This window comes from Rhodoferax mekongensis (assembly GCF_032191775.1).
Lineage (GTDB): Bacteria > Pseudomonadota > Gammaproteobacteria > Burkholderiales > Burkholderiaceae_C > Allorhodoferax > Allorhodoferax mekongensis.
This window is the reverse complement of record NZ_CP132507.1, coordinates 867983-983325: the sequence shown is the minus strand read 5'-3', so window position 1 is coordinate 983325 and position 115343 is coordinate 867983. Positions and strand designations below refer to the sequence as shown.

The 115343-nt window shown below is 60.1% G+C and carries 103 protein-coding genes, 1 tRNA gene and 1 pseudogene (2 of these 105 running past the window's edge); 37 read left to right on the top strand and 68 right to left on the bottom strand.

Translation table 11 applies throughout. The annotated features are described in order from the left end of the window. Positions 1-975, top strand: partial view of an IS21 family transposase gene (gene istA / locus RAN89_RS04705; RefSeq protein WP_313868473.1) — the 3' portion only. Its footprint begins 540 nt before the window's first position; the window shows 975 of its 1515 coding nt (coding positions 541-1515); its start codon lies beyond the left edge, outside the window; the stop codon is at positions 973-975. Continuing rightward, the gene (gene istB, locus RAN89_RS04700) at positions 965-1777 is read left to right on the top strand and encodes an IS21-like element helper ATPase IstB (RefSeq protein WP_313868472.1); all 813 of its coding nucleotides are present in this window, start codon (positions 965-967) and stop codon (positions 1775-1777) included. Before istA ends, istB begins: the two co-directional genes overlap by 11 nt. A 587-nt stretch (positions 1778-2364) precedes the next feature. Here the strand turns inward: istB and RAN89_RS04695 are convergent. The 19 genes from RAN89_RS04695 to RAN89_RS04605 form a co-directional block, all read right to left on the bottom strand. Next, a tRNA-Met gene (locus RAN89_RS04695) sits at positions 2365-2441 on the bottom strand. A gap of 22 nt (positions 2442-2463) precedes the next feature. Continuing rightward, a complete protein-coding gene (gene rplQ / locus RAN89_RS04690; RefSeq protein ID WP_087496076.1) occupies positions 2464-2859 on the bottom strand; it encodes a 50S ribosomal protein L17 in 396 nt (131 codons plus the stop codon). A gap of 84 nt (positions 2860-2943) precedes the next feature. Further along, entirely contained in the window at positions 2944-3933 is a 990-nt protein-coding gene (locus RAN89_RS04685; protein ID WP_087496075.1) for a DNA-directed RNA polymerase subunit alpha, read from the bottom strand. Between the two features lie 106 nt (positions 3934-4039). Further along, on the bottom strand, positions 4040-4663 hold the full coding sequence (gene rpsD / locus RAN89_RS04680) for a 30S ribosomal protein S4 (RefSeq protein ID WP_087496074.1): 624 nt from the start codon (positions 4661-4663) through the stop codon (positions 4040-4042). Between the two features lie 81 nt (positions 4664-4744). Further along, positions 4745-5149 (bottom strand): 30S ribosomal protein S11, encoded by a 405-nt coding sequence (gene rpsK, locus RAN89_RS04675; RefSeq protein WP_029706489.1) that lies wholly within the window; start codon positions 5147-5149, stop codon positions 4745-4747. A gap of 19 nt (positions 5150-5168) precedes the next feature. Continuing rightward, on the bottom strand, positions 5169-5534 hold the full coding sequence (gene rpsM / locus RAN89_RS04670; RefSeq protein ID WP_087496073.1) for a 30S ribosomal protein S13: 366 nt from the start codon (positions 5532-5534) through the stop codon (positions 5169-5171). 24 nt (positions 5535-5558) lie between these two features. Next, positions 5559-5672 carry a 50S ribosomal protein L36 gene (rpmJ, locus tag RAN89_RS04665; protein WP_012348927.1) on the bottom strand — a complete coding sequence of 38 codons (114 nt, stop codon included), beginning with the start codon at positions 5670-5672 and terminating at the stop codon, positions 5559-5561. A gap of 129 nt (positions 5673-5801) precedes the next feature. Further along, positions 5802-7112, bottom strand: a complete 1311-nt coding sequence (gene secY / locus RAN89_RS04660; RefSeq protein ID WP_313868471.1) for a preprotein translocase subunit SecY — start codon at positions 7110-7112, stop codon at positions 5802-5804. A 22-nt stretch (positions 7113-7134) separates the two neighbouring features. Next, positions 7135-7566 (bottom strand): 50S ribosomal protein L15, encoded by a 432-nt coding sequence (rplO, locus tag RAN89_RS04655; protein ID WP_087497363.1) that lies wholly within the window; start codon positions 7564-7566, stop codon positions 7135-7137. Positions 7567-7576: 10 nt separating this feature from the next. Next, the gene (gene rpmD / locus RAN89_RS04650; RefSeq protein WP_087496071.1) at positions 7577-7759 is read right to left on the bottom strand and encodes a 50S ribosomal protein L30; all 183 of its coding nucleotides are present in this window, start codon (positions 7757-7759) and stop codon (positions 7577-7579) included. A gap of 14 nt (positions 7760-7773) precedes the next feature. After that, entirely contained in the window at positions 7774-8298 is a 525-nt protein-coding gene (gene rpsE, locus RAN89_RS04645; protein ID WP_313868470.1) for a 30S ribosomal protein S5, read from the bottom strand. Positions 8299-8315: 17 nt separating this feature from the next. Further along, positions 8316-8681 (bottom strand): 50S ribosomal protein L18, encoded by a 366-nt coding sequence (gene rplR, locus RAN89_RS04640; protein ID WP_313868469.1) that lies wholly within the window; start codon positions 8679-8681, stop codon positions 8316-8318. An 11-nt stretch (positions 8682-8692) separates the two neighbouring features. Beyond that, positions 8693-9226, bottom strand: a complete 534-nt coding sequence (gene rplF / locus RAN89_RS04635) for a 50S ribosomal protein L6 (RefSeq protein ID WP_313868468.1) — start codon at positions 9224-9226, stop codon at positions 8693-8695. 20 nt (positions 9227-9246) lie between these two features. Beyond that, complete coding sequence (rpsH, locus tag RAN89_RS04630; protein ID WP_087496067.1) at positions 9247-9642, bottom strand: 30S ribosomal protein S8; 396 nt, start codon at positions 9640-9642, stop codon at positions 9247-9249. Between the two features lie 18 nt (positions 9643-9660). Then, complete coding sequence (gene rpsN / locus RAN89_RS04625; protein ID WP_087496066.1) at positions 9661-9966, bottom strand: 30S ribosomal protein S14; 306 nt, start codon at positions 9964-9966, stop codon at positions 9661-9663. 8 nt (positions 9967-9974) lie between these two features. Continuing rightward, positions 9975-10514 (bottom strand): 50S ribosomal protein L5, encoded by a 540-nt coding sequence (gene rplE / locus RAN89_RS04620; RefSeq protein WP_087496065.1) that lies wholly within the window; start codon positions 10512-10514, stop codon positions 9975-9977. Positions 10515-10516: 2 nt separating this feature from the next. Beyond that, positions 10517-10837, bottom strand: coding sequence for a 50S ribosomal protein L24 (gene rplX, locus RAN89_RS04615; protein WP_087496064.1), 321 nt, complete (start codon positions 10835-10837; stop codon positions 10517-10519). A 9-nt stretch (positions 10838-10846) separates the two neighbouring features. Beyond that, positions 10847-11215 carry a 50S ribosomal protein L14 gene (gene rplN, locus RAN89_RS04610; RefSeq protein WP_313868467.1) on the bottom strand — a complete coding sequence of 123 codons (369 nt, stop codon included), beginning with the start codon at positions 11213-11215 and terminating at the stop codon, positions 10847-10849. Positions 11216-11399: 184 nt separating this feature from the next. Next, positions 11400-13007: a glycerol-3-phosphate dehydrogenase/oxidase gene (locus RAN89_RS04605; RefSeq protein ID WP_313868466.1), complete on the bottom strand. Its 1608-nt coding sequence runs from the start codon at positions 13005-13007 to the stop codon at positions 11400-11402. A 114-nt stretch (positions 13008-13121) separates the two neighbouring features. Here RAN89_RS04605 and RAN89_RS04600 point away from each other — a divergent pair, with 114 nt between their 5' ends. The 6 genes from RAN89_RS04600 (at position 13122) to RAN89_RS04575 (ending at position 19693) form a co-directional block, all read left to right on the top strand. After that, positions 13122-13886 carry a DeoR/GlpR family DNA-binding transcription regulator gene (locus RAN89_RS04600; RefSeq protein WP_313868465.1) on the top strand — a complete coding sequence of 255 codons (765 nt, stop codon included), beginning with the start codon at positions 13122-13124 and terminating at the stop codon, positions 13884-13886. 25 nt (positions 13887-13911) lie between these two features. Then, positions 13912-15486 carry a glycerol kinase GlpK gene (gene glpK / locus RAN89_RS04595; protein ID WP_313868464.1) on the top strand — a complete coding sequence of 525 codons (1575 nt, stop codon included), beginning with the start codon at positions 13912-13914 and terminating at the stop codon, positions 15484-15486. A gap of 94 nt (positions 15487-15580) precedes the next feature. Next, on the top strand, positions 15581-16396 hold the full coding sequence (proC, locus tag RAN89_RS04590; RefSeq protein WP_313868463.1) for a pyrroline-5-carboxylate reductase: 816 nt from the start codon (positions 15581-15583) through the stop codon (positions 16394-16396). Positions 16397-16462: 66 nt separating this feature from the next. Continuing rightward, positions 16463-18013, top strand: coding sequence for a DUF1800 domain-containing protein (locus RAN89_RS04585; RefSeq protein ID WP_313869343.1), 1551 nt, complete (start codon positions 16463-16465; stop codon positions 18011-18013). 50 nt (positions 18014-18063) lie between these two features. Continuing rightward, positions 18064-19287: a DUF1501 domain-containing protein gene (locus tag RAN89_RS04580; protein WP_313868462.1), complete on the top strand. Its 1224-nt coding sequence runs from the start codon at positions 18064-18066 to the stop codon at positions 19285-19287. Positions 19288-19396: 109 nt separating this feature from the next. Continuing rightward, positions 19397-19693: a hypothetical protein gene (locus RAN89_RS04575; protein WP_313868461.1), complete on the top strand. Its 297-nt coding sequence runs from the start codon at positions 19397-19399 to the stop codon at positions 19691-19693. 129 nt (positions 19694-19822) lie between these two features. Here the strand turns inward: RAN89_RS04575 and RAN89_RS04570 are convergent, their stop codons facing one another. From RAN89_RS04570 to RAN89_RS04555, 4 genes are all read right to left on the bottom strand, one after another. Beyond that, on the bottom strand, positions 19823-20431 hold the full coding sequence (locus RAN89_RS04570; RefSeq protein ID WP_313868460.1) for a PEP-CTERM sorting domain-containing protein: 609 nt from the start codon (positions 20429-20431) through the stop codon (positions 19823-19825). A gap of 96 nt (positions 20432-20527) precedes the next feature. Then, positions 20528-21475 carry a LysR family transcriptional regulator gene (locus RAN89_RS04565; protein ID WP_313868459.1) on the bottom strand — a complete coding sequence of 316 codons (948 nt, stop codon included), beginning with the start codon at positions 21473-21475 and terminating at the stop codon, positions 20528-20530. A gap of 142 nt (positions 21476-21617) precedes the next feature. Beyond that, positions 21618-22841: a CaiB/BaiF CoA transferase family protein gene (locus RAN89_RS04560; protein ID WP_313868458.1), complete on the bottom strand. Its 1224-nt coding sequence runs from the start codon at positions 22839-22841 to the stop codon at positions 21618-21620. A gap of 18 nt (positions 22842-22859) precedes the next feature. Then, positions 22860-23159, bottom strand: coding sequence for a Dabb family protein (locus RAN89_RS04555; protein ID WP_313868457.1), 300 nt, complete (start codon positions 23157-23159; stop codon positions 22860-22862). A 153-nt stretch (positions 23160-23312) separates the two neighbouring features. Here RAN89_RS04555 and RAN89_RS04550 point away from each other — a divergent pair, with 153 nt between their 5' ends. Further along, positions 23313-25529: a malate synthase G gene (locus tag RAN89_RS04550; RefSeq protein ID WP_313868456.1), complete on the top strand. Its 2217-nt coding sequence runs from the start codon at positions 23313-23315 to the stop codon at positions 25527-25529. Between the two features lie 85 nt (positions 25530-25614). Further along, positions 25615-26145, top strand: coding sequence for a c-type cytochrome (locus tag RAN89_RS04545; protein WP_313868455.1), 531 nt, complete (start codon positions 25615-25617; stop codon positions 26143-26145). Positions 26146-26235: 90 nt separating this feature from the next. On the opposite strand, the gene mmuM is transcribed toward RAN89_RS04545, so the two are convergent. The 4 genes from mmuM to RAN89_RS04525 form a co-directional block, all read right to left on the bottom strand. Then, on the bottom strand, positions 26236-27180 hold the full coding sequence (mmuM, locus tag RAN89_RS04540; protein ID WP_313868454.1) for a homocysteine S-methyltransferase: 945 nt from the start codon (positions 27178-27180) through the stop codon (positions 26236-26238). A gap of 88 nt (positions 27181-27268) precedes the next feature. After that, positions 27269-27964, bottom strand: coding sequence for an ABC transporter permease (locus RAN89_RS04535; RefSeq protein ID WP_313868453.1), 696 nt, complete (start codon positions 27962-27964; stop codon positions 27269-27271). Positions 27965-27966: 2 nt separating this feature from the next. Next, on the bottom strand, positions 27967-28647 hold the full coding sequence (locus tag RAN89_RS04530; protein WP_313868452.1) for an ABC transporter permease: 681 nt from the start codon (positions 28645-28647) through the stop codon (positions 27967-27969). 55 nt (positions 28648-28702) lie between these two features. Then, complete coding sequence (locus tag RAN89_RS04525) at positions 28703-29488, bottom strand: transporter substrate-binding domain-containing protein (protein WP_313868451.1); 786 nt, start codon at positions 29486-29488, stop codon at positions 28703-28705. A gap of 305 nt (positions 29489-29793) precedes the next feature. On the opposite strand from RAN89_RS04525, the gene RAN89_RS04520 reads away from it, so the two are divergent. After that, positions 29794-30261, top strand: coding sequence for an Lrp/AsnC family transcriptional regulator (locus tag RAN89_RS04520; RefSeq protein ID WP_087497360.1), 468 nt, complete (start codon positions 29794-29796; stop codon positions 30259-30261). A 109-nt stretch (positions 30262-30370) separates the two neighbouring features. On the opposite strand, the gene RAN89_RS04515 is transcribed toward RAN89_RS04520, so the two are convergent. Then, positions 30371-30853 carry a CYTH domain-containing protein gene (locus tag RAN89_RS04515; protein ID WP_313868450.1) on the bottom strand — a complete coding sequence of 161 codons (483 nt, stop codon included), beginning with the start codon at positions 30851-30853 and terminating at the stop codon, positions 30371-30373. Between the two features lie 49 nt (positions 30854-30902). Between RAN89_RS04515 and RAN89_RS04510 the strand changes: the two genes are divergently transcribed. After that, positions 30903-31136 (top strand): cysteine-rich CWC family protein, encoded by a 234-nt coding sequence (locus RAN89_RS04510; protein WP_313868449.1) that lies wholly within the window; start codon positions 30903-30905, stop codon positions 31134-31136. On the opposite strand, the gene RAN89_RS04505 is transcribed toward RAN89_RS04510, so the two are convergent. Then, positions 31105-31458: a hypothetical protein gene (locus tag RAN89_RS04505; RefSeq protein WP_313868448.1), complete on the bottom strand. Its 354-nt coding sequence runs from the start codon at positions 31456-31458 to the stop codon at positions 31105-31107. The genes RAN89_RS04510 and RAN89_RS04505 overlap by 32 nt on opposite strands. Before the next feature lie 57 nt (positions 31459-31515). On the opposite strand from RAN89_RS04505, the pseudogene RAN89_RS04500 reads away from it, so the two are divergent. The 4 genes and pseudogenes from RAN89_RS04500 (at position 31516) to RAN89_RS04485 (ending at position 35164) form a co-directional block, all read left to right on the top strand. Continuing rightward, positions 31516-33008, top strand: a pseudogene (locus RAN89_RS04500) (AMP nucleosidase). Beyond that, positions 33008-33940 carry an ATP-binding cassette domain-containing protein gene (locus RAN89_RS04495; RefSeq protein ID WP_313868447.1) on the top strand — a complete coding sequence of 311 codons (933 nt, stop codon included), beginning with the start codon at positions 33008-33010 and terminating at the stop codon, positions 33938-33940. Before RAN89_RS04500 ends, RAN89_RS04495 begins: the two are co-directional and overlap by 1 nt. A 1-nt stretch (position 33941) precedes the next feature. After that, positions 33942-34769 carry an ABC transporter permease gene (locus RAN89_RS04490; protein WP_313868446.1) on the top strand — a complete coding sequence of 276 codons (828 nt, stop codon included), beginning with the start codon at positions 33942-33944 and terminating at the stop codon, positions 34767-34769. 53 nt (positions 34770-34822) lie between these two features. Next, a complete protein-coding gene (locus RAN89_RS04485; protein WP_313868445.1) occupies positions 34823-35164 on the top strand; it encodes an energy transducer TonB in 342 nt (113 codons plus the stop codon). On the opposite strand, the gene RAN89_RS04480 is transcribed toward RAN89_RS04485, so the two are convergent. After that, positions 35161-36759: a GMC family oxidoreductase gene (locus tag RAN89_RS04480; RefSeq protein ID WP_313869342.1), complete on the bottom strand. Its 1599-nt coding sequence runs from the start codon at positions 36757-36759 to the stop codon at positions 35161-35163. The two genes, RAN89_RS04485 and RAN89_RS04480, sit on opposite strands and share 4 nt — an antisense overlap. A 145-nt stretch (positions 36760-36904) precedes the next feature. Between RAN89_RS04480 and RAN89_RS04475 the strand changes: the two genes are divergently transcribed. Further along, complete coding sequence (locus tag RAN89_RS04475) at positions 36905-37369, top strand: MarR family winged helix-turn-helix transcriptional regulator (protein WP_313868444.1); 465 nt, start codon at positions 36905-36907, stop codon at positions 37367-37369. A gap of 50 nt (positions 37370-37419) precedes the next feature. Next, positions 37420-37848, top strand: a complete 429-nt coding sequence (locus tag RAN89_RS04470; protein WP_313868443.1) for an organic hydroperoxide resistance protein — start codon at positions 37420-37422, stop codon at positions 37846-37848. Positions 37849-37910: 62 nt separating this feature from the next. On the opposite strand, the gene RAN89_RS04465 is transcribed toward RAN89_RS04470, so the two are convergent. Continuing rightward, positions 37911-38336, bottom strand: a complete 426-nt coding sequence (locus tag RAN89_RS04465) for a potassium channel family protein (protein ID WP_313868442.1) — start codon at positions 38334-38336, stop codon at positions 37911-37913. Between the two features lie 136 nt (positions 38337-38472). Here RAN89_RS04465 and RAN89_RS04460 point away from each other — a divergent pair, with 136 nt between their 5' ends. From RAN89_RS04460 to RAN89_RS04450, 3 genes are all read left to right on the top strand, one after another. Continuing rightward, on the top strand, positions 38473-39222 hold the full coding sequence (locus tag RAN89_RS04460) for a metallophosphoesterase family protein (RefSeq protein ID WP_313868441.1): 750 nt from the start codon (positions 38473-38475) through the stop codon (positions 39220-39222). Continuing rightward, positions 39219-40742 carry a bifunctional serine/threonine-protein kinase/universal stress protein gene (locus RAN89_RS04455; RefSeq protein ID WP_313868440.1) on the top strand — a complete coding sequence of 508 codons (1524 nt, stop codon included), beginning with the start codon at positions 39219-39221 and terminating at the stop codon, positions 40740-40742. Before RAN89_RS04460 ends, RAN89_RS04455 begins: the two co-directional genes overlap by 4 nt. 139 nt (positions 40743-40881) lie before the next feature. Beyond that, positions 40882-42000, top strand: coding sequence for an S-(hydroxymethyl)glutathione dehydrogenase/class III alcohol dehydrogenase (locus tag RAN89_RS04450; protein WP_313868439.1), 1119 nt, complete (start codon positions 40882-40884; stop codon positions 41998-42000). Positions 42001-42013: 13 nt separating this feature from the next. Here RAN89_RS04450 and RAN89_RS04445 read toward each other — a convergent pair whose 3' ends face one another. Next, on the bottom strand, positions 42014-43012 hold the full coding sequence (locus RAN89_RS04445; RefSeq protein ID WP_313868438.1) for a GlxA family transcriptional regulator: 999 nt from the start codon (positions 43010-43012) through the stop codon (positions 42014-42016). Positions 43013-43079: 67 nt separating this feature from the next. Here RAN89_RS04445 and RAN89_RS04440 point away from each other — a divergent pair, with 67 nt between their 5' ends. Together RAN89_RS04440 and RAN89_RS04435 are read left to right on the top strand one after the other, a co-directional pair. Next, positions 43080-44210 carry a serine/threonine protein kinase gene (locus tag RAN89_RS04440; RefSeq protein ID WP_313868437.1) on the top strand — a complete coding sequence of 377 codons (1131 nt, stop codon included), beginning with the start codon at positions 43080-43082 and terminating at the stop codon, positions 44208-44210. 55 nt (positions 44211-44265) lie between these two features. Continuing rightward, entirely contained in the window at positions 44266-44943 is a 678-nt protein-coding gene (locus RAN89_RS04435; protein ID WP_313868436.1) for a phosphatase PAP2 family protein, read from the top strand. Here the strand turns inward: RAN89_RS04435 and RAN89_RS04430 are convergent. Beyond that, on the bottom strand, positions 44940-45806 hold the full coding sequence (locus RAN89_RS04430) for an NAD-dependent epimerase/dehydratase family protein (RefSeq protein WP_313868435.1): 867 nt from the start codon (positions 45804-45806) through the stop codon (positions 44940-44942). The genes RAN89_RS04435 and RAN89_RS04430 overlap by 4 nt on opposite strands. A gap of 44 nt (positions 45807-45850) precedes the next feature. On the opposite strand from RAN89_RS04430, the gene RAN89_RS04425 reads away from it, so the two are divergent. Beyond that, complete coding sequence (locus RAN89_RS04425) at positions 45851-46669, top strand: Rossmann-like and DUF2520 domain-containing protein (RefSeq protein WP_313868434.1); 819 nt, start codon at positions 45851-45853, stop codon at positions 46667-46669. Between the two features lie 14 nt (positions 46670-46683). Here RAN89_RS04425 and RAN89_RS04420 read toward each other — a convergent pair whose 3' ends face one another. The 4 genes from RAN89_RS04420 to RAN89_RS04405 form a co-directional block, all read right to left on the bottom strand. After that, entirely contained in the window at positions 46684-47301 is a 618-nt protein-coding gene (locus tag RAN89_RS04420; RefSeq protein ID WP_313868433.1) for an exopolysaccharide biosynthesis protein, read from the bottom strand. Beyond that, positions 47298-48257 carry a TerC family protein gene (locus tag RAN89_RS04415; RefSeq protein ID WP_313868432.1) on the bottom strand — a complete coding sequence of 320 codons (960 nt, stop codon included), beginning with the start codon at positions 48255-48257 and terminating at the stop codon, positions 47298-47300. The genes RAN89_RS04420 and RAN89_RS04415 overlap by 4 nt, the downstream gene beginning before the upstream one ends. 275 nt (positions 48258-48532) lie before the next feature. Next, entirely contained in the window at positions 48533-49351 is an 819-nt protein-coding gene (locus tag RAN89_RS04410) for a phosphatase PAP2 family protein (protein ID WP_313868431.1), read from the bottom strand. A gap of 6 nt (positions 49352-49357) precedes the next feature. After that, the gene (locus tag RAN89_RS04405) at positions 49358-50860 is read right to left on the bottom strand and encodes an ArnT family glycosyltransferase (RefSeq protein WP_313868430.1); all 1503 of its coding nucleotides are present in this window, start codon (positions 50858-50860) and stop codon (positions 49358-49360) included. Positions 50861-50946: 86 nt separating this feature from the next. Between RAN89_RS04405 and RAN89_RS04400 the strand changes: the two genes are divergently transcribed. Further along, on the top strand, positions 50947-51138 hold the full coding sequence (locus RAN89_RS04400) for a 4-oxalocrotonate tautomerase (protein ID WP_087496029.1): 192 nt from the start codon (positions 50947-50949) through the stop codon (positions 51136-51138). 64 nt (positions 51139-51202) lie between these two features. Beyond that, on the top strand, positions 51203-52093 hold the full coding sequence (locus RAN89_RS04395) for a class II glutamine amidotransferase (protein ID WP_313868429.1): 891 nt from the start codon (positions 51203-51205) through the stop codon (positions 52091-52093). Between the two features lie 13 nt (positions 52094-52106). On the opposite strand, the gene RAN89_RS04390 is transcribed toward RAN89_RS04395, so the two are convergent. From RAN89_RS04390 to RAN89_RS04305, 18 genes are all read right to left on the bottom strand, one after another. Continuing rightward, complete coding sequence (locus tag RAN89_RS04390; RefSeq protein WP_313868428.1) at positions 52107-52661, bottom strand: PKD domain-containing protein; 555 nt, start codon at positions 52659-52661, stop codon at positions 52107-52109. Positions 52662-52834: 173 nt separating this feature from the next. Next, complete coding sequence (gene gshB, locus RAN89_RS04385) at positions 52835-53797, bottom strand: glutathione synthase (protein ID WP_313868427.1); 963 nt, start codon at positions 53795-53797, stop codon at positions 52835-52837. 58 nt (positions 53798-53855) lie between these two features. Next, complete coding sequence (locus RAN89_RS04380; protein ID WP_313868426.1) at positions 53856-55073, bottom strand: benzoate/H(+) symporter BenE family transporter; 1218 nt, start codon at positions 55071-55073, stop codon at positions 53856-53858. 145 nt (positions 55074-55218) lie between these two features. After that, positions 55219-57087, bottom strand: coding sequence for a potassium transporter Kup (locus RAN89_RS04375; protein WP_313868425.1), 1869 nt, complete (start codon positions 57085-57087; stop codon positions 55219-55221). 171 nt (positions 57088-57258) lie between these two features. Continuing rightward, positions 57259-58545 carry a glutamate--cysteine ligase gene (gene gshA / locus RAN89_RS04370; protein WP_313868424.1) on the bottom strand — a complete coding sequence of 429 codons (1287 nt, stop codon included), beginning with the start codon at positions 58543-58545 and terminating at the stop codon, positions 57259-57261. A 94-nt stretch (positions 58546-58639) separates the two neighbouring features. Next, a complete protein-coding gene (locus RAN89_RS04365; protein WP_313868423.1) occupies positions 58640-59677 on the bottom strand; it encodes a GGDEF domain-containing protein in 1038 nt (345 codons plus the stop codon). A 156-nt stretch (positions 59678-59833) separates the two neighbouring features. Further along, positions 59834-61114, bottom strand: a complete 1281-nt coding sequence (locus tag RAN89_RS04360; RefSeq protein ID WP_313868422.1) for a glutamate-5-semialdehyde dehydrogenase — start codon at positions 61112-61114, stop codon at positions 59834-59836. 46 nt (positions 61115-61160) lie between these two features. Continuing rightward, positions 61161-61721 carry a hypothetical protein gene (locus tag RAN89_RS04355; RefSeq protein WP_313868421.1) on the bottom strand — a complete coding sequence of 187 codons (561 nt, stop codon included), beginning with the start codon at positions 61719-61721 and terminating at the stop codon, positions 61161-61163. Between the two features lie 20 nt (positions 61722-61741). After that, a complete protein-coding gene (gene holA / locus RAN89_RS04350; protein WP_313868420.1) occupies positions 61742-62839 on the bottom strand; it encodes a DNA polymerase III subunit delta in 1098 nt (365 codons plus the stop codon). A gap of 39 nt (positions 62840-62878) precedes the next feature. Further along, positions 62879-63787, bottom strand: coding sequence for an arginase (locus RAN89_RS04345; protein ID WP_313868419.1), 909 nt, complete (start codon positions 63785-63787; stop codon positions 62879-62881). Beyond that, positions 63784-64836 carry an ornithine cyclodeaminase gene (locus tag RAN89_RS04340; protein WP_313868418.1) on the bottom strand — a complete coding sequence of 351 codons (1053 nt, stop codon included), beginning with the start codon at positions 64834-64836 and terminating at the stop codon, positions 63784-63786. Before RAN89_RS04340 ends, RAN89_RS04345 begins: the two co-directional genes overlap by 4 nt. A 175-nt stretch (positions 64837-65011) precedes the next feature. Then, positions 65012-65491: an Lrp/AsnC family transcriptional regulator gene (locus RAN89_RS04335; protein WP_313868417.1), complete on the bottom strand. Its 480-nt coding sequence runs from the start codon at positions 65489-65491 to the stop codon at positions 65012-65014. 3 nt (positions 65492-65494) lie between these two features. Then, positions 65495-65995 (bottom strand): LPS-assembly lipoprotein LptE, encoded by a 501-nt coding sequence (locus RAN89_RS04330; RefSeq protein WP_313868416.1) that lies wholly within the window; start codon positions 65993-65995, stop codon positions 65495-65497. Between the two features lie 5 nt (positions 65996-66000). Further along, complete coding sequence (gene leuS / locus RAN89_RS04325; protein WP_313868415.1) at positions 66001-68769, bottom strand: leucine--tRNA ligase; 2769 nt, start codon at positions 68767-68769, stop codon at positions 66001-66003. A gap of 74 nt (positions 68770-68843) precedes the next feature. Next, positions 68844-69272, bottom strand: a complete 429-nt coding sequence (locus tag RAN89_RS04320) for an ExbD/TolR family protein (RefSeq protein WP_313868414.1) — start codon at positions 69270-69272, stop codon at positions 68844-68846. Beyond that, positions 69273-69923 (bottom strand): MotA/TolQ/ExbB proton channel family protein, encoded by a 651-nt coding sequence (locus RAN89_RS04315; protein ID WP_313868413.1) that lies wholly within the window; start codon positions 69921-69923, stop codon positions 69273-69275. It abuts the gene before it with no gap. Beyond that, a complete protein-coding gene (gene dapB, locus RAN89_RS04310; protein WP_313868412.1) occupies positions 69920-70723 on the bottom strand; it encodes a 4-hydroxy-tetrahydrodipicolinate reductase in 804 nt (267 codons plus the stop codon). The genes RAN89_RS04315 and dapB overlap by 4 nt, the downstream gene beginning before the upstream one ends. Positions 70724-70744: 21 nt before the next feature. Beyond that, positions 70745-71185 (bottom strand): outer membrane protein assembly factor BamE, encoded by a 441-nt coding sequence (locus RAN89_RS04305; RefSeq protein ID WP_313868411.1) that lies wholly within the window; start codon positions 71183-71185, stop codon positions 70745-70747. A 194-nt stretch (positions 71186-71379) separates the two neighbouring features. Here RAN89_RS04305 and fur point away from each other — a divergent pair, with 194 nt between their 5' ends. After that, positions 71380-71814 (top strand): ferric iron uptake transcriptional regulator, encoded by a 435-nt coding sequence (gene fur, locus RAN89_RS04300; RefSeq protein WP_313868410.1) that lies wholly within the window; start codon positions 71380-71382, stop codon positions 71812-71814. On the opposite strand, the gene hprK is transcribed toward fur, so the two are convergent. From hprK to RAN89_RS04280, 4 genes are all read right to left on the bottom strand, one after another. After that, positions 71811-72761, bottom strand: a complete 951-nt coding sequence (hprK, locus tag RAN89_RS04295) for an HPr(Ser) kinase/phosphatase (protein WP_087496010.1) — start codon at positions 72759-72761, stop codon at positions 71811-71813. The genes fur and hprK overlap by 4 nt on opposite strands. A gap of 26 nt (positions 72762-72787) precedes the next feature. Further along, positions 72788-73255 carry a PTS sugar transporter subunit IIA gene (locus tag RAN89_RS04290; RefSeq protein ID WP_313868409.1) on the bottom strand — a complete coding sequence of 156 codons (468 nt, stop codon included), beginning with the start codon at positions 73253-73255 and terminating at the stop codon, positions 72788-72790. Positions 73256-73331: 76 nt separating this feature from the next. After that, positions 73332-73661, bottom strand: a complete 330-nt coding sequence (hpf, locus tag RAN89_RS04285) for a ribosome hibernation-promoting factor, HPF/YfiA family (protein ID WP_087496008.1) — start codon at positions 73659-73661, stop codon at positions 73332-73334. A gap of 170 nt (positions 73662-73831) precedes the next feature. Beyond that, positions 73832-75049, bottom strand: a complete 1218-nt coding sequence (locus RAN89_RS04280; RefSeq protein ID WP_313868408.1) for an MFS transporter — start codon at positions 75047-75049, stop codon at positions 73832-73834. A gap of 197 nt (positions 75050-75246) precedes the next feature. Here RAN89_RS04280 and RAN89_RS04275 point away from each other — a divergent pair, with 197 nt between their 5' ends. Beyond that, positions 75247-76236, top strand: a complete 990-nt coding sequence (locus tag RAN89_RS04275; RefSeq protein WP_313868407.1) for a magnesium and cobalt transport protein CorA — start codon at positions 75247-75249, stop codon at positions 76234-76236. Between the two features lie 43 nt (positions 76237-76279). Here RAN89_RS04275 and RAN89_RS04270 read toward each other — a convergent pair whose 3' ends face one another. The 5 genes from RAN89_RS04270 to RAN89_RS04250 all read right to left on the bottom strand — a co-directional run bounded on the left by RAN89_RS04270 (position 76280) and on the right by RAN89_RS04250 (position 81860). After that, positions 76280-77032: a 5'-methylthioadenosine/adenosylhomocysteine nucleosidase gene (locus RAN89_RS04270; protein WP_313868406.1), complete on the bottom strand. Its 753-nt coding sequence runs from the start codon at positions 77030-77032 to the stop codon at positions 76280-76282. A 108-nt stretch (positions 77033-77140) separates the two neighbouring features. Further along, complete coding sequence (locus RAN89_RS04265) at positions 77141-78814, bottom strand: long-chain-fatty-acid--CoA ligase (protein ID WP_313868405.1); 1674 nt, start codon at positions 78812-78814, stop codon at positions 77141-77143. A 105-nt stretch (positions 78815-78919) separates the two neighbouring features. Further along, a complete protein-coding gene (locus tag RAN89_RS04260; RefSeq protein ID WP_313868404.1) occupies positions 78920-80356 on the bottom strand; it encodes an NAD(P)(+) transhydrogenase (Re/Si-specific) subunit beta in 1437 nt (478 codons plus the stop codon). Beyond that, positions 80353-80673 carry an NAD(P) transhydrogenase subunit alpha part 2 gene (locus tag RAN89_RS04255; RefSeq protein ID WP_313868403.1) on the bottom strand — a complete coding sequence of 107 codons (321 nt, stop codon included), beginning with the start codon at positions 80671-80673 and terminating at the stop codon, positions 80353-80355. Before RAN89_RS04255 ends, RAN89_RS04260 begins: the two co-directional genes overlap by 4 nt. A 59-nt stretch (positions 80674-80732) precedes the next feature. After that, positions 80733-81860, bottom strand: coding sequence for a Re/Si-specific NAD(P)(+) transhydrogenase subunit alpha (locus RAN89_RS04250; RefSeq protein ID WP_313868402.1), 1128 nt, complete (start codon positions 81858-81860; stop codon positions 80733-80735). 122 nt (positions 81861-81982) lie between these two features. Here RAN89_RS04250 and RAN89_RS04245 point away from each other — a divergent pair, with 122 nt between their 5' ends. The 7 genes from RAN89_RS04245 to RAN89_RS04215 all read left to right on the top strand — a co-directional run bounded on the left by RAN89_RS04245 (position 81983) and on the right by RAN89_RS04215 (position 107051). Further along, complete coding sequence (locus RAN89_RS04245) at positions 81983-82486, top strand: NUDIX hydrolase (RefSeq protein WP_313868401.1); 504 nt, start codon at positions 81983-81985, stop codon at positions 82484-82486. 84 nt (positions 82487-82570) lie between these two features. After that, positions 82571-83695 carry a tRNA 2-thiouridine(34) synthase MnmA gene (mnmA, locus tag RAN89_RS04240; RefSeq protein WP_313868400.1) on the top strand — a complete coding sequence of 375 codons (1125 nt, stop codon included), beginning with the start codon at positions 82571-82573 and terminating at the stop codon, positions 83693-83695. Between the two features lie 133 nt (positions 83696-83828). Beyond that, positions 83829-84152, top strand: coding sequence for a hypothetical protein (locus RAN89_RS04235; RefSeq protein ID WP_313868399.1), 324 nt, complete (start codon positions 83829-83831; stop codon positions 84150-84152). After that, positions 84153-86339, top strand: coding sequence for a type I secretion system permease/ATPase (locus tag RAN89_RS04230; RefSeq protein ID WP_313868398.1), 2187 nt, complete (start codon positions 84153-84155; stop codon positions 86337-86339). It begins immediately after the preceding gene. Then, on the top strand, positions 86336-87754 hold the full coding sequence (locus RAN89_RS04225) for an HlyD family type I secretion periplasmic adaptor subunit (RefSeq protein ID WP_428984476.1): 1419 nt from the start codon (positions 86336-86338) through the stop codon (positions 87752-87754). The genes RAN89_RS04230 and RAN89_RS04225 overlap by 4 nt, the downstream gene beginning before the upstream one ends. 17 nt (positions 87755-87771) lie before the next feature. Continuing rightward, positions 87772-88389 (top strand): response regulator transcription factor, encoded by a 618-nt coding sequence (locus RAN89_RS04220; RefSeq protein WP_313868397.1) that lies wholly within the window; start codon positions 87772-87774, stop codon positions 88387-88389. A 92-nt stretch (positions 88390-88481) separates the two neighbouring features. Continuing rightward, positions 88482-107051 (top strand): VCBS domain-containing protein, encoded by an 18570-nt coding sequence (locus tag RAN89_RS04215; protein ID WP_313868396.1) that lies wholly within the window; start codon positions 88482-88484, stop codon positions 107049-107051. A 53-nt stretch (positions 107052-107104) separates the two neighbouring features. On the opposite strand, the gene RAN89_RS04210 is transcribed toward RAN89_RS04215, so the two are convergent. Both RAN89_RS04210 and RAN89_RS04205 read right to left on the bottom strand, forming a co-directional pair. After that, positions 107105-109015: an EAL domain-containing protein gene (locus RAN89_RS04210; protein ID WP_313868395.1), complete on the bottom strand. Its 1911-nt coding sequence runs from the start codon at positions 109013-109015 to the stop codon at positions 107105-107107. A gap of 19 nt (positions 109016-109034) precedes the next feature. Continuing rightward, complete coding sequence (locus RAN89_RS04205; RefSeq protein WP_313868394.1) at positions 109035-109739, bottom strand: transglutaminase-like cysteine peptidase; 705 nt, start codon at positions 109737-109739, stop codon at positions 109035-109037. Positions 109740-109898: 159 nt separating this feature from the next. On the opposite strand from RAN89_RS04205, the gene RAN89_RS04200 reads away from it, so the two are divergent. Next, positions 109899-111740 (top strand): TolC family outer membrane protein, encoded by a 1842-nt coding sequence (locus tag RAN89_RS04200; protein ID WP_313868393.1) that lies wholly within the window; start codon positions 109899-109901, stop codon positions 111738-111740. A 91-nt stretch (positions 111741-111831) separates the two neighbouring features. Here RAN89_RS04200 and ssb read toward each other — a convergent pair whose 3' ends face one another. Together ssb and RAN89_RS04190 are read right to left on the bottom strand one after the other, a co-directional pair. Continuing rightward, positions 111832-112332, bottom strand: coding sequence for a single-stranded DNA-binding protein (gene ssb, locus RAN89_RS04195; RefSeq protein ID WP_138512694.1), 501 nt, complete (start codon positions 112330-112332; stop codon positions 111832-111834). 24 nt (positions 112333-112356) lie between these two features. Next, positions 112357-113544, bottom strand: a complete 1188-nt coding sequence (locus RAN89_RS04190) for an MFS transporter (RefSeq protein ID WP_313869340.1) — start codon at positions 113542-113544, stop codon at positions 112357-112359. Positions 113545-113702: 158 nt separating this feature from the next. Here RAN89_RS04190 and uvrA point away from each other — a divergent pair, with 158 nt between their 5' ends. Continuing rightward, positions 113703-115343, top strand: the 5' portion of a protein-coding gene (gene uvrA / locus RAN89_RS04185; protein WP_428984475.1) for an excinuclease ABC subunit UvrA. The gene runs 1389 nt beyond the window's last position; the window shows 1641 of its 3030 coding nt (coding positions 1-1641); its start codon is at positions 113703-113705; its stop codon lies off the right edge, out of view.

The window sequence follows — 115343 nt, the reverse complement described above, 5'->3', positions numbered from 1 at the left end:
AAAGCCTTTGAAGTGTTTGGCGGTGTGCCCAAGCGTGGCATCTACGACAACATGCGAACGGCCGTGGACAAGGTGGGTAAAGGCAAGGAGCGCAGCGTCAATGCCCGGTTTGAATCGATGACAGGGCACTACCTGTTTGAGGCCGAGTTCTGCAACCGCGCAGCGGGCTGGGAGAAGGGGCGCGTGGAGAAGAATGTCCAGGACCGGCGTCGGCACATCTGGCGGGAAGCGGCCGAGAAGCGCTGGACCAGTCTTGCCGAGCTCAATGACTGGTTGCTGCAGGCCTGTCAGGACAGTTGGGCAGAACTGAGCCACCCGGACTGGCCGGAGCTCACGGTGGCCGATGTCATGCAGGATGAGCGTAGCCGTTTGATGGCCTTGCCCAAGGCATTTGACGGCTATGTGGAGCAACCTTTGCGGGTCACCTCCACGGCGCTAATCCACTTCCAGCGCAACCGCTACAGCGTGCCTTGTGAATGGGTGAACACGGTAGTGAGTCTGCGGGCGTATCCAGAATTCCTTCGCGTGGTGGACAGCCACGGCGAAGTGGTTGATCTGGTTCGCAGCTTTGAGCGTGATCAGACCTTCTATGACTGGCGCCACTACATCAGCCTGATAGAGCGCAAGCCCGGTGCCCTGCGCAACGGCGCCCCCTTCAAGACCATGCCCGAGCCACTTCAGGAGTTGCAACGGCAGTTACTTAAGAACGCGGGAGGGGACCGCGTGATGGCGCAGGTGCTCAGTGCCATCCCTATGCATGGCCTGGACACTGTTCTGGTGGCCATCGAGATTGCGCTGGAAGGAGGACGTGCGAGCGCCGAACATGTCATCAACACGCTGGCCCGGCTCAAGGATGGCGCACGCCCGTTGGCAGTGCTTCAAATTGATACGCCGCTGACATTGCAGACTCCGCCACTGGCCAACGTATCGCGCTACGACAGTCTGCGCACCCAGGAGGCCCGCCATGTCCAATGACATCGTTGCCGCTCTGAAGTCCTTAAGCCTGCATGGCATGGCCAGCGCGTGGCCGGAGGTGCTGGGTACCGCACGCATCAAGACGTTGGACCATGAAACAGTGCTACACCAGGTGCTCAAGGCGGAATCTGCACAGCGTGAGGTGCGCTCCATGGCCTACCAAATGCGGGTGGCGAGATTCCAATCACACCGTGACCTTGCTGGGTTCGACTTCAGCCAGGCTAATGTTGATGAGGCTTTGGTTCGCGATCTGCACCAAATGAAATTCTTAGAGTCGGCTCATAACGTTGTTCTGATTGGCGGGCCAGGCACTGGCAAGACGCATCTGGCTACCAGTCTTGGGGTTGCAGCAATTCGCAACCATGGCAAACGGGTGCGGTTCTTCTCTACGGTCGAGTTGGTCAACGCCCTGGAACTGGAGAAGACGCAGGGGAAGTCAGGACAACTGGCCTACCGACTGATGTATGTGGACATGGTGATCCTGGATGAGATGGGTTACCTGCCGTTCACCCAGTCCGGTGGTGCTCTGCTGTTCCATCTGCTGTCCAAGCTCTACGAACGAACCAGCGTGGTGATCACTACCAACCTGAGCTTCTCGGAATGGGCCAACGTGTTTGGGGACGCCAAGATGACCACCGCGCTATTGGACCGGCTGACCCATCACTGCCATATCGTGGAGACCGGCAATGACAGCTGGAGGTTGAAGAACTCCAGTGCGCAGGCTAAGCCAGCACGCAAAGGCGGCAAGGCAAAAACACAGAAAGGAGACGCGCCAGATGTAGACTTATCCACAATCGAGTAGCCAAAAATACCTTTAAACCAGGTGGCTCAATATTCGATTGGAATCTGGCTCAGTTTGACGCTGGAATCAACACCCATGAGGGCCCAATGCATGTTCTTTTTGTGGCCCAAGTGCAGTGTTTGCACGCTCGCTGTTTTCGCACGCGACTATGACATATCGGCAGCGCCAATCAACCAGCGTGAGCATAGGGAAAACCCTGTCGGGATATTTGCAATTGCATAGCCGAGCGCTGTTGGCCGTCCCTTTAGAAGCCGACTGACAGGGCGATGGTGCAGATGTCTAGTCAATCAGCGATCGCAGCAGTGAATGAACTTTGAGTTTGCTGACATGAAGATTCAACAACGAACGTCGCTTGCCAGCTCAAAATCCGGTGAATACGGCTGAAATTGGTGCCAATGCGGTGCCGGAAACAGGACACCAGTGAACGGCGACACCTAGCCCTGAGCGGAATTTGCCCAATGGTCCAAACTTCTTCAAAGCCCTTCCGGATGGGCACGACCGGGGCACAGAATGGGCACAGATTGGGCACAAAACAAAAAAGGCCCACCGAAGTGAGCCTTTGCTGCCGTGGAATTCCACGTGTCTATTGGTTGCGGAGGCTAGATTTGAACTAACGACCTTTGGGTTATGAGCCCAACGAGCTACCAGGCTGCTCCACTCCGCGTCAAGACTTGAATTATAACCTATTAAGCTTTCACTTCTTCAGAAGTTGCAGAAACTTCTTCAGAACGCTCAACCAATTCCACCAATGCCATGGGCGCGTTGTCACCAACACGGAAACCCATTTTCAAAATACGTGTGTAGCCGCCTGGGCGCGCCTTGAAGCGAGGACCCAAAACGTCGAACAACTTGGTGACGCTGTCACGATCACGCAGACGATCGAATGCCAGACGACGGTTTGCCACGGTAGCTTCTTTAGCCAAAGTGATCATGGGCTCCACTACACGGCGCAATTCCTTGGCCTTGGGTACAGTGGTTTTGATGACTTCGTGTTCGATCAACGAATTCATCATGTTGCGCAACATAGCCAAACGGTGTGAGCTAGTGCGGTTAAGTTTACGAAGACCGTGTCCGTGACGCATATTAATTTCCTTCAGTTTTATTAACAGGCAGCCGTATCAGGTACTGCCTGTGGCACGGAACCCTGTAAAGGGTTCAGATACGAGTTAACGCTTTTCCAAAGAAGCAGGGGGCCAGCTCTCCAGCTTCATTCCCAAAGTCAGCCCACGGGAGGCCAATACTTCCTTGATTTCGTTGAGAGACTTGCGACCCAGATTAGGAGTCTTCAGCAGCTCATTTTCTGTGCGCTGAATCAAATCACCGATGTAGTAGATGTTCTCGGCCTTCAAGCAGTTCGCAGAACGAACTGTGAGTTCCAACTCATCCACTGGACGCAACAGAATCGGATCGAATTGCGTATTGCCACGTGGCGCAGGTGCGGTGAACGCATCCAACTCGCTACCTTCCAACTGTGCAAACACTGCCAACTGTTCGACCAAGATTTTGGCGGAAGCGCGAACTGCATCTTCTGCTGTCACAGCACCGTTAGTCTCAATCTCAACAACCAACTTGTCCAAGTCAGTACGCTGTTCTACACGAGCGCTCTCGACGGTGTAGCTCACACGGCGAACAGGCGAGAACGAAGCGTCCAGCACAATGCGGCCAATTGACTTGTTTGGCTCGTCAGCGTAGCGGCGCATGCTGCCAGGCACGTAGCCACGACCTTTTTCAACCTTGATCTGCATATCCAACTTACCGCCATGCGACAAGTTTGCAATCACGTGCTCAGGATTGATGATCTCAACATCATGAGGCGTTTGAATGTCAGCAGCAGTAACGACACCTTCGGTGTCCTTACGCAGGCTCAACGTAACTTCTTCGCGGTTGTGCAACTTAAAGACTACGCCCTTAAGGTTCAACAAGATGTTCACTACATCTTCTTGAACACCGTCGATAGAAGAGTACTCATGCAACACGCCGGCAATTGTCACCTCAGTCGCAGCGAAGCCAGGCATGGAGGACAACAACACTCGACGCAAAGCGTTCCCAAGTGTGTGACCATAACCACGCTCAAAAGGCTCCAGAGCCACTTTGGCGCGATTCGGGCCAAGTTGCTCAACGCTGATCGACTTAGGCTTCAACAAATTGTTTTGCATGCAAACTTCCTCTCAATACCCCCGACTCGTTACATCGGTAAGGCTGGTGAAGTACCTTTGCCGCAGTGCCCCGCAGCAAAGGAACGATTACAAAAACCCGAAACGATTAGCGGGAATACAATTCAACGATCAATGATTCGTTGATGTCAGCACCGAATTGGTCACGATCAGGAACAGTCTTGAAAGTGCCTTCGGCCTTTTCAACGCTCACCTCAACCCATGCGGGCAAACCGACTTGTTGGGCCAATTGCAGGGCTTCAACGATACGATTCTGTTTTTTGGACTTCTCGCGGACAGCGATAACGTCACCGGCCTTCACCATGTAGGAAGGAATGTTCACGGGGTTACCGTTGACAGTGATCGCTTTGTGAGAAACCAGCTGACGGGCTTCTGCGCGTGTGGAGCCAAAACCCATACGGTATACAACGTTGTCCAGACGGGATTCCAACAGAACCATCAAGTTGGCGCCGGTGTTACCACGACGACGATCTGCTTCAGCAAAATAGCGGCGGAACTGGCGCTCCAACACACCGTACATGCGCTTTACTTTTTGCTTTTCACGCAATTGCAGACCGTAGTCAGAAGTACGGGCACCAGAGGTGCGGCCGTGCTGGCCTGGCTTGGAGTCAAATTTTGCCTTGTCAGCGATAGAGCGGCGTGCGCTCTTCAAAAACAGGTCTGTGCCTTCGCGGCGGGAAAGTTTGGCCTTGGGGCCTAGGTAACGTGCCACTTGATCTTCCTTTTATGTCATCTGACGCGTAGAAACGCGCGAGCCACCAACAAAAGTTGGTGGCGGTGGGCTTGGTTTAAATTAAATACGGCGGCGCTTTTGAGGGCGGCAACCGTTGTGCGGCACGGGGGTCACATCTGCAATCATGTTGATGCGGATACCCAGTGCAGCCAAGGCGCGAACCGAAGACTCGCGACCGGGGCCGGGGCCCTTGATCTCAACGTCGAGGTTCTTGATGCCTTGTTCCAGAGCTGCGCGGCCAGCCACTTCAGATGCTACTTGGGCAGCAAACGGAGTGGACTTGCGGGAGCCCTTGAAACCCTGACCACCGGACGATGCCCAAGACAACGCGTTGCCCTGGCGATCGGTGATGGTAATGATCGTGTTGTTGAACGAAGCGTGCACGTGAGCGATGCCGTCGGCAACGTTCTTGCGAACCTTTTTGCGAACGCGCTGTGCTGCGTTATTAGCGGGAGCCTTTGCCATAGTGGTCTCTCAATCCCTATTATTTCTTCAAAGACGCAGCTGCCTTACGAGGGCCTTTGCGTGTACGTGCGTTCGTGCGAGTACGTTGACCACGCATCGGCAGGCCGCGGCGGTGACGGAACCCGCGGTAGCAACCAATGTCCATCAAACGCTTGATGTTCATGGTGGTCTCACGGCGCAAATCACCCTCAATTGTAAACTGAGCGATTTGGTCGCGGATTTTCTCAAGATCGGAGTCAGTCAAGTCTTTGACTTTCTTCGAGTAAGCGATGCCACAGGCTTCGCAAATCTTGCGTGCGCGGGTGCGTCCGATACCGAAAATAGCTGTCAAGCCGATTTCGGAATGTTGGTGCGGCGGAATGTTGATGCCAGCGATACGTGCCATTTTCGTCCTCTAAAACTCTTGCAATTAACCCTGACGCTGCTTGTGGCGTGGATCTGTACAGATCACGCGCACAACGCCTTTGCGTCGGATGATTTTGCAGTTGCGGCAAATTTTCTTGACCGAAGCCGAAACTTTCATTTTCTTCTCCTAAAACTCTTCGCCCAGTCCCGACTTTGATTCGCGCGGAACAAGCGCTCTAACTTGCTATCTGAATGCCGCGCTGCCTGGCAAGCAAGCTGCACGCACTCCCTCGATGACTTACTTGTATCAAGAAGCCTTGAAATTCGCCTTCTTGAGCAGCGATTCATACTGCTGAGACATCATGTAGTTCTGGACTTGAGCCATGAAATCCATGGTGACAACAACAATAATCAGCAACGAAGTTCCTCCGAAGTAGAACGGCACGTTGTACTTCAATATCAAGAACTCAGGCAACAAACACACGAACGTGATGTAGATCGCACCAGCAAGCGTCAAGCGAACCAAAATCTTGTCAATGTATTTGGCAGTTTGGTCTCCTGGCCGAATGCCGGGGATAAATGCGCCGCTCTTCTTCAGGTTGTCCGCTGTTTCGCGGCTGTTGAATACCAAGGCCGTGTAGAAAAAGCAGAAGAACACGATAGCTGCCGCATACAGCATCACATAAACAGGTTGACCTGGACTGAGCGTGCCGGCAATGTCTTTCAACCACCGCATTGAATCGCCAGTACTGAACCAATTTGCAATCGTTGCAGGCAACAGAATGATGGATGACGCAAAGATCGGAGGAATAACGCCAGCCATGTTCAGCTTCAATGGCAGATGGGAAGATTGCCCACCATACACCTTGTTGCCTACTTGACGACGGGCATAGTTCACAAGAATCTTACGCTGTCCCCGCTCCACGAACACGACAAAGTACGTGACCAGTGCAACAACGACCACAATCAGCAAAGCCACGATGATACTCATCGAACCAGTGCGCACCAGCTCCAGCAATCCCCCGACAGCATTCGGCAATCCAGCCGCGATACCACCGAAGATAAGGATGGAGATTCCGTTACCCAGTCCCCGCTCTGTAATCTGTTCACCCAACCACATCAGAAACATGGTCCCGGCTGTCAGAGTCACGATGGTAGTCATGCGAAACCCAAAGCCAGGAGATATCACCAAGCCTGCAGACGCCTCTAACGCAACAGCAATTCCCAAAGACTGGAACAAAGCCAAGCCCAAGGTACCGTAACGGGTGTATTGCGTTATCTTGCGACGACCGCCTTCGCCCTCTTTCTTCAACTGCTCAAAAGCTGGCAACACATAGGTCAACAGCTGCATGATGATCGAGGCTGAGATGTAGGGCATTATGCCCAGCGCGAAGATCGTGAAGCGAGACAAGGCGCCACCGGAGAACATATTGAACAAGCTCAATATGCCGCCTTGTTGACCCTTAAACAGTTGTTGCAGTTGTGCGGGGTCAATGCCTGGGACCGGGATATGCGCCCCCAAGCGATAGACCACCAGCGCCAGCAACAAGAAAACAAGCCGGCGACGCAGGTCGCCGAACTTGCCTGCTTTGGCTGTTTGAGCTGCAGTTGTAACCACTCGTTTACTTTCGTAAAACTAATTAGGCTACTGCGCCGCCAGCGGCTTCAATAGCAGCTTTGGCACCAGCAGTTGCACCGATACCGCTCAGCTTCACTGCTTTAGTGATCGCACCGGTATTGATAACCTTCACCACCTTGGCCAGCTCACCGACTGCACCCGCTTGCTTCAGGGCAACGAGGTTGACCTCAGCCAAACCCAAAGCTTCCAAGGCAGTCAACGTGATCTCAGCATTGAACTTGAGCAAATGCGACTTGAAACCGCGCTTTGGAAGACGACGATGCATGGGCATCTGACCGCCTTCAAAGCCGACTTTATGGTAGCCGCCAGAGCGAGACTTTTGACCTTTGTGACCACGGCCGGCTGTCTTGCCCAAACCGGATCCGATACCACGGCCGACACGACGCTTGGCGTGCTTGGCGCCTTCAGCGGGCTTGATGTTATTCAGTTCCATCATCAACCTCTTAGAGCACCTTGACCAGGTAGCTGATCTTGTTAATCATGCCGCGCACTGCAGGTGTATCCTGCAGTTCGCTCACGCTGTTGAGCTTGCGCAGACCCAAGCCACGCACAGTGGCGCGATGCGACTCTTTCGTTCCAATCGGGCTACGCACCAATTGAATCTTCACAGTTTGTTGTGTTGTCATTTTGAAGTCCCCGATTAAGCGAAGAGTTCTTCAACAGTCTTGCCACGCTTGGCTGCAACTTCTGCAGGTGTCGTAGACACAGACAGAGCATCCAAGGTCGCACGAACCATGTTGTAAGGGTTGGAAGAACCGTGGCTCTTGGCCACGATGTCTGTAATGCCCAGAACTTCGAAAACAGCGCGCATAGGACCACCAGCAATAATGCCGGTACCCTTTGGAGCTGGCGCCATCATGACGCTAGCTGCGCCGTGGTGACCCATCACCTTGTGGTGAATGGAACCATTCTTCAAAGTAACCTTGATCATGTTGCGACGGGCTTCTTCCATGGCTTTCTGCACTGCTGCAGGAACTTCCTTGGATTTACCTTTGCCCATGCCGATACGACCATCGCCGTCGCCAACCACCGTCAGAGCAGCGAAACCGAGAATACGGCCGCCCTTCACAACTTTGGTCACGCGGTTGATCGCGATCATTTTCTCGCGCAGACCGTCCTCAGGACCCTCGGCCTTACCTTGCATTTTTGCTTGAACTTTAGCCATCTTAATTTCCGATCTGCTTAGAACTGCAAGCCAGCTTCACGCGCGGCATCTGCCAGCGCCTTGACGCGACCGTGGTAGGCGAAACCGGAGCGGTCAAACGCCACTTTTTCGATACCGGCGGCCTTCGCTTTTTCAGCGACGCGCTTGCCAATGATCTGTGCTGCAGCGACGTTGCCGCCTTTGCCAGTTGCACCCAGGGACTTGCGAACTTCTGCTTCAGCAGTCGATGCGCAGGCAATGACTTTGCCGCCGTCGCCGGAGACAACGCTGGCGTAGATGTGCAAGTTTGTGCGTGTAACGGTCAAACGTGCTACGCCTTGCGTTGCAATGCGGATTCGGGTCTGACGTGCCCGACGAAGACGCTGCTCTTTTTTGCTCAACATGTTGCAGCTCCTTATTTCTTCTTCGTTTCTTTGATCGTAATCTTCTCATCCGCATAGCGGATGCCCTTGCCCTTGTAAGGCTCTGGGGGACGAATCGCACGGATCTCAGCGGCGATCTGACCTACGCGTTGGCGGTCAGCACCTTTGATCAAGATTTCAGTAGGAGTGGGAGTGGCCACAGAAATGCCAGCAGGCATTTCGAGATTCACCGGGTGCGAGTAACCGACAGCCAAGTTCAACTTGGTGCCTGTAGCTTGCGCCTTGTAACCCACACCAATCAGGCTCAGCTTGCGCTCAAAGCCCTTGGTTACGCCAACCACCATGTTGTTGACCAACTGGCGGATAGTGCCGGTCATTGCGTCAGCTTCACGGGATTCGTTAGCAGGTTGGAAGCTGAGCTTGCCAGCTTCGTTCTGGATGTTCACCAGGCTGTTTTGAGCCAGTTGCAGAGTGCCGCCAGCGCCCTTTACGCTGATCTGATCAGCCTTGATGGACACTTCAACACCAGCAGGTACGGTGACGGGGAGTTTGCCTACGCGGGACATTGTTTCTTACTCCTGTAGCGTTAAGCGACGTAGCACAGCACTTCGCCACCGACACCGGAAGCGCGCGCTTTGCGATCAGTCATAACACCCTTGGGTGTAGTCACGATAGCAACGCCCAAGCCGTTTTGGACTTGAGGGATTGCATCGCTGCCGCGGTAAACACGCAGGCCAGGACGGCTTACGCGCTCAATACGCTCGATCACAGGGCGACCGGCGTAATATTTCAAAGCAATTTGCAGCTCAGACTTGCCGTCTTCAGTGGATACCTTGAAGCCGTCGATATAGCCTTCTTCTTTCAACACTTGCGCAATTGCGATCTTCACTTTGGAAGAAGGCACGGACACGGTTGTTTTTGCAACCATCTGTGCATTGCGGATACGTGTCAACAGATCGGCGATGGGATCACTCATACTCATGTTCGGTTCTCCTATCGCTTACCAGCTGGCCTTGGTAATGCCAGGAATTTCTCCGGCAAAAGCCATTTCACGAATCTTCGCACGACCCAGACCGAAGTGCTGGAACGTTCCACGGGGACGACCCGTGATGGAGCAGCGGTTACGCTGGCGAGTGGGGTTTGCGTTGCGAGGCAACTTTTGCAGACCCAGACGGGCTGCTGCACGCTCTTCGTCAGAACGCTTTGCATCACCTGCGATTGCCTTCAGTTCCGCGTATTTTTTAGCGTACTTGGCAGCCAACTTGTCACGTTTGAGCTCGCGCTCGATTAAAGCCATTTTAGCCACAGGTCACCTCAGTTCTTGAACGGGAAACGGAAGCCAGCGAGCAGTGCCTTGCACTCTTCGTCGGTCTTTGCCGTTGTGGTGATGCTGATATTGAGGCCGCGCAAGGCATCAACCTTGTCATATTCAATCTCAGGGAAAATGATCTGCTCTTTGACGCCGATGTTGTAGTTACCACGGCCATCAAAAGCGCGACCCGAAATACCACGGAAGTCACGGACGCGGGGCAGAGCCACGGTCACGAAACGATCGAGGAATTCGTACATCTGCACGCCGCGCAAAGTCACCATGCAACCGATTGCCTGGCCTTCGCGGATCTTGAAACCAGCGATAGCTTTCTTGGATTTGGTCACCACGGGCTTCTGCCCAGCGATCTTGGTCAGATCGGACACTGCGTGATCCATCACCTTTTTGTCAGCAACGGCTTCGCTCACACCCATGTTCAGGGTAATCTTGGTCAAACGTGGCACTTGCATGGGCGAGGTGTAGCCAAACTTGGCTGTCAACTCAGGCGCCACTTTTTCGCGGTAGTGTTGTTGTAGACGTGCCATGTTTATGCCACCTTGATTTCTTCGCCGCTGGACTTGTAAACGCGAACGCGTTTGCCGTCAGCCAGCACCTTGATACCAACACGGTCAGCCTTGCCGGTTGCTGCATTGAAAATGGCAACGTTGGACTGGTGAATAGGCATGGTCTTTTCAACGATGCCACCGGTTGTGCCCTTCATGGGGTTTGGCTTGGTGTGCTTTTTCACCAAGTTGATGCCCTCGACGACTACGTGAGAGTCGTCAGCGCGCAAGGAGATCACTCCGCGCTTACCCTTATCGCGACCTGCGATAACGATGACTTCGTCGCCTTTGCGAATCTTGTTCATGGCGGGTCCTTACAAAACTTCAGGAGCCAGGGACACGATCTTCATGAACTTTTCAGTGCGCAGTTCGCGGGTCACTGGTCCGAAGATGCGGGTGCCGATAGGCTCCAACTTGGCGTTGAGCAACACAGCTGCGTTGCCGTCGAATTTCACCAAAGAACCGTTGCCACGGCGGATGCCCTTGGCAGTACGAACCACTACAGCGCTATAGACCTCGCCTTTTTTGACGCGTCCACGGGGAGCAGCTTCTTTGATGGAAACTTTGATGATGTCGCCGACGCTTGCATAGCGACGCTTAGACCCGCCCAGCACCTTGATGCAGAGAACGGATTTCGCGCCGGTGTTGTCGGCAACTTCCAGTCGAGATTCAGTTTGGATCATTTCATTATTCCCAACTTGCACCTGGAGCTGCTTTGCCACACTGGCAACTACAAAACCAAGTCAGTCTTGGGCCCGCTATCCACCGCACAAACCACTTGCACGACTTCTATTTGGGCAGAACCTTCAGCTTTTTCAAGCGAAGCCCACTATTGTGCCAGCCTTGATTTCTGACGTCAACTACTTTTTATGCAGGAATTTCGGTGTATTGAGCCGCCAAAGCGATAAATTCAGCCTCTTTGGGAGGCAAACCTGTCTCCTCCACAAGAATTCTGGCCACTTCGGGCGCCAAACGGGCTGCAAGCCGGGCATCCAAAAACAATACACGCGCCCTGCGGGCAAGCACATCTTCTACCGTCACCGCGTATTCATAACGCGCTGCGAAACGGACCATGGCCTCGGTCAGACCCGGCGCCAGCTCTACCCCTCTACCGGGTAGCGCATGCACTGCCGGATAGTCCAACCCGTAGGAGTGCGCCCCTTGCGGCATGGACATAGCGCTTTGTCGAACGCCCACGCCGTCAGCACCTTGGAGGCGCAAATGCACGGTAGCACCAGCCGCACGGGCTTCCAGCAGGTTCTTTTCTGCACACTTGGCAAGCACGTCCTCTGCCATGGCCCGATAGGTCGTCCACTTTCCGCCGGTAACCGTCACCAAACCGCTTCGGCTCACCAGCACCGTGTGCTCCCGGCTGATGGCTTTGGTGTTTTCGCCATCATCCTCCTGGGGCTTGACCAGTGGGCGCAAGCCCACCCAGATGCTCCGTATGTCCTCCGTGGTAGGCGCTTTCTTCAGATAGCGGGCTGCCTCTTCTAATATGAAAGCAACCTCTTCCTTGAAGGGCCTGGGCTCGCGATCTAAATCATGACGCGGGGTATCGGTAGTACCCAAAATGACTTTTCCGAGCCACGGCACCGCAAAAAGTACGCGTCCGTCCTGGGTCTTGGGAACCATCAGGGCCGTATCGCCCCCCAGGAACTCCCTGTCCACCACAATATGTACACCTTGGCTGGGCGCTACCATGGGTTTGGTCTTGCTACGGCCGTCGTGGGGATTGGCCTCACCGTCTTTCTCACGCAAAGCGTCCACCCAAACCCCGGTTGCATTGACGACGCAGCGCGATTGAATCGAGAACTTGCGCCCCCCGATGGTGTCCTCACACAAGACGCCACACACCTTGCGAGCCTCATACTGCAGCTGGGTTGCTTTGCAGTAGTTCACGACCAAAGCACCTTTGGCGGCTGCGGTACGCGCCAAAGTCAGCGCCAGCCGCGCATCATCAAACTGGCCATCCCAGTACTTGACGCCGCCCTTGAGCCCTCCGGTTGCCACTTGCGGAATCAGATTGCGGGTTTGATTGACGCCCAAAAACTCAGTTTTACCCAAACCGGCCTTCCCCGCCAACAGGTCATACGCAGTCAGCCCAGCGCCGTAAAACGGCGTTTCCCACCATTTATAGGAGGGCATGACAAAGGCCAATGGTTGAGCTAGGTGCGGGGCATTGCGCAGCAATGTCGTCCGCTCGTGCAGTGCCTCGCGCACCAAGGAAATGTTGCCTTGGGCCAAATAGCGCACACCTCCGTGCAAAAGTTTCGTTGCACGGGAGGACGTGCCTTTGGCAAAGTCGTGCGACTCGATCAACACCACACTGAAGCCACGAGCTGCAGCATCCAGCGCAACCCCCAAGCCGGTAGCGCCTCCGCCCACCACCGCAATGTCGTAAACCTTGGGCTCGGCCAAGCGATTCAACAGGTCTTCCCGGCGAGTGGGCAAGGGGGGGGCGTAGGGTGTCATGAGGTCTGGTGAAATAGAGTGCAGTCAGTAATCGTATTCGTTATTTTTCTTTTTGTCACTTATATGATTCGTTTTTGTTCGTTTATAGTGCGTACGCCATAAGGATCCACCCCCATGTCCGCGAACCCTCGCCAACTTCAACTGCTTCACACCGTGCAAGAACAGGGCTCTGTCACCGTAGAGCGCTTGGCAGAGTCTCTGGGTGTGACCTTGCAAACCGTGCGTCGCGACGTACAAAAACTGGCGGACGAGGGCTTGCTGACCCGTTTCCACGGTGGCGTAAGGGTTCCCAGCTCCACGGTGGAGAACATTGCACACCTGCAAAGGGTGCAACTCAACGCACCAGAGAAAAACCGCATCGCCCGCGCCATTGCTGCGGCCATTCCCAACGATTGCTCCCTGATCTTGAACATAGGTACGACCACCGAAGCCGTGGCGCGGGCACTGCTGGAGCACACGGGCTTGCGTGTGATTACCAACAACCTGAACGTCGCCAGCATCCTGAGCGCGAATAGCCAGTCAGAGGTCATCGTGGTCGGCGGTGTCGTGCGCGGGCGCGACCAGGGCATCGTGGGCGAGGCTGCGGTGGACTTCATCCGCCAGTTCAAGGTGGATATTGCCGTCATCGGCATCTCCGGCATCGAGGCCGACGGCACCCTGCGCGACTACGACTACCGTGAAGTGAAAGTCGCCCAGACCATCATCAGCCAGGCGCGCGAAGTCTGGGTGGCCGCCGACACCAGCAAGTTCAACCGCCCGGCCATGGTCGAAGTCGGCCTACTAGCCCAGATTGACCGCCTGTTCACCGACTCCATGCCGCCAGCTCCCTTCCCTGCCCTGCTGGAAGAAGCGGGCGCCCGCCTGGTGATTGCAGACTGACACCATCCACAAGAAGGAGACAACCATGACCTACCTGCTCGCCTTGGACCAGGGCACCTCCAGCTCCCGCAGCATCGTGTTTGACGAAACCGGCCACACCGTGGCCATGGCCCAGCTGGAACTGCAACAGATTTACCCGCAACCCGGATGGGTAGAGCACGACGCCCAGGAGATCTGGCGCATCCAACTCGCCACCGCGCGCGACGCATTGACCAAAGCCGGCATCACTGCCGCGCAGGTCAGGGCAGTGGGAATTACCAACCAGCGCGAAACCACGGTGGTGTGGAACCGCAAAACCGGCGTGCCCATCCACTACGCCATCGTTTGGCAGGACCGTCGTGCAGAGCCCACCTGTGCCGACCTGCGCGCCCGCGGGCTGGCAGACACCATACAAGCGAAAACAGGGCTGCTGGTGGACGCCTACTTCTCCGGCACCAAACTCAAATGGATTCTGGACAACGTACCCGGCGCGCGCGCACAGGCAGCCAATGGTGAGCTGGCCTTCGGCACTATCGACAGCTGGCTGATCTGGCAACTGACCGAGGGTAAAGTCCACGTGACGGATGTGAGCAATGCCTCGCGCACCATGCTGTTCAACGTGCACACCAACCTGTGGGACGAAGACCTGCTGGCCGCGCTGGACATTCCCGCCAGCCTGATGCCCGCCGTCCAGCCCTCGGCCTCCCTGTTCGGTGAAGTGGCGCCCGGTCTGCTGGGCCACGCCATTCCCATCGGCGGCGTGGCGGGCGACCAGCAAAGCGCGCTCTTCGGTCAAGCCTGCTTCAAGGCAGGCATGGTGAAAAACACCTACGGCACAGGCTGCTTCATGCTGATGCACACCGGTGGAACCTTTCAAAGCTCGCAAAACGGCTTGATCACCACCAGTGCCGCGCAAATAGCCCCCACGCTTGCCGCTCCGCGTGCTGCGCTGCCCCCCGATGGGGCGCGGTCTAGCTTGGGGCGGCCCGGCGCGGCGACCTACCACAGCCAACCCCAGTTCGCGCTGGAAGGCAGCGTGTTTGTGGGTGGTGCCGTGGTGCAATGGCTGCGCGACGGGCTGCATGCCATTCAGGGCAGCGGCGAGGTGCAGAGTCTGGCGCAAAGCGTGCCGGACTCCGGAGGCGTCATCGTTGTACCTGCATTTACCGGCCTGGGAGCCCCCTATTGGAAGCCCGATGCACGCGGCTCCATTACAGGCATTACCCGCGGCTCAACGCTCGCCCACATTGCGCGAGCTGCTCTCGAAAGCATAGCATTCCAAAGTGCCGCTCTGCTGCAAGCCATGAGCCGCGACGCCGTAAGCGCGGGTGCTGCGGCGGTGTCTGAGCTGCGCGTTGATGGTGGCGCCTGTGTGAACGATTTGCTCATGCAGTTTCAGGCGGATCTGCTGGGCATTCCGGTGGTGCGCCCCGCAGTCACCGAGACCACCGCGTTGGGAGCCGCCTACCTGGCCGGCCTGACCACCGGCGTGTACCGCAGCACCGACGAGCTGACCGATCTGTGGAAGGCCGAGCGTCGCTTTTTGCCGACTTTGCCACCGGCACGTGCCAAGGACCTGATGGAGCGCTGGGAGCACGCAGTGCGGCAAACGAGCCTCTGAAACCCCGTCCGGGTTGTCAGCCGCCGTTGGCTTGGGTGCCTCCGCTTTGGCTAGACTTGCGCGCTCCAACCTTCATAACACAGGACGACACACCATGGGCAAGCGCATTGCATTCATAGGCGGCGGCAATATGGCCAGCGCCATCATCGGCGGGCTGCTCCGCCAGGGCTTCTCGGCCGCCGACATTGATGTGGTGGAACCCTGGGACGAAGCACGGGCGCGCTTGGCCAAGGACTTCGGCCTCGCCCCACAGACAGAAGCCGGAGCGTTCTTGGCAGGCGCCGACATGATCGTCTGGGCCGTGAAACCCCAGACCTTCAAGGACGCAGCTGCGGCTATGCGTGCCCACAATCAGCATGCCTTGCACCTGAGCGTGGCGGCAGGCATCACCAGCCAGAGCATCGCCCAATGGCTGGGCAGTGAACGCATCATCCGCACCATGCCCAACACGCCCGCGCTCATCGGCAAGGGCATCACAGCGCTGTACGGCCGCCCGGCCGTCACCCAGGCGGACAAAGACTGGGCCAATGAAGTCATCGCCACCACCGGTGCCACAGTTTGGTTGACCGCTGAAGAGCAACTCGACGCGGTCACTGCCATCAGCGGCTCAGGCCCGGCCTATATGTTCTATTTCATGGAAGCCATGACCGAGGCTGGCGCCAAGCTGGGTTTGGAGCGTGATCAAGCCTACCAACTGGCCGTGGCCACCTTCATCGGCGCGGGCGAGCTGGCCCGCGCATCGACCGAGCCGCCGGAAACCCTGCGCGCCAAAGTTACCTCCAAGGGCGGCACCACGTATGCGGCCATCACGTCCCTGGACGAAAGCGGCGTCAAAGACCTGTTTGCCAAAGCCTTGTTTGCCGCGCACAAACGCGCTGGTGAACTGGGCGCTGAATTCGGTAAAGCCTGACAGCTTTACAAAAGTAACAGTTGGTGAGGCGCGGGGTGCAGCGCTACCATGCGCTGCATGAAACGCATGCTCCCCTCCGCCCATTCCTTGGCCCCTCTGTGGCTGTGCGCTGCACTGGCCGGCATGCAGGCCTGTGCCCCGCTGCCTCCCGCCGCGTTCAACAGCGCAGCAGCGCCTGCCACCCCGCAGAACTACCAGTGGCTGAACCGGGTAACCTGGGGCGCCAACAGCCACACTGCCCGCCAACTGGAGCAGCAGGGGCAAGCCACATGGTTGCTGCAGCAACTCCAGCCCCGCGACGCTGTGTTGCCCGAGCCCGCGCGCGAAGCCGTGCGCAGCATGACCATCAGCCAGACCAGCTTGACGGATCTGGTCCTCAAAATGGAGCAGCAACGCAAAGACTCTGACGCGCTCAAAGATGACACTGAGAAGAAAAGCGCCCAGCAGGCCTACCAGCAAGAGCTCAACCGCCTGGCCCGCGAATCCGCGACTCGCCACCTGCTGCGGGCGCTTTACAGCCCGGCCCAGGTGCAGGAGCAGATGACCTGGTTCTGGCTGAACCACTTCAATGTGCACCTCTACAAGCACAACCTGCGCGCCTTGCTGGGCGACTACGAGAACAGCGCTCTGCGGCCGCACGCCCTGGGGCGCTTCCGCGATCTGCTGGGTGCCGTGACCTACCACCCGGCCATGCTGCGCTACCTGGACAACGACCAGAACGCCGCAGGCCGCATCAACGAAAACTTTGCGCGAGAGCTCATGGAACTGCACACCCTGGGGGTGGATGGTGGCTACACCCAGAAGGATGTGCAGGAACTGGCCCGCGTACTCACTGGCGTCGGTGTGAACATGAACACCGGTAACCCCAACCTGCGCAAAGAGCTCAACCGCCTCTATGTGCGCCGTGGCGTGTTTGAGTTCAACCCGCAGCGCCACGACATGGCCCCCAAAACCCTGCTGGGCAACCCCGTGACCGGCGAGGGCCTGGCCGAAGTGGACGCCGCGCTGGACACACTGGCCCGCCACCCGTCCACCGCACGCTTCGTCAGCCGCAAGCTCGCCACCTACTGGCTTTCGGACAACCCGCCCCAAGCCCTGATCGACCGCATGGCGGCCACCTGGAAAGCGACCGATGGCCAGATCGCCAAAGTATTGGAGACCCTGTTCACTGCACCTGAGTTTGTGAACGCACCGCCCACCAAATTCAAGGACCCGGTACGTTACGTGGTGTCCTCGGTGCGGCTGGCGTATGACGACAAGGTCATCCTCAATGTCGGCCCCATGCTGAACTGGATCAACCGCATGGGCGAGCCGCTCTATGGCCGCCAGACGCCGGACGGCTACCCCATGGTGGCCTCAGGCTGGGACAGCGCGGGCCAGCTGACTACCCGCTTTGAGATTGCCAAGGCGATCGGCTCCGGCAGTGCCGGCCTCTTCAAGACTGATGGCCCGCAACCCACTGAAAAACCTGCCTTTCCCCAGCTGGCCAACGCGCTGTATTACCAGGCGATTCAGGGCAGCCTGAGCCCGGCCACGCGCGCTGCGCTGGACCAGGCCAATTCGCCACAGGAATGGAACACCTTCCTGCTTGCAGCACCCGAATCCATGCGGCGCTAATCGTCCGTCCGCTCGCCATCCCGCTCAAGGCCACCCTACCGGAGTCCGCCATGCAACGTCGTCACTTTTTACGCCAAGCCTTGCACACCACCGCAGCGGCTGCAGCGCTGGGCATTCCCGGCGTGCACCTGCATGCCGCCACGGCGGTGGCAAGTACCGGGGCGCCCAAGTTTTTGTTCGTCTTCCTGCGTGGAGGCATGGACGCGGCCAGCCTGCTGGTGCCCACCAGCAGCAGCTTCTATTACGAAGTACGGCCCGAGATTGCGATTGCCAAGCCCTCTGCCGACCTGGCCAGCGCCCTGCCGCTCTCTGCCGACTGGGGCCTGCACCCGGCTCTGCGCGAATCGCTCTATCCGCTCTACCAGCAAGGCGAATTGGCCTTTGTGCCTTTCAGCGGTACCGACGACCTCTCGCGCAGCCATTTCGAGACGCAGGACAGCATCGAACTGGGCCAGCTCCACAACGGCAGCATCCAATACGGCTCGGGCTTTTTGAACCGGCTGGCCGCGCAATTGCAAGGCCCGAAACCTGCCGCGCCCATGGCGTTTACCGACCAACTGCCTATTGCCATGCAAGGGGGCCTGCGGGTGCCCAACACCAGCCTGCGCAACCTGAGCAAGCCGTCGGTAGATACACGCCAGAGCAGCATCATTGCTGCCATGTACAAAGGCACGGGCTTGGAGGGCACGGTACAAAGCGGCTTTGCGGTGCGCGACCAGGTGATGCGCGAAATGTCGGCCGAAATGGATGCCGCCAGCCGCGGCGCCATCACCGCCAAGGGGTTCGAGTTGGAAGCCCGCCGCATTGCCCGCCTGATGCGCGAGCAATACGCACTGGGTTTTGTGGATGTGGGCGGCTGGGATACCCATGTGGCCCAAGGCGGCGCCACCGGCTATCTGGCCAGTCGTCTTGACGAACTGGGACAGGGCTTGGCCGCTTTTTCACAAGAAATGGGCAGCGCCTGGCGCAACACCGTGGTGGTGGTCATGAGCGAATTCGGCCGCACCTTCCGCCAAAACGGCAACCGCGGCACCGACCATGGCCATGGCAGCGTGATGTGGGTGCTGGGTGGCGCGGTGCGCGGCAAGCAAGTGGTCGGCGAGCAGGTGCAGATGACGGCGGCCACCCTGTTCCAGAACCGCGACTATGCGGTGCTGAACGAATACCGCAGCGTGCTGGGCGGCATCTTCCAGCGCCAGTGGGGCCTGAGCGACAGCCAGCTCAAAACCATATTTCCCGGGTTCAAGGGCGCACGCGACTGGGGACTGGTCTAAACGGCCACGCGTCGCAAAAGCCTCACGTGCCTGTCACACAGGGTTCACGGCGGAGGCGCACGCTGTACAGGCGGCGTGTTGCCGTGTTTCATGAATAAGCGAGCCCTGAATGACCCAAGACACTTCCCCCATGGCCGACACCGTGGCAGACGATCTGGTGGACGAAGACTTTGAGACCATAGCCGACTACCACCGCATGGCCGCCCACCACTTCCAGGCCGCCGCCAAACACCATCTGGCCGCTGCCGCAGCCGATGACGAAGGTGACGACGAGACCAACGCCCGCCACGCATTTCTGGCCTACCGCCATCAACTCAACGGCGTGCAGTGCGCCGAGATCGCAATGATGGAAAGCGACACGCTGGACGACGAGTTTGACGTGCCTTCGGAAGACGACGCCCATTAATTCGCCATACAGGATCATGAAAAGCAGGATTTGAGCGCTAGCCGGCTCAATGGTTTTGACCACCGCACCATGTAAATGAAAAAACCCGCTGAAACTCAGCGGGTTTTTTTCATTTGAAGTCGAGTGCTTTTAGGCGCGCTTGCGGCGACGCACCAGGGCCCCTATCGCGCCCAAACCAGCCAACAACATGGCATATGTCTCAGGCTCAGGTACAGCCGCCACGTGCAGTGCACCCACCAACGAAATGGAGGGAACAGTTCCGCCGGGGGCCACTGTATCCAAGCCAATCGACTGGTATTGCAAGTTTGCGCCGTTAGCGATGCCGAATGCCGAGAAGTCAACCAAGGCAACGTTCAACGCATAACCGCCAGCGGTGTAACCCGTTGCAACCGTTTGAAAAGACAATGTTTGTGCGCCGAAGCTCACTTTCACAGAGTCTGCAATGCCGAGTTCAAAAACAGCCAAGTCTGCACCGGCACCATTGAACACATTGTTATCGGTGAAACCAAGCAACAAACTGGCACCGGGTGTGCGAGAGTACGCATAGGTCCCAGGATTGGTGTCTGTCAATACTTGCGCCAAAGTGCCACCGGAGGTGGTGTAACTACCAAACGAGTAGTACAACGCATCAGCGAACGCGTTGTCCGCGAAGCTGATGCCACCCACTGTAGTAGTCGCACTGGCACCGAGCGCGGATGCGGCCAACGCAATTGCGGTTAAAACACGTTTAATTTTCATAAGAGCTCCCATTTGAACCGGGATACACCGGCGATCAGCATTAATCTAATTCGCTGCCAAGGCTCTTGCAATAGTTCTTTCGGATGTCTGCAAGCACTAATCCCGAAGCACGGTTCGTTGCCAATACCCCGGCGCGCTGTAGCGCTCTTTGATGAAGTCGATCCACAAGCGCACCCGCAGGGGCATGTGTTTGCGTTGGGGGAAGACGGCGTAAATGCCGTTGGGCGGAGCGGCATAGTCTTCCAGCACCGCGACCAAACGGCCTGCGGCGATTTCGTTTTCCACCTCCCAGGTGCTGCGCCATGCGATGCCGTAGCCCCCCAGACACCAGTCGTGCAGCACCTGGCCATCGCTGCAGTCCAACGGGCCGGCGGGCTTGAGGTAAATCACCTCGCCTGCGTCAGCGCGCTCACCCTTGGCCGCGGGCAACTTGAAAGCCCAGCCCCGGGTTTGGGATGCGTCGCTGGACAGCGTGAGGCAATGGAAGCGGCTCAGGTCGGCGGGCGTTTTGGGCGTGCCATGACGCTTGAGGTAGGCCGGTGTGGCCACGCACAAGCGCCGGTTGTCGGCCATGCGCACGCTCACCAGCGATGAGTCGGGCATGTCGCCCACGCGGACTGCGCAGTCAAAGCCCTCGCCCGCAATGTCCACCACACGGTCACTCAAGTTAAGCGAAATCGTCACATCGGGGTGCAGCTCGCGGAACTTGGGCACCAGCGGCGCCACATGGCGGCGGCCGAAACCAGCAGGCGCCGTAATACGCAAATGGCCTGCCGCCTTCACGCCACCGGCGCTCACGCTGGCCTCTGCGTTGGTCACGTCGGCAATGATGCGCTGGCAGTCTTCCAGAAACGCACTGCCCTCGTGCGTGAGTGTGATGCGCCGGGTGGTGCGGATCAGCAACTTCACGCCCAGGCGCTCTTCCAGCGCGTCAAGCCGACGGCCCATGATGGCGGGGGCCACGCCTTCGGCATTGGCGGCTGCGGTCAAGCTGCCACGGGTGGCGACCGAGACGAAGGATTCGAGTTGCTTGAGCTTGTCCATGGCTAGCTCCGGGAGGCCTGAACGGCAGTGCGGTCTGCGCAGGTCAAGGAGGAGCCCGCAACGCGGGCGGGGGACACGGAGCAGGCCGCACTGCCGCTCAGGCCTCTAGCGCACGCCAGATATGCGCAAACCGCTATATTTTTCATAGTACTACGCCTTGTGCATGCAGCGCCGCCACTTCGTCCGCGCTGTACCCCAGACTTTGCAGCAGCGCGTCGGTGTGCTCGCCCAGCTTGGGCGGGTCCAAGCGAAGGCCCAGGCGCTCACCACCCAGCGTCAGTGGCAACAAGGGCACTTGGGTCTGACGGCCATCCGGCAGCTCCATGGGTGCCAAGCCGCCGGTGGCTTGCAGGTGCGGGTCGTCAAACAAATGCTGTGGATCGGTGATGGGCGCGAAGGGCAGGCCCACGTGCTCAAAGCGCTGTGACAGCTCTGCACGGCTGAACTGCGCCAGGCGTGTGCGCAGTTCTGGGATGAGCCAGCTGCGCGCCAGCACGCGGTCGTTGTTGGTGGTGACGCGCGGGTCGGCAAACAGGTCGGCGTAGGCAAAGGCCTCGCAAAAGGTTTTCCACTGCCCATCGCCCACCACGGCCAGAAAAATTTGCTCCTTGTCCTTCACGCTGAACACGTCATAAATGCCCCAAGGCGAGATGCGCTCGGGCATGGGCGCGGCGGCTTTGCCGGTCACGGCGAACTGCATCATGTGCTGGGCCACCAAGAAGATGTTGTTTTCAAACAGCGCGCTTTGCACCTCCTGGCCCTTGCCGGTTTGCTGGCGCTGCATGAGTGCGGCCATGGCGCCCACCGCACCGAAGATGCCGCCCATGATGTCGTTCACACTGGAGCCTGCGCGCAGCGGGTCGCCCGGGCGGCCGGTCATGTAGGCCAGGCCGCCCATCATTTGCACCACCTCGTCCAGCGCGGTGCGATGGTCGTAGGGGCCGGGCAGAAAGCCTTTGTGACTTACGTAGATCAGGCGCGGGTCCAGCTTGCTCAAAGACGCGTAGTCCAAGCCCAGCTTTTGCATGGTCTCGGTTTTGAAGTTCTCGCTCACGATGTCGGCCGTGGCGATCAGCTTGAGCACAATCTCACGGCCCTTTGCGCTCTTGAGGTCCACCGCAATGCTCTTCTTGTTGCGGTTGAACAGCGGGTAGAAGCCCGCGCCACTGCCCAACAGCTTACGCGTACTGTCGCCTGCCAAGGGTTCGACCTTGATGACCTCAGCCCCCAAATCGCCCAGCGTCATGCCGCACGTAGGACCCATGACCATGTGGGTGAATTCAACAACGCGGATGCCCGCGAGGGGGAGGGTTCGGGCTTCGGGCCCACTTTGCTCGGAGGGGTAGGTCGGGTTAGCGCTTGTCATGGCGGGTATCTTCACAAATTACACGGCGTAATCCAACACCAGCACGTCGTCCAACGTGGGTTTCAAAATCTCCACAAACGCCAAGTGATCGGGGTGTGGCAGGTAGCTTGCGCGGCCGGCCTCATCCGCGAAAGTGAGGTTGAAGCAGTGGGTAAAGCCTTTGGCCAGGCCTTCGGGGCTGTTATCGGTGCCCCACTCCAGGCTCTGCACGGCGCTGATCTTGCTTGCCAATGCGGCAAACGCGGCTTCTATGGCCTGCACCTGTGCGGGCTCCGTGTCGGCTTTGAACTTCAGCAGCACCAGATGGCGTATGGGCATGAACTACATCCTGAAAAGTCACAAATCGATTGATATTCTTCCATATAGTAATCTGCAAAGGATGGAATACAGTACATCCATAGCCTGAGGACATTCCCCCTCGCGCGACCTGTTTTCACTTTGTTGACCGCCCCTTCCTTTGAAAGGCCCACCATGACGACAACGACACCCCGCACTACTGAGCACCGCCTTCAGGTAGCAACCAGCCTGCATAGCTTCATCCAGGACAAAGTTTTGCCAGGCACCGGCATCACGCCCGAGGCGTTCTGGAAAGGGTTCGACGCCATCGTGGCCGACTTGGCCCCCAAGAACATCGCCCTGCTGGCCGAGCGCGACCGCCTGCAAACCGAGCTGGATGCCTGGCACAAAGCCAACCCCGGCCCCATCACTGATATGCCTGCGTACAAGGCCTTTCTGGAAAAAATCGGCTACCTGGTCGAGAGCCCCAAGAAGGTAAAGATCACCACCAAAAACGTGGATGCCGAGCTGGCCACCCAAGCCGGCCCCCAGCTGGTGGTGCCCGTGCTGAACGCCCGCTATGCCTTGAACGCCGCCAACGCGCGCTGGGGCTCGCTGTATGACGCGCTGTATGGCACCGACGTGATCAGCGAAGACAAGGGCTGCGAAAAGGTGGGCCCCAAGGGCTACAACCCCAAGCGCGGCAAAAAAGTCATCGAATACGCTCGCCACGTGCTGGACCGCTGCGCACCGCTCAAAAAAGGCTCACACGTAGGCTCTACCGGCTACGCCATCAAGGGCGGTGACTTGGTCGTCACCCTGAAGGACGGCAGCACGTCCAAGTTGGCCGACAAGGACCAGTTCGTGGGCTTCCAGGGCTCTGCCAAAGATCCTTCCAGCGTGCTGGTGATTCACAACGGCCTACACTTGGACATCATCATCAACCGCGCCACGCCCATCGGCAAAACCGATGCAGCAGGTGTAAGCGACTTGGTGCTTGAAGCAGCCCTCTCCACCATCCTGGACCTGGAAGACTCCGTGGCTGTGGTGGACGCTGAAGACAAGGTGCTGGCCTATGGCAACTGGCTGGGCATTCTTCAAGGCACTTTGGTCGAGAGCTTTGACAAGGGCGGCAAAACACTGACCCGTGGTCTGAACGGCGACCGCGTGTACACCGCGCCCGACGGCAAAAGGCAAGTCAAGCTGCACGGCCGCAGCCTCATGTTTGTGCGCAACGTGGGCCACCTGATGACCAACCCGGCCATCACCTACACCGCAGCGGACGGCAGCACCAAAGAAATCCCCGAAGGCATCATGGACGCCGTGGTCACCACCACCATCGCCCTGCATGACCTCAAGAAGACCAAGAAAGACGCCATCCGCAACTCGCGCAAAGGCTCGGTCTACATCGTCAAACCCAAGATGCACGGCCCCGCAGAAGTGGCGTTTGCAGCCGAGCTGTTCACCCGCGTAGAACAGATGCTGGGCCTGCCCGACAGCACCGTGAAGCTGGGCATCATGGACGAAGAGCGCCGCACCAGCGTGAACCTGAAGGCCTGCATTGCCGCCGCCCAAAGCCGAGTGGCCTTCATCAACACGGGCTTCCTGGACCGCACCGGCGACGAGATGCACACCGCCATGCAGGCCGGCCCCATGATCCGCAAGGCGGACATGAAAAGCAGCGCATGGATTGCGGCGTATGAAAAGAACAACGTGCTGGTGGGCTTGTCTAGCGGCTTGCGCGGCAAGGCGCAGATCGGCAAGGGCATGTGGGCCATGCCCGACCTGATGAAGGCCATGATGGAGCAAAAAATCGGCCACCCCAAGGCCGGTGCCAACACCGCCTGGGTGCCCAGCCCCACCGGCGCCACCCTGCACGCCCTGCACTACCACCAGTTGCTGGTGAGCGACGTGCAGAAGGAACTGGAAAAGACCAACTACGAGAAAGCCCGCCCCGGGATTCTGGACAACCTGCTGCAGATTCCCGTGACCGCCACGCCCAACTGGACGGACGCCGAAAAGCAAGCTGAGCTGGACAACAACGCCCAGGGCATCCTGGGCTACGTGGTGCGCTGGGTGGACCAAGGCGTGGGCTGCTCCAAGGTGCCCGACATCAACGACATCGGCCTCATGGAAGACCGCGCCACCCTGCGCATCAGCAGCCAGCACATGGCCAACTGGCTGCACCACGGTGTGGTCACCAAGGCGCAAGTGGAAGAAACCTTCCAGCGCATGGCTGCCAAGGTGGACAAGCAAAACGCCGGCGACAAGCTCTACACCCCCATGGTGGGCAAATTCAAGGGCGCGGCGTATCAAGCAGCGACTGAGCTGGTGTTCAAGGGATTGGCGCAGCCCAGCGGCTACACCGAGCCCTTGCTGCATGCTTGGCGCTTGAAGGTAAAAGCGGCGTAAGCCAGCCTTCCAGAAAAACGGCACCCGAGGGTGCCGTTTTTGTTGATGGAAGAGACTGCAATAAAGGCCCGCACCTCACCATGCCATGGCTTTCGCGCCACACTCTGGCACCCCATCTCCAGAGACCTCCCACATGCACCCGGAAGACGACACCCCACCTCAGCGACCGCGTTGGCTTGCAGCGGCACTTATCGTGGCAGTAGTGGTGGTCGTTGCAGGCATGCTGATGGTGGGGTGGCGTACGTTGCAGGCGGGCAGCAGCGAAGGCAAAGCGAGTCAAAGTTCTGCTGTCACAACAGCGAGCGCCAGCACCGTAGTGGTGACAGCTTCTCCGGCTACCCCCGCCACGCTGGCAGCCGGATTGGCCACCGTCAACGCGTCCGACTGCATTCGCTGCCACGGGGTAGACAGGCGCTATGTCGGCCCCGCATTCAACCAAGTCGCTGCCCGCTACCAGGGCCGACCCGATGCGGTGGACTACCTCGCAGGAAAGATTCGCAACGGGGGAGCCGGCGAATGGGGCCGGGCCCTGATGCCCCGCCACCCGCAGCTCAGCGAGGAACAAGCGCGTCAGATAGCGCAGTGGGTGATGTCGCTGTCGCCGGCAGCGCAGTAAAGCCTCAGCGAAAGTCGAAGCCGCTACATTTTTAGTAGCTGCTTGCGGATATTCCATGGGCGCTAGAGGCCCATTTCATACCTAAATGCCTCAGGCGGCAGCCATAAGGCGCACCGCGCGGATGTCGTCCGGGCCGGTGCGGCAGCAGCCACCAATCATGCGGGCCCCTTTGGCTTGCCAGCGCGCAGCCATCTCTGCGTAAGCATCCGCCGGGTTGCAAGCACCGGTCCAAACCTTGCCTTCGGCGTCGTAATGCTCACCGGAGTTCGGGTAGACCAGCACCGGCTTGGTGGTGCGGGCCTTTGCCTGCTCGACCAAGCTGGCCACATGCTCAGGCGCCGTGCAGTTCACACCGATGGCAACGATGTGCGGGTAGGCCTCCAGCACAGCCACGCAGTCTGCCAAGCGCTCGCCCTGCACGTTGTGCTCGCCGTCTTTGCAAGAGAAGCTGATCCACGCAGTCATGTTGTTTTGCTCTGCAAGCACATCAGCAATCGCCAAAGCTTCGTCCAGGCACGGAATCGTCTCGCAGGCCAGCAGGTCAGCGCCAGAGCTAGACAGCACCTGCATGCGTTCGCGGTGGAAGTCGGCCAGCGCGGCACGGCTCAGGCCGTAGTGGCCGCGGTACTCCGAGCCATCGGCCAGCATAGCGCCATACGGGCCTACCGAGGCAGCCACCAGCGGACGCAGGCGCCCCACGCGGTTCGAGGGCTCGGCCCAGAAGGCATCGCGCGCCTCGCAGGCCAGAGTCACCGACAGGCGCATCAAATCCGCTGCCTCCGCCCGGCTCATGCCACGGCGGGTAAACGCTTCAAAGGTGGCTTGGTAGCTGGCGGTGGTGGCCACATCGGCGCCGGCGGCAAAGTAGTCCGCATGCACCGCGCGAATGAGCTCGGGTTGTTCGATCAGCAGCTTGGCAGACCACAGCGCGTCATTCAGGTTGGCGCCACGGCGCTCCAGCTCGGTGGCCAGGGCGCCGTCCAGCACCATCAGGCGGTCGTGGGCGAGAAAACTATTCAGGGGATTCAGCATCATGGGGATCATTCAAAAATTCGAGGATGAGCTTAGACAAAGCGCCCGCGCTGCGGCGGCAATTTGCCAGGCCTCTGTGCACACAAGCAGCTCACGCAGCGTGGCTTTTGCGGCGTCGCTCCAGAAAATGCACACCCGCCGAAATCAGCAGGGTCAGCACGCCATAGACCACGCCAGCCAGCACCAGCGCATCCGTGGTGTACGACTCGGTGGACAGGCGACGGGCCACACCGGTCAGGTCAAACACGGTGATGGTGCTTACCAGCGCCGTGGCTTTGAGCAAGGACACCACCTCGTTCCCCAAAGCGGGAGTGGCGATGCGCAATGCCTGCGGTAGCACGATGCGGCGCAAGAGCGTGCCGCCCGGCATGCCGAAGGCGCGGGCCGCCTCCTGCTGCCCCAAGGGAACGGCAAGTAGGCCGGCGCGAATGTCTTCGGCCATGTAGGCAGCTATATTGAGCGTCAAGGCGATGAGCCCGCAGTAAAACGCATCCTCCAGCACCACCCACGCAGCAGACGCCCTCACCCATTCAAACTGGCTGAGCCCGTAATAGAGCAGGAACATTTGCACCAGCAGCGGCGTGCCGCGAAAGGCCGCACTGTACACACGCACCAGCCGCTTCAGCACCGGCCCGCCATGCGTCGCGCCGAGAGCCAAGCCCAGCGCCAGCACCAAACCGGCGGCTCCGGAAGCCGCCCACAGCTGCAGGGTAACAATCAAGCCTTCCCACAGCTCGGCGCGGTTGTCCTGCAGCAGGACGAGGATGTCGGTGAACCAGGCGTCCATGGCTAGCTGCGGTGGGCCTGATAAGGGCGCTGCGCACGCCGCTCCAGTGCGGAGACCAGCGGGTCAGACAGCGCCAGCAGGCAGAAATACATCACGGCTGCCGCCATCAAAAACAGGAACGGCTGATGCGAAGCCTGCGCCGCCATGTTGGACTTTTTCAGCAAGTCTTCCAGGCCCACCACCGACACCAGCGAGGTGTCTTTGAGCAGGGATTGCCAGAGGTTGCCCAGACTGGGAATGGCGATGCGCCAAGCCTGTGGCAAGCGCACCAGAAAGAAGGTTTGCACCGGGCTCAGGCCCAGCGAGCGGGCGGCTTCCAGCTGCCCGCGCTCCAGCGCCACAAAACTGCCGCGAAACACCTCAGAGGCATAGGCCCCCATCACCAGCGCCAAAGACACCACGCCCGCAAAAAACGGGCTGATGTCAAACGCACTGTCAAAGTGGTTGTTGATGAGGTTGGACAGCCCGAAGTAGCACACCAGCACCACCAGAAACTCGGGCACCCCGCGCAGCACGCCGGTGAGCACCGCCACCGGACGACGCAGCCAGGTGTGGCGGCTGAGCTGGCAAGCCGCCAGCACCAAGCCCAACACCAGCCCGCAGACCAAGGCGGCGCAGGCCAGTTGCACGGTCATCAGCGCACCTTGCAGCAGCTGGCCCGTGTAGGCCTGCAAAACATCCATCTCGACTCCGGGAAAGCGCGGCCACCACCCGCTCGGGGCGGTGGCGGCCTGTCAGTTACTTGCTAGCGGGAGCAATGCTAAACGGAAACACCTTTTTGTTCTCGGCCGCAAAGGTGCCGTCGGTCAGCACCTTCTTGATGGCGGCGTTGAAGCGGGCCTTCAGGGCGTCGCCCTTGCGCACGGCGATGCCGGTGCCTTCGCCGAAAATTTCCACATCGTTCACCGGCTTGCCGGCGAAGTCGAAGCCCTTGGCCTTGCCGGTTTTTTGCAGCCACTCGTAGGCCACAGTGGTGTCGGTCAAGGTGGTGTTCAGGCGGCCGGCTTCCAGGTCCAACCAGATCGCGTCCTGGTTGGGGTAGGACTTGGTGGCAATGCCGGACTTTGCCTTGGGCAGGCGCTTCTTGAAGTAAGTCTCGCTATTGGAGCCGCTGTACACGCCCACTATCTTGCCGCGCAGGGTGGCCGGGTCTTCGTTGATGCCGGAGCCTACCTTGGCCACGTATTGCACCGGTGCCAGGGTGAACAGGTCGGTGAAGTCCACCACTTTCTTGCGCTCATCGGTGATGGACATCTGGGCCAGCACGGCATCGATCTTTTTGGCTTTGAGTGCAGGGATCAGGGCATCAAAGTCCATGGTCACGTATTCGCATTTGGCTTGCATGTGCTTGCACATCGCGTTGCCCAACTCGATTTCCATGCCCTTGAGCTGGCCGGACGCATCCTTGTATTCAAAGGGAGGGTAGTCAGACAGGGTGCCGATACGCACCACATCCTGGGCATAGGCCAGACCTGCGGCCAACAACCAACCACCCACTAAAGCTTTCACAACCTGACGATTCATTCTTCGTTACTCCAGACAACACCGGTCAACCGGCAGACCACATCCCATCACGGGAACGACATCCTGCGCCGGAGTAAGCACATCGGGTGGCCAAAAACAACAACATGTTGTCTATAGCCACCTGCCACCCGGCACCTCGCGTTAGGTACGCAAAAACGTGTTTTTGAGACGCAAAGGAAGCTCAAGTTTCCGCAAAAGAAATGGCGCCAGGCGGCGTATTCGCCACATTGAACGCGGGAAAACCGCATAAGCAAGCGCTTTCGCGCCGCGCAGGCTCAGCACCCCCTTTTACCTACAATCAAGCGATGGAAACGCCTTTGGACCCCTTTGACCGCAAGATTCTGGAGTTCGTGCAACGCGATTGCCAGGTCAATGCAGAAGTGATTGCCGAGGCGGTCGGCCTGTCCGCATCCGCGGTGCAACGCCGCTTGCGCCGGCTGCGAGCCGAGAAGGTGATTACGGCCGAGGTGGCCATCGTGGACCCGCAGGTCGTAGGCCAGCGCATGCAGTTCATCGCCGGCATCGAGCTCAAGGACAACTACGAGGCCCTGCCCCGCATTCGCGCCTGGGTGCAAAAAGAACCCGAGGTGCAGCAGCTTTTTTACGTGACCGGTGCAGTGGACCTGGTGATGGTCATCCTGAGCAAAAGCGTGAAAGAGTACGACGCCCTCTCCGCCCGGCTGATGGCCGAGGTGCCCCAGGTCATTCGCATGACCACCAATGTGGTGATCGATGCGATGAAGTCCGACCTGTACGTGCCGGTAGACGAATAAGCGCAACCGCAGGCTCTGACGGCCCATCATCCGGTACACCCGCGCGAGCTAATTTTGCTATAAAAACAGGAGCTACTGGCGCAAACCCAATGAGCGCTAGAGGCCATTTTTATCCCAAGCCTTCATGGGATGTACTCCACGTACTAATCGGCTGCGTGGCCAGATTGGAGTTGAAGTAGCGCGCGTCGTGGGTGACCTCCTCACCCAACCACGCGGGGCGCTCAAAGGCCTCGTCCTCTGTGCCCAGCTCCAGCTCGGCCACCACCAAACCGGCGTTGTCCCCTGCAAACTCGTCCACCTCCCAACGGTGACCTGCATGCAGCACGACATAGCGGGTTTTCTCTATCAATGGGCCATCACACAAGGCCATCAGGGCCTGCGCATCGTCCAGGGGCACCGGATACTCAAACTCAGCCCGGGTCGCCCCGGTGCTTTTGCCTTTGATGGTAAGAAAGGCCGCATTCCCCGCAATGCGGATGCGCACGGTGCGCACCTTGTCCCGGTTGAGGTAGCCCTGCCGGTACAACACGCCACTGTCGTTGCGCCAGGCATCGCCCGTCACCAGAAACTTGCGTTCTATTTCTACGGCCAAGGGGTTCTCCTCTGAGGTGCGGTTGGGGTCTGGCTACACTGCAAGCTTCATGTCTGAAACACCCGCTGCCAACGTCAACCCCGAAGTGTGCCCTGTGTGCGGCCAGGGAAACCGTTGCGCCATGGAAATTGAAAAAATGACCGGCCAGCCGCAGGGCCCATGCTGGTGCACCCAAGTGGATTTCAGTGCGGAACTGCTGAGCCGCATTCCCGCACAGGCGCGGGGCCAAGCCTGCATTTGCGAGGCTTGTGCTACTCGATCCGGTGCAGCGCCGTCAGATTGATCAGCGCCGAAATCACTTCCGATTTGAAGCCAACCCGCTTGGTTGCGCCATCCGAATAGCCGCCGTTCAGGATGAGGGTGCGGATGTATTCCACGCAATCCCGGTGGCCCCAAAACTTCTCTATCGCCAAGGCAATGCGTATGTGGTGTTCCGCAATGATGGCCATTTCATGGTCAATCTGTGCCTGCAAGGGGCGCTCATTAAGCGGCAGGGGGCGCGTGTCCAAATCCTCGTCCTCCCACTGCAAGGAGGGGAAGCCGGTTTCTGAGAAACGGGAGTCTTTGGGGTCGGTCACCGGGCGCACTTGTATTTTGAAGCCCACACTTTACTCCACGCCGTCCGCCGCGCTACTGACGTATTCCAGCGGCACAATGGGGGCATGACCAGCCTGCCCCCCTTCATCGCCCCCGCCCGCTTTACCGACCCGGCCGCCGCCCTGGCCCAGGTGCATGCCATTTACGACCAGAGCATCAGCCATTTGCGCCAGGCCATGCAGCGCTTTGTGGCCGGTGAAGAGCTGGGCGGCCATGTACGCGCCTGCTACCCGCTGGTGCGCATCCACACCGATACCGTGTCCCGCAAGGCGGCCGCCGACATTGCCTGCCTGAGCTACGGCTTTGTGGCAGGCCCCGGCCGGTTCGAGACCACGCTCACGCGGCCTGACCTGTACCACCGCTATTACCTGGAGCAGTTCCGTCTGCTGCTGCAAAACCATGGCGGCGAGATTGAGGTGGCCACCAGCAACCAGCCGATTCCAGTGCATTTTTCGTTCGCCGAGCATGACCATGTGGAAGGCCAGATGAGCGCCGAGCGCCGCACCCTGATGCGCGATGTGTTCGACCTGCCCGACCTGGCCGCCATGGACGACGGCATTGCCAACGGCACCTACCAGCCCCGCCCCGGAGAGCCCCTGCCTTTGTCGCTGTTCACCGCGCCGCGCATGGACTACTCGCTGCACCGCCTGCGCCACTACACCGGCACTGGCCCGGAGCACTTCCAGAACTTTGTGCTCTTTACCAACTACCAGTTCTACATTGACGAGTTCATCGCGCTGGGCCGCAAAGCCATGCAGGACCCGGACAGCGAGTACATCGCCTTCGTGGAGCCCGGCAACATGATTACCCGCCGGGTCGGTCTGCCGCCAGAGGCCGCAGACGCACTGGGCAAAGAGCCCCCCGCCTGCCCCAGATGCCCGGCTACCACCTGGTGCGCGCCGACAACGCCGGCATCACCATGGTGAACATCGGGGTTGGCCCGGCCAACGCCAAAAACATCACCGACCACATTGCCGTATTGCGCCCGCACGCCTGGATCATGCTGGGCCACTGCGCGGGCCTGCGCAACAGCCAGCAGCTAGGCGACTATGTGCTGGCCCATGGCTATGTGCGCGAAGACCATGTGCTGGACGAAGAGCTGCCGCTGTGGGTGCCGATTCCGGCGCTTGCCGAAATCCAGGTCGCTTTGGAACAAGCCGTGGCCGATGTGACGCAGGTGAGCGGCAGCGCACTCAAGAGCATCATGCGCACCGGCACCGTGGCCAGCACCGACAACCGCAACTGGGAGCTGCTGCCCGACAACCAGCCCCAGCGCCGCTTCAGCCAAAGCCGTGCCGTGGCGCTGGATATGGAAAGCGCCACGATTGCCGCCAATGGCTTTCGCTTCCGCGTGCCTTACGGCACCTTGCTGTGCGTGAGCGACAAACCGCTGCACGGCGAAATCAAGCTGCCCGGCATGGCCAACCACTTTTACCGCGAGCGGGTGGACCAGCATTTGCGCATCGGCATCCGCGCCCTGGAGCTGTTGCGTTCTCAAGGCATAGACCAGTTGCACAGCCGCAAGCTGCGCAGTTTTGCGGAAGTGGCATTTCAATAATGGCAACACCGAACTCCACCTTTTTCCAAGTCGAGCACCTGCACAAGCGCTACGGCGATGCCGAGGTCGTCAAAGACCTGTCCTTCCACATCGCACCGGGCGAGTGCCTGGGCGTCATCGGCCCCAACGGTGCAGGCAAAACCACCACCATCCGCATGTGCCTGGGCCACACGCTGCCCGACGGCGGCACCATCACGGCCATGGGCTTGCAAATGCCCCATGAGGCCATGGCCATCAAGGCGCAACTGGGCGTGGTCACCCAGTTCGACACCCTGGACCCGGACTTCACCTGCGCGGAGAACCTGCTGGTCTATGGCCGTTACTTCGGCATGAAGGATGCCGCGATCAAGGCTCGCATTCCGCAGCTGTTGGAGTTTGCGGCGCTGACCCACAAAGCCAATGCAAAGCCCGGCGAATTGTCCGGCGGCATGCGCCGGCGCTTGAGCCTGGCCCGCGCACTGGTGAATGACCCCAAGCTGCTGCTGCTCGACGAGCCCACCACCGGGCTGGACCCGCAAGCCCGCCACCTCATGTGGGAGCGGCTGCAGGTCTTGTTGCAGCAGGGCAAGTCGATTCTGCTGACCACCCACTTCATGGACGAGGCCGAGCGCCTGTGCAACCGCCTGCTGGTGTTGGACCATGGCAAGAAAATTGCCGAAGGCACCCCACGCGACCTGATTGCTGCCCACCTCGAGCCCGATGTGGTCGAGGTGTTTGGTGTAGGCGCTCAGGCGCTGGTGGACAGCCCTTTGCGCAACCTTGCTGCGCGGGTCGAAGTCAGCGGCGAGACCGTGTTCTTCTACACCCAGGATTCCGCGCCGCTGTTGCAGGCGCTTGCAGCCCACCCCCAGCTGCGCACCCTGCACCGCCCGGCCAATCTGGAAGACCTGTTTTTGAAATTGACCGGACGCCAGATCCGAGAGGACGCCTGATATGAGCACCCCCACAACTGCCCCACTTCTCAAGCCTCAGAGCATCTGGCGCGCGCCCGAGCTATCCATGCGTTTCTGGCCGGTGTTTTTGCGCAACCTGCTGGTCTGGCGCAAGCTGGCCATTCCCAGCCTGGTGGGCAATATTGCCGAGCCCTTGATGTGGCTGGTCGCCTTCGGCTACGGCATGGGTGCGCTGGTCGGGCAGATCACGGTGAACGGGCAGCAAGTGCCCTACATCCTGTTTCTGGCCAGCGGCTCCATTTGCATGAGCGCCATGCAATCGGCCTCATTTGAAGCGCTGTACTCCGCGTTCAGCCGCATGCATGTGCAAAAGACCTGGGACGGCATCATGAACGCGCCCGTGAGCCTCGACAACGTGGTGCTGGCGGAGATGCTGTGGGCGGCCTTCAAGTCGCTGTTCACCGTCACCGCCATCATGGGCGTGATGCTGGCCCTGAGCATCAGCCACAGCCCCAAACTACTGGTGGCCTGGCCCATTTTGCTGGGGGTAGGTATCACCTTCAGCTGCATTGCGCTCATCTTCAACGCGCTGGCCAAGGGCTACGACTTTTTCACCTACTACTTCACGCTATTCCTCACGCCCATGATGTTTTTGAGCGGTGTGTTCTTCCCGCTGGAACAGCTGCCCCAAGCGGTGCGCGTGGTGGCCGACTGGCTGCCCCTGTCCAACGCCGTGGCGCTGGTACGGCCACTGTTCATGGACCAGTGGCCGACCGACACCATGCGGCATCTGGGGGTACTGGTGGGCTACGCGGTGGTGTCGTTCTGGGTGGCGTTGGCGTTGACGCGCAAGCGGTTTGCGAAGTAAGCGGGCACAGGGGATTGGTCATGCGGCCTATGCGCCTACTTGCTCTCTTCTCGTTGGCAGCAGCACTCGGCGACAAGGGCATTCCGCTTGCACTCGCCGATGAGGCGACGCCTTACCAACCTTCTGCGCAGTACGCTGGCCGTATTGCCGCGGCCGTGAAACGCAATTTGGTCTACACGGAAGCCCTTGCAGTCAACAAGGCCGCCGAGGTGGAAATCACCCTGGCCGTCGACGGTAGCATTGTGGACCGCCGACTACTAAGGTCCAGTGGCGTGCCTTCCTGGGATGAGGCAGCGCTCCAGGCGGTTGATCGAACAAAGCGCCTCCCACTAGACAGCAGTGGACGCGTGCCGCCCGTCATCACCATCGCCTTTCACCACTCCTCGTTCAATTAAGCCGTCCCCCATGCCCCCTTGATCAAATCCGCCGCTTTTTCTGCAATCATGATGGTCGGGGCGTTGGTATTGCCGCTGACGATGCGGGGCATGATGGAGGCATCCACCACCCGCAGGCCCTCCATACCGTGGACACGCAGCTCGTGGTCCACCACATCCAATTCACCCGGCCCCATGCGGCAGCTGCCCACAGGGTGATACACCGTATCCGCGTAATCGCGGATGAATTGCTCGATGGCCAGGTCGCTGGTAGCTTGGGCAGAGGCCGCCACCTCCCGACCGCCCAGCGCTTGCATGGCCGGCTGTTGCAGCACATGGCGCATGATGCGAAAGCCCCGCATCAGTCGCTCCACATCGTCCCGCACACCCAGGAAGTTCGGGTCTATGAGTGGAGCGGCGAACGGGTCCTTGCTCTCCAGCGTCACGCTGCCGCGGCTCATGGGGCGCAGCAGGCAGACGTGGCAGGAATACCCGTGGCCAAACACCGTGCCGCGCCCGTGGTCCACCAGCTTGGCGATCACAAAGTGGAACTGCAGATCCGGCGTTTTTTCCTCGCTCTGGCTTTTCACGAATCCACCGGCCTCGGCGAAGTTGGTGGTTAACAGGCCCGTACGCTGTTTGCGCCACTCCAGCGTGGCGCCTATCAGGCGTGCAATTCCGCCGGGAGTCACGCCCACGCTTTGGGTGAGCTTGGGCGCATGCACCATTTGCACGACGTCGATATGGTCATGCAGTTGCTGCCCCACGCCGGGCAGGTCATGCACGGTGGGAATACGGTGTTCCAGCAAGTGCTGATGCGGGCCTATGCCAGAAAGCATCAGTATCTGAGGCGACTGCAGTGCGCCCGCGCACAGCAACACTTCGCGGCTGGCGCGCAGCTGCTTGGTGTGGCCTTGGTGCACAAACTCCACCCCAACCGCACGCTTGCGCTCGGTCAGGATGCGGGTGGTGTGAGCCCCTGTGAATACATGCAGATTCGGTCTATGGAGGTTGGGCGTCAGATAGGCCTTGGCGGCACTGAAGCGCTCTCCATGCTTGTGGGTCACTTGGTACATGCCCACGCCCTCTTGCACCGCCCCGTTGAAGTCCATGTTTTGCGGGTAGCCCGCTTGCACACCGGCCTGGATAAATGCCGGTCCGAGGTCGGTCGGGCTGGTGAGGTCCTGCACATGAAGCGGCCCGCCTGTGCCATGGAAGGCATCCGCGCCACGGGCGTTGTCTTCGGCCTTTTTGAAGTAGGGCAAGACTTCGTCGTAACTCCAGCCCGGATTACCTTCGGCTGCCCAGTGGTCATAGTCTTCCCTCTGGCCGCGCACGTAGATCATGGCATTGACCGAACTGGAGCCCCCCAACACCTTGCCGCGTGGCTGGTAACCGCGGCGGCCATTGAGGCCCGGCTGTACCGTGGTGTTGAAGGCCCAGTTGGCCTGCCCGTTGCGCGCCAGCGCCGCAATACCTGCCGGACAGTGGATGAGCACGCTTTTGTCTACCGGCCCGGCCTCCAGCAAGGCAACCTGAATGGCGGGGTTTTCGCTCAAGCGTGCTGCCAGCACGCAGCCTGCCGATCCGCCACCGATGATGATGTAGTCCCACATGTGCATTACCCCTTGTCCGGTACCAGACCGCACGTTAGCCACTGCGCTGCGCCCTGCCAAGACCCGATTTACCCTTGTCCCCGACGTGACCATGGTTTCTTAATTTAAATTGCACACAATTTAATTGCCAGCTACAATTCAACCCATGCCAAGCAAACGCACACTCCCTGCCAACGATGCCGCCTTGCGGCTGGACAACCAGCTGTGCTTCGCGCTGTATTCGGCATCGCTGGCCATGACCAAGCTGTACAAGCCTTTGCTTGAAGCGTTGCAACTCACCTACCCCCAATACCTGGTCATGCTCGTACTGTGGGAAACCGATGGCATGAGCGTTTCTGCGCTGGGCGAACGATTGTTCCTCGATTCGGGCACGCTCACCCCTTTGCTCAAGCGCATGGAAGCCAGTGGCCTGTTGCACCGCCAGCGCAGCGCCCAAGATGAACGCAAAGTTGAAGTTTTTCTGAGCCCTGAAGGCCGCGCCTTGAAGGCCAAAGCGATCAGCATTCCGGCCTGTGTGGTGGCGGCCAGCGCTTGCCCCATCCCGGAATTGATGTCGCTCACCGGCCAAATCCGAAACTTGCGCGACCAGATAAGCGCCGCACACCACTAAGTTTTACCCACCCCACCGCTGCAGACGCAGTTTTTTCAAAGGAAAACACCATGGTCAACAAGATCGACAAAGTTCTCTACACCGCCCACGCCAAGTCCACCGGTGGCCGTGACGGCACAACCCGCACCTCTGACGGCCTGTTGGACCTGAAATTGGCTGTCCCCAAGGAAATGGGCGGCCCCGGCGGCGGCGTGAACCCTGAACAATTGTTCGCCTCTGGCTACAGCGCTTGCTTCATCGGCGCCATGAAGTTTGTGGCTGGCACCCAGAAGATCGCCCTGCCTGCGGACACCAGCATCAACGCGTCGGTGGGCATCGGCCAGATTCCCCAGGGCTTCGGCATTGAAGTGGCGCTGGAAGTCAGCATCCCCGGCATGGACAAAGCTGCTGCAGAAGCCCTGGTTGCCAAGGCTCACGAGGTGTGCCCGTATTCCAACGCCACCCGCGGCAACATCGAAGTGAAGATCACCGTGGTCTAAGAGGAAGGTTCGCAGCGGCGTCTTGGCGCCCTTGCGCTCCTGCCCACACGCCGGCATGCCCTTTAGGGTGTGCCGGTTTTTTCTTTGGGGCCTTCTTCCCGCAGGGTGTGAACTTCATCGCGCAAATGACGCACCTCCAGCCGCAAGGCGTGGATCTCGCGTAGCAACTCACTGTCCACCGCCCGCTCCTCCACTTCCACCAGCATGGCCGCCACGGATGCAGTCACCAGGGACAGCACCGCCAGCCCCATGAGCACCACCACCACGGCAAAGAAGCGCGATGCATGCGTACTGGGCACGATATCTCCGTAGCCCACCGTGGCGGCGGTCGTGAAAGCCAGCCACAGGCCATCGCTGTAAGTCTCCGCCCTGGGCTCCAAAGCCCAAAAGCCCAAACCGCCCAACCCCAGAATCAGCATGCACAGGCCCAATGAATAGATGAGCCCACGGCGACCGATCACGAGTTTGTGCAGTTTGACTTTGCGCATAAAACCACTGTAAGGCCGCCCTGCAGGGCAGACATTGACCTGCATCAATTGGCCAAGCACCTCCATTCTGCAAACTTGCCGTCAGCCCGGCAAGGCATGATGCAGCGATGATGACAAGAACAGAGATGGAGACGGGATGAGATTGGCTTTGTTGTCCGACATTCACGGCAACCTGCAGGCGCTGGACGCCTGCCTGGCGCATGCGCGTGCGCAAAAGACGCAGCGCTTCGCCTTTCTGGGGGACATGGTGGGCTATGGCGCACAACCGGCCGAAGTGGTGGAGCGCATCATGCTGCTCACCGAAGAAGGTGCCATCGTGCTCAAGGGCAACCATGACGACATGGCCGTCAATCCGCCCCCAGTGGCCAAGACGCTGGGTGACAGCACCGCGGACTGGACACACCATCAACTCAACGACAGCCAGCGGGAATGGATGGCCGCCCTGCCCCTCACCCACCACATGGACACTGTGCTACTGGTGCATGCCAGCGTGGAGGCGCCCGAACTCTGGCGCTATGTGTACGACGAGCGCAGTGCCACCGAGAGCCTGAATGCCGCCAGTGCCTTCCCGGATGTGCGGTACGTGTTCGGTGGCCATGTGCACTTGCAAAGCCTGTACTACCGGGGCACGGACGGACTGATGAAGTTCACCCCGCAAGCCGGAGTCGCGGTGCCCGTCCCCAAACACCGGCAGTGGTTGAGCACTGTGGGCTCAGTCGGCCAGCCGCGCGACGGCAACCCGCAAGCCATGTACACCTTGCTTGATACCGAGCGCCAACAACTCACCTACCACCGCGTGCCCTACGACCATGACGCAGCCGCCGCTGCCATACGGCACGCAGGGCTGCCTGAGTTCTTCGCCCAGCGCTTGGAGGAAGGCCGGTGAAACTGCTGGAGCCCGGCGAAATACTGGATGGCTTCCGTATTGAGGCCTGCCTCCACTCGGGCGGCATGGCCCACATTTACCAAGTGGTGTATTCCGATGGCAGGCCGGGTCCGGGTTTTGAGATGGCGATGAAAGTGCCCCGCATGACTGCAGGCGACGGCGCAGAAAACATCGTCAGCTTCGAGGTGGAATGCCAGATCATGCAGGCCCTGAGTGGGCCGCACACGCCCCGATTTGTAGCGGCCGGCGACCTTCTGCACGTGCCCTACCTGGTGATGGAATATGTGCACGGCCGCACGCTGCAGCACTGGCTGGAGGGCCCGCAACCTCTGGACATTGCGGAGATCACCCGCCTCGGAGCAGCAGTGGCGCGGGCGGCCCATGCACTGCACCAGCAGAACACCGTGCACCTGGACCTCAAGCCGGCCAATGTGCTCATCCGCGACGATGGCAGTGCCGTCCTGCTGGACTTCGGCCTGTCCTGCAACGCCCACTTTCCGGATCTGCTGGCCGAACAATTGCGCAAGGCAGTGGGCTCGCCGGCCTGGATCGCCCCGGAGCAGGTGGTGGGGGTGCGGGGCGACCCGCGCAGCGATGTATTCGCCATCGGGGTCATGCTCTACCAGCTGTGCACCGAAGAGCTGCCCTTCGGCGAACCACAAACCAGCGCTGGGCTGCGCCAGCGGCTGTGGATGGACCCTGTGCCGCCACGCAAGCGCCGCTCGGACGTACCCGCATGGTTGCAAGAGGTGGTGCTGCGCTGCCTCGAACCTGAAGCCGCCAAGCGCTACCCTTCGGCTGCACACCTGGCCTTTGATCTGGCGCACCCCACGCAAGTGCACGTCACCCGCCGGGGCACCAATGTGGAGGGAACGCCCTTCAGCACCCACTTCAAACGCTGGATCAAGGCAGCGGGCATGCACTACCAGCCCAGCCCGGTGCCCGCACAGCAGGTGGAAGAGGTGCCCATCGTCATGGTGGCAGTCCCCCACAAAGACGCGACCGATGCCACCCTGTACAGCCTGCGTCAGGCTGTGGCCCGATCACTGGGCACCCGCCCCGGTGCTCGGCTGGCCTGCGTCACCGTCATCTCTGGCGGTCAAACCAGCGCCTCGGACGAAGCCCGCAGCGAAACACAGGTGCACCGCCGCTACCTGAACACCTTGCGGCAATGGGCGCAGCCCTTGGATTACCCGGGCCATCAAATCTCTTGCCACGTGCTGGAAAGCAGTGACGTCGCCCAAGCGCTGCTGGACTATGCACGCGGCAACAACGTCAGCGTCATCGTCATGGGTGCGGCTACCCACGGCCTCAAAACACAGCGATTTGTCGCCACCGTGCCCATCAAGGTGGCCATGGAAGCCCCGTGCACCATCATCCTGGTAAAGCAAGCACTGCCCTTCGAACACCTGGGTGGAAAAGGCGGAGCACATGAGGGGGGCGGCTATTCGGACTCCGACTCCGACGCCCACGGTGACAGCCTCTCAGGCTACGGGGACGACCTCGGCCCGCTGGGCTAAACACGCTTGGGCGGCCAAATTGCTGTCCGGGCCGGACAAGCTACGCCGCGAAGGCACACACGTCCGCAGCCATGCGCCTGATTGCCCCTACCATAGCCCCACCCACCGCAGCGCATTCCCCACCCACACCGAGACACTCATGCAAACACGTGCCGCCGTCGCCTGGAAAGCAGGCCAACCCCTCACCATTGAAACCGTGGACCTGCAAGGCCCCAAGTTCGGCGAAGTGCTCGTCGAAATCAAGGCCACCGGCATCTGCCACACCGACTACTACACCCTGAGCGGTGCCGACCCTGAAGGCATCTTCCCCGCCATTCTGGGGCACGAAGGCGCAGGCATTGTGGTGGACGTGGGCCCCGGCGTAACCAGCCTCAAAAAAGGTGACCACGTCATTCCGCTTTACACCCCTGAATGCCGCCAGTGCAAGTTCTGCCTGAGCCGCAAGACCAACCTGTGCCAGCTGATTCGCGGCACCCAGGGCAAGGGTCTGATGCCCGATGCCACCAGCCGCTTCAGCCTGAATGGCGACCCCATCTTCCACTACATGGGCACCAGCACCTTCAGCAACTACACCGTGGCGCCTGAAATCAGCTTGGCCAAAATCCGTGACGACGCCCCTTTTGACAAAGTTTGCTACATCGGCTGCGGCGTGACCACCGGTATCGGTGCAGTAATCTTTACCGCCAAGGTGGAAGCCGGTGCCAACGCGGTCGTATTCGGCCTGGGCGGCATCGGCCTGAACGTGATCCAGGGCCTGAAGATGGTGGGTGCGGACAAGATCATCGGTGTGGACCTGAACCCTGCCCGTGAAGCCATGGCCCGCAGCTTTGGCATGACCCACTTCCTGAACCCCAAGGACATTGAAGCCGCTGGCGGCAACATCGTGGACGCGATTGTGCAGCTCACCGACGGCGGCGCCGATTACAGCTTCGAGTGCATCGGCAACACCAAGGTCATGCGCCAGGCGCTGGAGTGCACCCACAAGGGCTGGGGCCAGAGCATCATCATCGGCGTGGCCGAAGCCGGTGCCGAAATCTCCACCCGCCCCTTCCAGTTGGTCACGGGCCGGGAATGGAAGGGCTCTGCCTTTGGTGGCGCACGCGGCCGCACCGATGTGCCCAAAATCGTGGACTGGTACATGGAAGGCAAGATCAACATCGACAGCCTGATCACCCACACCATGCCGCTGGAAGACATCAACAAGGGCTTCGATTTGATGAAGCGCGGCGAGTCGATCCGCGGCGTGGTGATTTACTAAAACCCGCTGAAGCTTATGCCGGGAGTGCGCTGGCAAAACGCTCCCGGTAGGCTTGGGGGCTCACCCCCAAGTGCTTGAGGAACAACTTGCGCAAAGGCTGTTCCGAAGCGAAGCCAACGCGCGCGGCAATCGTCTTGAGCGGCAAGTCGCCCTCTTCCAGCATGCGTCTGGCGGCCTCCAATCGGGCTGCCTCAATGAATTGCACAGGGCTGCTGCCCACTTCTTTGGCAAAAACTCTTCTGAAGTTGCGCTCGCTCATGGCGGCGCGGGCTGCCAGCGCCGCGACATCCAAGGGTTGGGAAAGATTCGAGAGCACCCAGTCCTGCGCATCGCGGATGCCGGCATGACCGGTACTCTGGCTGGTGAGGTGCACGCTGAACTGCGACTGGCCACCAGGGCGCTTGAGGTACACCACCAGATCGCGCGCAACTTGCAGCGCCAGACTGCGGCCATGGTCTTCCTCCACCAAAGCAAGCGCCAAGTCAATACCGGCGGTCACACCGGCGGAGGTCCAGATACGGCCTTGACGCAGGTAGATGGCATCGGCCTTTACATCCACCGCCGGAAAGCGCTCTTGCAACAGGGACGCCACACTCCAGTGGGTGGTGGCCAACAGGCCGTCCAGCGCGCCGGCTTTGGCGAGGAAAAAGCACCCGGAACACAAGGCCACAAGACGCTCCAGGCGCGGCGCCACCGCGGCGGTCCAGGCCACAAGCGCGGGGTTGGCTTCCAGCGCCTGTTCGATGCCGCGCGCCCCGACGATCAGGGCGGTGTGGGGCAGATCGTCCTCACGCAGTGCCTGCGCGTCCAGCTGCATGTGCATGTCGGAGGCCACGGGGCCTGATGCGCTGGACACGATGCGCAGCACATACCCGGCCGGGCGGCCCTGTTGCACCAGGTGGATGTTGGCGTACTCAAAGACGCTCATGGCGCCTATGGCCTCGATGCCCTTGAATCCGGGGTAGACCAAGACGTCGACCCGCTTGGGCGCATGGGGTGGCAGAGATTGCATGGCGGCATTGTCACACCGCTGGCCATGTCGCCGTGCCGCGGATGGGCAGGAGGACGACAATAGCCCCATGCACAGCACCGCGGGCTCCGCCCTCCACCCCTTTGAATCCCTCACTCCCGACCTGGTGCTTGACGCCCTGGACAGCGTAGGCCTGCGTGGCGACGGGCGCCTGACCGCTCTCTCGTCCTACGAAAACCGCGTCTACCAAGTGCAGCTGGAAGACGGCGCCCCGGTGGTCGCCAAGTTCTACCGGCCTGAGCGCTGGAGCGATGCCCAGATCCAGGAGGAGCACGACTTTGCGGCGGAACTGATGGCCGCCGAAATTCCTGTGGTGGGGCCGATGGTGCTTAGTGGTCAATTCGCCGCCGGGCCGCCCCAAGGCGAATTCGCCCCCTCGGGGGGCAGCGACCCGCGCAGCGGTGGAGCGTGGGGGCCACGTTCTCTTCACCACTTCGGCGGCTTTGCCTTCTCGGTGAGCCCCCGCCGTGGTGGCCGCCCGCCCGAGCTGGACGATGGCGAGGTGCTGGAATGGATTGGCCGCTTTCTGGCGCGCATCCATGCCGTGGGTGCCAAGCGCCCGTTTGTGCACCGCCCGGCCTTGGATGTGCAAACCTTTGCCATCGAGCCCATGCAGTGGCTGCTGGCCAACAACATGGTGCCGCTGGATGTGCAAACCCTGTGGAGTGAGCGCTGCCAGCACGCTATTGATTTGATAGCTGCTCGCGCAGATATGGCGGGCGCCACCGGCCAAAACAAGTCCAATACCAGCGGCATACGCCAGCTGCGACTGCACGGCGACTGCCACCCCGGCAACATTCTCTGGACGCCGACTGACGTGGCTGTCAGCGCGGGCCCCGGCCCGCATTTTGTGGACCTGGACGACGCGCGCACCGGTCCGGCGGTGCAAGACCTCTGGATGCTGCTCAGCGGCGACCGGCATCAGCAAACCCACCAGCTCGGCATGCTGGTGGACGGCTACGAGCAATTCCGAGAGTTCGACCGGGCCGAGCTGGCGCTGATCGAGCCGCTGCGCACCCTGCGCCTGATCCACTACAGCGCCTGGCTGGCCCGGCGCTGGAGCGACCCGACCTTTCCGGCCAACTTTCCGTGGTTCGGCACCAGCGACTACTGGAAGGGCCAAATCCAGATGCTGGAAGACCAGATCGAGGCCATGGACCACGACCCGCTGATCGTCTGACCGCGCTGCGCCGAGGGCTACACTGACGCCTCTTTTTGCACCGCAGCATTTGCCCATGTCCCACACGTTGCCCCTGAGCACCCAAGCCTGGTGGGTAATCACCCACATGGGCGCATCGAGCCTGCTGCTGCCTGCCTTGGCATTGGTACTGGGGGGGCTATGGGAAAGCGGCGCCCGTACAGTGGCACGCGCCTACCTGATGCGCATCGTGCTGGCCGTCACGATCACGGTCATCAGCAAGTGCTTGTTCTTCGGCTGGGGCATAGGCATTGCGGCGCTGGATTTCACCGGCATCAGCGGCCACACCCTGTTGGCCACCAGCATCTTGCCGCTGTTGCTACGGGGCATTCCCTGGCCAGCCATGCAAGGGCGTGGCTTGGGCGCAGCCATGGGCTGGGCGCTGGCCCTGGCAGTGGGCATTTCACGGGTGATGGTGAACGCACACAGCGTGAGCGAAGTGGTGGCCGGCTGGGTACTGGGGGCCGCGGTGAGCTGGCCGACGTTGCGTGCATTGGGTTCACGACCGCTGACCCACTGGGCCAGCAAGTTCGCGCCCCTGATCCTGCTGCTGGCCTTGCATGGCAATAGCGCGACCTTGCTGCCCACGCATGAGATCGAGGTGCGACTGGCACTCTGGGTTTCGGGGCAAGGCAAACCATTCGTGCGGCACCACCTGCATGCCCGTCACCCGGCCGCAGCACCAACGCCGCCTGCGGTGGGCGGTGCGCCCTAGATCGACGAACTGCCCAATACTTCCTGCACGCCATAGAGCGGCTTGTAGCCCAACAGACGTGCCGCTTTAGCGTGCGAAATCAGCGGATCTGCGCCTGCAAAGTCCGACGCGAACTGCGTGACTTCCGGCCAGAACTCGGCCATCAGTGCGCGACCGTCGCGGCCCGTCCAGTTGTGCGGGCCAGTGATGAAAAAGGTTTCGTGTTGGTGCTCCAGATCGGTTTCCAGAGCCAGGCGGTGCGCGGTGGCCACATCGCGCGCATCCACAAAGGTCCAGATGTTTTTGAACCAGTTGGGATATTCGGCAACCAGCGAGCGGTAGAAGGGGCGCTGCGCATCGTCCGGCAGCCAGACCCAGGGCATGCGCAAACACACGGTGCGCATGCCATAGCGCTCGGTGTAGGTCTTGCAGATTTGCTCGCTCACCACTTTGCTCAGGCCGTAGGGGTCCTGCGGGCGGGCCGGGTGCGACTCGTCCACCGGGATGTACAAAGGCGCCAAGCGGTGCGCGGCGAAAGCGAAGCCCATGGTCGATTCACTGGAGGTAAACACCACTTTGGCAATGCCATGCTGGGCGGCGGCTTCCAGCACGTTGAAGGTGCCGTTCACGTTCACGTCAAACACCCGCTTGGCCGGGTCATTGAGCGGGTGCGGAATGCCCGCTACATGCATCACCGCGTCATACCCTGCCATGGCCTGCAGCACCGCATCGAGCTGCAGCACGTCCACAACATGGTGCGCCACGTCGCTGCGGGCGGGGGCTGCCAGATCCAGCACACCCACGGCGTACCCGTGCTGCACCAGATCGTCCACAATGTATTTGCCGACGGCACCGGTGCCGCCTGTAACCAGAATTTTTTTCATGCCGCCATGGTAGCGGCGCCCACCGTTCCTGGAGTGAAGCGCGCGTGACAACTTTGAACCTGATGGGTGCCGGCCGGGTCGGCCGCACATTGGCCTCCCTGTGGGCACGGCATGGCGTATTCGAAATTCAGGATGTGCTGACCAGCAGCCTGACGAGCGCCCAAGAGGCTTGCACCGCCATAGGCGCTGGTACCGCCGTAGCAACCATTCAGGGCATGCGCCCGGCCGATGTGTGGATGGTGGCGGTGCAGGACGCACGGATTGCGGAGGTCGCCCATGCACTGGCTGCCACACACGCATCCGGATCCTCCCGCCCTATCGTCTTTCATTGCAGCGGCGCCCAGAACTCAAGCAGCTTGCAGCCCTTAGCCGAGTTGGGTTGGCGTACGGCCAGCGCGCACTGCATCCTGAGTTTTTCCAACGTAGCGGCGACGGTGCAGCAGTTTGCGGGCACAGCATGCGCACTCGAGGGCGACGCCAGCGCTTGCGAAACTATGCGTGCGGCATTCGAATCGATCGGCGCGCAAACGTTTGGTGTGGCCAGCGAAGACAAAGTGCTGTACCACGCTGCAGCGGTGTTTGCGACCAACTTTTTGCCGGTGCTGCAGTCCGTGGCAGAAGCTGCATGGACTCGCAGCGGCGTACCACCCGAGCTGATTCCTCACTTGCGCGCCACACTACTGCGTAACGCGGCAGACAACATCACCCGCCAGGGGCCCGCAGGCGCCTTGACCGGGCCCGCTGCGCGGGGCGATGTGGCCGCGATTGCACGGCAAGCTGACGTGGTGCAGGCATGGGATGCGCCCAGTGGTGATGCCTATAGGGCCCTCAGCACCCTGGCACTGAGGATGGCAGGCCACTGAAATTCGGCAGCGATTTACTGAGGACGAAGAGGCCAGGCAGCCCACAGCTCTGGCGCCCAGTGGGCCGCACCGCCGGCCAGTCCGGCCAGTACGGCGACCAGCGCCAAACCCAAAACGACACCGGAGAGCATGGCCAGTCCGTCTTCAAACACGAGCCCCAGTCCGATGAGCAGCAAGGCTGCCGCCGGTACCACATTGCCGAACGGAATGGGCAGAAAAATGATCAGCGCCATGGCGGCGACGAAGGGAGCGAGCCAGACCCGGTGACCGGGCTGCACCCACCAGCGCAACCTCGCCCGCATGACGCGGGAGGCTTTTTCATACAACCAGGCCAGGGTGTTCAGCGCCCGGCGCGCCATGGGTGGCGAGAGCTGGAAGCGCCCCACCTTGCGCGGCATGACCAGGCGCGGGTAGTAACGCCAGATCATCCATGCCACCATCGCCATCCCCATGGAAAGCAACATGCCCGCGCCAGGCACGGGCAAGAGGCAGGGGACTGCAAGCACTACCAGCAAGGCCCCCGGCCCCGCCCGCCCATGCAGGCGGAACAGTTGCTGCAGGCTCAGGGGTTGATCCTGCAGCGATGCCGCTGCGGCCCGCAGGCGATCGGCCTGCGTGTGGTGATCACTCATGCGCGTTCTTCCACCTTGCTGGTGCGAACGCTCAACCACATGGTGACGGCCAGAATGCCCACCACCACACCCAGGGATGCACCCACGGGGATCTTGTAGATATCGATCAGGCACATCTTTGTACCGATGAACACCAGGATGACCGCCAGGCCGTAGTTCAACAAGTGGAACTTGTTCGCCACCGCAGCCAGCAGAAAGTACATGGCACGCAGCCCCAGAATCGCAAACACGTTGCTGGTCAGCACGATGAAGGGGTCACTGGTGATCGCAAAGATCGCGGGGATGGAGTCCACGGCAAAGATCACGTCGGTCAGGGCCACCAAGCAGATCACCATGAACAAAGGCGTTGCGATCTTCTTGCCGTTTTCCACGGTCCAGAAATTTTCACCGTCGTAGTTCTTGCTCACGGGCAGAATTTTGCGCAGCAGCTTCAAGGCTGGGTTGTCATCCAGACTGGGCTCCTGGCTTGCGGCCCACCACATCTTTACGCCCGTGAGGATCAGGAAGGCGCCGAACACGTACAAGATCCAGTGGAACTCAGCCAACAACCAGCCGCCCACCAGAATCATGATGGTGCGCAACACGATCGCACCGATGATGCCGATCATCAGCACCCGCTTCTGGTAGTGCGACGGCACCGCGAAGTAGGTGAAGATCATCAGGAACACAAAGATGTTGTCCACCGCCAGTGACTTCTCGATGAGGTAGCCGGTCAGGAACTCCAGCGACTTGGTGTTCGCGATCTCGGTCGAACCGGTGGTGTCTTTGACAGCCCACCAGAACAAGCCATTGAACAGAAAGCTCAAGGCGATCCAGATCAGGGACCAGTTGAGCGCCTCTTTGACGCCGATGTCATGCGCGCCCTGCTTTTTGAGGACGACGAAGTCAACGAAGAGCGACACCAGAACGATGCCAATGAACGTGGCCCATAGCCACAGTGGTGCGATTGTTTGCATATGCAAGACCCTGAAATGGTTGAAACATTTCCTGTAGGTCTTGCGGGAGAGCGCCGGATGGCGCCTCTGCATGTTCCGGCCGGGGTAACACTGCCACCCGCGACGTACTGACGAAACATGCAAACCCGGCACCTGCGCGCCGGGATTGCTACTCCCCTAAAGGTGGACGGATCATGACAGAAAAAAACGGACTTTCATCAGTAGTCCCATTTTCCAAAGGGGCATTAGCTATGAAATTGATAGCTACTCGCGCCCATACAGCCTGCGCTAGCAGCCTATTTCTTTTGAAACGTCGATGCGAGCAATCGCCAGAGGTAAATCAACAAACTGGTGACTGCCACCACAGTGAGCACCATCTGAGCCCTATGGTTTTCCGCAAAATCAAGATCTTCAGTGACCAAATGAAAGATGGACAAGGCCACCAACACCGCAGCGATGCGCACACCCCAGGCCGTAGGCGCAAACTGCGTTGAAGGCAAGCGGATCCAAACTTGGTGCCCCAGCAAACCAGCGAGCAGGCCCAGACTGGCACCCACCGCCACATCACCCGGCCAATGGGCACCCACTGCAATGCGGGACAGTCCGGTGCCGGCAGCCAACACCAGCAACCACCAGTGGCGCCTGCGTTGGGCCACCGTGAGGGCGTAGTAGATGCCCGAGGCGACAGCAAAAGCCGTCAAGGTATGGCCGGAGGGCATGGACACGTTGTGCAGCAGCTCACCGACCACGCGCATCTGCGCGTTGTCGACTACCGCTGCCGGGCGCGGGCTTTCAATAAAGAACTTGCCGGTGCGCGCGAACAGCACGGCAAAAGGTGCCGCACACAGCCAGGCCACCATCAAGCGAGGAGCGAATACCAGCAGCGGGGCCGTTACCGCCAGCAAACCCCAGCCATTGCCCAGGAGGGACAAGCCGGTCCAGAACTCGGCGGCCAAGGGCGCGCACCACTGGTTGATGGTGATGAAAAGCGTGGGCTCCCACAGCTGCAGCCATAGTGGTGTGCCCAAAACGAAGATCACCAAAGGCCACCACCAGCTGCTGGCGGATACCGGGCTGGCGAGGGCGTGGGGCGTAACGGGACGAGGCATCAACATGGGGTTTCAGGAATTGGGCGGGAGTGTAAGCCGAGGCTGCGGTGCGGCACCGGACCAACCGCGGCAGTCATAGAAGCGGAAGCTCGCCAGGGGCTGACCCCAGTGCTGCACCGGCAGACTCTCCAGCAGGGTACAGGACGCAAAACCATGTGCTCCCACGGGAGCCTCGTAAGCCATATGGGACCAATCAACCAGCAAAGCCCCCTCGCCTGCGGACAAGTCCCCTGCCCACAGTTTGAACTGGGAATCCCCCTCCTCCAGAACGAACACCGGCAAGGGCCGCGCATACCAACCCAGGCGGCTGCCCAGCGTCCAGTTCTGCACGGCGACTCGCGACAATCCCTGTTGCTCCGCCAGCGTTTGGGCGCGGGCACCCGCAAGTTCCCAGCCATGCAAATCCGCAAAGGGATTGGGCCGCGGCGCCACAGCAGCATCGCTACCGGCAATGACCGGCCAGCCCGCGCTGCTCATCAGCCCCAGCAAGCAAGCACTTGCCAAGAACTGCAAAGAGGCCAAACCCGCTATCACCCTTCGCATGCCTCTGCGCCACGCAAAAGCCAGCCCCCAACCCGCAAAAGGTGCCAGCGCCACCCAAGAGGGTGCCGTCCAGTGCGGTAACGCAGTCCCGCCACCGGACATGTAGGCGAAAATCACAAAGGGAATGACAAACAGCCAGACCAAGGGCCGCAAAGGTGTCGGGGCACTGCGCCAACCCGGCGCCGCGAACAGCAACATCGGGCCAAAGACCAGCAGTTGCGTCAGCAGAAACCGCAACACGTGCGATAACTGCCATACACTGCCCTTGCCGTGCGCGAGCTGGTAGGTAAATGAAATCCACTGGTTCTGGGCGTTCCACACCAGCACGGGTGTAATCAGCAGCGCGGCAATGACCAAGCCGAGCCACAACGCAGGCAGACGCAGCACCCGCAACCCTTGGGCACCGACAACGCATACGGCAATTGCAACCGCAGTGAAGACGGCGGTGTATTTGGCCAAGCCCGACAAGCCCAGCAACACGCCCATCACCACCCACGGTACAACGCGGGTGGTAGCTGCTGGCTGCATCAAGGTCCAGGTCTGCTGCATCAGGGCCACGGTGAGCGCCATCAGCAAGGTATCAGGCAGCAGGCCTATACCCAGCACATGCAGCAAAGGCGCCAGCGCGAGTGCCGACACCGCAGCCAATGCCGCTTGCGGGGCCATCGCCTGGCCCGCAAAAAGCCGCAGCGTCAGCCGGTGCACGCCCCACACCGTGAGCAACCAGCACACGCCCGGCACCAAGCGAAGCACCGCGATCGGCGCGTCCAGAGCCACCAACGGTATCTGCACCCAACCCACCAGAGGCGGATGGTCGAAGTAGCTCAAGGCGGGGTGGGCGGCGTACAGCAAGTAATGCGCCTCGTCCACGGACAGACCCAGGAGCCCTCCCAGCAAGGCATGCAGCACAAACACCAGCAGCAACACACCACGTGCGCGGGCTGACGGTTCGGGAGGGAACAAAAATTGCAAAGGAAGAGTCGGAGGAAAATGGCAACCCCCGCAGTCTAATCTGCACGCCCCATTGACGTCATAACACCCCCGCAACAAGGAAGACCATGCCCACCTACCACGTCGAAATGTTTGAAGGCCGCTCCCCCGAGCAAAAGAAAAAGCTGGTGGAAGAAGTGACCCGGGTCACGGCCGAAACCCTGGGCTGCTCACCCGAGGCGGTGGACATCATCATCACCGAGGTCAAGCGCGAGAACTGGTCCACCGGCGGGAAGCTCTGGTCAGAGCCGCGCACATAAGCAAATGCACATTCCATCCGACCTGCCCTAGCCTTTCACGCACCCTGCGGAGTAAACTGTTTCCATGTGCCAACTGCTTGGAATGAACAGCCATTTGCCGGCCAGCCTGACGCTGAGCTTCACCGGCTTTTCGCAGCGGGGCGGCTGCACCGACCACCATTCGGATGGTTGGGGCATCGCCTTCTTTGAGAGCGAAGGCGACCAGCCCGGCAAGGCGGCACGGCATTTTGTGGACAAGGAAAGTGCATCGACCTCGCCGATTGCGAAGATGCTCAAGTCCTACCCGATCAAAAGCCATAACGTCGTGGCCCATGTGCGCAAGGCCACCGTGGGCGCCGTTACCCTCGAAAACTGCCACCCCTTTACCCGTGAACTTTGGGGCCGCTACTGGGTCTTCGCCCATAACGGTGACCTGAAAGAATTCAACCCCAGACTGCATGGCAGCTTCAAACCAGTGGGCAGCACCGATAGCGAGCTGGCGTTTTGCTGGCTGCTGCAGGAGTTGAACAAATCCCACGTCAAGGTGCCTACCGTCGAAGAACTCACGCGCACCTTGGCGGAACTGGTTCCCCAGATTGCGAAGCACGGCACGTTCAACTTTCTCTTGAGCAATGGCCAAGCCTTGTGGGCGCACGCCAGCACCAAGCTCTGCTACGTGCTACGCCAGCACCCTTTCCCGGAAGTGCAGCTCAAGGACGAAGACATGACCGTCGACCTCTCAGACCTGAACGGTCCCGAGGACCGGCAGGTGATTGTGGTGACCGAACCCCTCACCACCAACGAGGCTTGGGTCGCCATGGAGTCCGGCGAATTGCAGGCCTTCGTGGATGGCATACCGCTCACACGCACCGTGTGTAAAGCCACCCTGATTGCAGCGGCCGCGGCAGCGGCGGCACAACGGGAAGCCGAAGAGGCTGCCAAAGCCGCAGCCCTGGCAGCCTCCGCTGCAGGTTAATGGTTAACGGGCCTCAGGGCTTGCAACCGTATTGGCCCTTCTTGGTGTTTTCGAAGTAGCTCAGGTCACCACTACAGACATGCTTGGCTGCCGGCAATGCGGTGCCGGGCTTGGCCGCACACGTAAAGGCACCGGTTTTGGCATTGGGTTTGCCGGACAGCTTCCACGGCTTCTCACAAACATCGCCCGGTTTGGCTGGGGCTGCGGCTTTAGCCGTACCCGTCACCGAAATATCAACTGCACGCTCCGGGCCGCCGCAATTGGGGTGGTTCTGTACATTCTTCCCGCCCAAAGTCACATGGTAAGAACCGGGCTTGTCAAAGGTGCGGGTGATGACCAAGGGTACGGGGGTGTTCATATCGCTCACGGCATCCTTGAACGTGCCATCACCGAAGTCCACGACGAATCCGCAGTAATTCGATTTGATGACATCGATGTTGGCCGTGATGGTGACAGGCTCACCCACCTTGACGTTTGTGCTGGACGCAGTGATGGTGCCCAGTACCTGAGCGTTGGCGACACCGGCCAACAACAGACCAGCCGCGATAAGGGATGCTCGATAGTTCATAAAAATACGTCTCCAGTTGCCATGCCGCAGTGCCAATCTTGGCCGCAGACCATGTGGGGGGATTTTGCGTGCTGCAATCGTGAATGCAAGGGGGCAAGGTCAAACCGAAGCAGTAAAAAGTCACGAAATGTGAACTAGTGCCCCTCCGGTGCACTACCGCGGCGTCTCCGAGCTCAAGCAGCAGCCTGTGCCGCCTCCAAGGCGTCCAGGAACATCGCCGGCACATCAAAACCGGTCTGGTCCGTGATTTCCTGGAAGCAGGTCGGGCTGGTGACGTTGATCTCAGTGAGGCTATCGCCGATGATGTCTAGGCCCACCAGCAACAAGCCGCGTGCAGCGAGAACGGGCCCCAAGGCTTCTGCAATCGCACGGTCACTGTCGGTGATCGGCTGCGCCACACCCTTGCCGCCCGCAGCCAGGTTGCCACGCACCTCGCCACCCTGCGGAATGCGCGCCAGACAGAACGGAACGGGCTTACCGCCAATCACCAGCACCCGCTTGTCGCCTTCACTGATGGCCGGCAAGAACTTTTGCACCATCAAGGTCTGAGCCCCATCCTTGTTGAGCGTCTCGATGATGCCGCCCAGGTTCAGACCATCTTCCTTCACGCGGAAGATGCCCATGCCGCCCATGCCATCCAGGGGCTTCAAGATAATGTCGCGGTGTTCCGCGTGAAAGCGTCGGACATCATCCGCATCTCGGGTCACCAGAGTGGGGCCGATGAACTGGGGAAACTCCAGAATCGCCAATTTTTCAGGATGGTCGCGCAGCGCACGGGGTTTGTTAAAGACCTTGGCACCTTCCCGCTCTGCCTGCTCCAGCAGGTGAGTTGCGTAAAAGAACTCGCTGTCAAAAGGCGGGTCCTTGCGCATGACCACGCAGTCGAAGTCCTTCAGTGCCTGGGGCCGCTCATCGGGTTTGCTCTGGGCGGAGGTAAACCACACATCCGGGGCACCGGTGAGCGTGATGTCGCGCACATAGGCGGTCACCACACCGCCGCGCTGCCACATGATGTCCTTGGGTTCGCAGGCGCTGATGCGGTGGCCTCGCCTCTGAGCCTCACGCATCATGGAGAAGGTGGTGTCCTTGTAGATCTTGAACGACTCCAGCGGGTCGGCTACGAAAAGAATGTGCATGGTGTCTTTCTGCAAAATGGGGTGTCGGGCAAAGCCCTGCTGTGGCTCGATCAGTCAATCAGTTCTTGGCTTGCGGAGCGCGGGCACCATGTTGCACCAAAAGCGCCAACACCCCTGCCACCACGCCCCAAAAGGCTGAGCCGATGCCGGCGATTACCACTCCGCTGAGCGTGACCAGAAAAGTGATGAGGGCGGCTTCGCGATTGCGCTCGTCCTGCAGGGCTGCGTGCATCGCGCCGCCAATGGTGCCCAGCAGGGCCAAACCGGCAATCGCAGCCACCAGTTCTTTGGGGAACGCAGTCAATATGCCGGTGATTGCGGAGCCAAAAAGACCAATCACCACATAAATGGCTCCGCATGAAGCCGCTGCCGTATAGCGGCGCGCAGGATTCGCGTGGGCTTCCGGCCCCATGCAGATGGCCGCCGTAATGGCACTCAGATTCAAAGCGAAGGCTCCGAAAGGTGCCAGCACCAGCGTCGTTAAGCCAGTCAAGGTGATGACTTTGGAGATAGGAATGCCTGCGCCACCCCCCTGTGCATGGCGGTCGGCAAAACCGGCAGCCTGGATGGCGGCCACACCGGGCAAGTTCTGCGAGGCCATGGTCACGACAAATAGCGGCAAGGACATGCTGATGAACGCTGCCAGTGAAAAGGCCGGCGCCACGAAAACTGGCATCGTCAAGCCAAAATGAATGGTAGCGCCCGTGAACTGTGCGCGAGCAGCTACATAAATAATAGCAATCAACAAAGTGAGCGGAACTGCATAGCGGGGCAAAAAACGCTTGCCCAGCAAGTAGGTCGCGAACATCAGAGCCACCAAGGGCAAGGCCGTTTGCGCTGCGGCAAAGCCTTGCAGGCCGAAGCGGGCCAGCACACCGGCGAGCAAGGCGGAGGCCAGCGCCAGGGGGATGCGGTTCATCACCCGTTCAAACCAGCCTGTAGCACCGGCCACCGTGATGAGTACGGCACACAACATGAAAGCACCCACACCATCGGCCATGTTGAAACCGCCTGCGGTGGCGGCGGTGGCCAGTACGGCTGCGCCCGGCGTACTCCAGGCGACCATGACAGGCTTCTTCCACCACAAGGACGGAAGCAAAGAGCACAGCCCCATGCCGATGCCTAGCGCCCACATCCAGGAGGCGACCATCTCGGGCGTTGCGCCCAAGGCCAGCGCTGCTTGGAAGACGATCGCCACGGAGCTGGTAAAGCCCACCAGCACCGCCACAAATCCGGCGGTAAACGCCGAGAGACTCAGGTCTTTGAAAAATCGCATGCCCGCATTGTCAGCGATGCGGGCAGCGCCCCGCGCAGTGGCGGAGCGTGGGGGTCAGGCTTAACCGCCGGGCCGCCCCAAGGTGAGCACGCCCCCTCGGGGGGGCAGCGACCCGCACAGCGGTGGAGCGTGGGGGCACTACTTTCTAAATTTCGATCTTGGAGCCCAGCTCCACCACCGAGTTATTGGGCAGGTTGAGGAAGTCGGCTGCTGCGCTGGCGTTGTGGTGCATCTGCGCAAACAGCTTCTCGCGCCACGGCGCCATACCTTCACCCAGGGTGGGCACCACGGTGTCACGCGACAGGAAATAACTGGTCGACATGGCATCCAGAGCGCAACCCCGGCCACGCATCTGCTCCAGGGCCTTGGGCACATCCGGGTCGTTCTTGAAGCCGTAGTTGATGGTGACCTGCCAGCAGTCGTGACCCAAAGACTCGATCTGCAAGCGCTTGTCCAGCCCGATCCAAGGCACCTCATGGCTCTTGACGGTGACAAACAGGTTATTGGCATGCAATACCTTGTTGTGCTTGAGGTTGTGCAAAAGCGCATTGGGCACACTGCCCTTGTCCGCCGTCAGGAACACCGCTGTGCCCTCCACCCGTGCAGGCGGGCTCACGAAAACCGCCTCCAGAAAACTCGACAGATCCAGCGAGTCAGCGCGCAGTTTTTCGTTGAGCATCCGGCGGCCATCCTTCCAGGTCATCATCAGCGTGAAGATCGCTCCGCCGATCGCCAAGGGGAACCAGCCACCGTCAAACAACTTGAACATGTTGGACGCCCAGAATGCGAAGTCCACGACAAAGAAAAAACCGGTGGCAGCAACACATAGCCACAGGGGGTACTTCCAGCCATATCGCACTACATAGAACGTCAGGATGGTCGTGATCAACATGTCGGTACACACCGCAATACCGTAGGCGGCTGCCAAATTGCTGGACGATTTGAACATCACCACCGCCAGCACAATCGCCACAAACAAGCCCCAATTCACAAAAGGCATATAAATTTGACCGGTGTCTTTCACGCTGGTGTGGTCAATCCGCAAACGAGGCAAATAACCCAGCTGAATCACCTGCTTGGTCACCGAGAATGCGCCCGATATCAAAGCCTGGGAAGCAATCACAGTGGCCATGGTGGCCAATCCGACCAAAGGAAGCAGTGCCCACTCGGGGGCCATCAAATAAAAGGGGTTCTTCACCGCTTCCGGGTGATCCAATAGCAGCGCGCCTTGCCCGAAGTAGTTCAGGGTGAGCGCCGGCATGACGATAGAGAACCAAGCCAAGCGAATCGGTTTTTTGCCGAAATGCCCCATATCGGCATACAGCGCTTCGCCGCCCGTCACACACAACACCACCGCACCCAGAATGATGAAGGTGGTGCCCGGGTTGTTCCAGATAAAGCCCAAGGCGTAATGCGGACTGATGGCCCACAGAATGCGCGGTTGATCGACGATATGGCTCACACCCAACACCGCAATGGCCATGAACCAGACCACCGTGATCGGACCGAAAAACTTGCCGATCCCCGCAGTACCGCGCTTTTGCACCGCAAACAGGCAGAACAAGATCACCAGGGTGAGAGGAATCACGAAGCGCTTGAAGCCCGGAGAAATCACCTCCAGACCTTCGACTGCGGACAACACCGAGATAGCCGGGGTAATGACTCCATCCCCATAAAACAGGCAGGTCCCGAAAATGCCGATGAGCAGCAAACCCTTGCGCAAGCGGGGCTTGTCTTTGACGGACTGCGACGCCAAGGCCAGCATAGCCACCAGTCCGCCTTCACCGTGGTTGTCGGCGCGCAGCACCAGCACCACGTATTTGATGGAGACGATGACCGTCAGGGTCCAGAAGAAGATGGAGAGGATGCCGTACACATTGGCTTCGGTAAAAGGCACATGACCGGAGCCGAAGACCTCTTTCAATGCATACAGTACGCTGGTGCCGATGTCGCCGTATACAACGCCGATGGCACCGAGCGTAAGTGCCGCGAGAGACGATTTAGATGCTGACACAAAAAACCCCGGCCTGCGATGGGCGCCGGGTTCCGTTCCTTGAGGGACCGCTATTTTGCTCCCCGCAAAAATGGCTGCAAGGATCTCATTCTCTAATTGCAGGGTTTTCGCACTCTTGTTGCAGCGCAACAACTCGGCCCATCGCCTGCTTGTCGCAGGACTTGACGGCGCTCAGTCGTAGCGCTCTGCGTCCGGATCGGTGGCTTCCAGTTCATAACTGGCGGCCAACATGGCCAAGCGGCCGATCACACCATACATATAAAACCGATTAGGAGCACTTGCGCCGGGACGTACCCCGGGCTGAGGTAAGTGCGTACTCTCCGCGAAAGCCAATGGAACATAGCTGGAGCCTGGTGCACTGAGGTTCTCATCCACCCCGCGCTCTGCATGCATGCGGTAGAAACCGCCCACTACATACCGGTCCATCAAATACACCACCGGCTCAGCCACCGCGTCGTTCACCCGCTCGTTGGTGAGCACCCCTTCCTGGAGAATCAGCTCCAAAGGATCGGGCGCATCCTCCACACCAGCGCCCATTTTTCGCAGTTTGGCTTCCAGGTCCTTGGTGTCCCGCACCGACAAAATGGTGTTTCCGCTGGTGCGGTTGTCCGCTTTAATTACGAGGAAGGGCTTTTCCTTGATGCCGTATTCCTTGTACTTCTTCTTGACCTTGGTCAGCATGCCGTCAATGCGGCTGGCCAAGGCGGCCAGCCCCTCAGGGGTTCGCAAGTCCGCCACGCCGTACTTCTCAAACATGGGCGTAATCAGCCAATGGTCTACCCCGATCAGTTTGCCGAAGCGCTTGGCCACTTCCTCATAGCAGCGGAAGTGGGTGCTCTTGCGACGGGTAGTCCAGCTGGCATGCAGGGGCGGCAACAAATACTGTTCGTGCAGGTCTTCCAGAATGCCGGGCACGCCGGCACGCAGGTCGTTGTTCAGCAGAATGGTGCAGGGATCGAAATCTTTGAGACCCAAGCGGCCTTTGGTCCGCACCACCGGCTCCAGGGTGATGGACTCCCCGTCGGGCAGCTCGATGGTGGTGCTTTTCTTGATGTCAGGGCTGATGGAGCCGATGCGCACATTCAGACCCGCCATATTGAATATCCGGCGCAGTTGTGCCAGATTCATCAAATAAAAGGTGCTACGGCTGTTGTTCTCGGGAACGATCAGCAGGTTGCGGGCTTCGGGGCAGATTTTTTCAATCGCTGCCTGGGCCGCTTGCACGGCCAGCGGCAGCATGGCAGAAGTGAGGTTGTTCCAGCCGCCGGGAAAAAAGTTGGTATCTACCGGCGCCAGCTTGAAACCAGCATTGCGCACATCGACGGCCGTGTAAAACGGGGGGGTGTGCTCCATCCATTCGAGGCGGAACCAGCGCTCGATGGCCGGCATGGAGTCCAGCACCCGCTGCTCCAATTCATTGATGGGGCCTGTCAGGGCAGTGATGAGATGCGGAACCATGCGCTGTGGGCTTTCTTTGTGGGAGGTCAGGCTTCATTCTAGAAGCGCCTTGTTACTTGGGGTTGCCCAAGGTTTTTGCAAGCGCCCGGTAACCCTAAAAAAGCTCGGTGGATCCGTAGCGCATGTCTTTGATCAGTCCCCGTTGTAACAAATCGCTGAACGATTGCACCTGATTGCGCCCCATTTCTTTGGCGCAGTACAAAGCCCGGTCAGCCCGACCGATGTTTTCCGACGGAGACAGGGCGGGATCAATGATGGCGTAGCCCACGCTCACCGTCACGCTTTCAACTTGCGGGAAGTAGTGCCCCTCCACCTTGCTGCGCACCCGCTCAAACAGGGTATGCATGGCCTGCGGCGACTCCGCGCCGGCCACCACCAAGAACTCTTCGCCGCCATACCGGTAGACCGGATCGCTTTTGCGAAAGCAGCTGGAAATCAGTCGGGACACCAACAGCAGAATCTCATCGCCCAGAATATGTCCGTACTGGTCGTTGACCTTTTTGAAGTGATCAATATCAATCACCGCCAAGGCATACATCTGCACCACGCTGTTGCGCCGGGCATCCGCTTGCGTGGACTCCCGGCCCAGCACCGACCACATCCGGTCGATATTCAGGTCCATGGCATGGCGGTTGTAGAGGCCGGTCAGCCGATCCCGCTGGCTTTCGTCCAAAAGGGCGTGGTAGTTGGAATAGACCCGCAATATGCCGTTGATCAGCTCCTGGTCATGCTCACCCATCGGCTGACTCAGGCGCATGCTGATCAAGCCACTCAGGCCGTGTGAGCCGATGAGGGGGAACATCTGCAGACCGCCGGTCTCCGTTTTTCGGGCAGCAGGCTTGAGGCTGAGTACCACCGTCTGTGCCAAGCTGCGCACGTCGGCAGGGACCTCAATGTTGGCGTAAACGGTATCCACCTGCTCGGTGTCCCGCCCCATACTGCCCGCGAGGACTTCAATCTGCCGGTAGTAGTGAAGCGCTTTGGTGACCTCATGATTCGCATCCAGCGTCCACAAGGACAGATCCTCGACATGAACTGTGGAGCCTATGGCCCGCAGCAAACTGTGTTCGATAGCGACGAAGTCACGGGTAGCGGTAATTTTCTCCAGTTTGGAGAGAAGCGAGATGCTCACGTTTTTAACTTTCCGGTTCCAACAGCGCTCGTCAGGCGCATGTTTTATTAAAGCGTCTTGCTCGTCGCCTAAGTTACACCCGGAAAATCGTTAAAACAAGGAAAAAATCCACGTTTAGGGTTTGTCAGTAGAGGAAGTAGAGGGCTTGCTCCCACTTCACTTCCGCACTTCGCCCTCACCCAGAACCACGTACTTCAGAGACGTGAGCCCCTCAATGCCCACCGGACCACGTGCATGGAATTTGTCGGTGCTGATGCCGATCTCCGCGCCCAGCCCGTATTCAAAGCCATCGGCAAAACGGGTGCTGGCATTCACCATGACGCTGGCGGAATCCACCTCGCGCAAGAAGCGCTGGGCGTGTACGTGGTTGGTCGTGAGGATGGCGTCGGTATGGTGGCTGCCGTAGCGGTTGATGTGGGCAATGGCCTCATCCACACCGGCCACCACTTTCACGCTGACGATGGGGGCGAGATACTCCTCGTACCAGTCCTGCTCGGTTGCATCATTCACCTTGGCGCCTGCCACTGCGGCGAGGATGGCGCGTCCTTCCGCATCGCAGCGCATCTCCACGCCCTTATCCGCGTAGACCTTGCCGATCAAGGGCAGGAACTCAGCGGCCACACCCCGTGCCACCAGCAGACCCTCAGTCGCATTGCAGGGGCTGTATTTGTTGGTCTTGGCGTTGTCCGCCACCTTGACGGCCATGGCGATATCGCAGGGGTCGTCCACATAGGTGTGGCAGTTGCCGTCCAGGTGCTTGATGACGGGCACCTTGGCATCGCGGCTTATGCGTTCGATCAGGCCCTTGCCACCGCGGGGGATGATCACATCGACAAACTGCGGCATGGCAATCAACTGCCCCACCACCTCGCGGTCGGTGGTTTGCACCAGTTGCACGGCGTCAGAGGGCAAACCGCTCTCTAGCAGCGCCTGCTGCACCAACTTGGCCAGCGCCTTGTTGGAGTCAATGGCTTCCGAGCCACCTCGCAAGATGCAGGCATTGCCACTCTTGATAGACAGGCTGGCAGCCTCAATGGTCACATTCGGGCGGCTCTCGAAAATCATGCCGAACACACCGATCGGCACGCGCATCTGGCCCACGCGGATACCGCTGGGCTGTTGCTTCATGCCGATGATTTCGCCAATCACATCCGCCATGGCGGCCAGCTGCTCGCAGCCTTCTGCGCAGGTGTCCAGCACTTTGGGCGTGAGCTTGAGGCGATCCACCATCGGAGCGGACAGGCCGTTGGCCAAGGCCCGCTCAATATCCTTGGCGTTGTCCACCTGCAGGGCCTGGGTGTTCTCGCGCAGCAGCTCGGCCAAGCGTCGAAGCGCTCTGTTTTTCATAGCTGCCGGCGCACGCGCCATCAGCGCGGATGCCACTTTTGCTTGAGAACCGAGGGCCAGGGTGTATTCGGTGGTGTTGGTCGCGTTCATGCCATGATTTTCGCAGAACCCGCAAGGGAGGTACGAAAACCCCGAATCAGGAAGCCCCAAAGGTGCCAGACCATCGCTCCAGATCCTGCACCACATCGCCTAAGGCCAGTGCATCGGTCACCACTGACGACCACACGGGGGAGGCCACACGCACTCCGGATTGAAACAGCGCTTCTTGCATGCGCTGCTGGATTTGTTGCTGCCACTTGGAGTCTTCCGGCATTCCCCCGAGCGAGGCCAACACCCGCTGCTTGGCGTCCACCATGCCTTGCACGCGCATCAGCCTTAGCAAGCGTTGCTGCATGTCGGGCTGGGAAGACAAGCGGTCTGCCTGGCGATGGATGGCCTCGTTGAGGAGCATCTCTGTCACTTGCGCTTGGTCCTGACAAGTGCGCGTCCAGACGATCTCGCCCTCGAAGTGCTGCAGGCTGCGTTTGAAGGCGACCGGGCCGGCCTGCAACGCATGGGTATGGAAAAAACAGAATCCACGCTCATTCCACTGCTGGGCCTCCAAGCGGTGCCAATCGGCATCCAGCCGGTAGTGCAGGCGAATGGAGATCTGGTTGTGGCGCTGCACGTGCCGCTGGGCAGGGGTAGCATCAGTCACATGCGTCTCCGATCGGTCCCTTAGCGGCGTGGACCGCCTGCGGGTGCCGCCTTGGTTTGCCCTGCGCATAGTGCACACACCTGCAAGGCAAGCCGATGCAGCGCCTGCCAGCCGGAGCTGGGCCAGTCCGGCTGCTTCAGGCCTTTGACAATGCCGTCCACCACATGGGCGGACTGCAACAGCTCCGCCAAGGTGCGCTCGGACAACTTGGGCAACACCCGTTCAAACAGTCGCTCTTTGGCGCCCCAGATGCGGTTTTCGCGCAACGCCATCGGCAGGGGGCGGCCTTGGCCCATGGCGTCTTTGACGCGCTTGAGAGCGCGGATGTCTTCGGCCAGGGTGTAGTGGACCAGCACTTCGGCTTCTCCCTCGGCCTGCAAACCATCGAGCATGCGTTGCACGCGCCCGGCCTGGCCGGCGAGCACCGCTTCTGACAACTTGAATACGTCGTAACGCGCCACATTGAGCACGGCACTTTCCACCTGCTCCAGGCTCAGCACGCCGTCATGGGCATCGGCGGGGAACAGCAAACCCAACTTCTGGATTTCCTGATGCGCGGCCAACAAGTTGCCTTCCACCCGATCCGCAAAAAACTGCAAAGTGCGCTGCCCCTCTTCTCCGGCCGCCACCCGTTGGCCCTGCGCACCCAGACGCTGGGCAATCCATTGCGGCAAGGCGTTGCGCTCCACCGGATCCACCTGGATGGTGATGCCATAGCTCTCCAGCGCAGAAAACCAGGCGCCGGATTTTGTCATCTTGTCCAGCCGTGGCAGGAGCACGATAGTCAAGGTGGAATCATTGCCCTGCGACGCTTCGGCCAGCTGCTGCAAAGCGACGCTGCCATCCTTGCCGGGTTTGCCACTGGGAATGCGAATCTCGACGATCTGTTTATCTGCAAACAAACTCAGGGAGCCACCCGCGGCCAGCACCTCGCTCCAGTCGAAGTGGGCCCCGGCGACCGTGTGCGAGGTCCGCTCGGTATATCCCAACGTGCGAGCGTGGGCACGAATGGCGTCCAGCGCTTCCTGCTGCAGCAAAGGCTCATCGCCATGCACCGTGTACAGGTTCTTAAACCCGCGCTGCAGGTGGTTGCTGAGTTGATTCGCTGGGAGTTGCATAGGGGCACGAGTTTAAGGCCCCCGTGCTCCGTCTGCAGTTCAAGCTGCCAGTTCCATCGTCGCGCGCTCGGGCGCCAAGACGGCGCACACCAGATCGGTAGCAGCCTGGGCGGTGCGGCCTCCAAAGTCGCGCAACGGGTTGTACTCCGTGAGTTCCATGGCCACAAAGCCGGCTTGCTGCTGGCAACCCGCGAGCACAGCCAAAGCATCCGCCAAGCGTATGCCCTGCTCCACCGGCGTGCCGGTGCCCGGGGCGTCCCGCGGGTCCAGGCCATCGAGATCCAAACTGATGCCCCAGCCCGCGGTGCCGCTTTGCGCAATGGCTTGCGCCTCGGCAAAGCAAGCGGCGAATCCGCGCTCCAGTACTTCCGGCATGTACATCACCCGCACGCCCAAGCGCGCGAGAAGTGCCTGCTCGGCGGGCTCATAGCTGCGGGCACCGATGAGGGCCACATGCTCCGGACGCAGTTTTCCACTCCAACCGAAAAGCCCGGTCATGCCCGGTGCACCATGACCCAACAGTGCTGCCAAGGGCATGCCATGCGGGGCCTGGGTGTCTGAGGTATCCGGCGTGTGAGCATCCAAGTGGGCATCGATCCAGATCAGCCCCAAAGCGCCCTGCGGGCGCACATGGTCGGCCACCGCACTCCAAGTGCCCACGGCGCAGGAGTGGTCGCCACCCACGACCAGCGGCTGCTGGCCATGTCGCAGGACTTGCTGCACGGCGACGGACAGATGGTCCGAAAACACCTCGATGGCATGCAGCCGGCTGGTGGCCAGCATGGGCTGCGCGCTGATGGTGTCGCCCCAGGTCACCGTACGCCCGGTGGCTGCGAGCGCCCTCGCCATGCCGTGATCTTTGAGCGCAGCAGCGCCCCATTTGCAACCGCCATCACTGGCCCCTTCACCGACGGCCGCGCCGATGATGTGCAGGACTTGATCGTTCATGCTGCTTTGCGCAAAACGGGACGAGCCGCCGTGGCGCAGGCAAACAGGTCCTTGGGGTCCGCCATCTCCGGCACCAGCTGCACCGTGCTGCCCACGCCCAGCTTCTGGGACAAGGCATGCACATAGCGCAGGGCCGACAGGTCTTCCAGGGCAAAACCCACCGAGTCGAACAAGGTCACTTGCGCGGCGTTGTCGCGCCCTACCGCTGTGCCGGCCAGCACCTTCCAGAGTGGATGGGTCTCAAACCCAGCAGGCATCTGCTGCAGCTCGCCCTCCACACGCGTCTGGGGTTCAAACTCCACAAACACTTTGGCGCGTTGCAGGATGGCTGCTTCCAATTCGGTCTTGCCGGGGCAGTCTCCACCCACGGCGTTGAGGTGCATGCCCGGTTCGATCATGTCGGCGCTCAGGATGGTGGCATTGGTCTTGTCCGCCGTGACGGTGGTGACGATGTCGGCGCCGCGCACGGCTTCCCGGCTGGTAGCGCAACGCACGATGTGCAGCTTGCCCGCATCAGTGTAAGGGCGCAGGTTGGCGACCAGTTTGTCGGTGGCTTTGGCATCCACATCAAACACGCGCAACGTCGTAATGCCCAGCTGCGTCATAAAGGCAATCGCCTGGAATTCGCTTTGAGAGCCATTGCCGATCAGAGCCATGGTTTGGCTGTTCGGTCGGGCCAAGACCTTGGCCGCCATGGCGGAAGTAGCGGCGGTGCGTAGCGCGGTGGTAATGGTGAGCTCGCTCAGCAGTTCGGGGTAACCGGTAGCCACATCGGCCAGCACGCCAAAGGCCATCACGGTAGACAGTCCTTGCAAAGGGTTCTTGGGGTGGCCGTTCACGTACTTGAATGCGTAGAGCGCGTTGTCAGAGACTGGCATCAGCTCGATCACGCCGTTTGTGCTGTGGTTGGCGGTGCGGGGGGATTTGTCAAAATCGTCCCAGCGCAAAAAGTCTTCACGGATGGACTGGGCCATTTCCGACATCATGGGAGCCAGTCCGTGCAGGTGCACCAGGGCTTGCATGTCGTGAACGTCGATATAGCGGGTCATGGGGTTCTCCTCGAGGCCGAGCGCCACAGGATGCGGAATCCGCATCTACTGCACTGCCGGCTGGTGCGTCTAGTCTACGAGAGGCAGAGAGGCACGAAACGACGAAGCGCAGGGCTCAAAACGCAGCAAACGGCTGCCCCGCATACGCCTTACTTCCGAAACGGAAGTGCCTGCATCAGCGCTGGGTGCGCACCATGAGCGGGAAGCCCGCAAATTCCTTGACAGTTTGCAGCTCGGTGCTGGTAACCACCTTGTCGATGCCCAGCCCCACGTCGTCAATCCAGGTGTTGGTCAGGTCCCGGTAGTGCGCCAGATCCCGGCAAGCCAGGCGCACCAGGTAGTCGTAGCGACCACTCACCAAGTAACAGGCAATGACTTCCGGACAGGCCACCATGGCCTGTTCGAAGCGCTGTACCGTGGCCTGACGCTGGTCTTTGAGCGCGATCTCGGCAAACACCGACACATGCTCGCCGATGGACTGGCGCGCCAACAAGGCACGGTAGCCTTCAATATGCCCATCGTCCTCGAGCTTGTGAATGCGGTTCAGGGTGGCTCGGGCCGAGAGGTTAACCACTTCCGACAAGGCCTGCGCGCTCATGCGCCCGTCGCGCTGCAGCAGCTCCAGCAAGGTCTGGTCCACCCGATCCAAGGCCATGGCTTAGGGCTCCAGCGTCTTGACCGCCGCAATCCGGCGCAGCAACTGCTGCACGATGTCGGACTGCATATCGCGATAGAGCAGAGCCTCTTCCGCCTCTTTGGCCAACACGGCAGATTCGTTGAAGCTGATGTCCCGCTCCTGCAGAATGTCGGTGGGCGCTATCAGGTCGCGCCCCTCGGAGCTGCGCATGCGAAAGCGCACCTTGATGCGCAGCTGGTACTCCCGCACCTGGCCCGAGGCGTTCAGCGCCACGATCACCTTTTCACGGGTCTCGCCCAGGATGTCAACAATCACATCCGGCAAAGCGCCTCCCGCCGCAGGCGCCACCGGGCGCACCATGCTGCCCAAGTAGCGGCTCAGCTCAGATGCGACCGCTGCCCCCTTTTCAGGGGTGACCGCAATCGTTTCAAACGCAAAGTTCTGCTTGCCGCGCAGCTTGAAGCCGCAGCCCCCCAGCAAGGCGGCAGCAGGCAGGGCTACAAGATGGCGGCGATTCAGCATGGAGCTCAGACGACGATGTTGACCAAGCGGCCCGGCACCACGACGACCTTCTTGGCGGGCGCGCCTGCAGCATGGCTCATAAACACCTCACTGGCCAGCGCAGCGGCTTCGATGGCGGCCTTGTCAGCGCCTGCCGGCACGCGCACGGCACCGCGCAGCTTGCCGTTGATTTGCAGCACCAGTTCGATCTCGTCTTGCACCAGGGCCGCCGCGTCCACCTGTGGCCAAGGCGCATCCAGCAGATCGCCGAGGGCGGAGGCATAGCCCAGCTCGGACCACAAGGCGTGCGAGAGGTGTGGCGTAGCGGGGTACAGGCAACGCAGCAGGATGCCGAAACCTTCGATCAGAGCCACTTGTGCACCGGCGCTGTCCATAGCCTTGAAGCCTTCCAGCGCGTTGATCATCTTCATCGCACCCGACACCACCGTGTTGTATTGCATGCGCTGGTAATCAAAGTCCACCTGCTTGAGCACGGTGTGCATTTCCAGCCGGAGCGCCTTGGCTTCCTTGCCGAATTCCACATCATTCAGGCTCTTGGCGCCCGCCACGCTTGCGCGAGCAGCTACAGAATCCATAGCAGACAGCTTGTAGCCAAAGTTCCAGACACGGCGCAGGAAGCGGTAGCTACCCTCCACCGCCGAGTCGTTCCACTCCAGCGTAGCCTCGGGCGGCGAGGTGAACATGGTGTAGATACGGGCGGTGTCTGCGCCGTACTTGGCAATCAGCTCCTGCGGATCCACACCGTTGTTCTTGGACTTGGACATGGTGCCCACACCCTCGTAGTCGATGGCAGTGCCCACCGGCAACAAGCCATCGGCACTATCCACTTCGGCGATCAGCTTGGCACCCACCACCTTACCGGCGGCGTCATGAACGTGCTCCACGTCCTTGGGCCAGAAGTATTCCTTGCCGCCCTTGGCAGTGCGGCGGCTGTAGATATGGTTGAGCACCATGCCCTGGGTCAGCAGCTTGGTGAAGGGCTCGTCCACCTTCACCAGGCCCAGGTCGCGCATGACCTTGGTCCAGAAACGGGCGTACAGCAAGTGCAGGATGGCGTGTTCGATACCCCCTATGTATTGGTCCATGCCGCTGCCGCCGGTAGCGGCATTCTGGTCCCGCATCCAGTAGTCAGTACCGCCTGCCACCATGGCGTCCGGGTTCTTCGGATCGCAATAACGCATGAAGTACCAGGACGAGTCCACAAAGGTGTCCATGGTGTCGGTCTCTCGGCGGGCGGGCTTGCCGCACACCGGGCAGACCACGCCGGCGTGGAATCCTTCATGCTTGTGCAGCGGGTTGCCGGAGCCATCGGGCACGCAGTCTTGCGGCAGCACTACGGGCAGGTCTTTTTCAGGCACCGGCACGGCGCCGTGCTCCTCACAATGGATGATGGGAATGGGTGTGCCCCAGTAACGCTGGCGGCTCACGCCCCAGTCGCGGAGGCGCCAAGTGGTCTTTTTCTCGCCCAAGCCTTTGGCAGCCAGGTCTGTAGCCACGGCATCCACCGCAGCCTTGTAGGCTAGGCCGTCGTATTTGCCGGAGTTCACCGTCACGGCGCGCTGCTTGTCGCCATACCAATCAGCCCAAGACTCCAGCGAGAAAGTTTCGCCCTCGGCGGAGACGACCTGCTTGATCTCGATGCCGTACTTCTTGGCAAACGCAAAGTCGCGCTCGTCGTGCGCAGGTACGCCCATGACGGCGCCGTCGCCATAGCCCATCAGAACATAGTTGCCGACCCACACCGGCACCCGGGCGCCGGTCAGCGGATGGGTCAGGAACAAGCCGGTGTTCAGGCCCTTCTTCTCTTGCGTGGCCAACTCGGCTTCTGTCGTGCCGCCGGTTTTGCATTCTTCAATGAAGGCCGCCAGAGCGGGGTTGGTGGATGCGGCGTGCGCGGCCAAGGGGTGCTCAGGCGCCACAGCGCAGAAGGTCACGCCCATCACGGTATCGGCACGGGTGGTGAACACGTACATGCGGCCATCACCGATCAAGGCACCCGTCGAATCCTTGATGTCATGGGTGAACGCAAAGCGCACGCCTTCGGACTTACCGATCCAGTTCTCCTGCATCAGGCGCACACGGTCGGGCCAGCCGGTGAGCGTGGCCTTGTCGTTGCCCATTTGCACATGGTCCAGCAGTTCCTGCGCGTAGTCGGTGATCTTGAGGTAGTAGCCGGGGATCTCGCGCTTCTCCACCACCGCACCGGTGCGCCAGCCCTTGCCGTCAATCACCTGCTCATTGGCCAGCACGGTCTGGTCCACCGGGTCCCAGTTCACCACTTGGGTCTTACGGTAGGCGATGCCTTTTTCCAGCATCTTCAGGAACAACCACTGGTTCCATTTGTAGTAATCGGGATCGCAGGTGGCGACTTCACGGCTCCAGTCGATGGCCAGGCCCATGGCCTGCATTTGGCCCTTCATGTAGGCGATGTTCTCGTAGGTCCACTTGGCAGGGGGCACCTTGTTCTTGAGTGCCGCGTTTTCGGCAGGCAAGCCGAAGGCGTCCCAGCCCATGGGCATGAGCACGTTGTGGCCGTTCATGCGCAGGTAGCGGGCCAGCATGTCGTTGATGGTGTAGTTGCGCACATGGCCCATGTGCAGCTTGCCGCTGGGGTACGGCAGCATGGAGCAGGCGTAGAACTTCTTCTTGGGCTTGCCGTCCACGCCCACGGCGTTTTCGGTGACACGGTAGGCGGTATCGCCATTCCACAAAGGCTGTGCCCAATGGGCTTGCGCGGCTTGTTCTACGTCGAGGTGCTGGTACTTGTCTTGCATGGGGAATGGGCAGCGGTCACGCTGCCGTGAAGAGAGGCTTGGTGCGATTTTAGGCGTTGCACTGCGCGCGGGGTTCAGGGGGAGGCGGACGCCTCAGGTTCGGCTACAAATCCGATCTGGCTCAAGCCCGCTTTTTGAGCCAAACCCATGACTTCCACCACGCGGCCGTACGGCACGGTGGAGTCAGCACGCAGTCGGACTTCGGTATTCGGGTTGCGTTTGGCAGCGTCGGCCAAAGCATTGGCCAAAGCGGGCTTGTCCATGGGCGCATCGTTCACATAGGTCTGCCCTGCAGGGTCAATGGTGATCGCTATAAATTTGGGAGCATCCACCGCTTGCGTACCCTGCGCCTGAGGCAAATCCACCTTCACAGCGCTCACCATCAGGGGAGCAGTAATGATGAAGATCACCAGCAAGACCAGCATCACGTCAATCAGCGGCGTCATGTTGATGTCGCTCATCGGCTGCGCGCCGGACGGGCGTTCCAAGCGGCCGAATGCCATTCAGTCCGCCTTGGGGCTGCTCAGCAGCAGTTCGCGCAGGTCCAGGGCAAAGCCCTCGAGATCGGCCTCCAGACGGGCGACCAGACGGCCGAACACGTTGTAGGCCAACACAGCGGGAATCGCCACGGCCAAGCCAGCCGCTGTCATGATCAGCGCCTCACCCACCGGGCCGGAGATTTTGTCGATGCTGACCTGCCCGCCACCGGTAATACTGATCAGCGCATGGTAGATGCCCCATACCGTTCCCAACAGGCCCACAAAGGGAGCGGTCGATCCCACGGTAGCCAGCAATACCTGACCGGACTGCAGACGTTGCAACACGCCGTGCAAAGCGTCACGCAGGACGCGGGTGAGTTGTTGGCCCCTGTCACCGGCAGCTGCCAGCGTCCCGGCACCTTGGGTCTGCGTGGCTTGGACCAGGGGCAAGACCAGGCCCTCCCGGTCAAATGCGGGCAGCGCCGCCAATGCGGCAGTCACATCCGCCGCCTGCCAAAAGGCCGCTGTGCTGCGCGACACGTCCGTCAGCGCGCGCTGCAGCAACCAGCTTTTCCAGAAAATCACAAACCAAGCGGCGATGGACATGCACAGCAATATCAACGCCACGGCGGTATGAACCGCATCTCCCTGGAAAAGCAGCTGCAACGGGCTCATTTCAAATTCAGAACGTCGAACATGTCATACAGCCCCGGCGCACGACCTGCCAGGAAACGCACCGCGCGCAAGCTGCCCTGGGCATACGTGGCGCGACTCGACGACTTGTGGCTGATCTCAATCCGTTCGCCGGTGCCTGCAAATAGCACGGTGTGGTCACCGACAATATCGCCTCCGCGAATGGTGGCGAAGCCGATGCTGGAAGGGTCGCGCTCGCCGGTCACGCCGTAGCGCTCGTAGACAGCACATTCCTTCAAGTCGCGGCCCAGGGCGTCGGCAATCACTTCGCCCATCTTGAGTGCGGTGCCGGAAGGAGCATCCACTTTGTGACGGTGGTGGGCTTCCACGATTTCAATGTCATAACCGGTGGCAAGCGCCTTGGCCGCCATCTCCAGCAGCTTCAAGGTCACGTTCACCCCGACGCTCATGTTGGGCGCCATCATCACGGGGATGGACTTGGCAATCTCGGCGATTTCGGCTTTTTGCTCGTCGGTAAATCCTGTGGTTCCGATCACGGCCGCAACACCCAATTCGCGGCACACCTGCAAGTGAGCCAGTGTGCCTTCCGGGCGGGTGAAGTCAATGAGCGCCTGGCTGTTCTTCAGGCCTTCGCGCACATCTGCAGTGATCAACACTCCGGTAGCTTGTCCAGAGAACGCGCCCGCGTCCAGACCCAGGGAAGGACTGCCGGCAATATCCAGCGCGCCGGCCAGCGAGCAATCGTCCGCAGCACGGACAGCATCAATAAGCATCTGGCCCATGCGGCCTGAAGCGCCAGCAATGGCAATGGTGTGGGTCATGGTCAAAAGAAAAAAGAAAGATCAGAGGCCGCCGGGCTCCAGCGGCGGGTAGGAGGTAGCAGCTGCTGGTGCGGTGTTGCCGGATACGGGTGCCTCCGCCTTTTTCGGCGCCGGGAATTTTTTGAGCGCTTCTTCAGAAGCTGTCAACGAAGGCACCGGGCCCAGCACCGTTTTCGAACGCAAGGTTGACACAAACTCCGTTTCGCTGGGCAGCTCGTCCGCTTCAATCTTGCTGATCACTTCATTGGCGAAAAACACGGTCACCTTGCGTGCCTGAGGCTCACTGCCCTGGCGTTTGAGGGTGAACACATAGTCCCAACGGTCTGCATGGAACACGCTGGTGAGCAAGGGGGTGCCGAGTACATCCTGCGCGATGGCACGGGGCATGCCCACTCGCAAGACAGCCAACTGCTCGCGGGTGACCACGTTGCCCTGAACGATGTCGATTTTGTATGGCGTCATCACCCCCGCGACTTTTTCTCCTGTGGTGCTGACGGACCCGCACGCGGCAAGGGTTGCCACAACCAAAGCCAATGCGGCTGAACGGAGACTACGGCAAGAGGTAAGGAGCATGAAAATTGAAGGGCGATATGATCGTGTCATTGTAGCGGTTGGCCTCTGTCGGCCTGTTTGATGACCATGCCAGGAATGTGCTGATGAGCAATATCGAAGAATTGAAAAACACGGGCCTCAAGGCCACGGTCCCCCGCCTGAAAATTCTGGAAGTCTTTCAACGCGGCACCCAGCGCCACATGACGGCGGAAGATGTGTTCCGCGTTTTGCTGCAGGAACGCTCTGATGTGGGCTTGGCCACCGTCTACCGGGTATTGACCCAATTCGAGCAGGCGAGCATCTTGAGCCGCAGCCACTTTGAGAGCGGCAAAGCGGTGTACGAACTGAACGAAGGCCAGCACCACGACCATCTGGTGTGTCTGGACTGCGGACGGGTGGAAGAGTTTTACGACGCAGAAATCGAAAAACGCCAGCATGCCGTAGCCAAATCCAAGGGATTTGCGATTTCCGACCACGCCCTGAGTTTGTACGCCAATTGCACCAAAGGCGCTTGCCCTCACCGCAACAGCAGCAATTAGCCGCCTTGGGCCATCGCCTTGCGGTGGCGCTCGACGAATTCCTGGTAAGTGTCAATCCCGCGCAACTGCAGGATCGTGTTGCGGACAGCGGCCTCCACCAGCACTGCAATGTTGCGGCCAGCCACCACTTGAATCACCACCTTGCGCACCGGTATGCCCAGCACATCCTGCGTCAAAGGTTCATAGGGAATGCGCTCGTAATCCCGCTCCAGGGTTTCTCTGCGCACGAGGTGCACGATCAATTTCAAGCGCATTTTGCGGCGCACCGCCGTTTCACCAAATATCCCGCGGATATCAAGCAAACCGATGCCGCGCACTTCCAGCAGGTTCTGCAGCAACTCCGGGCAGCGCCCCTCGATCGTGGTCTGATTGATGCGATAGAGGTCTACGGCATCGTCGGCCACCAAGCCGTTGCCGCGCGAAATCAGCTCCAGACCGAGCTCACTCTTGCCAAGACCGGATTCACCGGTAATTAACACCCCCAGCCCCAAGATGTCCATGAACACCCCGTGCATGGACATGCGGTCCGCAAAGTGTTTGGACAGATAGGCCCGAAGTACGTCAATCACGAAGGCGGACGACTCCTTGGTCGCAAACATGGGAATTTGTGCTCGCTCGCACATGGCCAACAGAGCCTGCGGAGCAACTTGCCCATCTGCCAGTACAAGCACTGGCGGCTCCAATGTCACGATGCGGGAAATGCGGCGGGCGCAGTCTTCGGGAGTGGCGTTGGTGATGTACGTGATCTCACGCTCACCGAGGATCTGGACGCGGTACGGGTGGATGTAGTTCAGGTAACCCACCAGATCGGCACCGGACCGGGCTGCCTTGATGGCAACCTCATCGAACCGACGTTCAGAGGCACCCAGACCGGCAACCCACTCCCAGCGCAAATGCCCCCTGAATTCCTCAAAGAGTGCGTCTGCACTGACTGCGGTGGGTTTCAATGCGGCACCTGAAGGTGGGAAAGAACTTAAGCCGCTCTGGCGGACTGCCAGCCGGCAATCAGGGAGTGCAAAAGGGTGGCGTCTGCACAGGTAGTGATTTGCTCACGGAGCGCGGAATCACTCAAGAGTTCAGCGATTTCAGAGAGGATTTCCAGGTGCTTCTGGGTCGCTGCTTCGGGCACCAGCAGGAATATCAGCAGACTCACAGGAACATCGTCCGGTGAGTCAAAGCCGATGGGGTGTGCCAACTGGAACACTGCGGCCATCGGTGACTTCAGGCCCTTGATACGGCCATGGGGGATCGCTACGCCATGCCCCAAACCTGTGGAGCCCAAACGTTCACGGGAAAAAAGACTGTCGGTCACGAGCGCGCGGCTCAGACCGTGCAGGTTCTCGAACAGCAGGCCTGCCTCTTCAAATGCACGCTTTTTGCTGGTGACATCAACTTGCGCAAGTACTTGCGAAGGAGGAAGGATAGACGCTAGGCGGTTCATGGTAAGGAGCGGATTATGCACATAAAAAAACCGCCCGTGTCTGGGCGGTTTTAGTGTTGTCGTCTCTATTGCAACACTACATTAGGCGCTTGGGGGCCTCATGGTGATGATTTTGCAAACGGTCCTTGTGACGAACGACTTGCCGATCGAGCTTGTCGACCAGATCATCCACAGCAGCATACAAGTCGGCATGGGCGCTTTCGGCGAACATGTCACTGCCTTTGACATGGATGTTGCACTCGGCGCGCTGCCGTCGTTCCTTCTCCTTCTGCTTTTCAACGGTGAGTAGCACCTTGACATCTACCACTTGATCGAAGTGGCGCATGATGCGATCGAGCTTGGTCGTGACATAACTACGCAGGGCCGGGGTAACTTCCAGGTGATGACCGCTGATCGTCAAATTCATAAATAGCCTCCAGTTGCTCTCAGGGTTGAAAATGCCTTCTGCAAAAGTAGCAGTCGGCGCTCAAACTTGTTAAACGATTTGCGCTGTTTATGAATCCACTATGCGCCCGAATCAGGCCAATTGCAAAGTCTTTTTTGTAATGCACTGCAGCAATGAAATGACTTCGAATTTCACGATTTTCCAGCTGCTTGATGCAGGTTCAGCCTTCCGGCAACAACCACCGCCAAAACGCTGGCAACAGCGCCGATCAAGGCAGAGCCCCAATAGTTTTGAACCAGGCCCGCCGTGTCGCGGCTGATGATGGCGCCACCCACCAGGGCCGCAAGCCCCATCGCGGCTGACTGCACCGAGGCATTCAGGGTCATGAAAGTACCTCGCAGGGCCGGGTTGGCCGCAGAGGTGAGCATGGCCATACCGGGAATCATGCGTCCGCTTCCACACACGAAAAACAGGGTCGATACCGCCAATGCGCCCCACATTCCGACCGGCCCCAACAGGGTGAGGCCGATCAGGGGCAGCAAAAACACCAGAGCGATAGCCCTGAAAGTCTGGAACTTGTCCCAGCTATCCGCGAGGTTTCCGAACCAGCGCGCAGTCATCAGCGTCGCCACACCACCACACAGGTACACATAAGGCACCTGATCCGCACGCAATCCGACATTGGACTGCATGAAGATGGTGATGTAAGGAATCACGGTAAAGCCGGAGAACATGAGCAAAGCGGAGAAAACAAAGGCGCGCAAGTGATTGCGGTCTTTCAAGACCTCGGAGATCCGAGACCACGCCGATACCGGCGCATGGGCCTGCAAGTGCGCATTCAGCGCGGGAAGAGTCAGAAATGCAAACACAGCAAACAAAACGCACACCCCCGCAATCAGCAGGAACGGGATGTGCCACCCGAAATGCGCTGCCAAGAACAAGCCCAGCGGAACGCCTGCGACGGTAGAAACAGAAAACGAGGTCATGACGATGCCCATCGCATGACCTCTTCGCTCGAAGGGAATCACGTCGCCCACAATGGTCTGGCTCAATGCCGACAAGACGCCCCCAAAGATGCCGGCGCTGACCCGGGCCAACAACAACGTCTCATAGGTCGGCGCTACACCGCAAGCAAAAGTAGACAAGGCGAACAACCCGTACAACACCAATAGCAAGCGCTTGCGGTCAAAGCGATCGATGTAGGTGGATGCAAGCAGTCCAGAAGCTCCGCCCGCCAAGGTATAGGCCGAGACCAGCATGCCGAACTGGGCATCGCTGATGTGGAATAACGCGGTCAAAGCTGGCCCCAAGGGCATCATGATCATGAAGTCCAGGATGTTGGTGAACTGGATGCCGGCAAGCGTGATCAGCAGCCAGCGTTCACGCGTCGAACTCAAAGTAATGGGCATGGGGAGTAAAAAAATGGGGAACCGGGATGGTGGGCAGCCACTCTATCACCCGGGGCGGTGCGATAATTTCCGCTTCTGAATTACCGGAGAACGCTCCTTGGAAACCTACCCTAGTCGGTAGCTTTCAACTCCCACCACTGCGCCGGGGTTGAAAGCACCCAACACCCGCCTGCAGCCAACCATTTTGGGAGTGAGCCATGCTCAACATCTTTACGCTCGCCAATGGCCGACTCTTTCAAGAAGAAATCGAGTCGCTCGAAGAGCTTTCCAAATTCCAGCCCATCTGGGTCGATCTGGAATCCCCCACGCTCGAAGAAAAGCGCTGGGTCAAGCAGTACTACGGCCTCTCCATCCCGGATGACGCGATGGACGAGGACATCGAAGAATCTGCGCGCTTCTACGCTGAAGACAATGGCGACGTACACATCCGCAGCGACTTTTTGATTGCGGACGACGACGAACCCCGCACCGTCCGGGCTGCGTTCATCTTGAACCTCGTCAATGACAATCTCAAAAGCAAAGGTGTGCTCTTTTCCATCCACGATGAAGACGTTCCCGTCTTCCGGCTGCTGCGCATGCGCGCCCGCCGTGCACCCGGCCTGATCGAAGACGCCAAGGAAGTGCTGCTCAAGCTGTTCGATGCGGACGCCGAGTACTCCGCCGACACGCTGGAAGGCATCTACGACGAGCTGGAAAAAGTCAGCAAGAAGGTTCTTTCAGGCAACGTGACCGATGCCATCGCCGGCGAAGCGCTGGGCGCGATTGCCCGCCACGAAGACTTGAGTGGCCGCATCCGCCGCAACGTGATGGATACGCGCCGTGCGGTCAGCTTCATGATGCGCAGCAAGATGCTCAACGCAGAGCAGTTCGAACAGGCTCGGCAGATTTTGCGCGACATTGACTCGCTGGACTCGCACACCGCATTCCTGTTCGACAAAATCAACTTTTTGATGGATGCAACGGTAGGTTTCATCAACATCAACCAGAACAAGATCATCAAGATCTTCTCGGTGGCCAGCGTAGCCTTGCTGCCGCCGACCCTGGTCGCCAGCGTGTATGGCATGAACCTCAAGTTCCCGGAACTGGAGTTCCTGGGCGGGTGGAGCTACCCGTACACCGTAGCACTGATGGTCGCCAGTGCTCTGGTGCCCATGTGGTACTTCTACAAACGCGGCTGGCTGCGTTAGCACTCTTTTGAGGCTTTGGCGCCCGACACACATGCGCAGACAGCTATCTTTTTGATAGCAAATCAAGCATCTCCAGCACAAAGGCACGGGCGTAAAGGCTGGCCGTTTCCCGCACAAATTGCGGGAAATCCACATGTGCGGTGTCATCCGCCCGGTCTGAAATGGTTCGCATCGCCACGAAAGGCACGCCATAGTCTGCGCACACTTGGGCCGCGGCGGCGCCCTCCATCTCTACCGCCAATGGGCAATAGTCGGAGGAAGCCAGTGCGCCCAGCAATGCGCTGACTTCGGCAGTGCTGCTTACAAACCGGTCGCCACTGGCAATCAAACCCGTGTGCAGCTTTGCCGGGTAGCGCGCTGTACGCAACGCCGGCTGCACCCGATTGAAGGCCTCACAGGCAGTCGCCAAAAGCGGGGGATCCGCTGCAAAAAGTGCCTGTCCGCACAACGGAATCTCATAGCGGGGGAACAGCGGCGAGGCGTCCATGTCATGCTGCACATAGTGGCTGCCCACCACCACATCGCCCACCTGAACTCCAGGCCCAACCCCGCCGGCGACGCCGGTAAACAGAACCCGGGAAGCACCGAAATGGGTGATTAAACCGGTAGCCGTCGTCGCAGCGGCCACTTTGCCGATGCGGGACAGCGCCAACACCACAGGCAGGCCCTGCAAGCGGCCGGTCCAGAAAACACGCCCCCCATGATCCACTCGCCGGGCATCCTGCAAGTGCTCGAGCAGGCCCTCTTGTTCTTCAGCGAGTGCGCTCAGGATGGCAATGGGAGTTTCAGCGCTCATGGCAATGGATTCAGATGCAAAACACGGAGCTTAGCAAGCCACACAACAAAAGCGGCCCGAAGGCCGCCGTGGTTGCCGAGGTTTTCCTCCAGGAGGAGGAAACCACGCTTATTTCTCGCGCAATTCGCGCCGCAGGATCTTGCCCACCGGGGTTTTGGGCAATTCGGCGCGGAACTCCACGACCTTGGGATGTTTGTAGCCGGTCAGGTTCTCTTTGCAGAAGTTGCGCACATCTTCTTCGCTGAGGTTGGGGTCTTTCTTGACGATGACCAGCTTGACGGCCTCGCCGGACTTGGCATCAGCCACACCCACGCAGGCACACTCCAGGACGCCAGGCATCTGGGTGACCACGTCTTCGAGTTCGGTAGGGAACACGTTGAAGCCGCTGACCAGAATCATGTCCTTCTTGCGATCCACAATTTTGAAGAAGCCACGGGCATCCACCACGCCGATGTCGCCGGTCTTGAAGTAGCCATCCGGCGTCATGACCTTGGCGGTCTCATCCGGGCGCTGCCAGTAACCCGCCATGACCTGCGGGCCCTTGATCGCAATCTCGCCACTCTGACCTTCCGCCACTTCCACACCGTCGTCGTCCAGCAGCTTCATGTAGGTGCTGGGCAAGGGCACGCCGATGGTGCCGGTGTATTCGTTGGAAGTGATAGGGTTGCAGCTCACCGTAGGCGAGGTTTCGCTCAGGCCATAGCCCTCACAGATGGGGCAGCCGGTTTTTTCGAACCATAACTTGGCCACACCGCTCTGCACCGCGGTGCCACCACCCACCGCCACCTTCAGGTGGCTCCAATCCACGGTATGGAAGTCGGGGTGATTCGCCAAACCATTGAACAAGGTGTTGACAGCGGGAAAGCTGTGGATGGTGTGCTTGGACAGCTCTTTCAGCACGCCGGGAATATCACGCGGGTTGGGGATCAGGATCAGTTTGCCGCCCGTGCGCATAGACAGCATCATGCCGACCGTAAAAGCAAACACGTGATACAGCGGCAACGCACACACCGTGGTGGGCTGCTGCTCCGCCGGCACCTTGGCCATGGCGGGTGCGTACCACGCCTCGGACTGCAAGGTGTTGGCGATGACATTGCGATGCAAGAGCACTGCTCCCTTGGACACCCCCGTGGTGCCGCCGGTGTACTGCAATACCGCGACGTCATCCGCCTTGATGTCGGGCCTCTTGAAAGGCGCCTTGGTGCCACGGGCCACCACCTCGTTAAAGCGGACAGCATGAGGCAGGTTGTAGGCCGGCACCATCTTCTTGACGTTGCGCACCACGTAATTCACCAGAGTGCCTTTGAGCAGACCCAGTCGGTCGCCCATGGAGCAAAGCACCACATGCTTGACTGGCGTGGCAGCAATGCACTTTTCCAGGGTGTGAGCGAAGTTCTCAATGATGATGATGGCCTTGGAACCGGAGTCCTTGAGTTGATGTTCCAACTCCCGGGCGGTGTACAAGGGGTTCACATTCACCACCACAAACCCGGCGCGCAGGATGGCAGCCACCGCAATCGGGTACTGGGGCACGTTGGGCATCATGATGGCGACGCGGTCACCCTTGACCAGACCCAGACCCTGCAGATACGCCGCCACCGCCAGGCTCAGGCTGTCGGTTTGGCCGAAGGTAAGGTCCTTGCCCATGAAGTTGTAGGCCACGCGGCTTTCGTACTTGCGAAAGCTTTCTTCCAGCAAGGCCACCAAGGAGGAGTATTTGGCAGGGTCGATGTCAGCAGGCACACCTTGTGGGTAGCTGCCAAGCCAAACGCGATCAGTCATGTCTTGTGTCTCCGGTCTATTTTTATGCAGCCTGCCATTTTCATGCAGGCCAACCAGCCCTCCCACGGTGTTTACCTTAGGCGGGCTGTCCTTAGGCGTACGCCTCTATTCGATGGCTTTGCCCATGTCTTCAACGACTTTCTTGGCGTCACCGAACACCATCATGGTCTTGTCCATATAGAACAACTCATTGTCCAGACCGGCATAGCCCGCGGCCATGGAGCGCTTGTTCACGATGATGGTCTTGGCCTTGTAGGCCTCGAGGATAGGCATGCCGTAAATCGGGCTGCCCTTGGTGTGGGCTGCAGGGTTCACCACGTCGTTGGCGCCCAGGATGATGGCCACATCCGCCTGGCCGAACTCGCCGTTGATGTCTTCCATCTCAAACACTTGGTCGTAAGGCACTTCGGCTTCGGCCAACAGTACGTTCATGTGGCCGGGCATACGCCCTGCGACCGGGTGAATGGCGTACTTGACAGTAATGCCCTTCTCGGTGAGCTTGGCAGCCAGTTCTTTGACGGCGTGTTGAGCGCGGGCCACTGCCAAGCCGTAGCCGGGCACGATCACTACCGTCTCGGCATTGCCCAACACGAAGGCTGCGTCATCCGCGCTGCCGCTTTTGACGGTGCGTTGCACCGCAGCACCAGCAGGGCCCGAAGACGCGTCGCCACCGAAGCCGCCCAGAATCACGTTGAAGAACGAGCGGTTCATCGCCTTGCACATGATGTAACTCAGGATGGCGCCGCTGGACCCGACCAGTGAGCCGGCAATGATGAGCATGCTGTTGTTCAAACTGAAACCGATGCCTGCAGCCGCCCAGCCGGAATAGCTGTTGAGCATGGACACCACCACGGGCATATCCGCGCCGCCGATGGGGATGATGATGAGCACACCCATCACAAAGCCCAGCGCCAGAATCAGGGCAAAGTCCATGGGGCTCTGGGAATGCCAGAAGCCAAACACAAAGAAGACAGACGCCAGGCCCAGCACCAGATTGAGCTTGTGCTGGCCGGGGAAGGTGACCGGAGCACCCTGGAACAGGCGGAACTTGTACTTGCCGGACAACTTGCCGAAGGCAATCACGGAGCCGCTGAAGGTCACCGCACCGATGAATGCGCCCAAGGCCAGCTCAATCCGGTTGCCACCGGGAATGGAGCCCCCTTTTTCCGCGATGCTGAAGGCCCAAGGTTCCGCCACTGCAGCCACCGCAATGAATACTGCTGCCAAACCGATCATGCTATGCATGAAGGCCACCAGCTCTGGCATCTTGGTCATCTCCACGCGCTTGGCCATCACAGTACCGGCAGTGCCGCCTACCAGCAAGGCGCCCAACACCCAGGCCATGCCGGTCATGCCGTCCTGTCCGAGTTGGCCTGCGAGCTTGAAGATCAGGGCGCCGGTGGTGAACACGGCCACCGCCATGCCCACCATACCGAACACATTGCCACGGATGGAAGTGGTCGGGTGGGACAAGCCCTTGAGCGCCTGGATAAAGCAGACGCTGGCAAAGAGGTACAACAGAGTGACGAGGTTGAGGCTCATTCTTTGGCTCCTGCGGTGGATGCTTTCTTGTCCTTTTTCTTGAACATTTCCAGCATGCGGCGGGTCACCATGAAACCGCCGAAAACATTGACGGCCGCCAAGGCCACAGCCAGCACGCCCATGGATTTGCCCAAGGTGGTTTCCGTCAGCGCAGCGGCCAACATGGCGCCGACGATGACAATGGCAGAAATGGCGTTGGTCACGGCCATCAGCGGCGTATGCAGTGCGGGGGTTACGGTCCAGACCACGTGGTAGCCCACGTAGATGGCCAGCACAAAGATGATCAGGTTCAGGATGGTGGGGGAAACCATTTCCATGGTGTCGCTCCTTGGTTGGGCTAAGTGAATAAAGTGGGGCGTGAGCTTGCGTGCGCGGTTTACTTGCGACGCACTTCGCCACCTTGGGTCACCAGGCAGGCTGCCACGATGTCGTCTTCCAGGTCCACGTGCAAGGCACCTTCCTTGTTGATGATCAACTTCAGGAAGTCCAGCACGTTGCGCGCATAGAGCGACGAAGCATCCGCCGCTACCAGCGCAGGCAGATTGGTTTCGCCGATCAGGGTCACGCCGTGTTTGACAACGGTTTTGTCTGCCTCGGACAGCGGGCAGTTACCGCCGCCATTCAAGCCCTTGCCCGCAGCAATATCCACAATCACCGATCCGGGCTTCATGGACTTGACCATGTCCTCGGTAATCAGCGTGGGGGCTGCGCGACCGGGTATCAGCGCGGTGCTGATGACCACATCAGCCTGCGCGACGCGCTTGGCAACCTCCGCCTTCTGGCGGTCCAGCCAGCTCTGAGGCATGGGCTTGGCGTATCCGCCCACGCCGACAGCGGCTTCTTTTTCTTCATCCGTCTCATAGGGCACGTCGATGAACTTGGCCCCGAGGGATTCGACCTGTTCTTTGACGCTGGGGCGCACATCCGAGGCTTCGATCACTGCGCCCAAGCGCTTGGCAGTGGCGATGGCCTGCAAACCGGCCACACCAACGCCGAGAATGACAACGCGCGCCGCTTTGACAGTGCCAGCAGCCGTCATCAACATGGGGAAAAAGCGTTGGTACTTGTCAGCCGCCATCATCACGGCTTTGTAGCCGGCGATGTTGGCCTGGCTGGACAGCACGTCCATGCTTTGCGCACGGGTGGTGCGGGGCGCCGCTTCTAAGGCATAGGCATTGAGCTTGGCAGCAGCCAGACGCTGCAGGCCCTCTGCATCGAACGGATTGAGCATGCCCACCAGCGTGGCACCAGGGGTCATCATTGCAGCCTCCGCGTCCACGGGGGTGCGTACCTTGAGTACCAGCTCGCTTCCCAAGGCTCCCGCTGCGTCGGTAATCTCTGCACCCGCGGCGACATAGGCCTCGTCAGTCACGCTGGCGGCAAGACCGGCTCCGGATTGAACACGCACCGTGTGCCCCTGGGATTTCAGTTTCTTCACTGTCTCCGGGGTCACGGCAACTCGGGTCTCTCCCGCCAGTGTTTCAGCGGGTACGCCTATGTGCATGGGGCACTCCTATAGAGTTGGATTCAAGCTGTCTGTTAGCTTACATGAGTTTCCCTGCATTCCATAGGGCTAAAGTTGCAGCTTTCGGCAAAGACTTTTGCGCTAAATACACATAATCATCCATGACCGAACGATGGAAACCCAGTGCCACAGTGGCGGCAGTGATTGAGCAGAACGGCCGCTTTCTTCTGGTGGAGGAGCACACCCCCGAAGGCCTGCGACTCAACAACCCCGCCGGTCACCTGGACCCGGGTGAGTCTCCTGTCCAAGGCTGCGCACGCGAGGTACTGGAAGAAACGGCTTACCCCTTTGTGCCCGGCGCACTGGTAGGTATCTACCTGTCGCGCTTCGTGCGCGAGCTGCCGGACGGCACTCAAGACATTACCTACCTGCGCTTTGCCTTTTGCGGCACCGTTGGCGAACGAATCGAAGGCATGGAGCTGGACCAAGGCATCGTGCAGGCCCTGTGGCTGACACCGGAGGATATTCGCGCCAGCCGGGAGCGGCATCGCAGCCCCTTGGTAGTCCAGTGCATGGAAGACTATCTGCGCGGTCAACGCTACCCGCTGGATGTGATTCACACCGATCCCAGCGTTTGGGCATCTTTGCAAACGCTACAAAAATAATAGCTGCTTGCGCATATTCCGCGGGCTCCAGGGGCAAATTTGACACTCCATGTTGACACCTGCAACGGGGACTAAAATCAGGGCATGAGTAAGCAACGTATTGTCGTGGGCCTGAGCGGTGGCGTGGATTCGGCTGTGACCGCCCATCTTTTGAAACAGCAAGGGCATGAGGTGGTCGGCATCTTCATGAAGAACTGGGAAGATGACGACGATAGCGAATACTGCTCCTCCAACATCGACTTCGTCGATGCCGCTGCCGTCGCCGATGTGCTGGGCATTGAAATCGAGCACGTCAACTTTGCGGCCGAATACCGTGACCGTGTGTTTGCGGAGTTCCTGCACGAATACCAGGCAGGCCGCACCCCGAACCCCGACATCCTTTGCAATGCCGAAATCAAATTCAAGGCATTTTTGGACCATGCCATGCGGCTGGGTGCCGAAAAGATTGCTACCGGACACTACGCAAGAGTTCGCCTCAATGCTTCCAGCGGCAAGCACGAGTTACTCAAAGGCTTGGACCCGGCCAAGGACCAGAGCTATTTTTTGCACCGGTTGAACCAGGCTCAGCTGTCCAAAACGCTTTTCCCTGTGGGGGATCTCCATAAAACCGAGGTACGCCGCATCGCCGACGAGATTGGTCTGCCCAATGCCAAGAAGAAAGACTCCACCGGCATCTGCTTCATCGGGGAGCGGCCGTTCCGCGAGTTTTTGAACCGCTACATCTCCAAGGAGCCGGGGCCCATCAAAAACCCCAAAGGCCACACCATCGGGGAACACGTGGGCCTGTCGTTCTACACATTGGGTCAACGCCAAGGCCTGGGCATAGGCGGCATCAAAGCCAGAGGTGCTCAGCGAGGTGGTGGCGAACACACGCCGTGGTTTGTGGCGCGCAAAGATTTGCCGAACAACACGCTATGGGTCGTACAAGGGCACGATCACCCTTGGTTGCAATCGGAACGTCTGGAAGCCCTGAACGCCTCTTGGGTTAGCGGCGAAGCACCCTTCCCCATGACAGCGGCTGCCAAAACGCGGTATCGCCAAACTGATGCGCCCTGTGGATTCGTCCCCCTAGGCGCTGATGCATTTGCCCTGCAATTTCCCCAAGCCCAGTGGGCCGTGACGCCCGGTCAATCCGCGGTGTTGTATGACGGGGATGTATGCCTTGGTGGAGGAATCATCCACAACGCATCAGCCTTGCCGGCGACCTGAACTGCGCAATTACAACAAATATTCATGGAAAACATGGCATTTTTGGCACCTTGTTTTCACCATGCGGTGCTAGCATTCAATGCCATCCGGGTTGGCATCCCCAACCCCATGTCCCAATTGAAAGCGGCTTGCCATGTTCCATGTGTTGCGTAACGAGGATGGATCGATTGCCTCCCTCTCCCGCGCGGAAAGGCCCGGCGGCGAGCTGCTGAGCGATGAGCACCCCGATATCCAAGCGTTTCTGGGGCACACCGCCAGTGGAAGCGGCTTCGGCGAAGCAGATGCTGAATTCGTACGGGTGCTGGAAGACTTGATCGACACCTTGATCATCAAAAACGTCATCCGGCACACGGACTTGCCTGCGGCGGCTCAACAAAAGATCAGCAAACGCAAAGGCCTGCGCAACCGGATGCAGGGAGCACTGAATCTGCTTGGTGGCGATCAACGTATTATTTAAATGACAGACAGCCTGCCTCCCTCCGGCCCTGCAAATCCAAAACCCGCTCATTGGCGGATCGGTGAACACGGGACCCATTTCGACCCCTTGCTGGACAGCTTGGTCTCGATTTCCCGCATTTACGGCATATCCACCACGCAAGAAGCCCTGTCTGCCGGACTTCCGCTGGAAAACAACCTGGTCACACCAGCCCTCTTGCCACGCGCTGCGGCACGGGCAGGTCTGACGGCGCGCCTTGCCAGACGCAAGCTCAGCGATTTGCGCCCTGGCTTACTGCCCGTCATCTTGTTGCTGCAGGACAAACAGGCTTGCCTGCTACTGGAATGGACGGAGGACGGCCAAGCGCGAGTGCGTTTTCCGGAAAGCGGCGAATCCGGTGATGTGATCAGCAAAGAGGCTTTGGAATCCCTGTTTGCCGGCGTGGTGTTCTTCGTGCGTCCGGTTTTCAAGTTCGACCCTCGCACGCCTGCCACCGGCGAACTGAAATCCAAACACTGGTTCTGGGGGGTTGTTTTCCAGAATTGGCGCCTCTACCGTGACAGCTTGATCGCCGCACTGCTGATCAACATTTTTGCGCTGGCCATGCCCATGTTCTCGATGACGGTCTACGACCGCGTGGTACCCAACCGGGCCGAGGAGACGTTGTGGGTTCTGGCCATCGGTGTGATGCTGATGATGGTGTTTGATACGGTGCTACGCACCATGCGAGCCTACATCCTGGACACAGCGGGCAAGCGGATTGATGTGACATTGTCCGCACGCATCATGGAACGCGTACTGGGCCTCAAGATGTCGGACCGGCCTGCTTCCGTAGGATCTTTTGCCGCTAATCTGCGGGCGTTTGAATCCGTCAGAGACTTTGTCGCATCTGCGAGCATCACCACGCTAGTGGACCTGCCCTTTGTGCTGGTGTTCTTTTTGGCTCTGATCTGGATTTCGCCTTGGTTAACGCTGCCGCCTCTGGTTTGCATCGTCCTGCTTTTGGTCGTGTCACTGGCCACACAGCGCAAGATGCAAGAGCTGGTGGAAGTCTCGTCCCGGGCGACCTCCCAGCGCAACGCCACACTGGTGGAGAGCCTGGTGGGCATTGAAACCATCAAATTCATGGTGGCGGAAAGCAGCTTTCAACGCAAATGGGAACAAAGCACCATCTTCATCGCACAGACAGGCACAAAACTTAAGCTGCTGTCCAACGGCACGATGAACTTTGCACAAGCCATGCAGCAGCTGGTGTCGGTCACCAGCGTCATCGTCGGCGTGTACCTGCTCATAAACAACCAGATCAGCATGGGCGCCATCATTGCTGCATCGATGCTGGCCGGTCGTGCCATGGCACCGTTCGGACAAGTCGCAGGTCTGCTCCTTCAATATCACAGTGCCAAGAGTGGGTTGGCTTCCGTCGACACTCACATGAAGCAAGAACCGGAACGTTCAGAAGAAACCTCCTACCTGCATCGAACTGGTTTTCAGGGAACGATTGAGTTCAAGAACGTCAGCTTTACCTACCCGGGGCAGCAACAAGCCGTACTGAGCAAGGTGTCCTTCAAGATCCATGCGGGTGAAAAAGTAGCCTTTATCGGACGGGTGGGTTCAGGAAAATCCACGATTCAGCGCCTGATACTGGGCCTGCACCAACCGACAGAGGGAGCCATCCTGATTGACGGAATCGATTCGCGGCAGATCGACCCCGCCGAACTGCGCCGTGCTGCAGGCTTTGTGTCCCAAGACGTCAGCCTCTTTTACGGCACGTTGAAAGAGAATATTGCACTGGGAGCGCCCTTTGCCGATGACCAGGACATTCTGGCGGCAGCAGAGATTGCGGGTGTGACGGAATTTGCCAACCGCCATCCCAAGGGCTTCGATATGGCCATCGGTGAACGGGGCGAATCCTTGTCCGGAGGGCAGCGCCAAGCCGTCGGCATCGCCCGGGCAGTGTTGAATGACTCACCCATGTTGCTCCTCGACGAGCCCAGCAGTGCCATGGACCACCAGAGTGAGGATGCACTCAAAAGCAGACTGCGGCGTTTCGCCACTGGCAAAACGATGATTCTGGTCACCCACCGGACTTCGTTACTGGAACTGATTGACCGCCTGATCGTGATTGATAGTGGTCAAATCGTGGCCGATGGGCCCAAGGCACAGGTCGTGGAAGCGCTTCAAAGCGGACGTATCGGGAGGGCATCATGATGAACCCCGATCCACAAGCCACCCCGACAACACCTACTCTTTGGGACAAGTTTTACGGAGCAAGCTCACACTTCCTGGACAAGTTGATGCTTGCGGTTACAGGCAAACAGAAAGAATTGGACAGCGACTTCGACGCCAATGCCGACTGGGCCATCGCAGAGCAAACACCCCAAGGCGCCCGCATTTTGGTGTGGTTGAGCGCATTGACTGTGTTGGTGCTGCTGATTTGGGCTGCTTTTGCCGAGTTGGATGAGGTGACCCGAGGTGAGGGCAAAGTCATCCCATCGCGCCAGATCCAAGTCTTGCAAAGTTTGGACGGAGGCATTGTCTCCGAGATCCTCGCGCGCGAGGGACAAGTAGTAAAGGCTGGTGACTTGCTCCTGAAAGTAGACCCGACGCGGATGGTCTCTTCGCTGCGGGAAAACCAATCACAGTACCTGTCACTACTGGCCAAAGCTGCCCGTCTCCGTGCGTTGGCGGAGGGCTCTCGCTTTGTTCCCCCAGAGGAGGTGCTGAAGGAAGCACCCGAAATCGTGGAGCAGGAGCGCGCGCTCTACGAGTCACGCCGCGCAGAATTGGATGCAACTGTCGGCGTTGCTCGACAGCAGTCTGCACAACGCTCTCAGGAATTGATTTCGGTGAAGGCCCGGCGTGAGCAAGCCTCGCAGAGTTACACCCTGACCGCCAAGGAACTGGAACTGACCCGCCCTCTGGTCAAGACTGGGGCAATCTCAGACGTTGAGTTGTTGAGACTGGAGCGTGACGTAGCACGTTACCGGGGTGAGCGTGACAGCGCCAACTCCGATATTCCCAGACTGGAATCTGCAGTTGCCGAGTCGAATCGCAAGATCCAAGAAGTAGAACTCACATTCAGGAACATTGCGCGCTCTGAATTGAGTGAAACCAATGCCAAGTTGAATGCCCTGTCCGAAGGCAGCACTGCACTCGAGGACCGGGTTAAACAGACTGAGATCAGGTCACCGGTCAACGGAACGGTTAAACAGCTGCGTGTAAACACCGTTGGAGGCGTAGTGCAGCCCGGTAAGGATCTCATTGAGTTAGTACCATCTGACGATGCTTTACTCTTGGAAGCGCGCGTGTTGCCGCGAGATATCGCATTTTTGCGACCAGGCCAAAAAGCACTTGTCAAGTTCACTGCCTATGACTTTGCGGTGTACGGCGGCTTGGAAGCCACTCTGGAACAAATTGGAGCAGACAGCGTAGTCGATGAAAAAGGGAATGCGTTCTTTGTGGTCCGCGTGAGGACTTTGTCCACCACCATTGGTCAACAGAAATTACCGATCATTCCTGGCATGGTGGCCGAGGTCGACATCCTGACAGGCAAAAAATCCGTACTTGCCTATCTGATGAAGCCCATCTTGCGCGCAAAGTCAAAGGCAATGACTGAACGATGAGAAGGAATACGGCGCCTTTGCTGGTTAGCAAAGACAAAGGACTCTTGAAACACTGGCGGGACGCGCTCAAGATCAAGTCCGCTGTTGAGCTGGGAAGTTTTTCAGCACTTAAGCAGCTAGCCCGGAGAAATGGGGATGTCATTTGGTTGGATCTGAAGGTAGGCGATGTACCCCCATGGGCCTCGACTGAATGGAACGGTCTTTTGCATGACAAGCAAATGCGCATTGTGGCCGCCAGCTCATATCCAAAAGATGAAGAAGCGATTGCAGCCTTGGACTTAGGGTGCGCGGGTTACTGTCATGCATTTTCGGATCCGGAAACGCTGAGACAAGTCCATCAAGTCACCATGGCCGGCCACGTATGGATAGGCCAACACTTGATGCAGCAATTAATCCAAACGGCAAATCGCGCAAAACCTTCAATACGTTCCACGCCGGGGGCTTGGGATGATGAACTCACCGCTCGGGAACGCGAAGTCGCCAAAATGGCAGCCCATGGCGCATCAAACTTGGCAATAGCAGAGCAATGCGACATTACTGAACGCACCGTCAAGGCGCATTTAAGTGCCGTGTTCGAAAAGCTGGGGGTCACAGATCGATTGCAGCTTGCCTTGAAAGTGCACGGAATTCAGTAATGCGTCACACACCCTGTACTTGAGTCCAATAGGCGAGGAGCCGGTAAAGCACTACATTGATCAGCTAGTTTTGCTGTCTCTGGAGTTCTTACATGGCTACTTCCCAAATTTCTGCCCAAGCCCGCGGCGTTGTTGTCATCCTGCAAGGTAATGCATGGGTGGTTTCACCTGACGGTAGCAAACGCGCCATCAAATTGGGTGATGAGATACAGGAAGGCCAAATTGTTCTTACCGAAGACGGGACGCGCTTGGAGCTTGCACTCCCGAACGGACGGGAAATCAGCCTTGAGTCGGGTCGCGAACTGCTAATTGATGCCAATTTATTGGGCTTCTCTCCAGAAGATGCAACCAACGCAGCACTCAAGGACCTCAATAGCAGTCCGGCGGCCATCGCCAGAGTCATTGCTTCTGGAGGAGATCTTTCTGCTGAACTGGAACCGACAGCTGCCGGTTTAAGCGGGGGAGATGCGAGTGACTCGCACAGCTTTGTACGAGTGCTACGGATCAGCGAAGTAGTCAGTCCGTTAAATATCCAGCGCGACTTCCTGCAGTCTGATCAAGAATTTAATCTCACAGGGCAGGACGGTACATCTCCACAATCAGCCGGCACCCCCACCGTCTCCATCCCCAATGACGGCACCGGCGTGGGCGGCTCCGACCTCTCCGTGGCCGAGAACGCCACGGTCAATGGCTCTTTCACCATCTCCGCTCCCGATGGCCTGACCTCTCTGACCATCGGCTCCACCGTGATCACGGCTGCGGCTCTCTCCGCGGCCACCCCCGCCGCTCCCATTACCGTCACAGGCTCCAACGGCACTTTGACGCTCACCGGCTACAACAGCTCCACCGGTGTGGTCTCCTACAGCTATGACCCCACCGGCACCAGCACCAACCACACTGCCGGCAATGTGATCGAGCATTTCAATCTGGTCGTCACCGATCCTCAGGGCGATACCAACTCCGCCTCCAGCCTGGATATCCGCATCACCGATACCGCCCCCGTGGCCGTGGCCGACTCCCGCACCGTCTCCGAGGACGACACCGGCATCACCGGCAATGTGGTCACCGGCACCAATGCCAGCGCCGATACCCTGGGCGCGGACTCCGCCACCGTCACCGGCGCACAGGTGGGCAATGCCGGCGCCGCTCAGATCACCACCGGCGTGGGCTCGGCCCTGGCTGGCACCTACGGCACCCTGACCATCAATGCCGACGGCTCCTACACCTATGTCACCAATGCCGCCGCTCAAGCCCTCAATGTGGGCGACTCCAAGCAGGATGTCTTCAGCTACACCTTGAAGGACTCCGACGGCTCCTTCTCCACCACCACCGTCACCATGACGGTCACCGGCGCCTCCGAAGGCACCCCCACCGTCTCCATCCCCAATGACGGCACCGGCGTGGGCGGCTCCGACCTCTCCGTGGCCGAGAACGCCACGGTCAATGGCTCTTTCACCATCTCCGCTCCCGATGGCCTGACCTCTCTGACCATCGGCTCCACCGTGATCACGGCTGCGGCTCTCTCCGCGGCCACCCCCGCCGCTCCCATTACCGTCACAGGCTCCAACGGCACTTTGACGCTCACCGGCTACAACAGCTCCACCGGTGTGGTCTCCTACAGCTATGACCCCACCGGCACCAGCACCAACCACACTGCCGGCAATGTGATCGAGCATTTCAATCTGGTCGTCACCGATCCTCAGGGCGATACCAACTCCGCCTCCAGCCTGGATATCCGCATCACCGATACCGCCCCCGTGGCCGTGGCCGACTCCCGCACCGTCTCCGAGGACGACACCGGCATCACCGGCAATGTGGTCACCGGCACCAATGCCAGCGCCGATACCCTGGGCGCGGACTCCGCCACCGTCACCGGCGCACAGGTGGGCAATGCCGGCGCCGCTCAGATCACCACCGGCGTGGGCTCGGCCCTGGCTGGCACCTACGGCACCCTGACCATCAATGCCGACGGCTCCTACACCTATGTCACCAATGCCGCCGCTCAAGCCCTCAATGTGGGCGACTCCAAGCAGGATGTCTTCAGCTACACCTTGAAGGACTCCGACGGCTCCTTCTCCACCACCACCGTCACCATGACGGTCACCGGCGCCTCCGAAGGCACCCCCACCGTCTCCATCCCCAATGACGGCACCGGCGTGGGCGGCTCCGACCTCTCCGTGGCCGAGAACGCCACGGTCAATGGCTCTTTCACCATCTCCGCTCCCGATGGCCTGACCTCTCTGACCATCGGCTCCACCGTGATCACGGCTGCGGCTCTCTCCGCGGCCACCCCCGCCGCTCCCATTACCGTCACAGGCTCCAACGGCACTTTGACGCTCACCGGCTACAACAGCTCCACCGGTGTGGTCTCCTACAGCTATGACCCCACCGGCACCAGCACCAACCACACTGCCGGCAATGTGATCGAGCATTTCAATCTGGTCGTCACCGATCCTCAGGGCGATACCAACTCCGCCTCCAGCCTGGATATCCGCATCACCGATACCGCCCCCGTGGCCGTGGCCGACTCCCGCACCGTCTCCGAGGACGACACCGGCATCACCGGCAATGTGGTCACCGGCACCAATGCCAGCGCCGATACCCTGGGCGCGGACTCCGCCACCGTCACCGGCGCACAGGTGGGCAATGCCGGCGCCGCTCAGATCACCACCGGCGTGGGCTCGGCCCTGGCTGGCACCTACGGCACCCTGACCATCAATGCCGACGGCTCCTACACCTATGTCACCAATGCCGCCGCTCAAGCCCTCAATGTGGGCGACTCCAAGCAGGATGTCTTCAGCTACACCTTGAAGGACTCCGACGGCTCCTTCTCCACCACCACCGTCACCATGACGGTCACCGGCGCCTCCGAAGGCACCCCCACCGTCTCCATCCCCAATGACGGCACCGGCGTGGGCGGCTCCGACCTCTCCGTGGCCGAGAACGCCACGGTCAATGGCTCTTTCACCATCTCCGCTCCCGATGGCCTGACCTCTCTGACCATCGGCTCCACCGTGATCACGGCTGCGGCTCTCTCCGCGGCCACCCCCGCCGCTCCCATTACCGTCACAGGCTCCAACGGCACTTTGACGCTCACCGGCTACAACAGCTCCACCGGTGTGGTCTCCTACAGCTATGACCCCACCGGCACCAGCACCAACCACACTGCCGGCAATGTGATCGAGCATTTCAATCTGGTCGTCACCGATCCTCAGGGCGATACCAACTCCGCCTCCAGCCTGGATATCCGCATCACCGATACCGCCCCCGTGGCCGTGGCCGACTCCCGCACCGTCTCCGAGGACGACACCGGCATCACCGGCAATGTGGTCACCGGCACCAATGCCAGCGCCGATACCCTGGGCGCGGACTCCGCCACCGTCACCGGCGCACAGGTGGGCAATGCCGGCGCCGCTCAGATCACCACCGGCGTGGGCTCGGCCCTGGCTGGCACCTACGGCACCCTGACCATCAATGCCGACGGCTCCTACACCTATGTCACCAATGCCGCCGCTCAAGCCCTCAATGTGGGCGACTCCAAGCAGGATGTCTTCAGCTACACCTTGAAGGACTCCGACGGCTCCTTCTCCACCACCACCGTCACCATGACGGTCACCGGCGCCTCCGAAGGCACCCCCACCGTCTCCATCCCCAATGACGGCACCGGCGTGGGCGGCTCCGACCTCTCCGTGGCCGAGAACGCCACGGTCAATGGCTCTTTCACCATCTCCGCTCCCGATGGCCTGACCTCTCTGACCATCGGCTCCACCGTGATCACGGCTGCGGCTCTCTCCGCGGCCACCCCCGCCGCTCCCATTACCGTCACAGGCTCCAACGGCACTTTGACGCTCACCGGCTACAACAGCTCCACCGGTGTGGTCTCCTACAGCTATGACCCCACCGGCACCAGCACCAACCACACTGCCGGCAATGTGATCGAGCATTTCAATCTGGTCGTCACCGATCCTCAGGGCGATACCAACTCCGCCTCCAGCCTGGATATCCGCATCACCGATACCGCCCCCGTGGCCGTGGCCGACTCCCGCACCGTCTCCGAGGACGACACCGGCATCACCGGCAATGTGGTCACCGGCACCAATGCCAGCGCCGATACCCTGGGCGCGGACTCCGCCACCGTCACCGGCGCACAGGTGGGCAATGCCGGCGCCGCTCAGATCACCACCGGCGTGGGCTCGGCCCTGGCTGGCACCTACGGCACCCTGACCATCAATGCCGACGGCTCCTACACCTATGTCACCAATGCCGCCGCTCAAGCCCTCAATGTGGGCGACTCCAAGCAGGATGTCTTCAGCTACACCTTGAAGGACTCCGACGGCTCCTTCTCCACCACCACCGTCACCATGACGGTCACCGGCGCCTCCGAAGGCACCCCCACCGTCTCCATCCCCAATGACGGCACCGGCGTGGGCGGCTCCGACCTCTCCGTGGCCGAGAACGCCACGGTCAATGGCTCTTTCACCATCTCCGCTCCCGATGGCCTGACCTCTCTGACCATCGGCTCCACCGTGATCACGGCTGCGGCTCTCTCCGCGGCCACCCCCGCCGCTCCCATTACCGTCACAGGCTCCAACGGCACTTTGACGCTCACCGGCTACAACAGCTCCACCGGTGTGGTCTCCTACAGCTATGACCCCACCGGCACCAGCACCAACCACACTGCCGGCAATGTGATCGAGCATTTCAATCTGGTCGTCACCGATCCTCAGGGCGATACCAACTCCGCCTCCAGCCTGGATATCCGCATCACCGATACCGCCCCCGTGGCCGTGGCCGACTCCCGCACCGTCTCCGAGGACGACACCGGCATCACCGGCAATGTGGTCACCGGCACCAATGCCAGCGCCGATACCCTGGGCGCGGACTCCGCCACCGTCACCGGCGCACAGGTGGGCAATGCCGGCGCCGCTCAGATCACCACCGGCGTGGGCTCGGCCCTGGCTGGCACCTACGGCACCCTGACCATCAATGCCGACGGCTCCTACACCTATGTCACCAATGCCGCCGCTCAAGCCCTCAATGTGGGCGACTCCAAGCAGGATGTCTTCAGCTACACCTTGAAGGACTCCGACGGCTCCTTCTCCACCACCACCGTCACCATGACGGTCACCGGCGCCTCCGAAGGCACCCCCACCGTCTCCATCCCCAATGACGGCACCGGCGTGGGCGGCTCCGACCTCTCCGTGGCCGAGAACGCCACGGTCAATGGCTCTTTCACCATCTCCGCTCCCGATGGCCTGACCTCTCTGACCATCGGCTCCACCGTGATCACGGCTGCGGCTCTCTCCGCGGCCACCCCCGCCGCTCCCATTACCGTCACAGGCTCCAACGGCACTTTGACGCTCACCGGCTACAACAGCTCCACCGGTGTGGTCTCCTACAGCTATGACCCCACCGGCACCAGCACCAACCACACTGCCGGCAATGTGATCGAGCATTTCAATCTGGTCGTCACCGATCCTCAGGGCGATACCAACTCCGCCTCCAGCCTGGATATCCGCATCACCGATACCGCCCCCGTGGCCGTGGCCGACTCCCGCACCGTCTCCGAGGACGACACCGGCATCACCGGCAATGTGGTCACCGGCACCAATGCCAGCGCCGATACCCTGGGCGCGGACTCCGCCACCGTCACCGGCGCACAGGTGGGCAATGCCGGCGCCGCTCAGATCACCACCGGCGTGGGCTCGGCCCTGGCTGGCACCTACGGCACCCTGACCATCAATGCCGACGGCTCCTACACCTATGTCACCAATGCCGCCGCTCAAGCCCTCAATGTGGGCGACTCCAAGCAGGATGTCTTCAGCTACACCTTGAAGGACTCCGACGGCTCCTTCTCCACCACCACCGTCACCATGACGGTCACCGGCGCCTCCGAAGGCACCCCCACCGTCTCCATCCCCAATGACGGCACCGGCGTGGGCGGCTCCGACCTCTCCGTGGCCGAGAACGCCACGGTCAATGGCTCTTTCACCATCTCCGCTCCCGATGGCCTGACCTCTCTGACCATCGGCTCCACCGTGATCACGGCTGCGGCTCTCTCCGCGGCCACCCCCGCCGCTCCCATTACCGTCACAGGCTCCAACGGCACTTTGACGCTCACCGGCTACAACAGCTCCACCGGTGTGGTCTCCTACAGCTATGACCCCACCGGCACCAGCACCAACCACACTGCCGGCAATGTGATCGAGCATTTCAATCTGGTCGTCACCGATCCTCAGGGCGATACCAACTCCGCCTCCAGCCTGGATATCCGCATCACCGATACCGCCCCCGTGGCCGTGGCCGACTCCCGCACCGTCTCCGAGGACGACACCGGCATCACCGGCAATGTGGTCACCGGCACCAATGCCAGCGCCGATACCCTGGGCGCGGACTCCGCCACCGTCACCGGCGCACAGGTGGGCAATGCCGGCGCCGCTCAGATCACCACCGGCGTGGGCTCGGCCCTGGCTGGCACCTACGGCACCCTGACCATCAATGCCGACGGCTCCTACACCTATGTCACCAATGCCGCCGCTCAAGCCCTCAATGTGGGCGACTCCAAGCAGGATGTCTTCAGCTACACCTTGAAGGACTCCGACGGCTCCTTCTCCACCACCACCGTCACCATGACGGTCACCGGCGCCTCCGAAGGCACCCCCACCGTCTCCATCCCCAATGACGGCACCGGCGTGGGCGGCTCCGACCTCTCCGTGGCCGAGAACGCCACGGTCAATGGCTCTTTCACCATCTCCGCTCCCGATGGCCTGACCTCTCTGACCATCGGCTCCACCGTGATCACGGCTGCGGCTCTCTCCGCGGCCACCCCCGCCGCTCCCATTACCGTCACAGGCTCCAACGGCACTTTGACGCTCACCGGCTACAACAGCTCCACCGGTGTGGTCTCCTACAGCTATGACCCCACCGGCACCAGCACCAACCACACTGCCGGCAATGTGATCGAGCATTTCAATCTGGTCGTCACCGATCCTCAGGGCGATACCAACTCCGCCTCCAGCCTGGATATCCGCATCACCGATACCGCCCCCGTGGCCGTGGCCGACTCCCGCACCGTCTCCGAGGACGACACCGGCATCACCGGCAATGTGGTCACCGGCACCAATGCCAGCGCCGATACCCTGGGCGCGGACTCCGCCACCGTCACCGGCGCACAGGTGGGCAATGCCGGCGCCGCTCAGATCACCACCGGCGTGGGCTCGGCCCTGGCTGGCACCTACGGCACCCTGACCATCAATGCCGACGGCTCCTACACCTATGTCACCAATGCCGCCGCTCAAGCCCTCAATGTGGGCGACTCCAAGCAGGATGTCTTCAGCTACACCTTGAAGGACTCCGACGGCTCCTTCTCCACCACCACCGTCACCATGACGGTCACCGGCGCCTCCGAAGGCACCCCCACCGTCTCCATCCCCAATGACGGCACCGGCGTGGGCGGCTCCGACCTCTCCGTGGCCGAGAACGCCACGGTCAATGGCTCTTTCACCATCTCCGCTCCCGATGGCCTGACCTCTCTGACCATCGGCTCCACCGTGATCACGGCTGCGGCTCTCTCCGCGGCCACCCCCGCCGCTCCCATTACCGTCACAGGCTCCAACGGCACTTTGACGCTCACCGGCTACAACAGCTCCACCGGTGTGGTCTCCTACAGCTATGACCCCACCGGCACCAGCACCAACCACACTGCCGGCAATGTGATCGAGCATTTCAATCTGGTCGTCACCGATCCTCAGGGCGATACCAACTCCGCCTCCAGCCTGGATATCCGCATCACCGATACCGCCCCCGTGGCCGTGGCCGACTCCCGCACCGTCTCCGAGGACGACACCGGCATCACCGGCAATGTGGTCACCGGCACCAATGCCAGCGCCGATACCCTGGGCGCGGACTCCGCCACCGTCACCGGCGCACAGGTGGGCAATGCCGGCGCCGCTCAGATCACCACCGGCGTGGGCTCGGCCCTGGCTGGCACCTACGGCACCCTGACCATCAATGCCGACGGCTCCTACACCTATGTCACCAATGCCGCCGCTCAAGCCCTCAATGTGGGCGACTCCAAGCAGGATGTCTTCAGCTACACCTTGAAGGACTCCGACGGCTCCTTCTCCACCACCACCGTCACCATGACGGTCACCGGCGCCTCCGAAGGCACCCCCACCGTCTCCATCCCCAATGACGGCACCGGCGTGGGCGGCTCCGACCTCTCCGTGGCCGAGAACGCCACGGTCAATGGCTCTTTCACCATCTCCGCTCCCGATGGCCTGACCTCTCTGACCATCGGCTCCACCGTGATCACGGCTGCGGCTCTCTCCGCGGCCACCCCCGCCGCTCCCATTACCGTCACAGGCTCCAACGGCACTTTGACGCTCACCGGCTACAACAGCTCCACCGGTGTGGTCTCCTACAGCTATGACCCCACCGGCACCAGCACCAACCACACTGCCGGCAATGTGATCGAGCATTTCAATCTGGTCGTCACCGATCCTCAGGGCGATACCAACTCCGCCTCCAGCCTGGATATCCGCATCACCGATACCGCCCCCGTGGCCGTGGCCGACTCCCGCACCGTCTCCGAGGACGACACCGGCATCACCGGCAATGTGGTCACCGGCACCAATGCCAGCGCCGATACCCTGGGCGCGGACTCCGCCACCGTCACCGGCGCACAGGTGGGCAATGCCGGCGCCGCTCAGATCACCACCGGCGTGGGCTCGGCCCTGGCTGGCACCTACGGCACCCTGACCATCAATGCCGACGGCTCCTACACCTATGTCACCAATGCCGCCGCTCAAGCCCTCAATGTGGGCGACTCCAAGCAGGATGTCTTCAGCTACACCTTGAAGGACTCCGACGGCTCCTTCTCCACCACCACCGTCACCATGACGGTCACCGGCGCCTCCGAAGGCACCCCCACCGTCTCCATCCCCAATGACGGCACCGGCGTGGGCGGCTCCGACCTCTCCGTGGCCGAGAACGCCACGGTCAATGGCTCTTTCACCATCTCCGCTCCCGATGGCCTGACCTCTCTGACCATCGGCTCCACCGTGATCACGGCTGCGGCTCTCTCCGCGGCCACCCCCGCCGCTCCCATTACCGTCACAGGCTCCAACGGCACTTTGACGCTCACCGGCTACAACAGCTCCACCGGTGTGGTCTCCTACAGCTATGACCCCACCGGCACCAGCACCAACCACACTGCCGGCAATGTGATCGAGCATTTCAATCTGGTCGTCACCGATCCTCAGGGCGATACCAACTCCGCCTCCAGCCTGGATATCCGCATCACCGATACCGCCCCCGTGGCCGTGGCCGACTCCCGCACCGTCTCCGAGGACGACACCGGCATCACCGGCAATGTGGTCACCGGCACCAATGCCAGCGCCGATACCCTGGGCGCGGACTCCGCCACCGTCACCGGCGCACAGGTGGGCAATGCCGGCGCCGCTCAGATCACCACCGGCGTGGGCTCGGCCCTGGCTGGCACCTACGGCACCCTGACCATCAATGCCGACGGCTCCTACACCTATGTCACCAATGCCGCCGCTCAAGCCCTCAATGTGGGCGACTCCAAGCAGGATGTCTTCAGCTACACCTTGAAGGACTCCGACGGCTCCTTCTCCACCACCACCGTCACCATGACGGTCACCGGCGCCTCCGAAGGCACCCCCACCGTCTCCATCCCCAATGACGGCACCGGCGTGGGCGGCTCCGACCTCTCCGTGGCCGAGAACGCCACGGTCAATGGCTCTTTCACCATCTCCGCTCCCGATGGCCTGACCTCTCTGACCATCGGCTCCACCGTGATCACGGCTGCGGCTCTCTCCGCGGCCACCCCCGCCGCTCCCATTACCGTCACAGGCTCCAACGGCACTTTGACGCTCACCGGCTACAACAGCTCCACCGGTGTGGTCTCCTACAGCTATGACCCCACCGGCACCAGCACCAACCACACTGCCGGCAATGTGATCGAGCATTTCAATCTGGTCGTCACCGATCCTCAGGGCGATACCAACTCCGCCTCCAGCCTGGATATCCGCATCACCGATACCGCCCCCGTGGCCGTGGCCGACTCCCGCACCGTCTCCGAGGACGACACCGGCATCACCGGCAATGTGGTCACCGGCACCAATGCCAGCGCCGATACCCTGGGCGCGGACTCCGCCACCGTCACCGGCGCACAGGTGGGCAATGCCGGCGCCGCTCAGATCACCACCGGCGTGGGCTCGGCCCTGGCTGGCACCTACGGCACCCTGACCATCAATGCCGACGGCTCCTACACCTATGTCACCAATGCCGCCGCTCAAGCCCTCAATGTGGGCGACTCCAAGCAGGATGTCTTCAGCTACACCTTGAAGGACTCCGACGGCTCCTTCTCCACCACCACCGTCACCATGACGGTCACCGGCGCCTCCGAAGGCACCCCCACCGTCTCCATCCCCAATGACGGCACCGGCGTGGGCGGCTCCGACCTCTCCGTGGCCGAGAACGCCACGGTCAATGGCTCTTTCACCATCTCCGCTCCCGATGGCCTGACCTCTCTGACCATCGGCTCCACCGTGATCACGGCTGCGGCTCTCTCCGCGGCCACCCCCGCCGCTCCCATTACCGTCACAGGCTCCAACGGCACTTTGACGCTCACCGGCTACAACAGCTCCACCGGTGTGGTCTCCTACAGCTATGACCCCACCGGCACCAGCACCAACCACACTGCCGGCAATGTGATCGAGCATTTCAATCTGGTCGTCACCGATCCTCAGGGCGATACCAACTCCGCCTCCAGCCTGGATATCCGCATCACCGATACCGCCCCCGTGGCCGTGGCCGACTCCCGCACCGTCTCCGAGGACGACACCGGCATCACCGGCAATGTGGTCACCGGCACCAATGCCAGCGCCGATACCCTGGGCGCGGACTCCGCCACCGTCACCGGCGCACAGGTGGGCAATGCCGGCGCCGCTCAGATCACCACCGGCGTGGGCTCGGCCCTGGCTGGCACCTACGGCACCCTGACCATCAATGCCGACGGCTCCTACACCTATGTCACCAATGCCGCCGCTCAAGCCCTCAATGTGGGCGACTCCAAGCAGGATGTCTTCAGCTACACCTTGAAGGACTCCGACGGCTCCTTCTCCACCACCACCGTCACCATGACGGTCACCGGCGCCTCCGAAGGCACCCCCACCGTCTCCATCCCCAATGACGGCACCGGCGTGGGCGGCTCCGACCTCTCCGTGGCCGAGAACGCCACGGTCAATGGCTCTTTCACCATCTCCGCTCCCGATGGCCTGACCTCTCTGACCATCGGCTCCACCGTGATCACGGCTGCGGCTCTCTCCGCGGCCACCCCCGCCGCTCCCATTACCGTCACAGGCTCCAACGGCACTTTGACGCTCACCGGCTACAACAGCTCCACCGGTGTGGTCTCCTACAGCTATGACCCCACCGGCACCAGCACCAACCACACTGCCGGCAATGTGATCGAGCATTTCAATCTGGTCGTCACCGATCCTCAGGGCGATACCAACTCCGCCTCCAGCCTGGATATCCGCATCACCGATACCGCCCCCGTGGCCGTGGCCGACTCCCGCACCGTCTCCGAGGACGACACCGGCATCACCGGCAATGTGGTCACCGGCACCAATGCCAGCGCCGATACCCTGGGCGCGGACTCCGCCACCGTCACCGGCGCACAGGTGGGCAATGCCGGCGCCGCTCAGATCACCACCGGCGTGGGCTCGGCCCTGGCTGGCACCTACGGCACCCTGACCATCAATGCCGACGGCTCCTACACCTATGTCACCAATGCCGCCGCTCAAGCCCTCAATGTGGGCGACTCCAAGCAGGATGTCTTCAGCTACACCTTGAAGGACTCCGACGGCTCCTTCTCCACCACCACCGTCACCATGACGGTCACCGGCGCCTCCGAAGGCACCCCCACCGTCTCCATCCCCAATGACGGCACCGGCGTGGGCGGCTCCGACCTCTCCGTGGCCGAGAACGCCACGGTCAATGGCTCTTTCACCATCTCCGCTCCCGATGGCCTGACCTCTCTGACCATCGGCTCCACCGTGATCACGGCTGCGGCTCTCTCCGCGGCCACCCCCGCCGCTCCCATTACCGTCACAGGCTCCAACGGCACTTTGACGCTCACCGGCTACAACAGCTCCACCGGTGTGGTCTCCTACAGCTATGACCCCACCGGCACCAGCACCAACCACACTGCCGGCAATGTGATCGAGCATTTCAATCTGGTCGTCACCGATCCTCAGGGCGATACCAACTCCGCCTCCAGCCTGGATATCCGCATCACCGATACCGCCCCCGTGGCCGTGGCCGACTCCCGCACCGTCTCCGAGGACGACACCGGCATCACCGGCAATGTGGTCACCGGCACCAATGCCAGCGCCGATACCCTGGGCGCGGACTCCGCCACCGTCACCGGCGCACAGGTGGGCAATGCCGGCGCCGCTCAGATCACCACCGGCGTGGGCTCGGCCCTGGCTGGCACCTACGGCACCCTGACCATCAATGCCGACGGCTCCTACACCTATGTCACCAATGCCGCCGCTCAAGCCCTCAATGTGGGCGACTCCAAGCAGGATGTCTTCAGCTACACCTTGAAGGACTCCGACGGCTCCTTCTCCACCACCACCGTCACCATGACGGTCACCGGCGCCTCCGAAGGCACCCCCACCGTCTCCATCCCCAATGACGGCACCGGCGTGGGCGGCTCCGACCTCTCCGTGGCCGAGAACGCCACGGTCAATGGCTCTTTCACCATCTCCGCTCCCGATGGCCTGACCTCTCTGACCATCGGCTCCACCGTGATCACGGCTGCGGCTCTCTCCGCGGCCACCCCCGCCGCTCCCATTACCGTCACAGGCTCCAACGGCACTTTGACGCTCACCGGCTACAACAGCTCCACCGGTGTGGTCTCCTACAGCTATGACCCCACCGGCACCAGCACCAACCACACTGCCGGCAATGTGATCGAGCATTTCAATCTGGTCGTCACCGATCCTCAGGGCGATACCAACTCCGCCTCCAGCCTGGATATCCGCATCACCGATACCGCCCCCGTGGCCGTGGCCGACTCCCGCACCGTCTCCGAGGACGACACCGGCATCACCGGCAATGTGGTCACCGGCACCAATGCCAGCGCCGATACCCTGGGCGCGGACTCCGCCACCGTCACCGGCGCACAGGTGGGCAATGCCGGCGCCGCTCAGATCACCACCGGCGTGGGCTCGGCCCTGGCTGGCACCTACGGCACCCTGACCATCAATGCCGACGGCTCCTACACCTATGTCACCAATGCCGCCGCTCAAGCCCTCAATGTGGGCGACTCCAAGCAGGATGTCTTCAGCTACACCTTGAAGGACTCCGACGGCTCCTTCTCCACCACCACCGTCACCATGACGGTCACCGGCGCCTCCGAAGGCACCCCCACCGTCTCCATCCCCAATGACGGCACCGGCGTGGGCGGCTCCGACCTCTCCGTGGCCGAGAACGCCACGGTCAATGGCTCTTTCACCATCTCCGCTCCCGATGGCCTGACCTCTCTGACCATCGGCTCCACCGTGATCACGGCTGCGGCTCTCTCCGCGGCCACCCCCGCCGCTCCCATTACCGTCACAGGCTCCAACGGCACTTTGACGCTCACCGGCTACAACAGCTCCACCGGTGTGGTCTCCTACAGCTATGACCCCACCGGCACCAGCACCAACCACACTGCCGGCAATGTGATCGAGCATTTCAATCTGGTCGTCACCGATCCTCAGGGCGATACCAACTCCGCCTCCAGCCTGGATATCCGCATCACCGATACCGCCCCCGTGGCCGTGGCCGACTCCCGCACCGTCTCCGAGGACGACACCGGCATCACCGGCAATGTGGTCACCGGCACCAATGCCAGCGCCGATACCCTGGGCGCGGACTCCGCCACCGTCACCGGCGCACAGGTGGGCAATGCCGGCGCCGCTCAGATCACCACCGGCGTGGGCTCGGCCCTGGCTGGCACCTACGGCACCCTGACCATCAATGCCGACGGCTCCTACACCTATGTCACCAATGCCGCCGCTCAAGCCCTCAATGTGGGCGACTCCAAGCAGGATGTCTTCAGCTACACCTTGAAGGACTCCGACGGCTCCTTCTCCACCACCACCGTCACCATGACGGTCACCGGCGCCTCCGAAGGCACCCCCACCGTCTCCATCCCCAATGACGGCACCGGCGTGGGCGGCTCCGACCTCTCCGTGGCCGAGAACGCCACGGTCAATGGCTCTTTCACCATCTCCGCTCCCGATGGCCTGACCTCTCTGACCATCGGCTCCACCGTGATCACGGCTGCGGCTCTCTCCGCGGCCACCCCCGCCGCTCCCATTACCGTCACAGGCTCCAACGGCACTTTGACGCTCACCGGCTACAACAGCTCCACCGGTGTGGTCTCCTACAGCTATGACCCCACCGGCACCAGCACCAACCACACTGCCGGCAATGTGATCGAGCATTTCAATCTGGTCGTCACCGATCCTCAGGGCGATACCAACTCCGCCTCCAGCCTGGATATCCGCATCACCGATACCGCCCCCGTGGCCGTGGCCGACTCCCGCACCGTCTCCGAGGACGACACCGGCATCACCGGCAATGTGGTCACCGGCACCAATGCCAGCGCCGATACCCTGGGCGCGGACTCCGCCACCGTCACCGGCGCACAGGTGGGCAATGCCGGCGCCGCTCAGATCACCACCGGCGTGGGCTCGGCCCTGGCTGGCACCTACGGCACCCTGACCATCAATGCCGACGGCTCCTACACCTATGTCACCAATGCCGCCGCTCAAGCCCTCAATGTGGGCGACTCCAAGCAGGATGTCTTCAGCTACACCTTGAAGGACTCCGACGGCTCCTTCTCCACCACCACCGTCACCATGACGGTCACCGGCGCCTCCGAAGGCACCCCCACCGTCTCCATCCCCAATGACGGCACCGGCGTGGGCGGCTCCGACCTCTCCGTGGCCGAGAACGCCACGGTCAATGGCTCTTTCACCATCTCCGCTCCCGATGGCCTGACCTCTCTGACCATCGGCTCCACCGTGATCACGGCTGCGGCTCTCTCCGCGGCCACCCCCGCCGCTCCCATTACCGTCACAGGCTCCAACGGCACTTTGACGCTCACCGGCTACAACAGCTCCACCGGTGTGGTCTCCTACAGCTATGACCCCACCGGCACCAGCACCAACCACACTGCCGGCAATGTGATCGAGCATTTCAATCTGGTCGTCACCGATCCTCAGGGCGATACCAACTCCGCCTCCAGCCTGGATATCCGCATCACCGATACCGCCCCCGTGGCCGTGGCCGACTCCCGCACCGTCTCCGAGGACGACACCGGCATCACCGGCAATGTGGTCACCGGCACCAATGCCAGCGCCGATACCCTGGGCGCGGACTCCGCCACCGTCACCGGCGCACAGGTGGGCAATGCCGGCGCCGCTCAGATCACCACCGGCGTGGGCTCGGCCCTGGCTGGCACCTACGGCACCCTGACCATCAATGCCGACGGCTCCTACACCTATGTCACCAATGCCGCCGCTCAAGCCCTCAATGTGGGCGACTCCAAGCAGGATGTCTTCAGCTACACCTTGAAGGACTCCGACGGCTCCTTCTCCACCACCACCGTTACCATGACGGTCACCGGCACCAACGACGCTCCGGTGATCACCAATGCAGCGACTGCTCTGGTGGGCACCGTGACCGAAGCAGGCAATCTCGATGACGGTACCGCAGTGGCTGGCACTGTGACGGCAACTGGCACCCTCGCCGCCTCCGATGTGGACAGCGGCGCGACCCAGACCTGGACCATCCAGGGCACTCCCAGCACCACCTACGGCACCATCTCTTTAGTCAACGGAGTATGGACGTACACCTTGGACAATTCCTTGGCTGCCACGCAGGCGCTCAAGGAAGGCCAGTCGGTCACACAGACCTATGTCATTCGCGTCACCGATGATTTCGGGGCCTTCAAGGACCAGACGGTCACTGTGACCATCAACGGCACCAACGACGCTCCGGTGATCACCAATGCAGCGACTGCTCTGGTGGGCACCGTGACCGAAGCAGGCAATCTCGATGACGGTACCGCAGTGGCTGGCACTGTGACGGCAACTGGCACCCTCGCCGCCTCCGATGTGGACAGCGGCGCGACCCAGACCTGGACCATCCAGGGCACTCCCAGCTCCACCTACGGCACCATCTCTTTAATCAACGGAGTATGGACGTACACCTTGGACAATTCCTTGGCTGCCACGCAGGCGCTCAAGGAAGGCCAGTCGGTCACACAGACCTATGTCATTCGCGTCACCGATGATTTCGGGGCCTTCAAGGACCAGACGGTCACTGTGACCATCAACGGCACCAACGACAAGCCTGTGGCTGTTGCTGACACAAACTCAGTGTCGGAGGGGACAACTACAGCGCCTACAGTTGTGACTGGGAACGTCACACCCGGAACTGCAGGACAAGATTACGACCCTGATAGCGGATCGAGTATCAGCGTGACAGGCGTAGCAGTAGGCACTGTTTCCTCGGCAGTAGGAAACGTGGGTACTGTTCTAAGCGGAACCTACGGTACTGTGAGCATAGGTTCGAATGGCAGCTATACCTACACGCTCGACAACACTCGTCCCGCCACTAACAACTTGACCGCTGGACAAGTTGCTCAGGATGTATTTACCTACACAATCACTGACAACAATGGTGCGACTAGCACAACAACTTTGACCATCAATGTCACAGGTACCCAGGATACGGTTGCTCCACCACCGACTGTGGTACCCCTTACAGGGGCTGCAACCGGATTCAATGGCGAATACTATGGCTATAACGAAACGGCAACAGCTACGGGACGTACCCATAGCGATGATGGTACTGCCACCTTTGGGAATCACCTTGCAGCAGGCAATTTGAACTCTGTCGAAGACATGTACACCATCATAGACGGGCGAAATGCACTGGCGGGCGGCGGAAAGATTGTCGGCACATCTACCACTGCAAATGCAAATGTCGCCGACGTGAGCTTCAAAGCACGAAGCATTGACTATGGATTTAACCCGACGGTGAACTCATCACTGGGATCCAACCAGAACGTCGCGGCTGGAAACGCATTGTTGGCAAAAGACAACAATGCGAACTCAACGACTCGCGCGCTCAGCAACTTCCTGGATCAAGACCTGTCCACTGGGTTAGTTCAAACCGGTGCAGGCAATACGAATGGCACATCAGGACTCGGAACGACAACTGATGCCGCAATACGTATATCAGGCAAGTTCTATACACAACCAGGTTCATATGATTTCCGCGTAACCGCAGACGATGGCTTCCGACTAAACGTTGAGGGTCACACTCTGCTGGAATATGACGGAAACCAAGGCCCAACCACGCGAATTTTCAAAAACGTGCAACTGGGGGACTTGGCGGGCGGCCTACAGTCTTTAGAGCTTTTGTACTGGGAGCAAGGTGGCAACTCCCGCCTTCGCATTGAGTACAAGTCGAGCAGTTCCAGTACTTGGCAAGTGATGTCCTTGACAAACACAGCCATGTTCAGCAACGAGTCAGCACCCACCATTGCCGACACAAGGATTCAAGACTTGGTCTATGACGGAACAACGTCGACATGGCAACTACGAACGGGATCCATCTTGGATGGAGGTGCGGGGAACGACACATTAACAGGTGGAACCGGGCGGGACTATCTAATGGGAGGAGATGGTAACGACACACTGAATGGAGGCGATGCTGCTGACACCTTGGAGGGTGGCGCTGGAAATGACATCCTGAACGGCGGTAACGGCAATGATCTTTTGATCGGTGGCGCAGGCGCAGATACGCTCACAGGGGGCGCTGGAGACGACTTCTATAAGTTAAGCGACACTCTAGACACGATCGTAGAAGCGGCGGGATCAGGCTCTGATACGGTACAGCTCGACTCGACCTACGTGGCTGCCAACGCCAACACCACATACGTTCTTGGAGCCAATCTTGAAAACCTGACTGCCTATGACGGCGGAGCTATCAACCTAACAGGCAACACATCGGACAACCGTATCGAAGGCAACAATGCCGCCAATACGATAAGTGGTCTTGACGGAAACGACTTCATCATTGGTGGAAAAGGAAATGACATCCTCACAGGCGGAGCTGGATCGGACACCTTCGCTTGGCGGCTCAATGACGGAGGCACTGCCGGTGCTCCGGCCATCGACCGAATAACTGACTTTACCTACGGTAGTGGTTACAGCAACGTCGACAACGGAACCGGTGCGCCGACCGGAGGCGGCGATATCTTGGACTTGAGGGAACTACTCGTCGGCGAACACACGTCGTCCGGCAACAGCGGAAGCGCAGCCACTGACGTGTCCATTTCCAACTTACTGAACTACATTGATATCAATATCAATGGAAGTAACACCGAGATTCGGATCAGCACAACTGGTGGATTCACAGGAGGCACATACTCAGCCGCAGCCGAAGATCAACGCATTATTCTGAACAATGTGAATTTGTACACTGCAGTAGGTACAACCAGTGGAAATGAAACCTTGCTACTTCAAACTCTGATCAGGAACGGGACCCTCTTGCTGGACTGATATCTGATGCAAAAGTCCTCGCCCTTCGCGTCGGGAAGTCGAGGGCGGGGTGACTATGTCTGAATTCCGGGCCCCGTCGCGGCGTCGAAGCCAATGGCTTTGAGAGCGATGAATTCAGATGAAGTGCTGACGCCCTCTGCGATCACTTGCAATCCAATGTTGTGCGCAATCGAGCACAAGCCCTTTAGAAAAGCTTCGTTGCCCGGATTCGCGTCAACGCCTCGAACGAAGCTGGAGTCGACCTTCAAGTAGTCCAGCCCTAAATCATGAAGCTGCCCAATCTGGCTGAACCGATGTCCAAAATGCTCAAGTCCGATGCGACAGCCCAATTTCTTTAAGGCCGTACAGAGGGCCCGGAAACTTTCCAGGTGTTTCAAAGCCCCTTCTTCAGGCACCTCCAACCATAGACGCGGAGTAACAGAACTCCTCCGCGCTAAAGACGCAAGCAATTCATTTAGGAAACTCGGACTTTCCAAAGAGCTCGCAGACAAATTAATTGCCAACCCTACCAAGTCAGGGGCTCTTTCAAGCTCATCAAGTCCTAATGATATTGCCATCAAATCCAAGTCCGGCGTCAACTTTAGTCTCTCCGCTACGGGTAAAAACCGACCAGCAGGCACCCACTCACCGGCCTCATCAAACATCAAGCGAAGTGGACACTCTTTGTGAGATATCTCCCCGGAAACATTCACAACTGGAAACGAAATCAAACGTACCCAACGATTTTTTAAAGCTAGAGCAATCAACTTTGCCCATTGATCCGTAGATCGTGGAAGTTCTTTAGTCTGCAAACTTAGCGCCTCCTGCACGCCGCTTCCGGAATGAATTTCAGCCGTGGCCAAAGCGGCGTCTATCCGGGCAAGGAGGCTACCGATATCTTCATTGCGGCTAAATTTGCCGTAACCAATAGAAGCCGCACGCGCACCTCCCATGTATGGTGAAGCCGCTTGATCCAATGACTCCATCAAACGGCTTGAAACGCCCCTACCGTCTACACCCTCGTAAGCTAAAACTGCAAAATCGGCCCCATTGAGGCGCGCAACAACAGATCCAAGTTCAGAAACGCTTTTCGTGATCACTTCTGCTGACAGCTTCAGCAGTGAATCCGTGGGCTCACGCCCAAGACGTCTGTTGATACCAGACAAGTCGTTCAACCTCAACAAAAACAAGGTCCCACCCGCTGAATCCTCTGCCTCCAATGTGTGACGGAGTCTGGCCAAGAAGTGCGTGCGATTGACCAGACCGGTCAATGCATCAAAATTGGCCTCCTTACGCATTTGCTCTAACCGACTGGCTTCGTCTTCAAACATGGATTTCAGTCGACCCACGGTGTCGTTCATGGCCACGGCAAGTTGTCGTAGCTCAGGTACACGGGGTAGATCAACTGTCACAAACCGTCTCTGCGTAATCGCCGCCGCTTGGTCAATGACTGTCATCAAGGGTTTACGCAGCCGACGTAACACTAAACTACCCAGGCAACCGCCGACAAGGCCTGCCAAAGACAGCGCGAGCGTCATCTCATAGGCACTTTTCCAAAGTGCGCCATACGCGAAACGGCTATGGCTGATCAAGGTCACCGTTCCGAACTGCTTCCAACCATTGCTAATTTGTGCTTGTCCGGGGACTGAATGAATAGGAAGCAGCCTCACGAACCATGCAGGAGCATCCAAATCACCTTCCGGAGCTTTACGCTGCGCAATTACGGCCCCTTGGGGGTCAATTACACGGACCAATTCGTAGTGCCCGCTATCAAACAAAGACGCTGTCACCAGATCAACCGTCACCGGGTCCGGATTACTTTGACTCAATGACAGGGCCAGGGCGACCGCGTTATCAGTATTTTTGATGGCCAGTTGCGACTCGAGATAACCACGTGCAGAGAGCAAAGAGGCAAGCAGGCCTCCCCCAAGGGCCATCAGCATGCTGGCAATAATGGCCAACCAAAGTTGTCTGTACATGGACATAAGATTTCCTTACCTCAAATCATTCAAAGCCTTCGGCTTTGGCTCGCCTCAGCAAGTCTTCCCAACGGGACAATCGCCCGGTGCCTCCTGCTGCTGTCCCGCTGCCGCTGACACCGGCAAAAACACCAGATCCGTTAAAGCTAAAGATGGGGACCAGGTCTGGTCTTCTCGAAGCAGGTCGAATATCACTGATCAGGTTATCCATCACCAAAGGCTCAGCATCCGGCGCCACGTAATAGGCCAGCACCATATGGGCTTGGGTCGCATCCGAGGTTCCCGTTTTGGCCCGTACATAAATCAACCGCAACTTGTCAGGCTGCACTCCAACCTGGAGCAAGGTAAAGTACTTGGCAATCGCAAAGTCTTCACAATCACCCGCACCTCGTCCAAGCGTTTCGAGGGGAGTCGCCCAATAATCCACTTGCCCCCAAATTGCACTATCTTCACCAAAAGCCACCTGTTGATTGATGAACACATTGACCCGTTTGATCCGCTCTTGATCTGAGACATCCAACAAGCCGTTCACCAATTTTCGCCAAGCTTCAAACTTGGGTTGCGCTGCGGCACCCCAACGCTGCACAAATGAAGACTGCAACGCATCGAAGTTCGTCGCTGCAAACACCCAACATGCCATTGCCAAGAGCAACGAGAAACAAGCCCGACCGGCTATACAACCAGTCCTAGCCTCGAAACGCATTAAATTGGCAAAGGTGATGTTTTTCACATAGAAACAGTGGGAAAGCGGCAATTTGTCACAACACTGATGGCAAAAAAATGATGAGAACGCCTAAAATCTAGGCACATTGAACCGCCAAACATACGGGCTGACTCTGCTTTATCGAGCCACCGCTCAGGGAAACAAACCCCTCAACAGCATACAAGAATGATCACTCGCACTCCACTTGCTTTAGCCATTGCCGCGCTCTTTACTACTGGCACCGGCTATGCACAGTCTGTCAACCAGCTGCAAGCAGCGGTCGAGAAGGCCATTCTTGAAAACCCTGAGGTCAAAGTAAAGCACAAAAATCTTTTGGCGGCAGCCAACGAACAAGCAGTCGCTGAAGGGGGATGGCGCCCCCGGATCGACTTGGAAGCCACCGCCGGAGAGAAATCAACCTTTTCCCCAGGAATGAAGTCGGACAAGGGGTATTCCAACTCGACCGCGACCCTGCAACTCCGTCAAACCTTGTTCGATGGGTTTGCAACAATGAGTGACGTTCGTCGCTTGGGCCATTCACGAATGGCTGCTTACTACGATTTGCTGGCAACCAGCGACAACATCGGGCTGGAAGCAGCTCGCGCTTATCTTGACGTTCAGCGTTACCGTGAACTGGTCGAGCTGGCAAAAGAGAACTACGCTAACCATGCCGACGTTTACTCACGCTTGGAAGCCCGCGTCAAAGCTGGCGTGGGCCGGCGGGTTGATCTGGAACAAGCCGCAGGACGCCTGGCTTTGGCTGAGTCCAACTGGCTGACGGAAGCCAGCAACCTGCATGATGTCACCGCTCGCTACCAACGCCTGGTAGGCGAAATGCCCAGCAAGGAACTCACTACAGCTCCCAATCTCTCTGCCTTCCTTCCAGGCCGGGAAAACTACGTTGCGAACACAGTCCGAGGTAACCCGGAGTTTCTAGGTGCCGTGTCCAATATCCGCGCCTATCGCGCTGATGCAGAGCTTCGCAAGGCCGCGAACTATCCGACTCTGGAGTTCAGGGCTTCTCAGAGCTTCGAAACCAACCGCTCGGCGGTAACGGGGGACTATCGCGACTCAGCCCTGCAACTGGTGCTGAACTACAACCTGTACAAAGGTGGCTCTGATCAGGCACGCATACGTCAGTACGTCGACAAACTCAACGCAACCTTCGACTTGCGCGACAAGGTGTGCCGCGACGTTCGTCAAACCGCCCTGATTGCCTACAACGACGTGAGCAAACTAGAAAGCCAGATCGGCTTTTTGAGCCAGCATGAGTTGTCCACCTCGAAAGCGCGCGAAGCCTATCGTCAGCAGTTCGACATTGGCCAGCGCTCCTTGCTGGATTTGCTGGATACCGAGAACGAATATTTCCAGGCACGTCGTGCCTTGGTCAACGCGGAATATGACCTTTCGCTGGCAAAGGCACGCGTTTTGGCGGCGAACGGCACCCTGCTGTCTGCTCTCAAACTGCGCCCCATGGAAACCCAGGCACCGGACCAACCGGCCGGCATCGATGCCAACGACGATGCCATGCAGTGTGTGTCCGACCTTGCACCGCAAGTGGTACTGGACAAATCCAGTCTGCCTAAGCCGACTTTGGCCACTGCACCGATTGCACCAGCTCCCGTATCTGCCCCGGCACCCGCACCCGCACCTGCATTGCCATCAAGCAAGGCGCTGTGTGACGCGGTAGCTCCTTCTGTCGAAAAATGGATCGCCGCTTGGAATGGCAAAGACATCAATGGCTACTTCTCTGCCTACGCAGATAACTTTGTCCCGGCCCAGGGCTTGAGCCGCAGTCAATGGGAAAGCCTGCGCAAGAAGCGCGTCGGTAAGCAAGGTGGAATTTCGACTATCTTGAAGAACATAACCCCTGCCCAGTGCGACGGCAAGACCACCGAAGTCTCCTTCACCCAGGAATACGGCTCTGACGACTACCGCGACACCGTGGAGAAAACCCTCTCCATGGAATACGTGGGTGGCGCCTGGAAGATCCTGAAGGAAACCGTCACCAAGGGTCGCACTTTCTAAGTTCACCGGCCCGCAAAAAAGCGACCCTCGGGTCGCATTTTTTATGCCTGAACCAAACAGGACTTGAGAGACCTGGAGGAGCAAAAAACTGTCAAAACGGAATATCGTCGTCCATGTCATCAAAGCCGCTGGCCGGGCGCGGTGCAGGGGCCTGACGGGGCGCAGGTGCCGGTGCGGCAGCACGGGGAGGAGGCGCCATCCGGCGGGGTGGTGGTGCACCGCCTTCATCGCCACCATCAGAGGGGCCACCCATGCCTTCGCGGCCACCCAACAATTGCAACTCAGTCGCCACAATATCCACCGTGTTCTTTTCCACACCGGACTGGTCGGTGTACTTGCCATATTTCAGGCGGCCTTCCACATAAATGGGCCGGCCTTTCTTGACGTACTCGCCGGCAATCTCGGCCAGGCGGTCATAAAAGGTGACGCGGTGCCACTGGGTGTCTTCCACGGTCTCGCCGGTATTGCGATCTTTACGGCGGCTACTGGTAGCTACGCTGACGTTCGCCACCGCCTGACCGGACGGCAGATAGCGGATTTCAGGATCGCGGCCGCAATTACCGACCAGAATGACTTTGTTGACGGATGCCATGGTTTTCTCCAGATTAGTCGCTGATTATCCTGCCTTTAGACCTGTCTTTGGCGCCGGAGCGTCCATCCCCCAGGCAACCCCCAACCAAGCCAACATGGCCAGGGTGCTTGCAAGAAACAAGGCTTGCGCACCGGCGGACTTGACCAGCCAGCCCCCGACAGCACCGCCGGCAAAGAAGCCCAAAGACTGCAAGGTGTTGTAAACCCCCAGTGCGGCGCCACGTGAAGCCGCAGGTGCTACGCGGGAAGCCAAGCTGGGCTGACTGGCCTCCAGCACATTGAAACCACAAAAGAACACAAACAACACCAGCGCCATCGGCCAAACACCTGCCACGGTGTGGGCAAGCGCCCAGAGCGCCAGCTGCACCAAGGCAATCAAGGCAATGGCGGACAAAAACACAGCGCGCAGATAGCCTTTTTTCTCCAGCGGGAAGAGTGTGGCACCCATGACGAAAAAGGACGCCAGCACCGCCGGCAAATACACCTGCCAGTGCTGGTCCCGCGCCAACCCGGCTTGCACCAACATGGCAGGCAATGCCACCCACATGGACAGCTGCACCGCATGAAGCACAAACACCCCGAAGTCCAGCCGCAGCAGGGCCGGATGCCGCAATACCGATAGCACGCCACCCCGGGCCTGATCCACCTGTTTTTCGGGTTCAGGCGGTACCCACCAGATCACCACCGCGATGCCACCCACAGCCAGTGCAGACGTTATCGTAAACAAGCCATGCAGCCCGATGAAAGATGCCAGGAAAGGCGACAGTACCAGCGACAAGGCAAACATGAGTCCGATGCTCGCCCCCACCAGGGCCATGGCTTTGGTGCGCACGACGTCACGCGTCTGGTCGGCCAGCAAAGCGGTGACCGCAGCCGAGATAGCGCCCGCCCCTTGCAGCGCGCGGCCTGCCACCAGCCAATGCAATGTGGGCGCCCAAGCAGCGATGGCACTACCTACCGCAAAAATCAACAGCCCGACCACCATCACCGGTTTACGGCCGAACTTGTCGGATGCCACGCCAAAAGGGATCTGCAAAATGCCTTGCGTCAGGCCATATATGCCCATGGCCATGCCGACGAGCGCCGCATCATCCCCACCGGGGTATTTGCGCGCCTCCAGCGCAAACACCGGCAACACCAGAAAGAGCCCCAACATGCGCAACGCAAAAATCAGGGCCAGCGAGGCGCTGGAGCGCCTCTCTTGGGGCGTCATCACGGTATCAGGGGCAGATGGGGCAGATGGGGCAGATGGGGCGGAGGGGGCAGACACGGCAGTCACTCTCAGGCATAAAGGACGGTGAAAACCGGGGAGGTGACACCGCAACCCGACATTGTCTATCATGGCGGGTTACTCTTTTGGTGGCCACCAACTTGAACTCTTCCACTCACGACAGCAAGGACCTTGTGCATCACGAGGATGGCAAGTACCTCGCCCGGGCGCTGCAGCAGCAAACCATCAGCGTGCGGGGTGCGCGTACCCACAACCTGAAGAACATCGACCTCGACATCCCGCGCAACCAATTGGTGGTGATTACCGGCCTGTCGGGTTCTGGCAAATCGAGTCTGGCATTTGACACGCTGTATGCCGAGGGCCAGCGTCGCTACGTGGAAAGCCTGTCCACCTACGCGCGCCAGTTTTTGCAACTGATGGACAAGCCCGATGTGGACATGATTGAGGGCCTGTCACCGGCCATCAGCATCGAGCAAAAAGCCACCAGTCACAACCCCCGCTCCACGGTCGGCACCGTCACCGAAATCCATGACTATCTGCGTCTGCTGTTTGCTCGCGCCGGTACCCCGTTCTGCCCCGACCACAACCTGCCGCTGCAAAGCCAGACCGTGAGCCAGATGGTGGATGCGGTGTTGGCCTTGCCGGAAGAAGCCAAACTCATGATCCTCGCCCCGGTAGCACGCGAGAAGAAAGGCGAGTTTCTGGAGGTATTTGCCGACATGCAGGCGCAGGGCTACGTGCGCTTTCGCATTAACGGCGAAGCAGTGGAAGCCGAGAACCTGCCCAAGCTCAAGAAAACCGAGAAGCACGACATCGATGTGGTGGTCGACCGCATCAAGGTACGTGCAGACCTGAAACAACGTCTGGCTGAGAGCTTTGAAGCCGCGTTGCGTCTGGCGGGTGGTCGTGCGATTGCGCTGGAGATGGACAGCGGCGTCGAGCACCTGTTTAACGCCAAGTTCGCCTGCCCGGTGTGCAATTACTCGATTGCCGAGTTGGAGCCCCGCCTGTTCTCGTTCAACTCCCCCGTGGGCGCTTGCCCTACCTGCGATGGCCTGGGTAACCACGAGTTTTTTGATCCCGCTCGCGTGGTCGCCTTCCCCACCCTGAGCCTGGCCAGTGGCGCCATCAAGGGCTGGGACCGGCGTAACGGCTACTACTTCAGCATGCTGGAGAGCCTGGCCAAACACTACGCGTTTGACATTGAAGCGGCGTTTGAAAGCTTGCCGGAGAACGTGCAGCACGCCATCCTGCACGGCTCAGGCGAAGAAGAGATCAAGTTCAGCTACATCATGGACTCGGGCGCCTCGCAGGGCAAGAAGGTCACGAAGAAGCACCCCTTCGAAGGCATCATCCCCAACATGCAGCGGCGCTACCGCGAGACAGACTCTGCCGTAGTGCGCGAAGACTTGGGCCGCCTGCGCAGCACCCAGCCCTGCCCCGACTGCTTCGGATCGCGCCTGCGCAAGGAAGCGCGTCACGTCAAGATCGGCGAGGGCGACCAAGCCCGCGCCATTTATGAGATCAGCCACGTCACCCTGCGCGAAAGCTTTGCCTACTTCAACACATTGCAGATGCCAGGGGCACGTGGGGAAATTGCCGCCAAGGTCATCCGCGAGATCGGCTTGCGGCTGAAGTTTCTGAACGACGTGGGCCTGAACTACTTGAGCCTCGACCGCAGTGCCGAGACCCTGAGTGGCGGCGAGAGCCAGCGCATCCGGCTGGCCAGCCAAATCGGCTCCGGCCTGACTGGCGTGATGTACGTTCTCGACGAGCCCAGC

Coding starts and splice junctions, on each gene's coding strand:
- istB (WP_313868472.1), top strand. CDS start 965: ATGTCCAATGACATCGTTGCCGCTCTGAAGTCCTTAAGCCTGCATGGC.
- rplQ (WP_087496076.1), bottom strand. CDS start 2,859: ATGCGTCACGGACACGGTCTTCGTAAACTTAACCGCACTAGCTCACAC.
- RAN89_RS04685 (WP_087496075.1), bottom strand. CDS start 3,933: ATGCAAAACAATTTGTTGAAGCCTAAGTCGATCAGCGTTGAGCAACTT.
- rpsK (WP_029706489.1), bottom strand. CDS start 5,149: ATGGCAAAGGCTCCCGCTAATAACGCAGCACAGCGCGTTCGCAAAAAG.
- rpsM (WP_087496073.1), bottom strand. CDS start 5,534: ATGGCACGTATCGCTGGCATCAACATTCCGCCGCACCAACATTCCGAA.
- rpmJ (WP_012348927.1), bottom strand. CDS start 5,672: ATGAAAGTTTCGGCTTCGGTCAAGAAAATTTGCCGCAACTGCAAAATC.
- rplO (WP_087497363.1), bottom strand. CDS start 7,566: ATGGAACTGAATAACATCAAGCCCGCTGAAGGCGCCAAGCACGCCAAG.
- rpmD (WP_087496071.1), bottom strand. CDS start 7,759: ATGACAACACAACAAACTGTGAAGATTCAATTGGTGCGTAGCCCGATT.
- rpsE (WP_313868470.1), bottom strand. CDS start 8,298: ATGGCTAAAGTTCAAGCAAAAATGCAAGGTAAGGCCGAGGGTCCTGAG.
- rplR (WP_313868469.1), bottom strand. CDS start 8,681: ATGTTGAGCAAAAAAGAGCAGCGTCTTCGTCGGGCACGTCAGACCCGA.
- rplF (WP_313868468.1), bottom strand. CDS start 9,226: ATGTCCCGCGTAGGCAAACTCCCCGTCACCGTACCTGCTGGTGTTGAA.
- rpsH (WP_087496067.1), bottom strand. CDS start 9,642: ATGAGTATGAGTGATCCCATCGCCGATCTGTTGACACGTATCCGCAAT.
- rplE (WP_087496065.1), bottom strand. CDS start 10,514: ATGGCACGTCTACAACAACACTACCGCGAAAAAGTGGCGCCTGAGTTG.
- rplX (WP_087496064.1), bottom strand. CDS start 10,837: ATGAACAAGATTCGCAAAGGCGACGAAGTCATCGTTATCGCAGGTCGC.
- rplN (WP_313868467.1), bottom strand. CDS start 11,215: ATGATCCAAACTGAATCTCGACTGGAAGTTGCCGACAACACCGGCGCG.
- RAN89_RS04605 (WP_313868466.1), bottom strand. CDS start 13,007: ATGACACCCTACGCCCCCCCCTTGCCCACTCGCCGGGAAGACCTGTTG.
- RAN89_RS04600 (WP_313868465.1), top strand. CDS start 13,122: ATGTCCGCGAACCCTCGCCAACTTCAACTGCTTCACACCGTGCAAGAA.
- glpK (WP_313868464.1), top strand. CDS start 13,912: ATGACCTACCTGCTCGCCTTGGACCAGGGCACCTCCAGCTCCCGCAGC.
- proC (WP_313868463.1), top strand. CDS start 15,581: ATGGGCAAGCGCATTGCATTCATAGGCGGCGGCAATATGGCCAGCGCC.
- RAN89_RS04585 (WP_313869343.1), top strand. CDS start 16,463: ATGCTCCCCTCCGCCCATTCCTTGGCCCCTCTGTGGCTGTGCGCTGCA.
- RAN89_RS04580 (WP_313868462.1), top strand. CDS start 18,064: ATGCAACGTCGTCACTTTTTACGCCAAGCCTTGCACACCACCGCAGCG.
- RAN89_RS04575 (WP_313868461.1), top strand. CDS start 19,397: ATGACCCAAGACACTTCCCCCATGGCCGACACCGTGGCAGACGATCTG.
- RAN89_RS04570 (WP_313868460.1), bottom strand. CDS start 20,431: ATGAAAATTAAACGTGTTTTAACCGCAATTGCGTTGGCCGCATCCGCG.
- RAN89_RS04565 (WP_313868459.1), bottom strand. CDS start 21,475: ATGGACAAGCTCAAGCAACTCGAATCCTTCGTCTCGGTCGCCACCCGT.
- RAN89_RS04560 (WP_313868458.1), bottom strand. CDS start 22,841: ATGACAAGCGCTAACCCGACCTACCCCTCCGAGCAAAGTGGGCCCGAA.
- RAN89_RS04555 (WP_313868457.1), bottom strand. CDS start 23,159: ATGCCCATACGCCATCTGGTGCTGCTGAAGTTCAAAGCCGACACGGAG.
- RAN89_RS04550 (WP_313868456.1), top strand. CDS start 23,313: ATGACGACAACGACACCCCGCACTACTGAGCACCGCCTTCAGGTAGCA.
- RAN89_RS04545 (WP_313868455.1), top strand. CDS start 25,615: ATGGCTTTCGCGCCACACTCTGGCACCCCATCTCCAGAGACCTCCCAC.
- mmuM (WP_313868454.1), bottom strand. CDS start 27,180: ATGATGCTGAATCCCCTGAATAGTTTTCTCGCCCACGACCGCCTGATG.
- RAN89_RS04535 (WP_313868453.1), bottom strand. CDS start 27,964: ATGGACGCCTGGTTCACCGACATCCTCGTCCTGCTGCAGGACAACCGC.
- RAN89_RS04530 (WP_313868452.1), bottom strand. CDS start 28,647: ATGGATGTTTTGCAGGCCTACACGGGCCAGCTGCTGCAAGGTGCGCTG.
- RAN89_RS04525 (WP_313868451.1), bottom strand. CDS start 29,488: ATGAATCGTCAGGTTGTGAAAGCTTTAGTGGGTGGTTGGTTGTTGGCC.
- RAN89_RS04520 (WP_087497360.1), top strand. CDS start 29,794: ATGGAAACGCCTTTGGACCCCTTTGACCGCAAGATTCTGGAGTTCGTG.
- RAN89_RS04510 (WP_313868449.1), top strand. CDS start 30,903: ATGTCTGAAACACCCGCTGCCAACGTCAACCCCGAAGTGTGCCCTGTG.
- RAN89_RS04495 (WP_313868447.1), top strand. CDS start 33,008: ATGGCAACACCGAACTCCACCTTTTTCCAAGTCGAGCACCTGCACAAG.
- RAN89_RS04490 (WP_313868446.1), top strand. CDS start 33,942: ATGAGCACCCCCACAACTGCCCCACTTCTCAAGCCTCAGAGCATCTGG.
- RAN89_RS04480 (WP_313869342.1), bottom strand. CDS start 36,759: ATGTGGGACTACATCATCATCGGTGGCGGATCGGCAGGCTGCGTGCTG.
- RAN89_RS04475 (WP_313868444.1), top strand. CDS start 36,905: ATGCCAAGCAAACGCACACTCCCTGCCAACGATGCCGCCTTGCGGCTG.
- RAN89_RS04470 (WP_313868443.1), top strand. CDS start 37,420: ATGGTCAACAAGATCGACAAAGTTCTCTACACCGCCCACGCCAAGTCC.
- RAN89_RS04465 (WP_313868442.1), bottom strand. CDS start 38,336: ATGCGCAAAGTCAAACTGCACAAACTCGTGATCGGTCGCCGTGGGCTC.
- RAN89_RS04460 (WP_313868441.1), top strand. CDS start 38,473: ATGAGATTGGCTTTGTTGTCCGACATTCACGGCAACCTGCAGGCGCTG.
- RAN89_RS04450 (WP_313868439.1), top strand. CDS start 40,882: ATGCAAACACGTGCCGCCGTCGCCTGGAAAGCAGGCCAACCCCTCACC.
- RAN89_RS04445 (WP_313868438.1), bottom strand. CDS start 43,012: ATGCAATCTCTGCCACCCCATGCGCCCAAGCGGGTCGACGTCTTGGTC.
- RAN89_RS04440 (WP_313868437.1), top strand. CDS start 43,080: ATGCACAGCACCGCGGGCTCCGCCCTCCACCCCTTTGAATCCCTCACT.
- RAN89_RS04435 (WP_313868436.1), top strand. CDS start 44,266: ATGTCCCACACGTTGCCCCTGAGCACCCAAGCCTGGTGGGTAATCACC.
- RAN89_RS04430 (WP_313868435.1), bottom strand. CDS start 45,806: ATGAAAAAAATTCTGGTTACAGGCGGCACCGGTGCCGTCGGCAAATAC.
- RAN89_RS04420 (WP_313868433.1), bottom strand. CDS start 47,301: ATGAGTGATCACCACACGCAGGCCGATCGCCTGCGGGCCGCAGCGGCA.
- RAN89_RS04415 (WP_313868432.1), bottom strand. CDS start 48,257: ATGCAAACAATCGCACCACTGTGGCTATGGGCCACGTTCATTGGCATC.
- RAN89_RS04410 (WP_313868431.1), bottom strand. CDS start 49,351: ATGTTGATGCCTCGTCCCGTTACGCCCCACGCCCTCGCCAGCCCGGTA.
- RAN89_RS04400 (WP_087496029.1), top strand. CDS start 50,947: ATGCCCACCTACCACGTCGAAATGTTTGAAGGCCGCTCCCCCGAGCAA.
- RAN89_RS04395 (WP_313868429.1), top strand. CDS start 51,203: ATGTGCCAACTGCTTGGAATGAACAGCCATTTGCCGGCCAGCCTGACG.
- RAN89_RS04390 (WP_313868428.1), bottom strand. CDS start 52,661: ATGAACTATCGAGCATCCCTTATCGCGGCTGGTCTGTTGTTGGCCGGT.
- gshB (WP_313868427.1), bottom strand. CDS start 53,797: ATGCACATTCTTTTCGTAGCCGACCCGCTGGAGTCGTTCAAGATCTAC.
- RAN89_RS04380 (WP_313868426.1), bottom strand. CDS start 55,073: ATGCGATTTTTCAAAGACCTGAGTCTCTCGGCGTTTACCGCCGGATTT.
- gshA (WP_313868424.1), bottom strand. CDS start 58,545: ATGGTTCCGCATCTCATCACTGCCCTGACAGGCCCCATCAATGAATTG.
- RAN89_RS04360 (WP_313868422.1), bottom strand. CDS start 61,114: ATGAACGCGACCAACACCACCGAATACACCCTGGCCCTCGGTTCTCAA.
- holA (WP_313868420.1), bottom strand. CDS start 62,839: ATGCAACTCCCAGCGAATCAACTCAGCAACCACCTGCAGCGCGGGTTT.
- RAN89_RS04345 (WP_313868419.1), bottom strand. CDS start 63,787: ATGAACGATCAAGTCCTGCACATCATCGGCGCGGCCGTCGGTGAAGGG.
- RAN89_RS04340 (WP_313868418.1), bottom strand. CDS start 64,836: ATGACCCGCTATATCGACGTTCACGACATGCAAGCCCTGGTGCACCTG.
- RAN89_RS04335 (WP_313868417.1), bottom strand. CDS start 65,491: ATGGCCTTGGATCGGGTGGACCAGACCTTGCTGGAGCTGCTGCAGCGC.
- RAN89_RS04330 (WP_313868416.1), bottom strand. CDS start 65,995: ATGCTGAATCGCCGCCATCTTGTAGCCCTGCCTGCTGCCGCCTTGCTG.
- leuS (WP_313868415.1), bottom strand. CDS start 68,769: ATGCAAGACAAGTACCAGCACCTCGACGTAGAACAAGCCGCGCAAGCC.
- RAN89_RS04320 (WP_313868414.1), bottom strand. CDS start 69,272: ATGGCATTCGGCCGCTTGGAACGCCCGTCCGGCGCGCAGCCGATGAGC.
- RAN89_RS04315 (WP_313868413.1), bottom strand. CDS start 69,923: ATGAGCCCGTTGCAGCTGCTTTTCCAGGGAGATGCGGTTCATACCGCC.
- dapB (WP_313868412.1), bottom strand. CDS start 70,723: ATGACCCACACCATTGCCATTGCTGGCGCTTCAGGCCGCATGGGCCAG.
- RAN89_RS04305 (WP_313868411.1), bottom strand. CDS start 71,185: ATGACGCCATACAAAATCGACATCGTTCAGGGCAACGTGGTCACCCGC.
- fur (WP_313868410.1), top strand. CDS start 71,380: ATGAGCAATATCGAAGAATTGAAAAACACGGGCCTCAAGGCCACGGTC.
- RAN89_RS04290 (WP_313868409.1), bottom strand. CDS start 73,255: ATGAACCGCCTAGCGTCTATCCTTCCTCCTTCGCAAGTACTTGCGCAA.
- hpf (WP_087496008.1), bottom strand. CDS start 73,661: ATGAATTTGACGATCAGCGGTCATCACCTGGAAGTTACCCCGGCCCTG.
- RAN89_RS04280 (WP_313868408.1), bottom strand. CDS start 75,049: ATGCCCATTACTTTGAGTTCGACGCGTGAACGCTGGCTGCTGATCACG.
- RAN89_RS04275 (WP_313868407.1), top strand. CDS start 75,247: ATGCTCAACATCTTTACGCTCGCCAATGGCCGACTCTTTCAAGAAGAA.
- RAN89_RS04270 (WP_313868406.1), bottom strand. CDS start 77,032: ATGAGCGCTGAAACTCCCATTGCCATCCTGAGCGCACTCGCTGAAGAA.
- RAN89_RS04265 (WP_313868405.1), bottom strand. CDS start 78,814: ATGACTGATCGCGTTTGGCTTGGCAGCTACCCACAAGGTGTGCCTGCT.
- RAN89_RS04260 (WP_313868404.1), bottom strand. CDS start 80,356: ATGAGCCTCAACCTCGTCACTCTGTTGTACCTCTTTGCCAGCGTCTGC.
- RAN89_RS04255 (WP_313868403.1), bottom strand. CDS start 80,673: ATGGAAATGGTTTCCCCCACCATCCTGAACCTGATCATCTTTGTGCTG.
- RAN89_RS04250 (WP_313868402.1), bottom strand. CDS start 81,860: ATGCACATAGGCGTACCCGCTGAAACACTGGCGGGAGAGACCCGAGTT.
- RAN89_RS04245 (WP_313868401.1), top strand. CDS start 81,983: ATGACCGAACGATGGAAACCCAGTGCCACAGTGGCGGCAGTGATTGAG.
- mnmA (WP_313868400.1), top strand. CDS start 82,571: ATGAGTAAGCAACGTATTGTCGTGGGCCTGAGCGGTGGCGTGGATTCG.
- RAN89_RS04235 (WP_313868399.1), top strand. CDS start 83,829: ATGTTCCATGTGTTGCGTAACGAGGATGGATCGATTGCCTCCCTCTCC.
- RAN89_RS04230 (WP_313868398.1), top strand. CDS start 84,153: ATGACAGACAGCCTGCCTCCCTCCGGCCCTGCAAATCCAAAACCCGCT.
- RAN89_RS04225 (WP_428984476.1), top strand. CDS start 86,336: ATGATGAACCCCGATCCACAAGCCACCCCGACAACACCTACTCTTTGG.
- RAN89_RS04215 (WP_313868396.1), top strand. CDS start 88,482: ATGGCTACTTCCCAAATTTCTGCCCAAGCCCGCGGCGTTGTTGTCATC.
- RAN89_RS04210 (WP_313868395.1), bottom strand. CDS start 109,015: ATGTCCATGTACAGACAACTTTGGTTGGCCATTATTGCCAGCATGCTG.
- RAN89_RS04200 (WP_313868393.1), top strand. CDS start 109,899: ATGATCACTCGCACTCCACTTGCTTTAGCCATTGCCGCGCTCTTTACT.
- ssb (WP_138512694.1), bottom strand. CDS start 112,332: ATGGCATCCGTCAACAAAGTCATTCTGGTCGGTAATTGCGGCCGCGAT.
- RAN89_RS04190 (WP_313869340.1), bottom strand. CDS start 113,544: ATGACGCCCCAAGAGAGGCGCTCCAGCGCCTCGCTGGCCCTGATTTTT.